The 114,790-nt window shown below is 74.2% G+C and carries 111 protein-coding genes (2 of these 111 only partly in view); 55 read left to right on the top strand and 56 right to left on the bottom strand.

Annotation, left to right across the window (positions count from 1 at the left end):
• The 3 genes from BLS67_RS16640 to BLS67_RS16630 all read right to left on the bottom strand — a co-directional run.
• Positions 1-367: the 5' end (the start) of an epoxide hydrolase family protein gene (locus BLS67_RS16640; protein WP_091247215.1), read on the bottom strand. Its footprint begins 722 nt before the window's first position; only the first 367 of its 1,089 coding nucleotides appear in the window; it begins with the start codon at positions 365-367; its stop codon lies beyond the left edge, outside the window.
• A 123-nt stretch (positions 368-490) separates the two neighbouring features.
• Complete coding sequence (locus BLS67_RS16635) at positions 491-2,002, bottom strand: APC family permease (protein WP_091247272.1); 1,512 nt, start codon at positions 2,000-2,002, stop codon at positions 491-493.
• A gap of 79 nt (positions 2,003-2,081) precedes the next feature.
• Complete coding sequence (locus BLS67_RS16630; protein ID WP_131801768.1) at positions 2,082-3,746, bottom strand: thiamine pyrophosphate-binding protein; 1,665 nt, start codon at positions 3,744-3,746, stop codon at positions 2,082-2,084.
• A 102-nt stretch (positions 3,747-3,848) separates the two neighbouring features.
• On the opposite strand from BLS67_RS16630, the gene BLS67_RS16625 reads away from it, so the two are divergent.
• From BLS67_RS16625 to BLS67_RS16550, 16 genes are all read left to right on the top strand, one after another.
• Positions 3,849-4,319 carry an Lrp/AsnC family transcriptional regulator gene (locus BLS67_RS16625; RefSeq protein WP_207500669.1) on the top strand — a complete coding sequence of 157 codons (471 nt, stop codon included), beginning with the start codon at positions 3,849-3,851 and terminating at the stop codon, positions 4,317-4,319.
• 82 nt (positions 4,320-4,401) lie between these two features.
• Entirely contained in the window at positions 4,402-5,361 is a 960-nt protein-coding gene (locus tag BLS67_RS16620; protein ID WP_091247210.1) for an MBL fold metallo-hydrolase, read from the top strand.
• The gene (locus BLS67_RS16615; protein ID WP_091247208.1) at positions 5,358-6,968 is read left to right on the top strand and encodes an FAD-dependent monooxygenase; all 1,611 of its coding nucleotides are present in this window, start codon (positions 5,358-5,360) and stop codon (positions 6,966-6,968) included. Before BLS67_RS16620 ends, BLS67_RS16615 begins: the two co-directional genes overlap by 4 nt.
• Position 6,969: 1 nt before the next feature.
• Positions 6,970-8,160 (top strand): homogentisate 1,2-dioxygenase, encoded by a 1,191-nt coding sequence (locus BLS67_RS16610; protein ID WP_091247206.1) that lies wholly within the window; start codon positions 6,970-6,972, stop codon positions 8,158-8,160.
• Positions 8,157-9,311 (top strand): fumarylacetoacetase, encoded by a 1,155-nt coding sequence (fahA, locus tag BLS67_RS16605; RefSeq protein ID WP_207500668.1) that lies wholly within the window; start codon positions 8,157-8,159, stop codon positions 9,309-9,311. The genes BLS67_RS16610 and fahA overlap by 4 nt, the downstream gene beginning before the upstream one ends.
• 20 nt (positions 9,312-9,331) lie before the next feature.
• Entirely contained in the window at positions 9,332-10,654 is a 1,323-nt protein-coding gene (locus tag BLS67_RS16600) for an MFS transporter (RefSeq protein ID WP_091247204.1), read from the top strand.
• A 9-nt stretch (positions 10,655-10,663) separates the two neighbouring features.
• Positions 10,664-11,323, top strand: coding sequence for an IclR family transcriptional regulator (locus BLS67_RS16595; RefSeq protein ID WP_091247202.1), 660 nt, complete (start codon positions 10,664-10,666; stop codon positions 11,321-11,323).
• Positions 11,242-12,555 (top strand): MFS transporter, encoded by a 1,314-nt coding sequence (locus tag BLS67_RS16590; RefSeq protein WP_278247141.1) that lies wholly within the window; start codon positions 11,242-11,244, stop codon positions 12,553-12,555. Before BLS67_RS16595 ends, BLS67_RS16590 begins: the two co-directional genes overlap by 82 nt.
• Before the next feature lie 57 nt (positions 12,556-12,612).
• Entirely contained in the window at positions 12,613-14,265 is a 1,653-nt protein-coding gene (locus BLS67_RS16585) for a purine-cytosine permease family protein (RefSeq protein ID WP_091247198.1), read from the top strand.
• Between the two features lie 11 nt (positions 14,266-14,276).
• Positions 14,277-15,677 (top strand): type I glutamate--ammonia ligase, encoded by a 1,401-nt coding sequence (locus tag BLS67_RS16580; RefSeq protein ID WP_091247196.1) that lies wholly within the window; start codon positions 14,277-14,279, stop codon positions 15,675-15,677.
• 139 nt (positions 15,678-15,816) lie between these two features.
• Positions 15,817-17,550: a S8 family serine peptidase gene (locus tag BLS67_RS16575; RefSeq protein ID WP_091247195.1), complete on the top strand. Its 1,734-nt coding sequence runs from the start codon at positions 15,817-15,819 to the stop codon at positions 17,548-17,550.
• Between the two features lie 94 nt (positions 17,551-17,644).
• Positions 17,645-20,164, top strand: coding sequence for a putative bifunctional diguanylate cyclase/phosphodiesterase (locus BLS67_RS16570; protein ID WP_131801767.1), 2,520 nt, complete (start codon positions 17,645-17,647; stop codon positions 20,162-20,164).
• Between the two features lie 118 nt (positions 20,165-20,282).
• Positions 20,283-21,581: an ABC transporter substrate-binding protein gene (locus BLS67_RS16565; RefSeq protein ID WP_091247191.1), complete on the top strand. Its 1,299-nt coding sequence runs from the start codon at positions 20,283-20,285 to the stop codon at positions 21,579-21,581.
• Positions 21,574-22,509, top strand: coding sequence for a carbohydrate ABC transporter permease (locus tag BLS67_RS16560; RefSeq protein WP_207500667.1), 936 nt, complete (start codon positions 21,574-21,576; stop codon positions 22,507-22,509). Before BLS67_RS16565 ends, BLS67_RS16560 begins: the two co-directional genes overlap by 8 nt.
• Positions 22,506-23,315 (top strand): carbohydrate ABC transporter permease, encoded by an 810-nt coding sequence (locus tag BLS67_RS16555; protein WP_207500666.1) that lies wholly within the window; start codon positions 22,506-22,508, stop codon positions 23,313-23,315. The genes BLS67_RS16560 and BLS67_RS16555 overlap by 4 nt, the downstream gene beginning before the upstream one ends.
• Positions 23,316-23,555: 240 nt before the next feature.
• Complete coding sequence (locus BLS67_RS16550; protein WP_242654139.1) at positions 23,556-24,431, top strand: hypothetical protein; 876 nt, start codon at positions 23,556-23,558, stop codon at positions 24,429-24,431.
• Positions 24,432-24,520: 89 nt separating this feature from the next.
• Here BLS67_RS16550 and BLS67_RS16545 read toward each other — a convergent pair whose 3' ends face one another.
• Positions 24,521-25,453, bottom strand: coding sequence for a M56 family metallopeptidase (locus BLS67_RS16545; protein ID WP_091247188.1), 933 nt, complete (start codon positions 25,451-25,453; stop codon positions 24,521-24,523).
• Positions 25,454-25,483: 30 nt separating this feature from the next.
• Positions 25,484-25,831: a BlaI/MecI/CopY family transcriptional regulator gene (locus BLS67_RS16540; RefSeq protein ID WP_091247186.1), complete on the bottom strand. Its 348-nt coding sequence runs from the start codon at positions 25,829-25,831 to the stop codon at positions 25,484-25,486.
• Between the two features lie 119 nt (positions 25,832-25,950).
• Between BLS67_RS16540 and BLS67_RS16535 the strand changes: the two genes are divergently transcribed.
• From BLS67_RS16535 to cydC, 3 genes are read left to right on the top strand one after another with little or no spacing between them, the layout of a single operon-like run.
• Entirely contained in the window at positions 25,951-27,507 is a 1,557-nt protein-coding gene (locus BLS67_RS16535; protein WP_242654138.1) for a cytochrome ubiquinol oxidase subunit I, read from the top strand.
• Positions 27,508-27,517: 10 nt separating this feature from the next.
• Positions 27,518-28,522: a cytochrome d ubiquinol oxidase subunit II gene (cydB, locus tag BLS67_RS16530; protein ID WP_091247183.1), complete on the top strand. Its 1,005-nt coding sequence runs from the start codon at positions 27,518-27,520 to the stop codon at positions 28,520-28,522.
• Complete coding sequence (gene cydC / locus BLS67_RS16525) at positions 28,519-31,872, top strand: thiol reductant ABC exporter subunit CydC (protein ID WP_091247181.1); 3,354 nt, start codon at positions 28,519-28,521, stop codon at positions 31,870-31,872. Before cydB ends, cydC begins: the two co-directional genes overlap by 4 nt.
• A 57-nt stretch (positions 31,873-31,929) precedes the next feature.
• On the opposite strand, the gene BLS67_RS16520 is transcribed toward cydC, so the two are convergent.
• Positions 31,930-32,412, bottom strand: a complete 483-nt coding sequence (locus BLS67_RS16520) for a nucleotidyl cyclase domain-containing protein (RefSeq protein WP_091247180.1) — start codon at positions 32,410-32,412, stop codon at positions 31,930-31,932.
• Positions 32,413-32,551: 139 nt separating this feature from the next.
• Here BLS67_RS16520 and BLS67_RS16515 point away from each other — a divergent pair, with 139 nt between their 5' ends.
• Positions 32,552-33,103: a dihydrofolate reductase family protein gene (locus tag BLS67_RS16515; RefSeq protein WP_091247263.1), complete on the top strand. Its 552-nt coding sequence runs from the start codon at positions 32,552-32,554 to the stop codon at positions 33,101-33,103.
• Between the two features lie 8 nt (positions 33,104-33,111).
• Positions 33,112-33,975: an NAD-dependent epimerase/dehydratase family protein gene (locus tag BLS67_RS16510; protein WP_091247178.1), complete on the top strand. Its 864-nt coding sequence runs from the start codon at positions 33,112-33,114 to the stop codon at positions 33,973-33,975.
• A 4-nt stretch (positions 33,976-33,979) separates the two neighbouring features.
• Here BLS67_RS16510 and BLS67_RS16505 read toward each other — a convergent pair whose 3' ends face one another.
• Together BLS67_RS16505 and BLS67_RS16500 are read right to left on the bottom strand one after the other, a co-directional pair.
• Positions 33,980-34,600 carry a hypothetical protein gene (locus tag BLS67_RS16505; protein WP_242654137.1) on the bottom strand — a complete coding sequence of 207 codons (621 nt, stop codon included), beginning with the start codon at positions 34,598-34,600 and terminating at the stop codon, positions 33,980-33,982.
• Between the two features lie 9 nt (positions 34,601-34,609).
• On the bottom strand, positions 34,610-34,876 hold the full coding sequence (locus BLS67_RS16500) for a helix-turn-helix domain-containing protein (protein WP_091247176.1): 267 nt from the start codon (positions 34,874-34,876) through the stop codon (positions 34,610-34,612).
• A gap of 35 nt (positions 34,877-34,911) precedes the next feature.
• On the opposite strand from BLS67_RS16500, the gene map reads away from it, so the two are divergent.
• Both map and BLS67_RS16490 read left to right on the top strand, forming a co-directional pair.
• Positions 34,912-35,688 (top strand): type I methionyl aminopeptidase, encoded by a 777-nt coding sequence (gene map, locus BLS67_RS16495; protein WP_091247260.1) that lies wholly within the window; start codon positions 34,912-34,914, stop codon positions 35,686-35,688.
• Between the two features lie 20 nt (positions 35,689-35,708).
• A complete protein-coding gene (locus BLS67_RS16490) occupies positions 35,709-36,032 on the top strand; it encodes a hypothetical protein (RefSeq protein ID WP_091247258.1) in 324 nt (107 codons plus the stop codon).
• A gap of 49 nt (positions 36,033-36,081) precedes the next feature.
• Here BLS67_RS16490 and BLS67_RS16485 read toward each other — a convergent pair whose 3' ends face one another.
• The 5 genes from BLS67_RS16485 to BLS67_RS16465 form a co-directional block, all read right to left on the bottom strand.
• Complete coding sequence (locus BLS67_RS16485; RefSeq protein ID WP_091247174.1) at positions 36,082-36,579, bottom strand: hypothetical protein; 498 nt, start codon at positions 36,577-36,579, stop codon at positions 36,082-36,084.
• Positions 36,580-36,591: 12 nt separating this feature from the next.
• Positions 36,592-37,320 (bottom strand): ethanolamine ammonia-lyase subunit EutC, encoded by a 729-nt coding sequence (eutC, locus tag BLS67_RS16480; protein WP_091247171.1) that lies wholly within the window; start codon positions 37,318-37,320, stop codon positions 36,592-36,594.
• A complete protein-coding gene (locus BLS67_RS16475; protein WP_091247169.1) occupies positions 37,317-38,729 on the bottom strand; it encodes an ethanolamine ammonia-lyase subunit EutB in 1,413 nt (470 codons plus the stop codon). Before BLS67_RS16475 ends, eutC begins: the two co-directional genes overlap by 4 nt.
• Complete coding sequence (gene eat, locus BLS67_RS16470) at positions 38,726-40,144, bottom strand: ethanolamine permease (RefSeq protein WP_242654136.1); 1,419 nt, start codon at positions 40,142-40,144, stop codon at positions 38,726-38,728. The genes BLS67_RS16475 and eat overlap by 4 nt, the downstream gene beginning before the upstream one ends.
• A 160-nt stretch (positions 40,145-40,304) precedes the next feature.
• Positions 40,305-41,396 (bottom strand): carboxylate-amine ligase, encoded by a 1,092-nt coding sequence (locus BLS67_RS16465; RefSeq protein ID WP_091247166.1) that lies wholly within the window; start codon positions 41,394-41,396, stop codon positions 40,305-40,307.
• Between the two features lie 91 nt (positions 41,397-41,487).
• Here BLS67_RS16465 and BLS67_RS16460 point away from each other — a divergent pair, with 91 nt between their 5' ends.
• Positions 41,488-42,747, top strand: a complete 1,260-nt coding sequence (locus BLS67_RS16460; RefSeq protein WP_242654135.1) for a M18 family aminopeptidase — start codon at positions 41,488-41,490, stop codon at positions 42,745-42,747.
• A 212-nt stretch (positions 42,748-42,959) separates the two neighbouring features.
• On the opposite strand, the gene BLS67_RS25000 is transcribed toward BLS67_RS16460, so the two are convergent.
• On the bottom strand, positions 42,960-44,585 hold the full coding sequence (locus BLS67_RS25000; protein WP_423221512.1) for a zinc-ribbon domain-containing protein: 1,626 nt from the start codon (positions 44,583-44,585) through the stop codon (positions 42,960-42,962).
• 328 nt (positions 44,586-44,913) lie between these two features.
• Here BLS67_RS25000 and BLS67_RS16450 point away from each other — a divergent pair, with 328 nt between their 5' ends.
• Positions 44,914-46,530: a glycoside hydrolase family 13 protein gene (locus BLS67_RS16450; RefSeq protein WP_091247160.1), complete on the top strand. Its 1,617-nt coding sequence runs from the start codon at positions 44,914-44,916 to the stop codon at positions 46,528-46,530.
• A gap of 162 nt (positions 46,531-46,692) precedes the next feature.
• A complete protein-coding gene (locus BLS67_RS16445) occupies positions 46,693-47,175 on the top strand; it encodes a hypothetical protein (protein ID WP_131801766.1) in 483 nt (160 codons plus the stop codon).
• Between the two features lie 27 nt (positions 47,176-47,202).
• Here BLS67_RS16445 and BLS67_RS16440 read toward each other — a convergent pair whose 3' ends face one another.
• Positions 47,203-48,201: an AAA family ATPase gene (locus tag BLS67_RS16440; protein ID WP_091247156.1), complete on the bottom strand. Its 999-nt coding sequence runs from the start codon at positions 48,199-48,201 to the stop codon at positions 47,203-47,205.
• Between the two features lie 168 nt (positions 48,202-48,369).
• On the opposite strand from BLS67_RS16440, the gene BLS67_RS16435 reads away from it, so the two are divergent.
• Entirely contained in the window at positions 48,370-48,858 is a 489-nt protein-coding gene (locus tag BLS67_RS16435) for a group I truncated hemoglobin (protein WP_091247155.1), read from the top strand.
• 21 nt (positions 48,859-48,879) lie between these two features.
• Here BLS67_RS16435 and uvrA read toward each other — a convergent pair whose 3' ends face one another.
• The 7 genes from uvrA to BLS67_RS16400 form a co-directional block, all read right to left on the bottom strand.
• Positions 48,880-51,255, bottom strand: a complete 2,376-nt coding sequence (uvrA, locus tag BLS67_RS16430; RefSeq protein WP_165617627.1) for an excinuclease ABC subunit UvrA — start codon at positions 51,253-51,255, stop codon at positions 48,880-48,882.
• A 43-nt stretch (positions 51,256-51,298) separates the two neighbouring features.
• A complete protein-coding gene (locus tag BLS67_RS16425) occupies positions 51,299-51,805 on the bottom strand; it encodes an SRPBCC domain-containing protein (RefSeq protein WP_091247151.1) in 507 nt (168 codons plus the stop codon).
• Positions 51,806-51,885: 80 nt separating this feature from the next.
• The gene (locus BLS67_RS16420; protein WP_091247149.1) at positions 51,886-52,458 is read right to left on the bottom strand and encodes a TetR/AcrR family transcriptional regulator; all 573 of its coding nucleotides are present in this window, start codon (positions 52,456-52,458) and stop codon (positions 51,886-51,888) included.
• The gene (locus tag BLS67_RS16415) at positions 52,451-53,284 is read right to left on the bottom strand and encodes an alpha/beta fold hydrolase (protein WP_091247147.1); all 834 of its coding nucleotides are present in this window, start codon (positions 53,282-53,284) and stop codon (positions 52,451-52,453) included. The genes BLS67_RS16420 and BLS67_RS16415 overlap by 8 nt, the downstream gene beginning before the upstream one ends.
• A 44-nt stretch (positions 53,285-53,328) precedes the next feature.
• Complete coding sequence (locus tag BLS67_RS16410; protein ID WP_131801765.1) at positions 53,329-53,811, bottom strand: hypothetical protein; 483 nt, start codon at positions 53,809-53,811, stop codon at positions 53,329-53,331.
• Positions 53,808-54,161: a VOC family protein gene (locus BLS67_RS16405; RefSeq protein ID WP_091247144.1), complete on the bottom strand. Its 354-nt coding sequence runs from the start codon at positions 54,159-54,161 to the stop codon at positions 53,808-53,810. Before BLS67_RS16405 ends, BLS67_RS16410 begins: the two co-directional genes overlap by 4 nt.
• Before the next feature lie 28 nt (positions 54,162-54,189).
• The gene (locus BLS67_RS16400) at positions 54,190-55,494 is read right to left on the bottom strand and encodes an MFS transporter (protein WP_242654134.1); all 1,305 of its coding nucleotides are present in this window, start codon (positions 55,492-55,494) and stop codon (positions 54,190-54,192) included.
• Positions 55,495-55,682: 188 nt separating this feature from the next.
• Between BLS67_RS16400 and BLS67_RS16395 the strand changes: the two genes are divergently transcribed.
• Positions 55,683-56,630, top strand: coding sequence for a hypothetical protein (locus BLS67_RS16395; protein WP_091247143.1), 948 nt, complete (start codon positions 55,683-55,685; stop codon positions 56,628-56,630).
• A 36-nt stretch (positions 56,631-56,666) separates the two neighbouring features.
• Here BLS67_RS16395 and BLS67_RS16390 read toward each other — a convergent pair whose 3' ends face one another.
• Both BLS67_RS16390 and BLS67_RS16385 read right to left on the bottom strand, forming a co-directional pair.
• A complete protein-coding gene (locus BLS67_RS16390) occupies positions 56,667-57,002 on the bottom strand; it encodes a cation diffusion facilitator family transporter (protein ID WP_091247141.1) in 336 nt (111 codons plus the stop codon).
• Entirely contained in the window at positions 56,999-57,946 is a 948-nt protein-coding gene (locus BLS67_RS16385; protein ID WP_091247140.1) for a siderophore-interacting protein, read from the bottom strand. The genes BLS67_RS16390 and BLS67_RS16385 overlap by 4 nt, the downstream gene beginning before the upstream one ends.
• Positions 57,947-58,014: 68 nt before the next feature.
• On the opposite strand from BLS67_RS16385, the gene BLS67_RS16380 reads away from it, so the two are divergent.
• Positions 58,015-58,836: a phytanoyl-CoA dioxygenase family protein gene (locus BLS67_RS16380; RefSeq protein WP_091247138.1), complete on the top strand. Its 822-nt coding sequence runs from the start codon at positions 58,015-58,017 to the stop codon at positions 58,834-58,836.
• 165 nt (positions 58,837-59,001) lie between these two features.
• Here BLS67_RS16380 and BLS67_RS23875 read toward each other — a convergent pair whose 3' ends face one another.
• From BLS67_RS23875 to BLS67_RS16365, 4 genes are all read right to left on the bottom strand, one after another.
• Entirely contained in the window at positions 59,002-59,187 is a 186-nt protein-coding gene (locus BLS67_RS23875; protein ID WP_165617619.1) for a hypothetical protein, read from the bottom strand.
• 73 nt (positions 59,188-59,260) lie between these two features.
• A complete protein-coding gene (locus BLS67_RS16375; protein ID WP_091247136.1) occupies positions 59,261-62,767 on the bottom strand; it encodes a TM0106 family RecB-like putative nuclease in 3,507 nt (1,168 codons plus the stop codon).
• A gap of 74 nt (positions 62,768-62,841) precedes the next feature.
• Positions 62,842-64,077, bottom strand: coding sequence for an acetyl-CoA C-acetyltransferase (locus tag BLS67_RS16370; RefSeq protein WP_091247134.1), 1,236 nt, complete (start codon positions 64,075-64,077; stop codon positions 62,842-62,844).
• A 26-nt stretch (positions 64,078-64,103) separates the two neighbouring features.
• Positions 64,104-64,442: an LppU/SCO3897 family protein gene (locus tag BLS67_RS16365; protein WP_131801764.1), complete on the bottom strand. Its 339-nt coding sequence runs from the start codon at positions 64,440-64,442 to the stop codon at positions 64,104-64,106.
• Positions 64,443-64,582: 140 nt separating this feature from the next.
• Here BLS67_RS16365 and BLS67_RS16360 point away from each other — a divergent pair, with 140 nt between their 5' ends.
• The 3 genes from BLS67_RS16360 to BLS67_RS16350 are packed head-to-tail and all read left to right on the top strand — an operon-like array spanning position 64,583 to position 68,514.
• Positions 64,583-65,476 carry an SDR family oxidoreductase gene (locus BLS67_RS16360; protein ID WP_091247131.1) on the top strand — a complete coding sequence of 298 codons (894 nt, stop codon included), beginning with the start codon at positions 64,583-64,585 and terminating at the stop codon, positions 65,474-65,476.
• Positions 65,473-67,251: a glycoside hydrolase family 15 protein gene (locus tag BLS67_RS16355; RefSeq protein ID WP_091247129.1), complete on the top strand. Its 1,779-nt coding sequence runs from the start codon at positions 65,473-65,475 to the stop codon at positions 67,249-67,251. Before BLS67_RS16360 ends, BLS67_RS16355 begins: the two co-directional genes overlap by 4 nt.
• 45 nt (positions 67,252-67,296) lie before the next feature.
• On the top strand, positions 67,297-68,514 hold the full coding sequence (locus BLS67_RS16350) for an NAD(P)/FAD-dependent oxidoreductase (RefSeq protein WP_091247125.1): 1,218 nt from the start codon (positions 67,297-67,299) through the stop codon (positions 68,512-68,514).
• A 63-nt stretch (positions 68,515-68,577) separates the two neighbouring features.
• Here BLS67_RS16350 and BLS67_RS16345 read toward each other — a convergent pair whose 3' ends face one another.
• Complete coding sequence (locus BLS67_RS16345; RefSeq protein WP_091247123.1) at positions 68,578-69,165, bottom strand: LppU/SCO3897 family protein; 588 nt, start codon at positions 69,163-69,165, stop codon at positions 68,578-68,580.
• Between the two features lie 126 nt (positions 69,166-69,291).
• On the opposite strand from BLS67_RS16345, the gene BLS67_RS16340 reads away from it, so the two are divergent.
• The 4 genes from BLS67_RS16340 to BLS67_RS16325 are packed head-to-tail and all read left to right on the top strand — an operon-like array spanning position 69,292 to position 70,455.
• Complete coding sequence (locus BLS67_RS16340; protein WP_091247122.1) at positions 69,292-69,723, top strand: YccF domain-containing protein; 432 nt, start codon at positions 69,292-69,294, stop codon at positions 69,721-69,723.
• A gap of 21 nt (positions 69,724-69,744) precedes the next feature.
• Positions 69,745-69,996 carry a hypothetical protein gene (locus BLS67_RS16335; protein ID WP_091247120.1) on the top strand — a complete coding sequence of 84 codons (252 nt, stop codon included), beginning with the start codon at positions 69,745-69,747 and terminating at the stop codon, positions 69,994-69,996.
• A 9-nt stretch (positions 69,997-70,005) separates the two neighbouring features.
• Complete coding sequence (locus BLS67_RS23870) at positions 70,006-70,152, top strand: hypothetical protein (RefSeq protein WP_165617626.1); 147 nt, start codon at positions 70,006-70,008, stop codon at positions 70,150-70,152.
• A gap of 9 nt (positions 70,153-70,161) precedes the next feature.
• Complete coding sequence (locus BLS67_RS16325; RefSeq protein WP_091247116.1) at positions 70,162-70,455, top strand: DUF427 domain-containing protein; 294 nt, start codon at positions 70,162-70,164, stop codon at positions 70,453-70,455.
• A 4-nt stretch (positions 70,456-70,459) separates the two neighbouring features.
• Here the strand turns inward: BLS67_RS16325 and BLS67_RS16320 are convergent, their stop codons facing one another.
• On the bottom strand, positions 70,460-71,227 hold the full coding sequence (locus BLS67_RS16320) for a hypothetical protein (protein WP_131801763.1): 768 nt from the start codon (positions 71,225-71,227) through the stop codon (positions 70,460-70,462).
• A 175-nt stretch (positions 71,228-71,402) separates the two neighbouring features.
• Between BLS67_RS16320 and BLS67_RS16315 the strand changes: the two genes are divergently transcribed.
• On the top strand, positions 71,403-72,566 hold the full coding sequence (locus tag BLS67_RS16315) for an RtcB family protein (protein ID WP_091247113.1): 1,164 nt from the start codon (positions 71,403-71,405) through the stop codon (positions 72,564-72,566).
• Positions 72,567-72,634: 68 nt separating this feature from the next.
• On the opposite strand, the gene BLS67_RS16310 is transcribed toward BLS67_RS16315, so the two are convergent.
• A complete protein-coding gene (locus BLS67_RS16310; RefSeq protein WP_091247111.1) occupies positions 72,635-73,603 on the bottom strand; it encodes a hypothetical protein in 969 nt (322 codons plus the stop codon).
• Between the two features lie 174 nt (positions 73,604-73,777).
• Between BLS67_RS16310 and BLS67_RS16305 the strand changes: the two genes are divergently transcribed.
• A complete protein-coding gene (locus tag BLS67_RS16305) occupies positions 73,778-74,014 on the top strand; it encodes a hypothetical protein (protein ID WP_091247109.1) in 237 nt (78 codons plus the stop codon).
• Between the two features lie 3 nt (positions 74,015-74,017).
• On the opposite strand, the gene BLS67_RS16300 is transcribed toward BLS67_RS16305, so the two are convergent.
• From BLS67_RS16300 to BLS67_RS24780, 4 genes are all read right to left on the bottom strand, one after another.
• Positions 74,018-75,007: an LLM class flavin-dependent oxidoreductase gene (locus BLS67_RS16300; protein WP_091247255.1), complete on the bottom strand. Its 990-nt coding sequence runs from the start codon at positions 75,005-75,007 to the stop codon at positions 74,018-74,020.
• Positions 75,008-75,071: 64 nt separating this feature from the next.
• A complete protein-coding gene (locus BLS67_RS16295) occupies positions 75,072-75,851 on the bottom strand; it encodes an enoyl-CoA hydratase/isomerase family protein (protein WP_091247107.1) in 780 nt (259 codons plus the stop codon).
• The gene (locus BLS67_RS16290) at positions 75,851-76,288 is read right to left on the bottom strand and encodes a hypothetical protein (protein WP_091247105.1); all 438 of its coding nucleotides are present in this window, start codon (positions 76,286-76,288) and stop codon (positions 75,851-75,853) included. Before BLS67_RS16290 ends, BLS67_RS16295 begins: the two co-directional genes overlap by 1 nt.
• A gap of 70 nt (positions 76,289-76,358) precedes the next feature.
• Positions 76,359-76,493, bottom strand: coding sequence for a hypothetical protein (locus BLS67_RS24780; protein WP_278247142.1), 135 nt, complete (start codon positions 76,491-76,493; stop codon positions 76,359-76,361).
• A 122-nt stretch (positions 76,494-76,615) separates the two neighbouring features.
• Here BLS67_RS24780 and BLS67_RS16285 point away from each other — a divergent pair, with 122 nt between their 5' ends.
• Both BLS67_RS16285 and BLS67_RS16280 read left to right on the top strand, forming a co-directional pair.
• Complete coding sequence (locus tag BLS67_RS16285) at positions 76,616-77,059, top strand: SRPBCC family protein (protein WP_091247103.1); 444 nt, start codon at positions 76,616-76,618, stop codon at positions 77,057-77,059.
• Positions 77,060-77,124: 65 nt separating this feature from the next.
• Positions 77,125-77,805, top strand: a complete 681-nt coding sequence (locus tag BLS67_RS16280) for a hypothetical protein (RefSeq protein WP_131801762.1) — start codon at positions 77,125-77,127, stop codon at positions 77,803-77,805.
• Positions 77,806-77,856: 51 nt separating this feature from the next.
• On the opposite strand, the gene BLS67_RS16275 is transcribed toward BLS67_RS16280, so the two are convergent.
• Positions 77,857-78,786, bottom strand: a complete 930-nt coding sequence (locus BLS67_RS16275) for an alpha/beta hydrolase (protein ID WP_091247099.1) — start codon at positions 78,784-78,786, stop codon at positions 77,857-77,859.
• 23 nt (positions 78,787-78,809) lie between these two features.
• On the opposite strand from BLS67_RS16275, the gene BLS67_RS16270 reads away from it, so the two are divergent.
• The 4 genes from BLS67_RS16270 to BLS67_RS16255 all read left to right on the top strand — a co-directional run bounded on the left by BLS67_RS16270 (position 78,810) and on the right by BLS67_RS16255 (position 81,922).
• A complete protein-coding gene (locus tag BLS67_RS16270; RefSeq protein WP_091247097.1) occupies positions 78,810-79,700 on the top strand; it encodes an SMP-30/gluconolactonase/LRE family protein in 891 nt (296 codons plus the stop codon).
• 97 nt (positions 79,701-79,797) lie between these two features.
• Positions 79,798-80,145 (top strand): YciI family protein, encoded by a 348-nt coding sequence (locus BLS67_RS16265; protein WP_091247096.1) that lies wholly within the window; start codon positions 79,798-79,800, stop codon positions 80,143-80,145.
• Positions 80,142-81,329, top strand: coding sequence for an RNA polymerase sigma factor (locus BLS67_RS16260; protein ID WP_091247094.1), 1,188 nt, complete (start codon positions 80,142-80,144; stop codon positions 81,327-81,329). The genes BLS67_RS16265 and BLS67_RS16260 overlap by 4 nt, the downstream gene beginning before the upstream one ends.
• Before the next feature lie 68 nt (positions 81,330-81,397).
• The gene (locus BLS67_RS16255) at positions 81,398-81,922 is read left to right on the top strand and encodes a type II 3-dehydroquinate dehydratase (RefSeq protein WP_207500664.1); all 525 of its coding nucleotides are present in this window, start codon (positions 81,398-81,400) and stop codon (positions 81,920-81,922) included.
• Here the strand turns inward: BLS67_RS16255 and BLS67_RS16250 are convergent, their stop codons facing one another.
• Positions 81,923-82,948, bottom strand: coding sequence for a zinc-binding dehydrogenase (locus tag BLS67_RS16250; protein ID WP_091247092.1), 1,026 nt, complete (start codon positions 82,946-82,948; stop codon positions 81,923-81,925). It abuts the gene before it with no gap.
• Positions 82,949-82,950: 2 nt separating this feature from the next.
• Positions 82,951-84,324 carry an MFS transporter gene (locus BLS67_RS16245; protein ID WP_165617625.1) on the bottom strand — a complete coding sequence of 458 codons (1,374 nt, stop codon included), beginning with the start codon at positions 84,322-84,324 and terminating at the stop codon, positions 82,951-82,953.
• 222 nt (positions 84,325-84,546) lie between these two features.
• Between BLS67_RS16245 and BLS67_RS16240 the strand changes: the two genes are divergently transcribed.
• The 9 genes from BLS67_RS16240 to BLS67_RS24160 all read left to right on the top strand — a co-directional run bounded on the left by BLS67_RS16240 (position 84,547) and on the right by BLS67_RS24160 (position 93,477).
• Positions 84,547-86,157 (top strand): class I adenylate-forming enzyme family protein, encoded by a 1,611-nt coding sequence (locus BLS67_RS16240; protein ID WP_091247089.1) that lies wholly within the window; start codon positions 84,547-84,549, stop codon positions 86,155-86,157.
• Positions 86,154-87,029, top strand: coding sequence for a cyclase family protein (locus BLS67_RS16235; protein WP_091247087.1), 876 nt, complete (start codon positions 86,154-86,156; stop codon positions 87,027-87,029). The genes BLS67_RS16240 and BLS67_RS16235 overlap by 4 nt, the downstream gene beginning before the upstream one ends.
• 29 nt (positions 87,030-87,058) lie before the next feature.
• The gene (locus tag BLS67_RS16230; RefSeq protein WP_207500662.1) at positions 87,059-88,249 is read left to right on the top strand and encodes an acetyl-CoA hydrolase/transferase family protein; all 1,191 of its coding nucleotides are present in this window, start codon (positions 87,059-87,061) and stop codon (positions 88,247-88,249) included.
• Positions 88,246-89,238, top strand: a complete 993-nt coding sequence (locus BLS67_RS16225; protein WP_091247086.1) for a phosphotransferase family protein — start codon at positions 88,246-88,248, stop codon at positions 89,236-89,238. The genes BLS67_RS16230 and BLS67_RS16225 overlap by 4 nt, the downstream gene beginning before the upstream one ends.
• Before the next feature lie 2 nt (positions 89,239-89,240).
• On the top strand, positions 89,241-89,648 hold the full coding sequence (locus tag BLS67_RS16220; protein WP_091247084.1) for a hypothetical protein: 408 nt from the start codon (positions 89,241-89,243) through the stop codon (positions 89,646-89,648).
• A 14-nt stretch (positions 89,649-89,662) separates the two neighbouring features.
• Complete coding sequence (locus BLS67_RS16215) at positions 89,663-90,790, top strand: Rv3169 family protein (RefSeq protein ID WP_091247082.1); 1,128 nt, start codon at positions 89,663-89,665, stop codon at positions 90,788-90,790.
• Positions 90,775-91,974: a CaiB/BaiF CoA transferase family protein gene (locus BLS67_RS16210; protein ID WP_242654133.1), complete on the top strand. Its 1,200-nt coding sequence runs from the start codon at positions 90,775-90,777 to the stop codon at positions 91,972-91,974. Before BLS67_RS16215 ends, BLS67_RS16210 begins: the two co-directional genes overlap by 16 nt.
• The gene (locus tag BLS67_RS16205; RefSeq protein ID WP_091247080.1) at positions 91,971-92,741 is read left to right on the top strand and encodes an IclR family transcriptional regulator; all 771 of its coding nucleotides are present in this window, start codon (positions 91,971-91,973) and stop codon (positions 92,739-92,741) included. The genes BLS67_RS16210 and BLS67_RS16205 overlap by 4 nt, the downstream gene beginning before the upstream one ends.
• Positions 92,742-93,105: 364 nt before the next feature.
• A complete protein-coding gene (locus BLS67_RS24160; protein ID WP_207500661.1) occupies positions 93,106-93,477 on the top strand; it encodes a VOC family protein in 372 nt (123 codons plus the stop codon).
• A gap of 51 nt (positions 93,478-93,528) precedes the next feature.
• On the opposite strand, the gene BLS67_RS16195 is transcribed toward BLS67_RS24160, so the two are convergent.
• Positions 93,529-94,650: a serine hydrolase domain-containing protein gene (locus tag BLS67_RS16195; RefSeq protein WP_091247077.1), complete on the bottom strand. Its 1,122-nt coding sequence runs from the start codon at positions 94,648-94,650 to the stop codon at positions 93,529-93,531.
• The gene (locus BLS67_RS16190) at positions 94,647-95,408 is read right to left on the bottom strand and encodes an IclR family transcriptional regulator (RefSeq protein ID WP_091247075.1); all 762 of its coding nucleotides are present in this window, start codon (positions 95,406-95,408) and stop codon (positions 94,647-94,649) included. Before BLS67_RS16190 ends, BLS67_RS16195 begins: the two co-directional genes overlap by 4 nt.
• 47 nt (positions 95,409-95,455) lie before the next feature.
• On the opposite strand from BLS67_RS16190, the gene BLS67_RS16185 reads away from it, so the two are divergent.
• On the top strand, positions 95,456-97,303 hold the full coding sequence (locus BLS67_RS16185; RefSeq protein ID WP_091247073.1) for an FAD-dependent monooxygenase: 1,848 nt from the start codon (positions 95,456-95,458) through the stop codon (positions 97,301-97,303).
• A 3-nt stretch (positions 97,304-97,306) separates the two neighbouring features.
• Here BLS67_RS16185 and BLS67_RS16180 read toward each other — a convergent pair whose 3' ends face one another.
• The 16 genes from BLS67_RS16180 to BLS67_RS16110 all read right to left on the bottom strand — a co-directional run bounded on the left by BLS67_RS16180 (position 97,307) and on the right by BLS67_RS16110 (position 113,470).
• On the bottom strand, positions 97,307-98,188 hold the full coding sequence (locus tag BLS67_RS16180) for an EamA family transporter (protein ID WP_091247072.1): 882 nt from the start codon (positions 98,186-98,188) through the stop codon (positions 97,307-97,309).
• 3 nt (positions 98,189-98,191) lie between these two features.
• Positions 98,192-98,899, bottom strand: coding sequence for a class II aldolase/adducin family protein (locus BLS67_RS16175; protein ID WP_242654132.1), 708 nt, complete (start codon positions 98,897-98,899; stop codon positions 98,192-98,194).
• A gap of 43 nt (positions 98,900-98,942) precedes the next feature.
• On the bottom strand, positions 98,943-99,734 hold the full coding sequence (locus tag BLS67_RS16170) for an IclR family transcriptional regulator (RefSeq protein WP_091247068.1): 792 nt from the start codon (positions 99,732-99,734) through the stop codon (positions 98,943-98,945).
• A gap of 24 nt (positions 99,735-99,758) precedes the next feature.
• Positions 99,759-100,475 (bottom strand): 3,4-dihydroxyphthalate decarboxylase, encoded by a 717-nt coding sequence (phtC, locus tag BLS67_RS16165; protein ID WP_091247064.1) that lies wholly within the window; start codon positions 100,473-100,475, stop codon positions 99,759-99,761.
• Positions 100,472-101,698, bottom strand: coding sequence for an NAD(P)/FAD-dependent oxidoreductase (locus BLS67_RS16160; protein ID WP_091247062.1), 1,227 nt, complete (start codon positions 101,696-101,698; stop codon positions 100,472-100,474). The genes phtC and BLS67_RS16160 overlap by 4 nt, the downstream gene beginning before the upstream one ends.
• Before the next feature lies 1 nt (position 101,699).
• Entirely contained in the window at positions 101,700-101,894 is a 195-nt protein-coding gene (locus BLS67_RS16155; protein ID WP_091247060.1) for a ferredoxin, read from the bottom strand.
• A gap of 23 nt (positions 101,895-101,917) precedes the next feature.
• Positions 101,918-102,727, bottom strand: coding sequence for a 3-(cis-5,6-dihydroxycyclohexa-1,3-dien-1-yl)propanoate dehydrogenase (gene hcaB / locus BLS67_RS16150; RefSeq protein ID WP_091247059.1), 810 nt, complete (start codon positions 102,725-102,727; stop codon positions 101,918-101,920).
• Positions 102,724-103,113, bottom strand: coding sequence for a hypothetical protein (locus BLS67_RS16145; RefSeq protein WP_207500659.1), 390 nt, complete (start codon positions 103,111-103,113; stop codon positions 102,724-102,726). The genes hcaB and BLS67_RS16145 overlap by 4 nt, the downstream gene beginning before the upstream one ends.
• The gene (locus tag BLS67_RS16140; protein ID WP_091247057.1) at positions 103,110-103,781 is read right to left on the bottom strand and encodes a 3-phenylpropionate/cinnamic acid dioxygenase subunit beta; all 672 of its coding nucleotides are present in this window, start codon (positions 103,779-103,781) and stop codon (positions 103,110-103,112) included. The genes BLS67_RS16145 and BLS67_RS16140 overlap by 4 nt, the downstream gene beginning before the upstream one ends.
• The gene (locus tag BLS67_RS16135) at positions 103,778-105,226 is read right to left on the bottom strand and encodes a Rieske 2Fe-2S domain-containing protein (RefSeq protein WP_207500658.1); all 1,449 of its coding nucleotides are present in this window, start codon (positions 105,224-105,226) and stop codon (positions 103,778-103,780) included. The genes BLS67_RS16140 and BLS67_RS16135 overlap by 4 nt, the downstream gene beginning before the upstream one ends.
• A gap of 80 nt (positions 105,227-105,306) precedes the next feature.
• The gene (locus tag BLS67_RS16130) at positions 105,307-106,773 is read right to left on the bottom strand and encodes an aldehyde dehydrogenase family protein (RefSeq protein ID WP_091247055.1); all 1,467 of its coding nucleotides are present in this window, start codon (positions 106,771-106,773) and stop codon (positions 105,307-105,309) included.
• 34 nt (positions 106,774-106,807) lie between these two features.
• Positions 106,808-107,581, bottom strand: coding sequence for an SDR family NAD(P)-dependent oxidoreductase (locus tag BLS67_RS16125; RefSeq protein ID WP_091247053.1), 774 nt, complete (start codon positions 107,579-107,581; stop codon positions 106,808-106,810).
• On the bottom strand, positions 107,578-107,868 hold the full coding sequence (locus BLS67_RS24155; protein WP_207500656.1) for a hypothetical protein: 291 nt from the start codon (positions 107,866-107,868) through the stop codon (positions 107,578-107,580). Before BLS67_RS24155 ends, BLS67_RS16125 begins: the two co-directional genes overlap by 4 nt.
• Positions 107,865-109,853, bottom strand: a complete 1,989-nt coding sequence (locus BLS67_RS16120; protein WP_207500654.1) for a hydantoinase B/oxoprolinase family protein — start codon at positions 109,851-109,853, stop codon at positions 107,865-107,867. The genes BLS67_RS24155 and BLS67_RS16120 overlap by 4 nt, the downstream gene beginning before the upstream one ends.
• Before the next feature lie 13 nt (positions 109,854-109,866).
• On the bottom strand, positions 109,867-111,966 hold the full coding sequence (locus tag BLS67_RS16115; protein WP_091247051.1) for a hydantoinase/oxoprolinase family protein: 2,100 nt from the start codon (positions 111,964-111,966) through the stop codon (positions 109,867-109,869).
• Between the two features lie 130 nt (positions 111,967-112,096).
• Complete coding sequence (locus BLS67_RS16110) at positions 112,097-113,470, bottom strand: SLC13 family permease (protein ID WP_091247049.1); 1,374 nt, start codon at positions 113,468-113,470, stop codon at positions 112,097-112,099.
• 148 nt (positions 113,471-113,618) lie between these two features.
• On the opposite strand from BLS67_RS16110, the gene BLS67_RS16105 reads away from it, so the two are divergent.
• Positions 113,619-114,790, top strand: the 5' portion of a protein-coding gene (locus tag BLS67_RS16105) for a thiamine pyrophosphate-binding protein (RefSeq protein WP_165617624.1). It continues 502 nt past the right edge of the window; only the first 1,172 of its 1,674 coding nucleotides appear in the window; it begins with the start codon at positions 113,619-113,621; its stop codon lies beyond the right edge, outside the window.

Raw genomic sequence — 114,790 nt, 5'->3', positions numbered from 1 at the left:
CGTGCGCGACCTGCGACAGCGGCGCGATCACCCGCTGGAACTCCACGACGCTCCCAGGCCACCCGTGCAGCAGCACGACGCACGGCGCGTCGGCGGCTGCCGAGCGGGCGTGCAGAGCGTGGATGCGGGTGCCGTCGATCGTCGTCGTCACCTGGTCGTGGGCGTTCAGGGCGGCTTCGTGCTCGCGCCAGTCCCAGGCCCCGGCCATGTGCTGGGCCAGCCGCTGGGTCAGCTCGAGCGGGATGCCGCGCTCGCCGTCGAGCTGCTGGTCGACCGGCCAGCGGGTGCGCGCCAGCCGCTCGCGGAGGTCGTCCACCTCGGCCTGCGGGATCTCGACGCGGAACGGGGTGACGTCGGTGTCGGTCATGGAGCACCCATATCCCGCGTCGGCCCCGGCTACCCCCACCGCCGTCCACCACGGACACCCCGGGCTGGCGGCAGGTCGCTGACCAGGCGCGGTCCTCGGACCTCTCCGGGCCCCGTTCCGGGATCACCCCTGCTCGACGGCCGCCCGGTTGCCCAGCTCGGCGGCCATCAGCGCCTGCCCGGCCCGGCGGGCGACGGCGGGCAGCGCGAGGACGGCGACCAGCCCCACCAGCAGCCACACCCCGCCGACGATCGGCAGCCAGAACGGTGCGCTGCCGTCGTTCGGCGGGTACGGGTACACGTTGCGGACGACGGTGTAGCCCAGCACCACCAGCGCCGCCAGCGGGATGACGACCTGCCACATCGGCACGCCCGGCAGCTTCTTCTGCACGAAGACCAGCCGGATCGCCCCCACGGTGGTCAGCAGGTAGGCCACCAGCAGGATCAGCGTCCCGATCACGCCCGACCAGAGGAACGTGTCGCCGGCCTCGGCGCCGAAGAACAGCGCGCAGACCAGCACGATCACCGCCATCACGACGGTCGAGGCCAGCGCCGCCCGGGCCGGCACGCCCTCGCCGTTGACCGCGGCCAGGCCCTGCGTGGCGCGCTCGGGGGTGGCCGCGGTGTCGCGGGAGAACGCGAAGACCAGCCGGGACGCCCCGACGACGCAGGCCAGGCAGCAGCCGAAGGCGCTGATCGCCGCACCCAGCGTGATGATGTCGCCGATCCACGAGCCGATGTAGGCCGTGCCGATGTCGCCCAGCAGCGACGGCGAGGCGGTGAACGCGGCCACCCCGGCGTCGTCGGTGCCGAAGGCCATCATCTCGACCGCGGTGACGACGACGAAGTACACGCCGCCGAAGACCGCCGTCCCGAGGATCGCCCGGGGGATGTCCCGGCGCGGGTTGCGGGCCTCCTCCCCCAGCGTCGCGGCGGCCTCGAAGCCGGCGAAGGAGAGGAACCCGAACACGACGCCGAGGAACACCGCCGACAGGTCGGTGCCCGGCGCCACGCTGAACACGTCGAGGGTGAACGACCCGTCCGCGAACGTCCCGGTGGAGGGGGTCGAGCCGCCGAGCAGCCGGACCAGGACGACGGCGACGATCACCAGGATCAGCGCCACCGTCACGCCCTCGACGGTCAGCAGCACGCTGGTGCCCCGCTTGGCCGGCACCACGGTCAGCAGGTAGGCGCCGACCAGCGCCAGCGCGACCAGCACGAACGGGCCCCAGGCGGGCGGGTTCGGCCAGATGCCGACCTGCTGGAGGAACGCCGTGCCGAAGATGCCGGTGGCCGAGGAGGTCACCACGCCGTAGAAGCAGTAGGTGCCCAGCAGGCCGAAGCCGGAGAACAGACCGGCCCGGGGGCCCAGGGTGGCGCCGACGAAGGCGTACACCGAGCCGGCCGACTGGAAGTACTGGCAGAGCCGGACGAACCCGTAGGCCACCAGCAGCACCCCGACCGCGGCGAGCAGGAAGGCCAGCGGCACCGCCCGGCCGACGGTGCCCGCCGTCCCCTGCGGGTTGATGTTGGCCGCCATCGACGGCGCCATCAGCGCGACCGACAGACCGATCGCCTGCCAGACCGACAACGAGCGGCGCAGGCCACCCTGCTTCGGCGTCTCCAGATCCGACATGCGCACTCCTTCGTCGTCGTTGCGGCGAGCAACGGGAGTGTGCGGCCTCGATCGTGTCGGCGGGGTTTCCGGCGCGCTGCTACTTCTTCGCGGCGGTGGCCAGGCGGGCGAGCTCGTCGATCAGCGGCGGGGTGTCGTCGGCGTCCAGCACGGCCCGGACGACACGCAGGCGGGACGGGTCGGCGAACGCCTCGCCCAGGGCGGCGGCCAGCTCGTCGCCGGTCGCCGCGTCGGCGTAGCCCGCCCCGCCGCCGGTGAACCCGGCGACCAGGGCGCACCAGTCCCAGGCCGCGACGTCGTTGTAGGCCGCCCGCGGCGACTGCAGGGCCCGCTCGATCGTGTAGCCGCGGTTGTCCAGCAGCAGGACCACCGGCGCTACCCCGGTGGCGGCGATGGTCGACAGCTCCTGCACGGTCATCTGCGCGGCGCCGTCGCCGATCACCAGGACCGGTCGGCGGGCCGGCTCGGCCAGGCCCTGCCCGAGGACGGCGGGCAGCGCGTAGCCGATGGAGCTCCAGATCGGCTGGCCGGAGAAGACGGTGTCCGCGGGCAGCGGCATGCCGGCGGCGCCCCAGTACGAGGTGCCGGTGTCGGCCAGCAGCGCGGTGCCCTCGGGCAGCGCCCCGCCCAGCACCGACCACAGCTGCGCCTGGGTGAGCGGGCCGCCCGTGGCCGGGGCTGCGGGCGCGGGGACCTCGGCCCGCTCGTACCGGGGGCCGACCCGGGAGTCCAGCGCCCGGTCTAGCGCGGCCAGTGCGTCGGCGAACAGCACCCGCCCCACCGGGGCGCCGCCGAACCCGGCCTCGGCGGCGGCCAGGAACGGGGTGTCGGCGTCGGGACGGCGGTGCGAGCCGAAGCCGGTCAGCTCGGCGGTCAGCGCCGTGCCCACGTGGACGACGACGTCGGCGGCCTCGACCAGCTCGGCCGTGCCGTTGGCCAGCATCCGGCCGGCGTGGTCGCCGGCGAACGCGGGGTGCGCGGGGTCCAGCACACCGCGCGCGGAGAGCTGGGTGACCACGGCGACACCGTGCCGCTCGGCCAGCTTGGCCAGGTCGCCTGCGGCGCCGAACCGCGGCACCAGCTGGCCCGCGACCAGCACCGGACGCTGCGCGGTCGCCAGCAGCTCCGTCAGCCGGGCCTCGAAGGCGGCCAGCGCCGCGGGGTCGGAGTGCGCCACCAGCGGGCGGGCCAGCGGGGCCGCGTCGACCTGGACGAGTGCGAGGTCCTGGGGGACGGCGAGGTATCCGGGCTTGCGGTGGGTGACGGCGGCCAGCAGGACGGCGTCGACCTGGGCAGTGGCCCGCTCCTCGGTGAGCGTCTCGGCGGCGGCGGCGACCTCCGCCGCGGCGCGGGAGAAGTGCCCGAAGTCGCCGTCGGCCAGCGTGTGGTGCACCAGTGCGCCGGCCTGCACCGCGGCCCGGCGCGGGGCACCGACGACCTGCACCAGCGGCACGTCCTCGGCCGCGGCGCCGGCCAGGGCGTTGATGACCGACAGCTCCCCCACCCCGTAGGTGGTGACGACGACGCCCAGGCCGCGGGTGCGGGCGTAGGCGTCGGCCGCGTAGCCCGCACCGAGCTCGTTGGGCGACCCGACCCAGGTCGGGCCGCCCGCCAGCCCGTCGAGCAGGTCGAGGTTGAAGTCGCCCGGGACGCCGAAGAGGTGGTCGACGCCCAGCTGACGCAACCGAGTGCCCAGGTACTCGGCGAGGGTGACGGTGGCGGGGCGCTCGTCCGGGGCAGGCATGGTCACCACGGTGGCCTCGACTGCTGATGTGCGCAACCATTGCCCGACACGGTGCGCACTCTGCCCACCGTTGACCCCTGATCCGAGAGCGAGCTGCGCACCGTGCACACCCTCGACGCCACCGACGCCCGCATCCTGCTGGCCCTCGACGACGACCCGCAGGCCTCCACCATGGCGCTGGCCACCCGGCTGGGCCTGGCCCGCAACACGGTGCACGCGCGGCTGCGCCGGCTGGAGGACGACGGCCCGCTGCGGGAGCACAGCCGCCGGGTCGACGCCACCGCCCTGGGCCGGCACCTGCTGGCGTTCATGACGCTGTCGCTGAGCCAGCGGGAGGGGTCCGCGGAGACCGCGCGGGCCCTCGCCGCCATCCCCGAGGTGGTCGAGGTGCTGGCCACCACCGGCGACGCCGACCTGCTGGCCCGGGTGGTCGCGGTGGACACCGCCGACCTCTACCGCATCACCGAGCAGGTGCTCGCCGCCCCCGGCGTGCAACGGGCCAGCACCTCGATCGCGCTGGCGGAGGTGCTGCCGCTGCGGATGGCCCCGCTGCTGCACGAGCGCACCGGGTGAGGGTTGTGGGCCCGGTCACCGGAGCACTACGGTCCTGTTCATCAGGCGAGCAGGCTGCTCGCAATACGAGCAGGGAGGCACAGTGGCCAAGCCGTTCGCATCCTCGGCAGACCTCGGCGTCAAGGAGCAGACGCTGGAGGTGCTCGCCGACGGCGTCTACGCCCTGACCGCCGAGGGCGACCCCAACCTGGGCGCGGTCGAGGGCGAGGACTTCCTGGTCTGCTTCGAGGCCCTGGCCACCCCCGTCGCCGCCCGCCGCTGGCTGGCCAGGCTGCGCGAGCACACCGACAAGCCCGTGCGCTACCTGGTGCTCAGCCACTACCACGCCGTCCGCGTGCTCGGCGCCTCCGCGTTCGACGCGGAGATCATCGTCAGCAGCGAGCAGACGAAGGGCCTGATCGCCGAGCGCGGCCAGCAGGACTGGGAGAGCGAGTACGGCCGCATGCCCCGGCTGTTCGAGGAGCCCGAGTCGATCCCGGGCCTGACCTGGCCGACCATGACCTTCCGCGACAGGCTCACGATCGCCCTCGGCGGCGACCGCGGCGAGCTGGTGCTCGAGCACGTCGGCCGCGGCCACACCGAGGGCGACATCGTGGCCTGGATCCCCAAGCACGAGATCCTGTTCGCCGGCGACCTGGTCGAGAGCCAGGCCGCGCTCTACACCGGCGACGCGTTCCACTTCGACTGGGCGGCCGGCACCCTGGACCGGGTCAAGGCCTACGGCGCGCAGCAGCTGATCGGCGGCCGCGGCGCCATCGCCCGGGGTCGCGCCGAGGTCGACGCCGCGGTCGAGCAGACCCGCGCCTTCCTCACCACCATGCACGACACCGTCGGCACCGCGCACCGCTCGGGCGGCACGCTCAAGGACGCCTTCGACGCCACCCACGCCGCGCTGGCGCCCAAGTTCGGGCACTGGCCGATCTTCGAGCACTGCCTGCCCTTCGACGTCTCCCGCCTGTGGGACGAGTTCTCCGGCATCGAGCGCCCCGTCATCTGGACCGCCGACCGCGACCGCCAGGTGTGGGACCAGCTGCAGTCATGAGCACCGACCCGGTCCTCGACCCGGTCCTCGTGGTGGGCGCCGGGCCGGTCGGCCAGACCACGGCGCTGCTGCTGGCCCGGTGGGGGCTGCCGGTCGTCGTCCTGGATGCCCGCCCCGAGCGCGACCTGGTGGGCTCCAAGGCGATCTGCCAGCAGCGCGACGTGCTCGACGTCTGGGACTCCGTCGGCGTGCAGGTCGCCCCGCACGGGGTCACCTGGACGACGGCCCGCACGTTCCACCGCGGCGACGAGCTGTTCAGCGTCGAGTTCGTCGACCGCGGCCGCTCGCCGTTCCCGCCCTTCGTCAACCTCAGCCAGTGCACCACCGAGGAGCTGCTGGACGAGGCCATCGCCGGGCAGCCGCTGGTGCAGGTGCGCTGGGGCTCGCCGGTCGAGGGCATCGACCAGGACGGCGACGGCGTCACCGTGCGCTGCGCCGACGGCACCGAGCACCGCGGCACGCACGCCGTCGTGTGCGGCGGCGCGCGGTCGGACCTGCTCCGCCGGCAGCTGGGGCTGACCTTCGAGGGCGCCACCTTCGGCGACCAGTTCCTCATCTGCGACATCCGCACCGAGCTCCCCGGCTGGGAGACCGAGCGCCGGTTCTACTTCGACCCGGTGTGGAACCCCGGCCGGCAGGTGCTCATCCACCCCTGCCCCGACTCGACCTACCGCATCGACTGGCAGGTGTCGCCGGACTTCGACCTCGCCGCCGAGGAGGCCTCGGGCGGGCTGGCCGCCAAGATCCGCCAGGTGGTCGGCGACCGGCCCTACGAGGTGGTGTGGAAGTCGGTCTACCGCTTCCACTCCCGGGTGGTCGACCGCATGCGGGTCGGCCGGGTGCTGGTCGCCGGCGACGCCGCCCACCTGGTGTCCCCCTTCGGCGCCCGCGGCCTGAACTCCGGGGTGCTGGACGCCGAGAACGCCGCCTGGAAGATCGCCTTCGTGCGCCGCGGCTGGGCCGGCGAGGACCTGCTGGACAGCTACTCCGCCGAGCGGCACGCCGCCGCGGTGGAGAACCTGGAGGTCACCGGCGCGACGATGCGCTTCCTGGTGCCGGCCACCCCGGCCGAGGCCGCGCACCGGGCCGAGGTGCTGGAGCGCGCCGCCTCCGACCCGGCCGCCCGCGCCCACGTCGACAGCGGACGGCTGGCCGAACCGTTCTGGTACGTCGACTCCCCGTTGACCACCGCCGACCCGCGCCGTCCCCCCGCCGGTCGGCCGCCGCGCGGCGACGTCCCCGAGCCGGCCCCCGGCGTGCTCGCCCCCGACTGCCCGGTCACCGTGCCGGCCCGCCCCGACCTCGGGCGGCTGCGCCAGCTGGCCCGTGAGGGGCTGACCGTCCTGGTCGGACCGGACGTCGGCGACCTGCCCGCGCTCGACGCCGAGCTGCCCGTGGCGGTGCACCGGATCGACGACCTGGACCCCTCCGGCGTGCTGGCCGGCGCCCTGGGTGCCTGCGCCGACGAGGTCTGGCTGCTGCGCCCGGACGCCCACGTCGCCGCCGTCCTCACCGACCCGGCCGGCCTCCCCGCCGCACTCGCCCGCGTCACCGCCCGGATCCCGGAAACCGCGGTTTCCGGGAGGTCGACCAGAGAGGACATCTGACATGGCGTTCTACCGGCAGGTGGGCAGCGTCCCGCCCAAGCGGCACACCCAGCACCGCACGCCCGAGGGCGGGCTGTACCGCGAGGAGCTGATGGGCGAGGAGGGCTTCTCGTCGGACTCGTCGCTGCTCTACCACTCGGGCGTGCCCAGCTCGCTGGTCGACGCCCGGGTGTGGGAGCTGCCCGACCAGGCGCTCACGCCGAACACCCCGCTGGTGCCCCGGCACCTGGAGCTGCACGACCTGGCGTTCGCCGCGGACGCCGACCCGGTGCTGGGCCGGCGGCTGGTGCTGGGCAACGCCGACGTCCGCATCCACTACTCCCTCGCCACCGCCGCCAGCCCGTACTACCGCAACGGCACCGGCGACGAGTGCGTCTACGTCGAGCGGGGCTCGGCGGTCGTCGAGACCGTGTTCGGCGCGCTGACCGTCGGCACCGGCGACTACGTGGTGATCCCCCGCGCGACCACCCACCGCTGGGTGCCCGACGGCGAGCTGCGCACCTACGCCGTCGAGGCCAACTCCCACATCGCCCCGCCGAAGCGGTACCTGAGCAGGTACGGCCAGCTGCTCGAGCACGCGCCCTACTGCGAGCGCGACCTGCGCGGGCCCACCGAGGTGCTCGTCGAGACCGGCACCGACGTCGAGGTCTACGTCAAGCACCGCGGCGACGGCCCCGGCGGGCTGGCCGGCACCGTGCACGTGGTGCCCGAGCACCCCTTCGACGTCGTGGGCTGGGACGGCTGCCTGTACCCCTACGCGTTCAACGTCGCCGACTTCGAGCCCATCACCGGCCGCGTGCACCAGCCCCCGCCGGTGCACCAGGTGTTCGAGGGCGCGAACTTCGTGATCTGCAACTTCGTGCCGCGCAAGGTCGACTACCACCCGCTGGCCATCCCGGTGCCCTACTACCACTCCAACGTCGACAGCGACGAGGTCATGTTCTACGTCGACGGCGACTACGAGGCGCGCAAGGGCTCGGGCATCGGCAAGGGGTCGATCTCGCTGCACCCCGGCGGGCACAGCCACGGTCCGCAGCCCTCGGCCATCGAGGGCTCGCTGGGCGCCGAGTTCTTCGACGAGCTGGCGGTCATGGTCGACACCTTCCGCCCGCTGGGCCTCGGCGAGGCCGGCACGGCGTCGGACGACGGGCGCTACGCCTGGACCTGGTCGGGGCGGGGCCCCACCTCGTGACGGCGGAGCTCTTCGGGGTCGACAACCTCCCCTACGGCGTCTTCTCCACCCCCGGCACCGAACCCCGCACCGGCGTGGCGGTCGGCGACGGCGTGCTCGACCTGGCCGCCGCGACCGGGGACCCGGTGCACGCCACCGGCAGCCTCGACGCCTTCCTCGCCCAGGGGCCGCGGGCGTGGGACGCCGTCCGGGCGCAGCTGGTCCGGTGGGTCACGGCGGGCGCGCACCCGCTCGTGCCGCGCTCCGACGTGACGATGCACCTGCCGTTCACCGTGGCCGACTACGTCGACTTCTACAGCTCGCGGCACCACGCCGAGAACATCGGGCGGATGTTCCGGCCGGGCACTCCGCCGCTCACGCCGAACTGGGCGCACCTGCCGATCGGCTACCACGGCCGCGCGGGCACGGTCGCCGTCTCGGGCACCGCCGTCGTCCGGCCGAACGGGCAGCGGCTGGACGGCTCGGGTCCCGGAGCAGCCCCCACGTTCGGGCCGAGCCGCCGGCTGGACATCGAGGCCGAGGTCGGGTTCGTCGTCGGCGTCCCGTCCGACCGGCCCGTGGCCGTGGACGCGGTCGCCGACCACGTGTTCGGGGTCTGCCTGGTGAACGACTGGTCGGCCCGCGACCTGCAGGCCTGGGAGTACGTGCCGCTGGGCCCGTTCCTCGGCAAGTCGTTCCTGACCTCGGTGTCGCCCTGGGTCGTGCCGCTGGCCGCGCTGGAGGCCGCCCGGGTCGACCCGCCGGCGCGGGAGACCGCCGTCCTGCCCTACCTGGACGACGCCGGCCTGCGCTGGGGGCTGGACCTCCAGCTGGAGGTGCACCTCAACGGCGAGCGGGTCAGCAGCCCGCCGTTCGCGCAGATGCACTGGACGCCGGCGCAGCAGCTGGCGCACCTGACGGTCAACGGCGCCACCCTGCGCACCGGTGACCTCTTCGCCTCCGGCACGGTCTCCGGGCCGGCGCGCGACGAGCGCGGCTCACTGATCGAGCTGTCGTGGGGCGGCGCCGAGCCGATCACCCTGGCCGACGGCAGCACCCGCACGTTCCTCGAGGACGGCGACACCGTGACCATCACCGCCACCGCCCCCGGCACCGCCGGCGGCCGCATCGGCTTCGGGGAGGTCACCGGCACCGTCCTGCCCGCCCGCTGACCCCCACCGAGGAGAGCCCCGTGACGACGACGTCCGCAGCCCGCCCCACCACCACCCGCGAGGAGCGCAAGGTCCTGGCCGGCACCCTCGCCGGCACGACCATCGAGTGGTACGACTTCTTCATCTACGCCCAGGCGGCCACCCTGGTGCTCGCCCCGCTGTTCCTGGCCCCCGTCAGCGACGGCAACGAGGCCGTGGCCACCGTGCTCTCGCTGGCCACCATCGGCATCAGCTTCCTGTTCCGCCCGCTGGGCGCGATCGTCGCCGGCCGGTACGGCGACCGGCTCGGCCGCAAGAAGATGCTGGTGCTCACCCTGCTGCTCATGGGCGGGTCGACCGCGCTGATCGGCCTGCTGCCCACCTACGCCTCGATCGGTGTCGCGGCGCCGGTGGTCCTGGTCCTGCTTCGGGTGGTGCAGGGGTTCTCCGCCGGCGGCGAGTGGGGCGGGGCCGCGCTCATGGCCGTCGAGCACGCCCCGCTCTCCCGTCGCGGGCTGTTCGGCGCCTACCCCGGCGTGGGCGTGCCGCTGGGGCTGATCCTCGCGACCGGCGTCCTGCTGCTGATGACCACGGTGACCACCGCCGAGCAGTTCCTGTCCTGGGGCTGGCGGGTGCCCTTCCTGCTGTCGATCGTGCTGATCGGGGTCGGCTACCTGATCCGGCGCTCGGTCGAGGAGAGCCCGGTGTTCCGCGAGCTGCAGGAGCGCAAGCGGGAGTCCTCGGCGCCGCTGCGCGACCTGTTCCGCAGCAACACCAAGCAGGTCGTGATCACCGCGCTGGTCTTCGTGGCCAACAACGCCGCCGGCTACCTGGTGATCGCCTACTTCATCGGCTACGGCACCGGCACGCTGGGCATGGCCCGCGGGCCGGTGCTCACCGCGATCGTGGTCGCCTCGGTCGGCTGGCTGGTGTTCACCCTCCACGGCGGCGCGCTCAGCGACCGGATCGGCCGGGTGCGCACGTTCCAGCTGGGCTACGCGCTGGTGTTCGTCTGGATGCTGCCGATGTTCCTGCTGGTCGACACGGCGAACATCTGGCTGTTCGGCCTCGGCGTGCTGGTGCTGTCGGTCGGTCTGGGGCTCTCGTACGGCCCGATGTCGGCGATGTACGCCGAGATGTTCCCGGTCGCCGTGCGGTACTCCGGGGTCTCCATCGGCTACGCCCTCGGCGCGATCCTGGGCGGTGCGTTCGCGCCGGCGATCAGCGAGCTGCTGGTGCAGGAGACCGGCACCGGCACCTCGATCGGCATCTACATGATGGTGCTGGCCGCGATCAGCTTCGGCGCCGTGTCGCTGGTCCGCGAGACGCGGGGAGCCGACCTCGGCGTCGACGCCGGTGCCTAGGCTGCACCGGTGACCGCGCCGCAGTCCCAGACGCTGGACCGGGGGCTGCGCATCCTCGAGCACCTGGCGGCCGCCGGGGCCCCGCGGCCGGTCATGGAGATCGCCGGCGCCGTCGACCTGCACCGGTCGATCACCTACCGGCTGCTGCGCACGCTGGAGGACCGCGGTTTCGTCGAGCGCGACGACGCCGGCCGGTTCGGGCTGGGGCTCACCGTCTCCGTGCTGGCCCGCGGGGTGCGCACCAGCCTGCAGGCCGCGGCCACCGCCCGGTTGACCCCGTTGGTCGAGCGGTTCGGCTGCACCGGGTTCCTCGTCGTCCGGGCCGGGGACGACGCGGTCACCCTCACCAGCGTCGAGCCGCGCGACGTGCCCAGCCACGTCACCCGGCGCCCCGGCACCCGGCACCCGGTCGGCCGGGGCGCCCCCGGGCTCGCGCTGCTCATGCCCGACCCGGACGCCGCCGACGACCGCCCCGAGCTGCGCACCGCGCGGGCCACCGGCTGGGCGGTGAGCGAGGGCGAGGTCATCCCGGGCGTGCGGTCGCTGTCGGCGCCCGTACGCGGTGCGCAGGCCGCCGCCGCGGTGGTCTGGACCGGCGCGCGGGACGACGAGGCCGAGCTGGGGGCCGCCGTCGTGGCGGTCGCCCGCGCCATCGCCGCAGACCTCTGAACGGCCTGCCCCGCGGCTTCGGCCGCTTCTGGACGGCGATGGCGGCGACGTCCTTCGGCACCTACGTCACCTCGCTGGCCCTCGGGGTGCTGGTCGAGCAGACACTGGGCGGCACGTCGCTGGACCTGGGCTGGGCGAACGCCGCCCGCTGGGCCCCCTACCTGGCCGTCGGCCTGTTCGCCGGGGTGGTGGCCGACCGGGTGCGCCGTCGTCCGCTGCTGGCCGGCACCGAGTTCGGCCGGGCGGCGGCCCTCGCGCTGTTCCCGCTGCTGGCCGCGACCGGGCTGCTCTCGCTGGGCACCGTCGTCGCCGTCCTGCTGCTCTACGGCACGCTGTCGGTGCTCGGGGACGCCGCCGAGCAGTCGTTCCTGCCGCGGCTGGTGCCCGCCCCGGCGCTGAACCTGGCCAACGTGCGGCTGCAGCAGGCCGACGCCGCCGCGCAGGGCTCGGGTCCGCTGCTGGCCGGGGGCGCGGTCGGGCTGGTCGGGGCGCCGCTGACCTTCCTGGTCGACGGCGTCCTGCACCTGGTCGCCGGGGTGCTGGTCGCCCGCACCAGGGTGCACGACCCGCGGCCGGAGCCTGCCCCGCGGCGCACCGTGCTGCGCGACCTGCGCGAGGGCGTGCGGTGGGTCTACCGGCACCCGACGCTGCGACCGCTGGCGCTGTCCACCCACGCCTGGTTCCTCTGCAACGCGGCGATCTCCACGGTGACGGTCACCTACGTGCTCACCGTGCTCGACCTCGGCGCCACCGGGCTCGGCGTGGTCGGCGCGGCGGCCGGGGTGGGCGCGCTCACCGGCACCTCGCTGGCCGTGCGGGCGGGCCGGTGGGTCGGCGACGCCGGCACCGTCGTGGGCGGCCGGCTGGTCGAGGCGGCAGGCGCGGCCGCCCTGGTGGGCCTGCCGCTGCTGGGTGCACCGCTGGCCGCGGCCGCCGTGGGCCAGTTCGTGCTCGGTCTGGGCATGGGCCTGGAGAGCCCGTTCGAGCTCTCGCACCGGCAGGCCGTCACCCCCGACCGGCTGCAGGGCCGGACCAACGCCACCATGCGCTCGCTGAACCGGGCGGTGATCGTCGTCGGCGCCCCGGCCGGCGGTGCGCTGGCGCTGGTGACCTCGCCGCGGGCCACGCTGCTGCTTGCCGCCGCCGGCATCGCGGTCGGCGCGGTCGCCCTGGCGCTGTCCGGCTTCCGCCACGCCGGGAGCCCGCGGGAACGGAACCGCACGGACACCTGAGGGCAACACCGCGCCGCGACGCTGACCTGCGTCACGACGCCGCTCCTGGGGGACCGCATGGCCACGACCGAGACCCGCCCCGAACCCGCTGGGACACCGAGCACCGTCCCGTCCGCCACGAAGGAGACGCTGGAGGACTACACCCTCCGGTTCGCCCCCCGCAGCTACCGGAGGTGGTCCACCGGCGTCGTCTCGGTGTCCGCGCTGGGCGGCATCGCCTACCTGGCCGACTTCGCGATCGGCGCGAACATCGGCATCGCCTACGGCACCACGAACGCGCTGTGGGGCATCGGGCTGTTCGCCGTCGTGATCTTCCTCAGCGGTTTCCCGCTGGCCTTCTACGCGGCCCGCTACAACCTCGACCTGGACCTGATCACGCGCGGCAGCGGCTTCGGCTACCACGGCTCGGTGGTCACCAACGTGGTGTTCGCGACGTTCACGTTCATCTTCTTCGCCCTCGAGGGCTCGATCATGGCCCAGGGCCTGGAGCTCGGGCTCGGGGTGCCGCTGTGGCTGGGGTACGCCGTCTCCACGCTGATCATCTTCCCGCTGGTGGTCTACGGGATGAAGGTGCTCTCGACCCTGCAGGTCTGGACGACGCCGCTGTGGCTGCTGCTGATGGTCGCCCCCTTCGGCTACCTGGTGATCAGCCACCCGGAGTCGGTCGGCGCGTTCTTCGACTACCAGGGCGAGAACGGCGAGGGTGCGGCCAGCCTGAGCTCGGTGCTGCTGGCCGCCGGGGTGTGCCTGTCGCTGATCGCCCAGATCGCCGAGCAGATCGACTACCTGCGCTTCATGCCGCCGAAGACCGCCGAGAACCGTCGCCGCTGGTGGACCGCAGTGGTCCTCGCCGGGCCGGGCTGGGTGTTCTTCGGCGCGGCCAAGCAGGTGGTCGGGCTGTTCCTCGCCGTCTACGTGATCGCGAACGTCGCCGACGGCGCCACGGTGGCCAACGAGCCGGTGCACCAGTTCCTGGAGATCTACCGGGAGATCGTCCCGGGGTGGCTGGCGCTGGCCCTGGCCGTCGTCCTCGTCGTCATCAGCCAGGTGAAGATCAACGTGACCAACGCCTACTCCGGCTCGCTGGCCTGGACCAACAGCTTCACCCGGGTCACCAAGCACTACCCGGGCCGGCTGGTGTTCGTGGCCGTGAACCTGGCGATCGCGCTGGTGCTGATGGAGGCGAACATGTTCGACTTCCTCAACACGATCCTGGGCTTCTACGCCAACATCGGCATCGCGTGGGTGGTCACCGTCGCCAGCGACATCGCGATCAACAAGTACCTGCTGGGCATCTCGCCGAAGCAGCCCGAGTTCCGCCGCGGGATGCTGCACGCGGTCAACCCGGTGGGCTTCGGCGCGATGGCCGTCGCGTCGATCCTGTCGATCGCCTGCTTCTTCGGCCTGCTCGGCGAGATGCTGCGGCCCTACTCCCCCATCCTCGCCGTCGGCCTGGCCCTGGTGCTGCCGCCCGTGCTGGCGGTGGCCACGAAGGGGCGCTGGTACCTGCGCCGCACCGACGACGGCATCGAGGCCCCGATGCTGGACGCCGAGGGCAACCCCTCGGACCTCGTGCTGCACTGCCACGTCTGCGACACCGACTACGAGCGCCCCGACATGGCTGCCTGCCTCGCCCACGACGCCCACGTCTGCTCGCTGTGCCTGTCGACGGACACGACCGGGGAGCACGTGCTGCCCGCGCAGGTGTGACACTCCCCCGCATGGACCAGCTCGACCACACGACCCGGGACGACCGCCGCGCCGCCGCAGAGGCACTGCTGCCCGAGCTGGAGGACGCCGGTGTCGTCGCCGTCGCCCTCCCGTGGGTGGACACCTCGGGCATCACCCGGGTGAAGACCGTGCCGCTGGCGAAGCTGCCCTCGGCCGCCGCCTGGGGCGTCGGGATGAGCCCGGTGTTCGACGGATTCCTGCTCGACGACTCGATCGTCGCCGGCCGGTTCGCGGGGTCGGCGGTCGGCGACCTGCGGCTGCACCCGGACCTGTCCCGGCTGACCGTGCTGGCCGGGCAGCCGGGCTGGGCGTGGGCGCCGGTCGACCGCTACACCCAGGCCGGCACCCCGCACGTGCAGTGCTCCCGCTCGCTGCTGCGCCGGCTGGTCGACTCGCTGGCCGAGGACGGGCTCACGGTGCTGGGGGCGTTCGAGGTCGAGTGGGTGGTGGGGCGGCCCGACGGCCTGCCCGACGACGCCGACGCCTTCGTGCCGGCGCTGTCCGGGCCGGCCTACGGCATGACCCGGCTGGCCGAGGTCAGCGACTACGCCCGCGACCTGCTGGTCGCGCTCGAGGAGCAGGGCGTCGTCGTCGACCAGTTCCACCCCGAGTACGCCGGCGGCCAGCTGGAGATCTCCGTCGGCGCCCAGGACCCGGTCGCGGCGGCCGACACCGCGCTGCTGGTCCGCAACACCATCACCGCGGTCTCGGCCCAGCACGGGCTGCGGGTGTCGTTCTCGCCCAAGGTCACCGCGGACGGCGTCGGCAACGGCGGGCACGTGCACCTCTCGCTCTGGCGGGACGGCGAGAACCTGATGAGCGGCGGCGAGGGCACCTTCGGGCTGACCCCCGACGGCGAGGCGTTCACCGCCGGGCTGCTGGCCCACCTCCCCGGTCTGCTGGCCGTGGGCGCGCCCTCGGTGGCCTCCTACCTGCGGCTGGTGCCCTCCCACTGGGCCGGCGCGTACGCCGCCTGGGGCCTGGAGAACCGCGAGGCGGCGCTGCGCTTCGTCACCGGGCCCGACGGCAACCGGCAGCACGCCGCCAACGTCGAGGTGAAGAGCTTCGACCTGGCCGCCAACCCGTACCTGCTGCTGGCCGGCTGCCTGGCCGCCGGGGCGGCCGGGGTGCGCGCCGGGTCCCGGCTCCCCGACCCGGTCGGCGTCGACCCGGCGTCGCTGAGCGACGAGGGCCGCCGGGAGGCCGGCATCCGGCCGCTGCCGTCGTCCCTGGAGGAGGCCGCGCGCGCCTTCGAGCAGGACGAGGTGCTGGCCGAGGCGTTCGGCGAGGAGCTGCACGCCACGGTCGTCGACGTCCGGCGCGGCGAGGTCGCGCTGTTCGAGGGGGTCTCCGCGGAGGGTGTCTGTCGCTCGGTGCGCTGGAAGCACTGACCCGCGGGGGTGACATCCGGGCCGCACCGGATGACACGGAGCGTCACGACTGTCGTACTGAGCGCACATGGCCTCACGGACGAGGCCGCCCACGACAGACGGGAACCCTCGTGCACGACCTCCCCGTCCGGCGCGCCGCATGAGGCGCACCGGCACGTCCCACCTCGCCCGGGCGGCGGCCGCCGCCGTCCTGACGGCGGCGATCGGGCTCTCCGGCACCGTGGTCGGGGCGGGCGCAGCCCAGGCCGCCCCCGCCGTCGCGGAGCCGGGCGACACCGCCCCGGCCCCCGCCACGACCACCCCCACCACCCCCACGACGCCGACCTCGGTCGACCCGGCCCCGGTCGCCACCACTCCCGACGCCCCGGCTGAGCCGGCGATCCCGGCCACCCCCGCGGCCCCGGCCGCACCGGCCGCACCGGCCGCCGGCCCTGCCGGACCGGCGCAGGGTCCCGGCCTGGGCTACGACGCCGTCAACGACAAGGGCTCCCTCTACAACATCGCCGAGGTCACCGGCGCCCACGCGGCCTACCGGGCCGGGTACACCGGCAGGGGCATCGGCGTCGCGCTCATCGACACCGGGGTCTCCCCGGTGCCCGGCCTGAGCAGCGGCAACGTCGTCGACGGGCCGGACCTCTCCTTCGACAGCCAGTCACCGGAGCTGGCCCACCTCGACGCCTTCGGGCACGGCACGCACCTGGCCTCGATCATCGCCGGCCGGGACACCGCGGGGACGCCGGCGTCCTACCTCGACCCGAACCGGTTCAACGGCATCGCCCCCGACGCGACCCTCGTCGACGTCAAGGTCGGCGCCAGCGACGGCGCGGTCGACGTCAGCCAGGTCATCGCCGGCATCAACTGGGTAGTCGAGCACGCCCGGGACCCGGGCATGAACATCCGGGTGATCAACCTGTCCTACGGCACCGACTCGGTGCAGGACACCCAGGTCGACCCGATGACCTACGCGGTCGAGAACGCCTGGCGCAACGGCATCGTCGTCGTCGTGGCCGGCGGCAACGAGGGCGAGTCGACCCGCACGCTGGCCCAGCCGGCCCGGGACCCGTTCGTCATCGCCGTCGGCGCCTCCGACACCGCCGGCACGGTCACCCGCACCGACGACACGGTGCCGGCCTGGTCGACCCGGGGCGACAGCACCCGGGCCGTCGACGTGGTCGCGCCCGGGGTCTCGGTGATCGGCGCCCGGGTGCCCAACGGCTACGCCGACCAGGCCTTCCCGAGCTCCCGGGTGGCCGGCCGGTTCGCCCACGCATCGGGCACCTCGCAGGCCGCCGCGGTGGTCAGCGGCGAGGTCGCGCTGGTGCTGCAGCAGTACCCGTGGATGACCCCGGACCAGGTCCGCGCGGTGGTCACCCAGTCGGCCAGCGGGCTGACCGGCGTCAGCGCGCTGCTGCGCGGGTCGGGTCTGGTCGACATCACGAAGGCCCGGCTGCTGCCGACCCTGGGCGCGATCGTCACCTCGGTGCTGCCCCGCGTCTGGGGTCGCGGCACCGGCTCGCTCGAGGCATCCCGGGGCAGCGCGCACGTCTTCGACGGCGTCTCCGAGCTGACCGGCGAGGTCGACGTCCAGGGCGTGCGCTGGGACGCCGCGGCCTGGGCCAGGGCCACCAACGCGGGCACCGTCTGGGACGGCGGCCGCTGGCGCGGGACGGTGTACACCGGCGACCGCTGGGCCGGCCGCACCTGGCCGACCGCCGCCTGGGCCGTCGACTGGAACGGCGTCGCCTGGACGTCGGCGGACTGGTCGGCGCGCACCTGGCGGGACGGCTCGTGGACCGCGCGCACCTGGCGCGACTCCTCGTGGTCGGCGCGCACGTGGCGCAGCGTCGGGTTCTCCTCGGTCGCCTGGAGCTGATGCCGGCGGCCGGGTGACCCCGGCGGGTGAGACAGGGACGGGACGGGCTCATGAGCCCGTCCCGTCCTGCCGTTGTCCACCGGGTGAGGCCACGATGACCCGACCCGCGGTGGACCACCGCTCGGTGGTCGTCGTCCTCCAGGGCGTGGCCCTGCTCGCCCTGGCCTCGGTCGCCGGCGCGCACCTGCTCCACGCCGGGCCCGTCGTGGACGTCGTCCCGCTGCCGTGGTGGGTGCTGGCCGTCGCCTTCGCCGCCACCGAGGCCTGCGTGCTGCACGTGCAGACCGCCCGCGAGGCCCGCACCGTCTCGGTCAGCGAGCTGCCCCTCGTGCTCGGCCTGTTCTTCGCCAGCCCGGTGGACCTCCTGCTGGGCCGGTTGCTCGGCTCGGCCGCCGTCTTCACCTGGCAGCGCCGCTCCCCGCTCAAGACCGGCTGGAACCTGGCGCTGATCAGCGCGCAGACCGCCCTCACCACCACGGTCTTCCACCTGCTGGCCGACCTGGCCCCCGGCCACGCGCCGCTGGCCTGGCTGGGCGCCTTCGCCGGGGCGTTCGCCGCGCACGCCCTCGGCAGCGTCGCGCTGGCCGCCGTCATCGCCGTCTACGAGCGCGACCTGGACCTGCGGGGCCTGCTGCGGGACATCGCGGTCGGCGACCCGACCGCCCCCGTCGTGGTCACCGTGGCCCTCGTCGTCGCCACCTCGCTGCAGGCCTCGGTGATCACCGCCTGGCTGCTGGTGCCCGCCCTGGTCGCGCTGCTGCTGGGCTACCGGGCCTACGCCTCGCTGACCGAGCGGCACCTGGCGGTCGAGCGGCTGCTGCGCTTCACCCAGGCGGTCAGCGACTCCCCCGAGACCGACCAGGTGCTCGGCCGGGTGCTGGGCGAGGCCCGGGAACTGCTGCACGCCGAGCGGTCCGAGGCGGTGTTCGTCGGCGCCCGCGAGGGGGTCGCCGCCCACGTCCGGCTGGGCACCTCCGGTCGGCTCACCCGCAGCGAGGAGGACCTCGACGTCGACGCCTGGATCGTGGACCGCGTGGTGGGGGACGGCCAGAAGCTGCTCCTCGCGCGCGGCACCCGCGACCCGGAGGAGCGCGCCTGGCTGCAGGCACGCGCCGCCCGCGAGGCCGTCGTCGTCCCCCTGCGCGGGGGCACCGGCGTCCTCGGGGCCCTGGTGGTCCTCGACCGGCTCGGCGACGTCCGCACCTTCGACGACAGCGACGTCGCGCTCGCCGAGAACGTCGCCGCGCAGGCCGGGGTGGCGCTGCAGAACGGCGAGCTGGTCGACCAGCTGCGCCACGACGCCCTGCACGACGCCCTCACCGGGCTGCCCAACCGCGCCCAGCTGCAGCGCCGGCTGGTCGCCGCGCTCGAGCGGGTCGGCGACGGCCGCTCCCCCGGTGCGGCCGTGATGATCCTGGACCTCAACGGCTTCAAGGAGGTCAACGACGCCCTCGGGCACCAGCAGGGCGACAAGCTGCTCGCCGTGGTCGGCCAACGGCTCACCGACGCCGCCGGCACCGCCGCGCTGGTGACCCGGCTCGGCGGCGACGAGTTCGCCGTGCTGGCCGAGGACCTGGGCGACGAGGACACCGTCGTGCGGTTGGGCCGGCGCCTGCTGCGCGCCCTGGAGCACCCCGTGCCGCTGGACGGCATGGAGGTCGAGGTGACCGGCTCGCTGGGCATCGCCCTGGCCCCGACCCACGCCGCCGAGCCCACCGGGCTGCTCAAGCGGGCCGACCTCGCGGTGCACGACGCCAAGGCCTCGACCCGCGGCCTGCGGGTGTTCGACCCCTCCCTGACCGCCGAGGACCCCCGCCGGCTGGCCCTGGTCACCGAGCTGCGCACCGCCGTCCACGAGGGCCAGCTCGAGGTGCACGTGCAGCCGCAGGCCGAGGTGCTCACCGGCCGGGTGGTCAGCGTCGAGGCCCTGGTCCGCTGGACGCACCCGCAGCTGGGCCGCGTCGGCCCGGACGAGTTCATCCCCGTCGCCGAGCGCAGCGGGCTGATCGGTCCGCTGACCACGCTGGTGCTGGACCGGTCGCTGGCCGCCGTCGCCGCCTGGCGGGCCGCCGGCACCGACCTGTCCGTGGCGGTGAACCTGTCCACCCGCAGCCTGCACGACACCGACCTCGTGGACGAGGTGGCCCGGCTGCTCCGGCGGCACGACGTCCCCAGCGACCGGCTGACCCTGGAGGTCACCGAGGGCTCGGTCATGGCCGACCCCGCGCGCACCATCGCCGTGCTGCACCAGCTGCGCGACCTGGGTTGCCGGCTGTCCGTGGACGACTTCGGCACCGGCTACTCGTCGCTGTCCTACCTCAAGAGGCTCCCGGTGCAGGAGGTGAAGATCGACCAGAGCTTCGTCACCGGTCTGCGGTCCGGCGGCGAGGACGTCGCGATCGTGCGGGCGATCGTGGACCTCGGCCGGCACCTGGGCCTGGCGGTGGTCGCCGAGGGCGTCGAGGACCAGGAGACCTGGGACCTGCTCGCCGACACCGGCTGCGACCTGGTGCAGGGCTGGCACCTGGGCCGACCGATGCCCACCGCCGACCTGCCGGGGTGGCTCGGCGACCGCGCCCGGAGCACACCGGCCCGGCCGCTCCGGGCCGTCTGAGCTCCTGAGCAGGGCGTTTCCGTAACCGCCGGTAAGCCGTGCTTGCGCAGTTCTCCCGCGTATAGGGTGATCCGGCCCCGCCGGGTCCACCCGGTGCCTGCTCTCACCTGGAGCCGCCGTGCAGTTCTCCCGCCGCGCCTTCCTCGCCGCCACCGGTGCGGTCGCCGCCCCGCTGCTGCTGCCCGGCTGCGGTTTCGTCGGGGGCGGTGGTGGCTCCGGGTCGGGCGACGCCGACACCCTCACCTTCACCACCTGGGGCACCGACGCCGAGCTGGCCGGGTTCCGCGCCGCGATCTCGGCGTTCCAGGACGCCAACGAGGGCAAGCGGATCGAGCTCAACGCCGTCCCGTACGAGCAGATGTTCACCAACATCGACGCCCAGCTGCAGGCCGGCAACCCGCCCGACGTCTTCCGGGTGCCGTACTACACGTTCGGCGCCTACGCGGGCCAGGGCCAGCTGCTGGACCTCACGCCCCACCTGTCGGAGGGCGTGCAGGACCAGTTCACCGAGACCGCGTGGGCCGCGGTGCAGAACGGCGGTTCGCCGTTCGGGCTGCCGCACCACACCGACACCTCGGCGATCCTCTACAACGCCGACCTGCTGGCCGCCGCCGGCATCACCGACATCCCGACCACCGTCGAGGACGCCTGGACCTGGGACGAGCTGTCCGCCGTCGCCGACCAGCTCAAGGCCGCACTGCCCGCCGGCACCTACCCGTTCGCCTACAACTGGCAGGGCAACGGCGTCACCCGCTGGCTGAGCCTGCTCTTCCAGGCCGACGGCGCGTTCCTGGACACCGACCAGGCGACCCCGCTCATCGACTCCGACGCCGGGCGCTCGGCCGTCGAGTTCAGCAGCTCGTTCTTCGCCGAGCAGTGGGTGCCCGAGACCGACACCACGACCTCGTCGACCTACGCCGCGGACAGCTGGTTCGCCGGCACGGTGGCGATGGTGTGGTCCGGCGCCTTCCAGATCCCGGACGCCGACACCACCGCCGACTTCGAGTGGGGCGTCACCTTCGCCCCCCGCGGGGTGCGCCGGGGCGGCGACTTCGGCGGCAACGCCCTGGTCGCCACGGCGGACACCGGCAAGCCCGAGCTCGCCGCCGCGTTCCTGGAGTTCGTCACCGCCCGCGAGCAGATGCAGGGCTTCTGCCAGAGCGCGTCGCTGCTGCCCACGCGCCCCGACCTGCTGGACGGGTCGCTGGCCTTCGACGTCCGGCCCGAGCTGACCGACGTGTTCGTCGGCCAGGCCTCGCAGGTGCAGCCGCAGGACGCCGCCCAGGTCGCCTCGCCCTCGATGTCCGGGATCATCCCGGTGCTCCAGCAGGAGCTGGACGCCGCCTTCCTCGGCCAGGACGCCGCCACCACCGTGGCCAACATGTCCCAGGGCATCGCCGACGCCACCGGTGCCTGAGCCGACCGCGGCGCCCGCCCTGGCCGCCACCCGCCCGGCACCGGCGGCCCGCCCCCGCCGTCCGCGCGCGGAGACCGTCGCCGCGTACGGCCTGCTGGCCCCGAACTTCGGCCTGCTCGCGGTCTTCGTGCTGGTGCCGCTGGCCGGGGCGCTGCTGGTCAGCCTGCAGCGGACCAACGGCTTCGGGGACGGCGAGTTCATCGGGCTGGGCAACTACACCCGCCTGGTGCAGGACCCGGTCTTCTGGCAGGCGCTGGCCACCACGGCCGGGTTCACCGTCGTGGTCACCGCGCTGTCGATGGCGCTGGGCCTCGGCCTGGCGGTGCTGATGAACTCGGTGCTGCCCGCGCGCGGGCTCTTCCGGTCGGTCCTGATCCTGCCGATGGCGGTCTCGGGGGTGGCCACCGCGCTGATCGGCGTCCTGGTGTTCGACCAGAACAACGGGATCCTCGACAAGCTGATCACCGCGGTGGGGCTGCCGTCGGTCAACTGGCAGTCCGAGCCGGTGCCGGCCTTCGCCACGATCGTGCTGGTCACCATCTGGTGGCGCACCGGGTTCAACATGCTCATCTACCTGGCCGGGCTGCAGGGCATCGGGCCCGACCTGCACGAGGCCGCCCGGCTGGACGGCGCGAACGCGTGGCAGCGCTTCCGGCACGTCACGCTGCCGCTGCTGGGGCCGTCGTCCTTCTTCCTGGTGGTGCTCAACGTCATCTACAGCTTCCAGGTGTTCGACATCGTGTTCGTGCTGACCGGCGGCGGGCCGCGCAACGCCACGAACGTGCTGGTCACCTACGCCTACGACACCGGCTTCGTCACCCGCGACCAGGGCTACGCCGCAGCACTCGGCATGGTGCTCCTGCTGCTGGCCGCGGTGTTCGCCGTGGTGCAGTGGCGGGCCTCGCGGACCCGGGACCTGGTCGAGTGACCGGGCGACTGGCCCGGCTGGGCCTCGCGGTGGTCGCGGCGCTGGTGATCATCGCGCCGCTGTACTGGATGGTCGTCGTCGCCTTCTCGAGCCGCCGCGAGCTGCTGGGCGGGGACCTGCGGGTCTGGCCGCGCAGCTTCACCCTGGAGAACCTCGAGCGGGTGTTCTCCTCGTTCCCGGTGGTGACCTGGTTCGGCAACTCGCTGGCCATCTCGCTGGTGGTCGCGGTGCTGTCGGTGAGCACGTCGCTGCTGGCCGGCTACGCCTTCGCGCACCTGCGGTTCCCCGGGTCGAACGTGCTGTTCTTCGTGGCGCTGGGCACCCTGGTGCTGCCGATCCAGGTGATCATGGTGTCGCTGTTCCGGATCGTTACCGGGCTGGGGCTGTACGGCACCTACTGGGCGGTCATCCTGCCCACCGCGGCGTCGGCGTTCGGGCTGTTCCTCGCCCGGCAGTTCCTGCTCGGCATCCCCCGCGAGCTGATCGAGGCCGCGCGCATCGACGGCGCCTCGCACCTGCGGATCTTCCGGTCGATCGTGCTGCCGCTGGCCAAGCCGCTGATCGCGGTGCTGTTCTTCATGAGCCTGCTGCAGAGCTGGAACGACTTCGCCTGGCCGCTGATCGCCCTGCGCGACAACGCGCTGTACACGCTGCCCATCGGACTGCTGTACCTGCAGGGCCAGTTCGGCTCGGACTACGGCGCGACGATGGCCTTCGCCCTGGTCAACGTGATCCCGATGGTCGTCGTCTTCCTGGCCTTCCAGCGCTACTTCGTAGCCGGCCTCACGAGAAGCGGCATCAAGTAGCCCCCTCCCGCGCCCTGCCGGCGCCCCCTCCGGCGGTGATCATGGGGTTGTTGCTCGTACGACGCGCACCGACGGCGTGTCCTCCGCGCTAAAGCCCATGATCATCGCCGGAAGGGGTGGGTGCGCGGATCCTGGCACAGGGGTGCGAGGGGTGCTTGTGCACGTCCACATGCCGGTCTTCTGTCCACAGATGTCCAGCACGTCCGCCAGCTGGGGGTTCCCGGCGGCACGGTCGGGCGCGTGGAGCACTTCTCGGGGACGTACACGTGGAGCGGAGCACGCGCGGCGGGGATGAGCCGTCGTCAGATCGAGGCGGACGGCGTCCGGTTGGGCCGGGGGGTGTACCTGTCGAGGGGCGAGCTGGACGACCTGCCCACCCGGTGCAGGGCCTGGGTGCCGCTGCTGCCCGAAGGGGCTGCGTTCGGGCTGCAGACCGCGGCAGCACTGCTGGGCGCGTTCGTGGATCCACCGGACGTCGTCCACGCCGTGGTCGGCCCCGACCGGCTCCTGCCCCACCGCAGCGGGCTCACCGTCGTGCACCGCCACCTGCGACCCGAGGACGTCGTCGAGGTCGCCGGCCTGCCGGTGACCTCCGGCGCACAGACCTTCCTCGACCTTGCCCGCTGCACCCGACCCGACGAGCTGGTGGCCATCGGGGACGCCCTCCACCGCCTCGGACACCTCGATCCCGGCCGCCTGCAGGAGCGGCTGGACCGCGCTGACGGTCTGCGCGGTGTCGTCCGGGCCCGGTTCTGCGCGCCCAGGCTCACCCCGCTGGCGATGTCCCGGCCGGAGAGCCTGGTCCGCTGCTGGATCCTCGACAGCCCGCTGCCCGACCCCGAGCCGCAGATGCCGGTGGCGAACCGCTTCGGTGTGGTCGTCACCCACGGCGACCTCGGGTGGGAGCTCTACCGGCTGATCCTGGAGTACGAAGGCGGCGGCCACGCCACGCAGGAGAAGCTGGACGCCGACGTCGAGCGCCACTCCCTGGCGGCCGCCGACGGCTACCTCGTCCAGCGCTTCGCGAGGAAGCACCTGACAAGACCGCAGCTGCTCCTCGCCCGGGTGGAGAGCGCGCTCGTCAGCCGCGGCTGGCGGCCCCCTCCGCGGCGGTGATCATGGGGTTCTCGCCCGATCGATACGCGCATTCGGCGCGCCCGCTGGCCACAACCCCATGATTACCGCCGCCGCCGGCTCAACGCGGGCTACACGACCGCGGGGAGGACGAGGAGGAGGGTGGGGGCGGCGACCAGGGTGATGGCGGCGCCGATCGCCGCCGGCCTCGCCCACCTGGGCAGCTCGGCCGGCGGCTCCAGCAGGCGGGTGACGCGGGCGGTCAGCACTCCCCCGCCCGCGGCCAGCGCACCCTGCGGGGCGCCGCCCTCGGCGGCGGCCACGATGGCCTTCGCCAGGGTCCGTCGTCCCGCGGGCCCGGGGACGGCGCGCAGGGCGACGTCGTCGGCGCGCATCTCGACCAGGTCGCGGACGGCGTCGTGGGCGCGGTCCGCGGCGGGCAGCACCGGCAACGCCTCCCGCCACGCGACGAAGGGCATCAGCAGCAGGTGGTGCCGCTCGGCGAGGTGCGCGCGCTCGTGGGCGACGACGGCGGCCAGCTCGGCGGGGTCGAGCTCGGCGACCATGCCCGACGACAGCACCAGCAGCGGCCGGGCGCCCGGGATGCAGAACGCAGCCGGCACCGGCGACTCCAGCACCCGGGCATCGACCCCGGACACGTCGTCGACCAGCAGCTCCAGCAGCGCCCGGTGCCGGGCCCGGGTGCGGGCGGTGCGCACCAGCGCCAGCACCAGGACGCCGAGCAGCTCCAGCGCCAGCACGGCGGCCAGCGTCTGGGCCACCCAGTGGTCGCCGCGCACCGGGCCGGCCGGCTGGGCACCGGTGAACCAGTGCCGCGCCCACGCCCACCACGCCTCGGGCAGCGACCCACCCCACGGCGACAGCCCGTGCACCAGCAGCGCCCCGATGATCGAGAGCCCGCCGGCCAGCCCGACTGCCTGCCAGCAAACCAGCGCGGCGACCGGATCCCGGCGGGTCCAGCCGGCCCTCGCCAGCACCGCCGGCACCGGCCACGCGAGCGCGACCGCCAGCAGCCCGAGCAGCAGGGCGGTCAGCGGCAGCACGGCATCAGCTCGGTGGTCGTCGGCGGGCGGTCAGGGCGTGTCGGCCAGCAGGGCACGCAGCACGGCGGCCTCGTCCGGGGACGCCGAGCCGATGAACCGGGCCAGCACGGCCTGGCGGTCGGCGGCCTGCCCCAGCACCTCGTGCATGAGGCCGGCGGCGTGCTCCTCGCGGCTGGCGACCGCGGCGAACCGGCGCGGACGCGCGTCGTCGTGCCGCACGAACCCCTTGCCCTCGAGCCGGGTCAGCACCGTGTGCACGGTGGTCAGCGCCAGGCCGCGGTCGGCCAGCGCATCGCGCAGCTCGGTCGCGGACAGCGCGGCGGACCCGGACCACAACTGGTCCATCACCGCCCGCTCGAGCTCCCCCAGCGACTCCACGGAACCCCCTGTCGGTCATCTCACGGCGAGTCTTCTACGCAAGGTAGAAAACAGCTTCTACATGGCGTAGAAAGAAGTCGACCGATCGTACGACAGGCAGAGAGGCCGCCACGGTGGACGTGCTCGAGATCGCTCGCTGGCAGTTCGGCATCACGACCGTCTACCACTTCCTGATGGTCCCGCTGACCATCGGCCTGGGGCTGCTGGTCGCCGTCATGCACACCATGTGGGTGCGCACCGGCCGGGCCGAGTGGCTGCGGATGACCCGGTTCTGGGGCCGCATCTTCCTGATCAACTTCGTGCTCGGCGTGGCCACCGGGCTGGTGCAGGAGTTCCAGTTCGGCCTGGCCTGGAGCGAGTACTCGCGCTTCGTCGGCGACGTGTTCGGCTCGGTCCTCGCGCTGGAGGCCCTGCTGGCCTTCTTCCTGGAGTCCACGTTCCTGGGTCTGTGGATCTTCGGCTGGGGCCGGATCCCGAAGAAGCTGCACCTGGCCACCATCTGGGCCGCGGTCGTCGGCTCGGCGATCAGCGCCTACTTCATCATCGCGGCGAACTCGTGGATGCAGCACCCGGTCGGCGTCGTCCTCGACACCTCGAGCGGTGAGCCCCGCGCCCGCCAGGTCGACTTCGTCGCCGTCCTGACCAACAACACCGCGCTGGCGGCCTTCAGCCACGCGATGGTCGCCTCGCTCATGGTCGCCGGCGGGCTGCTGGTGGGCATCGGCCTGTGGCACCTGCGCAAGCGGAAGCTGGCGGACAAGAGCACCGAGGACGTCGACCACGCCGTGTGGCGCCGGTCGGTGCGGGTCGGCGGCTACGTCTCGCTGGCCGCCTTCGTGCTCGTGGCTCTGACCGGCGACTGGCAGGGCAAGCTCATGTACCAGCAGCAGCCGCTGAAGATGAGCTCGGCCGAGGCGCTGTGCGAGACCGAGGCCCCGGCGTCCTTCTCGATCTTCGCCTTCAACAAGCTGGGCTCGAACGAGTGCGACGACGTGCACTCCTTCACCATCCCGTACATCCTCAGCTTCCTCGCGCACAGCGACTTCTCCTCGCCCGTGCCCGGGGTGAACCAGCTGCAGGAGGAGTACGCGCAGGCCTACGGGGCCACCTACCCCGATGACCCGAGCTACGGGGACAAGGCCGGTCAGCCGATCGACTACACGCCGGTCCTGGCCGTCACCTACTGGGGCTTCCGGCTCATGATCGGCATGGGCGCGCTGTCGGCCGGGGTGGCCGCCTACGCCCTCTGGTCGACCAGGAAGGGCCGGGTGCCGACCTCGCGGATCGGGGTCTACGGCTCCCTGCTGGCCGTCGGCGCCCCGTTCGTGGGCAACGCCGCCGGCTGGGTCTTCACCGAGATGGGCCGCCAGCCCTTCGTGGTCTACCCGAACCCCGACGTCCCCCGGGCCGATCAGGTCTACTTCTTCACCGCCCAGGCGGTCTCCCCGGGCATCACCGCGACCGAGGTCTGGACGTCGCTGATCTCCCTCGCCGTGCTCTACGGCGTGCTGGCGGTGATCGAGGTCGGCCTGATCGTCCGGTTCGCCCGCCGCGGCATCACCGAGGGCGACACCACGCCGACCCCGGGCATCGGCGGCGGCACGAAGGACGACGACGACCGGCCACCCCGCGCGGACGACGACGCCAGCGACGACGTCCTCCAGTTCGCGTACTGAGGAGCGAGACATGGATCTGCAGACCCTCTGGTTCGTCGCCGTCGCCGTGCTCTGGACCGGCTTCCTGCTCCTCGAGGGCTTCGACTTCGGCGTCGCCGGGCTGCTCCCGGTGCTGGGCCGGGAGCCCGCCGACCGGAAGCTGATGCTGCGCACCATCGGCCCGCTGTGGGACGGCAACGAGGTCTGGCTGGTGACCGCCGTCGGCGCCACCTTCGCGGCCTTCCCCGGCTGGTACGCCACCTGGCTGCCGGCGATGTACCTGCCGTTCGTGCTGGTGCTGGTCGGGCTGATCGTGCGGGCGGTGGCCTTCGAGTGGCGGCACTCCAGCCACGACGAGCGCTGGGACGCCGCCTGGACCCGGGTCATCACCACCGGCTCGTTCATCGCCGCCGGGGGCCTCGGCGCCGCTCTCGGGGCGACCACGCTGGGTCTGCCGGTCGGCGAGGGCGGGATCCGCGTGGGCGGGGCGTTCTCCGGCTGGTCGTGGCCGGCGCTGCTGGGCGCCGTCGCGGTGCTCGCCTACTCGCTGGTGCACGGCGCGGTGTTCCTCTCGATGAAGACCGAGGGCGAGCTGCGGCACCGGGCGCGGGCGTTCGCGCAGCGCTGGGCGCCGCTGGCCGCGCTGCCGCTGCTGGGCTGGGCCGGACTGGTCTGGGCGCGGTACGGCGGGCTGCCCACCGGGATCACCCTGGTGGTCGCGGCGGGGGCCGTCGTCCTCACCTGGGCGCGGCTGGCCGCCGGGCGCGAGGGGCAGGCGTTCACCGCCTGGGCCGTCGTGCTGCTGGCCTCGATGGCCACCGTGTTCGGCGCGGTGTTCCCGGTCGTGCTGCCCTCGACGATCGACCCGGCCTTCGACGTCCTGGTCACCGGCGCCTCGGTCAGCGACTACACGCTCACCGTGATGACCTGGGTCGCCGGGTTCGGCCTCCCGGTCGTGCTGGGCTACCAGGCCTGGACCTACTGGGTGTTCCGGAAGCGGCTCACCGCCGAGCCCGAGCACGCCACCGTCTCGTGAGCCGCGGCCCGCTCGCCCCGCTGGACGGCGTCCCCGGCGTCACCGGGGCCGTCGTCCGGGCCGCGGCCGTCGCCCTGGTGCAGACCGCGGGCCTGGTCGGGCTGGCCGCGGGGCTGGCGCACGGCATCGCCGCGGTGGTCGACGGCCGCTCGCCGCTGGCCGCGCTCGCCCTGGCCGCGGTTGGTGCGCTGGTGCGGGCCGGCGCCGGAACGGTGGGGGCCAGGCTGGCCGCCCGCGACGCCCGGCGCAGCGAGGACGAGCTGCGCACCGCCCTGCTGGACCGGCTGACCGCCTCCCCCGCCGCGGTCGAGACCGCCGGGGGCACCGGGCCGGCCGCGGTGCTGGCCACCACCCGGTTGCACGACCTGGCCCCGGCGCTGGCCACCTACCTGCCCGCGTTCGCGCAGACCGTCGTCGTCCCCCCGGTCCTGCTGGTCGTGCTGGCCGGCACCGACCTGCTCTCGGCCGTGCTGGTCGCGGTCACCCTGCCGCTGGTGCCGGTGTTCATGGTGCTGGTCGGCAAGTACACCGCCGACCGCACCGTGGACGCCGCGCGCGCGCTGGACCGGATCGCCGGCCACGTCGCCGAGCTGGTCCGCGGACTGCCGGTGCTCACCGGGCTCGGCCGGGCGGCCGACCAGACCGCCGCGCTGGCCCGGCTCGGCGAGGACCACCGCCGGAGGACGACGGCGACGCTGCGGCTGGCCTTCCTCTCGGCCCTGGTGCTCGAGCTGATCGCCACCCTCTCGGTCGCCCTGGTCGCGGTGACCGTGGGCCTGCGGCTGGTCGAGGGCCACCTGGGTCTGGCCGTGGGGCTGACCGCGCTGCTGCTGGCCCCCGAGGCGTTCGCCCCCCTGCGCGCGCTGGGCTCGGCCTACCACGCCAACGCCGACGCCGGTCAGGCCGCGGCGGAGGCCCGCGCGGTGCTGGCCGCCCCCGACGTCGTCCCCGCTCCCGGCACCCCGGCCGACGACCCGCGCGGGGCCCGGGTGGTGCTCGACGGGCTCGCGGTCGCCCACCCCGGCCGGACGACGCCCGCGCTGGCGCCGACCTCGGCCACCCTGCAGCCCGGCGAGCTGGTCGCGCTCACCGGCGCCTCGGGCTCGGGAAAGTCGACGCTGCTGGCCGCGCTGGCCGGCACCCTGCCCACCTCCGCCCACGTGCGGGGTTCCGCCACCGGGGTGCCCGGCCGGGTCGCCGTCCTCCCGCAGCACCCCCGCACGCTGGGCGACACGGTCGCCGACGAGCTGCGCCTCCACGCCGGCATCGACCCCGCCGACCCGCTGGACGCCGTCGTGGCCGAGGGTCTGGTCGTCGACGCGCTGACCCGGGTCGGCGCGACGGACCTCGCCGGGCGCCGGTGCAGCACCCTGTCCCCCGGCGAGCTGCAGCGGGTGGCGCTGGCCCGGGCGATGGTCCGGGTCCGCCGGGGCGCCGAGCTGCTGCTGCTCGACGAGCCCACGGCCCACCTGGACGACGCCGCCACCGCCCGGGTCGCCGCCGTCCTGGCCGACCTGCGCGGGTCGGTGACGACGGTGTTGGTCACCCACGACCCGGCCCTCGCCGCCCTCGCCGACCGCGCGGTGGTGCTCACCGCGCCCGCGGCCACTGCTCCGGCCGCCGCACCCGCACCCGCACCCCCGCCCCCGCCCACCGGCGGCAAAGGATCCTTCGCACCCCCTCATCCGCTCGATGTGGGGGGTGGAGGTTCCTTTGCCTCCGGAACCGGCGGCGGGGTGGGGTGGTCGCGGGTGGCCGCGGCGCGGGCGGTCGGCGCCGGCAGCGTGACGACGCTGGCCGGGGTCGCGCTGACCGGGCTGTCGGGCTGGCTGGTGGTGCGGGCCGCCGAGATGCCGCCGGTGCTCACCCTGCTGGTGGCCATCGTCGGCGTGCGCGGGTTCGGGCTGCTCCGCGCGCTGGCCCGGTGGGCCGAGCGGCTGGCCGCCCACGACACCGCCCTGCGGCTGGCTGCCGACACCCGCGTGCGCGTCTGGCGGGCGCTGGCCCGCCAGGGCATCGCCGCCGAGCGGACGCCGGGGACGGCGCTGGCCCGCGTGGTGGGCGACGTCTCGCTCCTGCAGGACCTCTCCGTGCGGGTGCTGACCCCGCCCGCGGTGGCCGCCACGACGGTGCTGGTCGGCTGCGGGGTGCTGGCCCTGCTCTCCCCGGCCGCCGCGGCGGGCGTGCTGGCGGTGCTGCTGGCCACGGCGGCCGCGGTCGCCCTGCTGCACCGCCGGGTGGACGCCGGGGCGGCCGCCACCGAGTCGGCGTTGCGGGTCGCCGCGCTGCAGGAGACCAGCACGCTGCTCGAGGGCGCCGCCGACCTGCGCGCGCACGGGCTGGCCACCGCGGCGGGCGACCGGGTGCAGGCGCTGACCACAGCCCAGGGGACGGCGGCGGCCGGCGCGGTCCGCAGCCAGGCGTGGGCCGACGGCGCGGTGTCGCTGGGCACCGGGCTGGCCGCGGTGGTCGCCGCCGCGCTGGCCTGGTCGTCCGGGGTGTCCGGACCGGTGCTGGCCGTGCTGGCGCTGGCACCGCTGGCCTTCGCCGAACCGCTGACCGGCTGGGTCGGGTCGCTGCAACGACGGGGTGCCTGGGACGACGCCCGCCGCCGGGTGGACGCCGTCCTCACCGCCCCGGTGGCTGCCGACCCGACGCAGCCGGCCGCCGTCCCCGCGCCGGTGGACCGGCTGGACGCCGAGGACCTCGTGGCCGGCTGGCCCGGTGGCCCCGACGTGCTGCGCGGGGTGTCGCTGGCCGCGGACCGCACCGGCTGGCTGGTCGTCCGCGGGCCGTCGGGCGTGGGCAAGTCGACGCTGCTGGCCGTGCTCCTGGCCTCGCTGCGGCCGCGCGCCGGGCGCTACGCGGTGGCCGGGGTGCCCGCCGACGACCTCACGGGGGACGACGTCCGCGGCGCGATGGCCTGGCTGCCGCAGGAGGCGCACGTGTTCGCGTCGTCGATCCGGGCGAACCTGGCGCTGGCCGGGCCGCGCGGCGCGATCGGCGAGGAGGCCATGCTGGCGGCGCTGACCGCCTGCGGACTCGGACCGCTGGTCGCGGGCCTGCCCGAGGGGTTGGACACCCCGGTCGGGGCCGGCGGCACCGCGCTGTCCGGCGGTGAGCGCCGGCGGTTGGCCGCCGCCCGGGCCCTGCTGGCCGACCGGGACGTCGTGCTGCTGGACGAGCCGACCGCGCACCTGGACCGGCCGACGGCCGACGAGCTGGTCGCCGACCTGCGCGGCGCGCTGGCCGGGCGGGTGGTGGTCTGCGTGACCCACGACGACCGCGTCACCGGCCCTGACGACACAACCCTCACCCTCGATACGAGGGTGAGGGTCGGCGTCGCGTGAGCCCGTCGGCACCGGGGGTGGGGGAACACCCCGGTGCCGACGGAGTTCGGGGGCCGCTCAGCGCGTCCCGGAGTAGCGGACGACGCCGTTGGGACCGCGGTGCCGGGCGGCGTCCAGGCAGAGGACGGCGCGGCGCTCGACCTCGTGGGCGGTGAGCCCGGGCTCGAGCACGGCGACGCCGGCGCAGGCGTGGAGGCCGGTGACGGCGCCGGTGACGACCCCGGTCAGCCGGGCGGCGACGGCGTCGGCGGCGGTCGGGCTGCCGTTCACGACCACGGCGAACTCGGTGTGGTCCTCGCGGGCCAGCCAGTCGTCGTCGCGGAGCGCACCGGCCAGCAGGGCGGTGACGGTGGTGAGGGCACCCGAGGCCAGCGGCCAGCCGGTGTCCTTGCGGAGGAGGCCGACGACCACGAGGCAGGCCGGCTGCTCGGCCGCCGTCGCGAGGCGCTCCTCGATGCGGTGGTGCAGCGCGGTCGGGCCGGGCAGCAGCGCGGCGTCGAGGGACTGGGCCGTGCCGGCGGGGGTGGTCAGGGTCGTCATGCCCCGGTGATCGGCACCGGACCGGGATGGGTTGTGCCCGATCCATCTCGTCTCCCCCTTCGGGGTGGACCCCGTCCGCCCCCGCGCATGGTCCGGCTGCGGACGGGAAGTGTCGGAGGTCCGTGCCAGGGTGCCGGGCATGACCTTCACCGGGCACGTGTTCCTGGGCATGAGCGTCGACGGCTTCATCGCGCGGCCCGACGACGGCCTCGACTTCCTGGAGTCCTCCGACGGCTCGGGCGAGGCCGGCGACGCCGGGTTCACCCCGTTCGTCGAGTCGGTCGACGCCCTGCTCATGGGCCGGGGCACCTACCGGGTGATCGCCCCGCACGCGGAGTGGCCCTACCAGGGCAAGCCGGTGCACGTGGTCAGCTCCACCCTCGACCCCACCGCCGATCCGCGCATCACCGTGCACCGCACGCTCGACGAGGCGGTGGCCGCGCTCGACGCCGCCGGGTACGCCCGGGTCTACGTCGACGGCGGGGCCACGGTGCGGGCGGTGCTGGCCCGGGGCCTGGTGCAGACCCTCACCCTCAGCCGGGTCCCGGTGCTGATCGGCGAGGGGTTCAGCCTGTTCGGCGCGCTACCGGCCGACGTCCCGCTGGAGCACGTCTCCACCGAGGTGCTGGGCGGCGGCATGGTGCAGACGACCTACCGGGTGCGGGAATCGTCCCGGCCCGCAACGACTTGACCCGGCACATGGACGTCTTCCTCACCGGTGGTACCGGACTCGTCGGCTCCTCCGTGCTCGCGGCCCTGCTGGCCGACGGGCACACCGTGCGGGCACTGGCCCGCAGCGACTCCTCCGCCGCGGCCGTCGAGGCCGCCGGCGCGACCGCCGTGCGCGGCGACCTCACCGACGCCGAGCTGCTGGCCCGCGAGGCGCTGGCCGCCGACGGCATCATCCACACCGCCTCCCCCGGCGACGCCACCAGCGCCGACGTCGACACCGCGTTCCTCGACGCCGTGCTCGGTGCGATCTCCGGCAGCGGCAAGCCCTACCTGCACACCGGCGGCGTCTGGGTGCACGGCTCGGGCACCGTCGACGAGGAGACCCCCCGCGACGCCCCCGAGCTCACCGCGTGGCGCGCGCCGCTCGACGAGCGGGTGACCTCCGGCCGCGACGGCGTCCGCGGCGTCCTGGTCGAGCCCGGCATCGTCTACGCGGTGCAGGAGGGTCAGATCGCCGGCATCACCGGGGCGGTCCTGGGCGGCCCCACCGACGACGACGGCGCGGTGCTGCTGCCCGGCAGCGGCCAGCAGCACTGGACCACCGTGCACGCCGCCGACCTGGGCCGGCTCTACGCCCTCGCCCTCGTGCACGGCGGGGCCGGCAGCACCTACCTGGGCGTGAACGGCCACAACCCGACGGTCGCCGAGATCGCCGAGGCGGCCGGGGTGCGCGCGGTCGGCACCTCCGACGCCGACACCACGCAGCGGCTGGGCGCCTTCGGCGGCGCGCTGCTGCTCGACCAGCAGGCCACCGGCGAGAAGGCCCGCCGCGAGCTGGGCTGGACCCCGACGGAGCAGACCCTGACCGAGACCCTGGCCGCGCTGCGCTGACCGGTCAGGCGGCCGGCACGTCCACGGCGACCTCGGGGCCCAGGCGGGCGTCGACGAGCTCGAGCCGGTCGCCGGACCAGAAGCTGCCCGGGTCGTAGGAGTTCAGCGGCCGGTCGTCGGGCAGCAGGCCCATGGCGGTGTAGGTGGCGGCGACCAGCTCGGCGCAGAACACCGTCTCGGCGTCGGTCCGGCGGTCGACCAGGCCGTTGGCGAACCCGCGGATCAGCCCACGGGTGGTCGGGAAGGGCCGGCCGTCCAGCCGCGCGACGGTGGTCATCACGGCGTCCTCCATGGCCGGGGTGACCCCGCCGTCGTCGGCCGGCCCCACCAGCTGGCGCAGCCAGGCCCGCTGCCTGTACTTCTGCCGCCACACCAGGACGGCGTCGCGCAGGTCGTGCAGCTGCACCCCGCGCTGGTGGGTTCCGGTCCAGGCGTCGGGCAGCGACCGGCCCAGCTCGGCGTGCCAGAGCAGCGGCGGCAGGTCGTCGAGCACCACGGCCATGCCGACGTGGTTGACCGGGGCGTTGGTCAGCGTCTGGATGGCCCGGTCGGCGACCGAGGCGCCGCGGAACAGCCAGACGTCGCCGGTGCGGGTCAGGTCGACGGCGGCGTCCAGGGTCAGCACCGGGCCAACCTAGCTGGCCAGGGACGCCCCGACCGGCCCGGCGACCTCGGCCCAGACCGCGTCCAGCGAGAGCTCGAGCACCCCGGCGACGGCGGCGACGGTGCTGAACGCCGGGGTGGCCACGCGCCCGGACTCGATCTTGCGCAGGGTCTCGGGCGAGATGCCGGCGGCCAGCGCGGTGTCGAGCATCGACCGCTCGCCCCGGGCCCGGCGCAGCACCGCGCCCAGCCGGCGCCCGCGCTCGATCTCGTCGGGGGTGAGCGGCAACCTGACCATGACCGGGATACTAGTACCGGGATAACATGACCGGCGTGATCGAGATCCTCTCCCCCGCCCAGGTGGCCCGCGCCCGCGACACCGGGGCGCTGGTGGCCGACGTCCTGCAGTCGCTGCGCGAGCGCGCGACCGTGGGCACCAACCTGCTCGAGATCGACACCTGGGCGAAGGAGATCATCCTCGGCGCCGGGGCCACCTCCTGCTACGTGGACTACGCGCCCTCCTTCGGCCGGGGGCCGTTCGGGCACTACATCTGCACCTCGGTCAACGACGGCGTGCTGCACGGGCTCCCCCACGACTACGCCCTGGCCGACGGCGACCTGCTCAGCCTCGACCTCGCCGTCGTCCTGGGCGGGGTGGCGGCGGACTCCGCGATCAGCTTCGTGGTCGGCGAGAGCCGCTCGGCCGAGAGCGTGCGGCTGATCGAGACCACCGAGAAGGCCCTGGCCACCGCGATCGCCACCGCCGGGCCCGGGGTCAAGCTGGGCGACATCTCCGCGGCGATCGGCGCGGTGCTGACCGGCGCGGGGTACCCGGTGAACACCGAGTTCGGCGGGCACGGCATCGGCTCGACCATGCACCAGGACCCGCACGTGCCCAACGCCGGCCGCGCCGGACGCGGCTACAAGCTGCGCCCGGGCCTGATGCTGGCGCTGGAGCCCTGGGTCATGGTCGACACCGACGAGCTGGTCACCGACGACGACGGCTGGACCCTGCGCAGCGCCACCGGCTGCCGCACGGCCCACAGCGAGCACACGGTTGCGATCACCGAGGACGGCGTCGAGGTGCTCACCCTGCCCTCGGGGCGCTGAGCCCCGCTACCGTGCCCGGCATGCGTCTGGCCACGGTGGGGAAGCTGCTCGGGGTCGCCGGCCTGGCGGGGGTGGCGGCCACCGGAGCGGTGCTGGCGCGGGACGAGCGGCAGCGCCGCGCCTACACGCCCGACGACGTCCGGGCCCGCCTGCACGCCCGCGCCGAGGCCGCCACCACCGCCGAGCAGTTCGCCCGGCAGCACGGCGAGCCGACCCCGGAGCTGGTGGCGGTGCCTGCCGAGCGGGGCGCCGGGCTCTGGTTCATCCCCCGGGCCACCACCCTGCGCGGCCGGCTCGCCCAGCGGGTCCGCCAGCTCCGACTCGGTCCGTCGAGCGGCGCCTGAGGGTTCGTCCCCGACCGTTCTCGAACCACAGGACGCCACTCGCCGACCCTCAGCCGCCCGAGAGGGTGCGGGCGCGGGCGGCGTCGAAGCTCCAGTCGGCGGGCAGGTCCCACTCGCCGTCCCAGTCGTCGAGCTCCTCGACGGGGAGGTCGAGCCCGGTCTCGCGCTCGTCGACGGTGCTGCCGTGCACGAACCAGGCCGTGCTGGCGAACTCGGCCTCGCAGGTGGTCACGGCGTGGGCCACGACGGCCGGGTGCTCCGCGGTCAGCGTGGCGAACGCGGTGGTCGGCGGCGCCCAGGGGGTGTCCACCCGGTAGACCAGCCGGTCGCCGAGGTCGGTGAGCCCGCCCGGCGGCAGCTCGGGGCGTCCGCAGCCCCACAGCGCGGTGGCCCGGTCGTGGTCCCAGGCGTCGAGGTCCATGCCGGTGGGCACGGCCGCCTCCAGCGAGAAGGGCGCCGAGGGGCCGGCGACGCGGGCGCGGAAGGCCTCCAGCGCCGCGCGGTCGGCCGACCAGACGGTCAGCGTGGTGGTCGCGTTCGTCGACATCGGCCCATCCTGTCAACCGGCGCCGGGTGGCAGCGCCGTCCCCTCGTCCTTGAGCACCACGCCCGACGCGCCCAGTTCGCGCGAGGCCAGCAGCAGGCCGGCGAGGGTGTCGGCGGCCTGCGCGTAGCCCAGGCCGTGCGGGGGACGGACGTTGGAGATGCAGTTGCGCTCGCTGTCGGCCCGGCCGGTGCGGGGTCCGAAGGTCAGGTAGAGGCCGAGGCTGTCGGCCGACGAGAGCCCGGGCCGCTCGCCGATGAGGACGACGACGATGCGCGCCCCCAGCGCCTCCCCCACCGGGTCGCCCAGCGCCACCCGCGCCTGCGTGGCCACCACCAGCGGGGCCACCGACCAGCCGGTCAGCCGCTCCAGGACCGCGGTCACGGTGCCGGCGGCGTGCTCCTCGACCGCCCGCGGCGAGAGCCCGTCGGCGACCACCAGCGCCAGGTCGTGCTCGCCCCCCGGCAGTTCCGTGCCCTCGGCCAGCTGCCGCCCGAGGTCGGGTCGCTGCAGGTAGGTGGCCCGGTCCGGCGCCGCGGAGGCGACCTCCAGCACGTCGAGGCCCGTCGTCCCGAGCGCCGCCACCACCGAGGCGGTGTCCAGCGGCGAGTGCACGGCGTCCCGGGCGGCGGCGTGCGCGGCACGGAACTCCAGCAGCCGCGCCGTCGGCAGCCCGTCCCCGGCCCGGCCCAGCGCGACCCGCGCCCGGGTCGCGGCGCGGAGCGTGTCGAAGGCGTCGCTCACCGCGCGGCCGCCAGCAGCGCGCGGGCCTGCGGGGCGTCGGCGGTCAGCTCGCGGACCCGACCCGAGGCGTCGACCAGGTCCATCTTCTGCAGCCAGGCCTCGAACTCCGGCGCGGGCTTCAGGTCGAGCACCTGGCGGGCGGTGAGGACGTCCTGGAAGGACAGCGACTGGTAGTGCAGCATCACGTCGTCCGACCCCGGGACGGCGATGACGAACGAGCAGCCGGCCGCCCCCAGCAGCAGGGTCAACGTGTCGGTGTCGTCGGGGTCGACGTCGGTGTGGTTGGTGTAGCAGACGTCCACGCCCATGGGCAGGCCGAGCAGCTTGCCGCAGAAGTGGTCCTCCAACCCGGCCCGGATGACCTGCTTGGCGTCGTACAGGTACTCCGGCCCGATGAAGCCGACGACGGTGTTCACCAGCAGCGGGTCGTAGTGCCGGGCCACGCCGTAGGCGCGGCACTCGAGGGTCTGCTGGTCCACCGGCGCCCCGCCGACGCCGAGGTGCGCCCCGGCCGACAGCGCCGAGCCCTGGCCGGTCTCGAAGTAGCTGACGTTGTCCCCGACCGTGCCGCGCCGGAGCTCCCGGGTCGCCGCCACGGCCTCGTCGAGGAGCGCCAGCGTCACCCCGAAGCCCTCGTTGCCGCCCTGGGTGCCGGCCACCGACTGGAACACCAGGTCCACCGGGGCGCCCTGCTCCAGCGCCCGCAGCGTCGTCGTCACGTGGGCCAGCACGCAGGACTGCGTGGGGATCTCGTACCGGCTGATCACCGCGTCGATGAGCTCCAGCAGCGCGATGGTCTGCGCCGGGGAGTCGGTGGCCGGGTTGATGCCGATGACGGCGTCGCCGCTGCCGTGCAGCAGGCCGTCCAGCAGGGAGGCCGTGACGCCGACCGCGTCGTCCGTGGGGTGGTTGGGCTGCAGCCGCGAGGCCAGACGACCGGGCAGGCCGAGGGTGGAGCGGAACCCGGTGACCACCCGCGCCCGCCGGCCGACCGCGACCAGGTCGGCGTTGCGCATCAGCTTGGACACCGCGGCCGCAATCTCGGGCGTGAGCCCGCGGGCGAGCCCGGAGATCGCGGCCTCGTCCCCGGCCGCGGCACGGGCGAGCAGCCACTCGCGGAACTCCCCGACCGTGTGCGAGCGCACCGGCGCGAGGGCGTCGGCGTCCAGGGTGTCGAGGACGAGGCGGGTGACGTCGTCCTCCTCGTAGCCGACCACCTGCTCGTCGAGGAACGTGGTCAGCGGCAGGTCGGCGAGCACCGTCTGCGCGGCGACCCGCTCGGCCTCCGACGTCGCCGCGCACCCGGCGAGGACGTCGCCGGAGCGGGCGGGGGTGGCCTTCGCCATGACCTCGACCAGCGACGGGAACTCGTACGTGTGGCCGGCCAGCGTCGCCCGGCGCGCGGTCATCGGACGTCGTCCGCGGCTGCGGCCAGTGCCGCAAACTCCTCCTCCGGCGCCGAGGCGACCAGGTGGTGCCGGCTGTAGAGGGCGAAGTAGGCGATGAAGAGGCCGAACGCGACCAGCGTCAGGCCGGCGGCCAGCGGGTCGACCAGGAAGGTGGCCAGCACCGCGAGGACGGCGAGCACGAGGGCGATGGTCGTCGTGGTGGTGCCGCCCGGCGTCCGGTAGGGGCGCTCGAGGTCGGGCTCGCGGCGGCGCAGCACGATGTGGCTGACCATCATCAGCACGTACGAGACGGCCGCGCCGAACACCGCCATGTTGAGCAGGGTCGCGCCCTGGCCGGTGAGGGTGAGCAGGAAGCCGACGATCCCCGGCACGACCAGTGCCAGCACCGGAGCCTTGCGGCTGTTGGTCACCGACAGCGACTTCGGCAGGTAGCCGGCGCGGGAGAGCGCGAAGGTCTGCCGGCTGTAGGCGTAGACGATCGAGAAGAAGCTGGCGACCAGCCCGACCAGACCCATGTAGTTCACGACCGTCTGCAGGGTGCCGGGCTGCAGGCCGTCGACCGGCGGGTTGGCCGACTCGCTGATCACCTGCGCGCCCCCGGCACCGGTGGTGAAGACCAGCATGAGGATCGCCAGGGTGGCCAGCACGGCCATGGCGGCCACGATGCCCTTGGGCATGGAGCGGGCGGGGTCCTTGGCCTCCTCGGCGGCCAGCGGCACGCACTCGACGGCGAGGAAGAACCAGATGCCGAACGGGAACGCCGCCCAGATGCCGAGCAGGCCGAAGGGCAGCCAGTCCGAGGCGCCGGCGGCGCCGGTGGGCACGATGTCGGTCAGGTTGGCGGCGTCGAAGTTCGGGATGGCGCCGATCAGGAAGAGCACGAGGCCGACGACGGCGACCGCGGCGATGGCCATCATGACCTTGAGCGCCTCGCCGACGCCCATGAGGTGGATCCCGATGAACAAGGCGTAGACCGCGAGGTAGACCCACCAGCCGTCGGTGATGCCGAACAGGCCGAGCGACTCGACGTAGCCGCCGATGAAGGTGGCGATGGCGGCCGGGGCGATGGCGTACTCGATGAGGACGGCGACGCCGGTGGCGTAGCCGCCCCAGGGTCCGAGCGCGCGCCGGGCGAAGGTGTAGCCGCCGCCCGCGGTCGGCAGCGCCGAGCCCAGCTCGGCGAGCCCGAAGACCATCGCGGCGTACATGATGCCCATGAGGACCGTGGCGATCAGCAGTCCGCCGAACCCGCCCTGGGCCAGGCCGAAGTTCCAGCCGGCGTAGTCGCCGGAGATGACGGCGGCGACGCCGAGGCCGGCCAGCAGCGTCCAGCCGGCGGTGCCACCGCGCAGCTGGCGCTTGGCCAGGTAGTCGCTGGTCCCGGTCTCGGGTGGGGCGGTGGGTTCAGCGGTCACAGCAGGCCTCCGGGGTCGGGTGGCGCTCACTGTGGCCCTGCTGTGTTGCGGGGGCAATGCCCGCGCGTTGCGGTGGATCTTTCCCGCGCAGGATGGTCCGCCCTGCTGGGGGATGGTCCGCCGCCTGCCGCGGACCATCCCCCACCACGCCGGACCTCGCTCAGCCCGCGGTGCCGCCGAGCTCGAGCAGGTCGCGGACGACGGCACCCGGGTCGCCGGTGCGGGCCAGCACCTGGCGTTGCCGGACGGCGGAGGTGCCCCGGGCCAGCAGCTGGTCGGTCAGCCCCCGGACCTCATCCAGGTCGCCGCGGGCGTCGAGGTCCTCGGCGACCAGGGCCAGCAGCGCATCGACGGCCGCGCGGGCGGGCACCAGCTCGGCGGTGACCGGGTCGAGCAGCTCGCCGGTCAACCCCGCGCGGGCCGCCTTCCAGCGCGCAGCGCGCAGCACCTCGGGCCGGACGACTGGGGCGGGCGCCTCGTCGCGGGCCAGCACGGCCACCAGCGAGCGGCAGAGGGCGGCGTGCAGGACGACGTCGTCCAGGTCGGTGCAGACGTCACCCATGCGGAACTCGACGGTGGGCACGTGGGTGGAGGGCCGCAGGTCCCAGTACAGCTGCGAGCCGTCGGGGACCATGCCGCTGGCGACGAGCGAGGCGACGACGGCGCGGTAGCCGGCGGCGTCCCCCAGGGCTTCGGGCGGTCCGGAGACCGGCCAGCGGGACCACCAGAGGGTGCGCCAGGAGTCGTAGCCGGTGTCGGCGCCGTCGTGGAACGGGGAGCTGCCGGTCATCGCGAGCAGCAGCGGCAGCCAGGGCCGGGCGCGGTCCATGACGTGGACGGCGGTGTTCAGGTCGTCGACGCCGACGTGCACGTGGGTGCCGCAGATGTCCTGGCCGGTGGCCAGGCCCGCCCAGCGCTGCACCATCACGCGGTAGCGCGGGGCGTCGGTGAGGACGAGGTCCTCCGGCGCGGCCGAGGGGTGCGTGGAGGCGGCCAGCACGGTCAGCCCGGCGGCCTGGGCGGCGGCGACGGCCTCGCGCCGGGTGGCCAGGAGCTCGGCGCGGACCTCGGCGAGGGTGGTGCAGACGCCGGTGGCGGTCTCGAGCTGGGTCTGGCTGATCTCGGGCTGCACGTGCGGCCCGGCCTGGCCCATCACCGCGGCGGCGGCCACCTGCTGGCTCGCCACCAGGGCCCCGGTGGCGGGGTCGACGAGGTGGAACTCCTCCTCGACGCCGAGGGTGGTTGCGGTCATGCGGGAGCTCCGTCGGTCGGGCGGGTGGGGGCGGCTCAGCGTGCGGGCGGGGGTGGCCGGGGAACGGTACGGGGTGGGCCAGACTGCTGGTGTGGACCTCTCCCTCGGTGACGACCTCCGCGCGTTCGTGGACGCCTCCCCCTCCCCCTCGCACGCGGCGGCGGAGATCGCCCGCCGGCTGGAGGCAGGCGGGTTCCGTCGGCTGGCCGAGACCGCGGTGTGGGACCTGTCCCCCGGCGACGCGGTGTTCACGGTGCGCGGGGCCAGCGTGGTGGCGGTGCGGGTGGGTTCGGACCCGGTGGCCGAGGCCGGGCTGCGGATCATCGGCGCGCACACCGACTCCCCCACCTTCCGCGTGCGCCCGCGGTACGACGTCCGGCAGGCCGGCTACCGCCTCGTCGGCGTCGAGCCCTACGGCGGCGGGTTGTGGCACACCTGGCTGGACCGCGAGCTGACCGTCGCGGGTCGCCTCGCGCTCCGCGGTGGGACGACGGTGCTCGCGAAGCTGCCCGGCGCACCGCTGCGACTGCCGTCGCTGGCGATCCACCTCGACCGATCGGTCCGCGAGGGGCTGACCCTGGACCCGCAGCGGCACCTGCAGCCGGTGTGGGGGTCGGAGCTGTCGACGGAGCCTGGCCTCCTGCAGGCACTGGCCTCGACCGCCGGGGTGGACGCGGCGGACATCGTGGGCCACGACCTGGTGCTGGCCGACACGCAGCCGGCCGCGCGGGCGGGGGTCGACGGCACGTGGATCGCGGCGCCGCGGCTGGACGACCTGGCCTGCTGCCACTCGGGTCTGCTGGCGCTGCTGGGCGTCTCCGCGGAGACGCGGCACACCCAGGTGCTGGTGTGCAACGACCACGAGGAGGTCGGTTCGGGCTCGGCGTCGGGGGCGCGCGGGTCGTTCCTGGAGGACGTCATTTCTCGCCTGGCCGGCTCGGAGCCGCAGGCGTTCGCGCGGACGATTGCGGCGTCGAAGCTGGTGAGCGCGGACATGGCGCACGCGGTGCACCCGACCCGGTCGGAGCGGCACGAGCCGTCGCACCAGCCGGTGCTGGGGGGCGGGCCGGTGCTCAAGCTGAACGCCAACCAGGCCTACGCGACCGATGCGGTGTCAGGTGGCTGGTTCACTGAGCGCTGCCAGGAGGCCGGGGTGCCGGTGCAGCACTTCGTCTCCCGCGCCGACCTGCCCTGCGGCTCGACCATCGGCCCGCTGACGGCCACACGGCTCGGGCTGTCGACGGTCGATGTCGGCGCGCCCCAGCTGGCCATGCACTCGGTGCGTGAACTCTGCTCCGCCGTCGACGTGCCCCTCATGAAGGCGGCCTTCGTCAGCTGCCTACGAGGATGACGAAACCCGGAGGCCGCTCGACCAGGGTGCAGCGAGCACCGTCGCGCCATTCCGTGGACCAGAAGGGGAACCCGACGAGACCGGCTTGCCCCATCACCGTTCTGCGCCATCCTGAACCAGGAGGGTGCACGTGATCGACATGATTCGCCAGCGACCGACGGACCGCCTGTCGGTATCGACTCAGCCCGCGGAATCGTGACACACGTGTGGCGTCAACGGCGCGTCGCCCCCCTTCGCCGAATGCTCCAGCAGCGGGGACACCCCGACCCGTTCCTCGCCCGGTTCTTGACTGTTGCGAGCCACTGAAAATCGCAGGCGGAGCAGCACCACCACTGGATCTTCGAGTATCCCCCGCTGATGTCGGCTGGGTTCCGTTGCAGAGCCCCACTCAGTTCGCCGTGCAGTCCGGCGACGTCTTCGGGGCGCATGAGCTCGGCCGACAGGTCCGCGTGGGTGGTCAGCAGACAATTGCGAGCGTTGACGGCGCGACCTGAACAATATTGGCACCCACCGCCGGCCGCCCGTTCGCGGGGTGGACGGCTGAACCTGTCTCCTCGCTCGCAGATCCACCACGCACTCCGGGAGGTGCTCGCGGTGACGTTCCAGGCCGTCAGATCTCCATTCGCCTTCCCGTCCCACTCCGCTGCGAGGTGGGGATGAGTCATCGCAAGCGACCGACTCCCGAGGTTTCGGCGACTCCCGTCAGCAAGCAGTGCATTCGCGACTGAATCCCCGACTGGGGTCTGACCGGACAGATACTCGTCGACCGGCAGGATGAGGTCTGCCGGTAACCACGCCCGCTCCCTCAGCCGTCGCAGCACTTCCACTGCAGCCTGGTGTGCTGTACCCCCGTTGACGACGGCCACGTCGTCAGGATGCAGAGCACGGAGCGGTTGCTCGCGGACGCGAATCAACCGGTATCCGGCCGCCCGTATGGCGGCCGACTTCTTGCGGTCCTGAGCCCCTCGACCTCGGTGCCAGTACGCACCGTCGAACTCGACGATCAGCTGCAGCTCACGGGCCACGCTCGTCTCGACAACCGGCCCAGCTGAACGGTGGAGGGATATCAGGATGTCAACCTCGCCCAGGGCTCTGGAACACCGTTCCAGAGACAGGTTGTGCTGAATTGCGACAGCACCGAGGTAGGGCTCCAGCAGAACGAACAGCTCCGAGAAGATCCTGGTCTCGATGTTCGAGCGGTGCGCATGGTGACATCTCGGGCACTGCGTCGACTGACCTGTGCGCAGAGCCACCGACGTTCGCCAGTCGTGCCCCCGGCGACAGCGCCACCACACGATGCGCGGTGTTCCACAGGTTACGTCGTGCGGGGTGAGCGGGTGGTTCAGCGTCGGGTGCCACGACTCCGCCACGAGCGGGAAACGTGTCGCCAGACAGGTAGCGGGCGTGACCATCTTCCCGGCACACGCCGGACATCCAGACCGCCGTCGATTGGCTGGAGATGCCGGGTAACTCGGATGGTCCAAACCCGCCGGGCAATGCCACCAGCACTTCTTGTTGGAGGTGGCGGGGACGGCGGTCGGTGTCAGTGGGTGATTGGCCCCGAGGTCGAACTCGGGTACCAGCTCAGGACGCTTGTCCGCCAGCGACATCCCGGACTTCGGTGCATCGCGCCGGTCCAGAGAACACCTTCTGCAACCATGACCTGGGCCGTACCTTCGAAACCCGGCCACGCGGCTGAGGACCATCACGTCCTGTCCCCGGGTGCCGCAGTCCGGACACATCCAGGACGCCACACGTCTGCTGTTCGCGTGAATGCGAGTCGGCTTCACGCCGCCGTTGCGTTCCTCATCCCAATGCCGGGCTACGTCCGGAGCCACCTCCTGGAGCGACCGGCCAGGACCCGGCCGCCGACCCACGCCGTCCCGCACGTGCGCCAGCGCCTCCTTGTTTCGCGATGGAGCACCACCTGCTTCAGTGCTGCGCGCCTCCAACCCGTTGTCGGTCACATCCTCATCATGTCCCGGGCCGCCGACGCGAGGTCTTTCCTCTCCAACGTGGCCACGTCACGACGACGGCTCCCGTCTGGTGTGGGAGGTCCCCACCCATAGAGGTTGTCTGCGCGACGAGGCGATCTGCCACATCGATGGCAGGGACGTCTGAGACCCAGTGCACACCTCTGGGCCCACGACTGCCGATGACGGAGTCATGGCACCCCGGTTGGCAGCGCTGCCGTCCCCCGCCGCACCCGCCCCATCACAGGAGTGGTGGCGCGACGCGGTCGTCTACCAGGTCTACCTGCGCTCGTTCGCCGACTCGAACGGCGACGGCATCGGCGACATCGCCGGCCTGCGGTCGCGGCTGCCCTACCTGGTCTGGCTCGGCGTCGACGCTCTCTGGATCAACCCGCACTACCCCTCCGGCGGCGCCGACGGCGGCTACGACATCGTCGACTACCGCGCCGTCGACCCCGACTACGGCGACCTCGCCGACCTCGAGGCGCTCGTCGCCGACGCGAACCAGCTCGGCCTCAAGGTCATCCTCGACGTCGTCCCCAACCACACCTCCGACCAGCACCCCTGGTTCCAGCAGGCCCTCGCCGACCCCAGCAGCCCGGAGGCCAACCGGTACCACTTCGCCGAAGCATCCGAGGAGCCCCCGAACAACTGGCAGTCGCTGTTCGGCGGACCCGCCTGGTCGCGCACCCCCGACGGTCGCTGGTACCTGCACCTGTTCGCCCCCGAGCAGCCCGACCTGAACTGGCGTGACCCCGCCGTCGCCGACGACTTCGACCAGACCCTCCGCTTCTGGCTGGACCGCGGCGTCTCCGGCTTCCGCGTCGACGTCGCCTACGGGCTCATCAAGGACGACCAGCTGCGGGACAACCCCGGCGCCTACTCCCCCACCCTCTTCGGCCACGGCCCCGAGCAGGCCATGACCTGGAACCAGCCCGAGGTGCACGACGTGTGGCGCCGCTGGCGCGCGATCTGCGACGAGTACCCCGGCACCATGCTCGTCGGCGAGGTCTGCCTGTCCGACCTCGACCAGGTCGCGCTCTACTCCCGCCCCGACGAGCTGCACCAGTCGTTCTCCTTCCGGCTGATCAAGTCCGGCTGGGACGCCGCTGCCTTCGCCGACGGCGTGCAGACCGCGCTCGACGCCTTCGCCACCGTCGGCGCCCCCGTTTCGTGGGTGCTCGGCAACCACGACAAGGACCGCCAGGTCAGCCGGTTCGGCGGCGGCACCCTCGGCACCGCACGGGCACGCGCCGCGACGCTGCTGATGCTGGCGCTGCCCGGCTCGCCCTACCTCTACGCCGGCGACGAGCTCGCGCTGCCGCAGGCCGTCGTCCCGGACGAGGCCAAGCTCGACCCGATCTTCCACCGCAGCGGCGGTGCCCGGGCCGGCCGCGACGGCTGCCGCGTGCCCATGCCGTGGAACGAGGCACCGGGCGTCGGCTTCTCCCCCGACGGTGCCGCCGCACCGTGGCTGCCCATCCCGGACGACTGGTCGCAGCACGCCGTCTCCCGGCAGACCCGGGACGGCGGCTCCACCCTCACGCTGTACCGCCGAGCGCTGGCCCTGCGCGCCGCCCACCCGGCGCTGGGATCCGGCCGGGCGACGGTGAGCACGTCGGGCGACGTCCTCACCGTCCGCTGCGCCGGGGACGACGAGACCGTGACCTGCGTGCTCAACATGGGCGCCGACACCGCCCTCGTGCCGAACCCCGGCACCGTCCTGCTGGCGTCCACCACCCACGTCAAGAACGCGCACGGCACCGTCGCGCTACCGGCCGACACCGCCGTCTGGCTGCTGGAGGGCTGAGCCACCCACGCCTTCCGACGAGGCCCGGCCGTGCGCGATGCTGCTGCCGTGCCTCGGCCACTGCCCGCGCTCGCGCTCGTCGCGCTCACCCTGTGCGCCTGCGCCGGTACCCCACCCTCGGCCGACCCGGGTCGGCCCCCGGGGTCCGTCACCCTGCTGCCGATGCCCGACGATCCGCCGCTGCTCGACCTCCAGGAGGACCTGGATGCGTCCGAGCAGCTGGTGCTGCCGCTCCCGTCGGCAGACGTCTCGGACTTCATCCAGCGCGTCCAGCTCCTGGCCGGGGGCTCACCCGACAGCGGAGGACCCGTACTCGGCGACGACCGCACCACCGTCACCCTCTACTGGTTCGGGACACCCCCGGACGCCGTGCTGGACCTGGTCGCCGAGTACGAGGGCCGAGTCAGGGTGGACGTCGTCGCCACCCCCTTCCGACCGGGCGACCTGCTCGCCGAGGCGGACAGGCTCATCCGCGAGCACGCACCGACCGTGCAGGCCGTGGGACCGCGGGTGCAGGGCGACGGGATCCAGGTGCTGGTCGAGGAAGCCGCGGTCGAGCGTGCCGGCAGCCTCGACGCCGTCCTCGACGGGCTCGACACCCCCTTCCCGCTGTTCGGGGAGGTCGGCGGGGTCGTGCCCGCCTGACCGGTCGACGCCGAGATCGGGGGTCGGCTACCCCATCCAGCGCTGCCAGCGCGAGAGCTCGGGCAGCGAGGTGGGCTCGCCGAGCAGGGTGCGGGCGGCCTCGGCGACGTCGTCGGCGGTCAGCGTGGTGACGGCGGCGCGGTCCAGCGACGCGACGTCGCCGTCGCGGGTCAACCGGAGCGCCTGCCGGTTCAGCGCCTGCTCGAACAGGGTGCGGGCGAAGCGGGCGTTGCCGGTGTCCTCCCCCGCGCGTATGCCGGCCAGGGTGCTGCGCAGCGTCCCGTCGGCGCCGGGCTCCAGCACGTACTCGTGCTGGGCCACCATGCTCACGAAGATCGCCTCGAGCTCGGCGGTCGAGTAGTCGGGGAACCGGATCTCGCGGCCGAACCGCGAGCGCAGGCCCGGGTTGGAGAGCAGGAACGCCTCCATCAGCCGGGGGTAGCCGGCCACGATGACCACCAGGCGGTGCCGGTGGTCCTCCATGCGCTTGAGCAGGACCTCGATCGCCTCGGGGCCGAAGTCGTTGCGGCCGTCGCCCTCCGGGGCCAGCGAGTACGCCTCGTCGATGAACAGCACGCCGTCCAGCGCCGAGCGCACCACCCGGTCGGTCTTGATCGCGGTCGCCCCGACGTGCTGCCCCACGAGCGCCGCCCGGTCGACCTCGACCAGGTGGCCCCTCTGCAGCAGGCCGACCGCGCGGTACATCTCGGCCAGCAGCCGGGCCACCGTGGTCTTGCCCGTGCCCGGGTTGCCCAGGAACACCAGGTGCTGGGACGTCGCCGCCTCGGGCAGCCCGTGCTCCTTGCGGCGGGCCTGCACCTGCAGGAACGCGACCAGCGCCCGCACCTGCTCCTTGACCGCCTCCAAGCCGATCAGCGCGGCGAGGTCGGCCTGGATCACCGCCAACGGCCGGGACGGCGTGGACCGACCACCGAAGAGGTCCCCGACCAGGTCCTCAACCCCGCGACCACCCAGGCGACCGACGGTGTCCCGGAGCTCGTCCAGCGGCCTGCGGAGGGACGTCATGCCCCGACGGTAGGCGCCGAGAACTCGGCGTTGCCCCACGGTATCGCCCACAAGTAATCTGCGTCACACCCAACGGGGGCGCGTCCGGGGAGACGTCGAGGGGGTCCGAGGGAGCAGGGCGCGATCCATCAGCAGCCGCAGCATCGGCGCAGCAGAGGGAGCACCGCCATGACCACCACCCAGGACGCCACCACCACGCCCGAGCACGCCCACGTCCCCGACACCCGCCGGCTCGCCCCGGAGGCCGACCCCGCCACCGCGCCGGCCGAGCAGTCGCCGAACGCCACGCTCTACGAGCGCCTCGGCGGCTGCTACGGCATCGCCGGCGCCGTCGACATCCTGGTCGACCGGCTGTTCCAGAACGTCAAGGTCAACGCCAACGAGAAGGTGCACGAGCACCACGGCAACCCGGCCAACGCCGCGGGCTACAAATGGCTGGTCACCTCGTGGTCCATCGAGGCCGCGGGCGGCCCGAAGTGCTACATCGGCCACGACATGGACACCGCCCACGAGCACCTGGCCATCGACACCGCCGGTTTCGACGCCGTGGCCAAGGAGATCGAGGCGACGCTGGACTTCGTCGGGGTGCCCGACCCCGAGCTGCGCGAGTTCATGGACATCATCGAGGGCTACCGCAGCAAGGTCGTGCAGGCCTGAGTCGAGCGCCTGGCCGGGGGCTCAGACCCCGGCCAGGCGCGGGGCCAGGAACCGCGCGGTCGCGCTGCTGGAATCCGCCACCTGTTCCGGCGTCCCGGCCGCCACGACCCGGCCGCCGGCGTCCCCGCCGCCGGGGCCGAGGTCGAGCACCCAGTCGGCCTCGGCGACGACGTCCATCTCGTGCTCGACCAGGACGACGGTGTTGCCGGCGTCGACCAGTTGTTGCAGCTGGGCCATCAGCACCTCGACGTCGGCCGGATGGAGGCCGGTGGTCGGCTCGTCCAGCAGGTAGAGCGTGCGCCCGCGGCGGGCGCGCTGCAGCTCGCTGGCCAGCTTCACCCGCTGCGCCTCGCCGCCCGAGAGCTCGGTCGCCGGCTGGCCCAGCCGCAGGTAACCCAGGCCGACCTCCTGCAGGGTCCGCAGGCTGCGCGCGGCAGCCGGCACGTCCGCGAGGAACTCCTGCGCCGCCTCCACGGTCAGCTCGAGCACGTCGGCGATGGTCTTGCCGGCCACGGTGACCTCGAGCGTCTCGGCGTTGTACCGGGCTCCGTGGCAGGTCGGGCAGGGCGCGTAGCTGCCGGGCAGGAACAGCAGCTCGACCGCCACGAACCCCTCGCCCTGGCAGGTGGGGCAGCGGCCCTCGGCCACGTTGAAGGAGAATCGCCCGGCCGACCAGCCGCGGGCCCGGGCCTCGTCGGTGTCGGCGAAGAGCTTGCGGACGACGTCGAACAGGCCGGTGTAGGTCGCCAGGTTCGACCGGGGCGTGCGGCCGATCGGCTTCTGGTCGACCTGCACCAGCCGGTCCAACGCGTCGACCCCCTCCGCCGGCACGGCGGAACCCGCCAGGGAGGACTCGACGACCTCGGCCAGCACCTGGCTGACCAGCGTCGACTTGCCCGACCCCGAGACGCCGGTGACCGCGGTCAGCACCCCGAGGGGCACCCGCACCTCGACGTCGCGCAGGTTGTGCCGGCTGACCCCGGACAGGGTCAGCCAGGACGACGGCTCCCGCCGGGTGCGGACGGCGGGCCCCCGGTCGGCCAGGAAGCGCCGGGTCACCGACTCCTCGACGTCGGCCAACCCGGCCACCGGGCCGCTGTAGAGCACCCGCCCGCCGTGCACCCCCGCGCGCGGGCCGACGTCCACGACCCAGTCCGCCCGCCGGGCCACCGCCATGTCGTGCTCGATGACGAACAGCGAGTTGCCGGCGGCGATGAGCTGGTCCAGCACGGTCAGCAGCTGCTCGGTGTCGGCCGGGTGGAGGCCGGCCGAGGGCTCGTCGAGCACGTAGACGACGCCGAACAGGCCCGAGCGCAGCTGGGTGGCGATCCGCAACCGCTGCAGCTCGCCCGGCGAGAGCGTCGGCGTCGTCCGGGCCAGGCCCAGGTAACCCAGGCCGAGGTCGGCGAGCACCTCGACCCGGGCGACCAGGTCGGCGGCGATGCCCCGCCCCACCGTCGACAGGTCCGCGGCGCGCAGCACCGGCAGCAGCTCGGTCATCGGCAGCGCGGTCAGCTCGGCGATGCTGCGGCCGGCGACGGTGACCGCGAGGGACTCCGGCCGCAACCGGGTGCCCCCGCACACCGGGCACGGGTCGGTGAGCACGTACTGCAGCACCCGTCGGCGCAGCGTGGGGCTGCCGGTGTTCGCCAGGGTGTGCATGACGTAGGCCCGGGCTCCCTGGTAGCGGCCGGTGTAGTCGCGCTGGATCTGGCCGGGCCCGCGCACCGGGTGCACGGTGACCTCGGGCTGCTCGTCGGTGAACAGGATCCAGTCGCGCTCGGCCTGCGGCAGCTCGCGCCACGGCCGGTCGATGTCGTGGCCGAGCTCGGTGAGGATGTCGCGCAGGTTCTTGCCGTGCCACGCGCCCGGCCAGGCGGCGACCGCGCCGTCCCGGATGCTCAGCGACGGGTCGGGCACCAGCGACTGCTCGGTGACCGTGTGCACGATGCCCAGGCCCGAGCACTCCGGGCACGCGCCCGCGGCGGTGTTCGGGCTGAACGCGTCGGAGTCCAGGTGCTGGGCGCCGTCCGGGTAGCTGCCGGCGCGGGAGAACAGCATCCGCAGCGAGTTCGACAGCGTGGTGACGGTGCCGACGGTGGACCGGCTGCTCGGCGTCCCCCGGCTCTGCTGCAGCGCGACCGCCGGCGGCAGGCCGGTGATCTCCCGGACCGCCGGGGCGCCCACCTGCTGGATGAGCCGGCGGGCGTACGGCGCCACGGACTCGAAGTACCGGCGCTGGGCCTCGGCGTAGATCGTGCCGAACGCCAGCGACGACTTGCCCGAGCCCGAGACCCCGGTGAACACGACCAGGGCGTCGCGGGGGACGTCGACGTCCACGTCCTGCAGGTTGTGCTCCCGCGCACCGCGGACCCGGACACCCGCCTCGTCGCTCACCACCCCAGCCTGACCGGCGTCCTCCCGCCGGGCGCGGCCGGGTTCAGCCCGGCGCCATGACCTGGTAGCCGGGGTGCAGCTCCGCCCACCGCGCGCGGGCGTCGCAGGGCGGGCGGGCGGCGAGGTGGGCGAGGAGGTCCTCGACGTGGATCTGGTCCCCCGCCCCGTAGGCGGCGAGCTGGTCCACGGGCAGACCGCTGTCCTCGACGACCAGGTCGGTGCGGGCACCGTGCGGGGTGAGCGTGACCTCGAAGCGGCCGGCCGGTTCGTCCGGAGACTGCGTCCGCACGACCAGCCGTCGCCCCGGGTCGCAGACCTCCACCCGAGCCGTGCCCTCCCAGCCGCTGGCCGTGAACCGCGCGGTGAACTCCCCGCCCGACCGGAGGTCGCCGTCCAGCTCGCCGAGCCACGCACCGAGCCGGCGCCGGTCGGTCAGCGCCGACCACAGCTCGTCGACCCCGACGGCGCACCGGACCTCCAGGCGCACCACGCCCAGGCCGTCGGCAGCCCTCACCGTGCCCCGGACCTCGTCCTCGCCGTGGTCGGTCATCCCGTGCTCCCTCACCGCTCCCCGGCGCTCCGGATGAACGCCCCGCAGCATCGACGGCGGCGGGTCGGCGAACTCATCGGTCAGGGTCGCGGTGCACTCCGCAGACCGCGGTCGAGCAGGTCGACCAGCCACTCGAAGCTCTCGTCGACGTCCGCCGAGTACTGGAAGCCACGCCCGGCCTGCAAGGTCGCGTAGCCGTGCAGCGCGCTGCGCACCGTGCGCAGCGCGTGGTCTGCGTGCTGCGGAGCCAGGTCGTAGCCGAGCAGCACCGCGCGGAAGGAGTCCAGCGCCCGGGCTGCCGCGATCGCCACCGGGTCGTCGGGGCCGGTCGGCTCCACCCCGACGGTGGCGGCGTAGCGGCCCGGGTGGGCCAGCACGTAGTCCCGGAAGGCCCGGGCCGCCGCCGCGAGGGCGTCCCGACCGGCCAGCCCCTGGATCGCCGCGCCGACCGCGGCGCCGGCCTCGTCCAGGGCGAGGGCGGCGATCCGGCGGACCAGGTCCTCCTGCCCGGCCACGTGCTTGTAGAGCGACGGCGTGCGGACGCCGACCCGCTCGGCCAGCCCGCCCATCGTCAGCGCGGCGAACCCGACGTCGTCGGCCAGTGCCGCCCCGGCCGCCACGACCGCGGCCTGGTCGAGGCCGGCCCTAGGCATCGACGGAGGCCAGGAACGGCAGGAGGACGGCGAGCACCCGCGCCGGGTGCTGCACGTGCGGGTAGTGCCCGGCGCCCTCGACCATCGCCAGCCGGCCCAGGCCGTCGGGCAGCTCCGCCAGGATCGCCTCGCCCTCCGCCTGCGGCGAGGCCCAGTCGGGGTCCAGCGTGCCCTGCACGACCAGCACCGGGCAGCGGACGTCGCCCAGCGCGGCGCCGGCATCGGTGGCGGGGGTCATGCCCATCTTCTGCACGGCCTTCATCCGGCCGGGCTCGGCCAGCATCGCGTCGACCTGCGCGGACCGCTCCGCCCAGTCGGCCGGCTTGGGCCCGGGGTAGGCGATCTCGAGGTACTTGCGCCACTGCCCGGCGCTGCCCAGCACACCGGTGCCCACGAGGTGCAGCATGCCGCGGCGGAACCGGGCGGACCGCAGGTCCTTCAGCGAGACCGCCTGCTTGCGGGTGAACGGCGTCAGCTCCACCAGCGCCGTGACCAGCTCGGGGGCCTGCGCCGCCGCGATCGTGACGGCGCCGCCGGAGATCGAGTGGCCCACCAGCACGGCCGGCCCGCCGAGGTGCCGGACGACGGCGAGCAGGTCACCGGCGATGTCGGTGCGGCTGTACGAGGGCCAGACCGCGCTGGACTCCCCGCAGCCGCGCAGGTCCACGTTCGCCACCCGATGGCCGGCCGCGACCAGCTCCGGGACGAGGAAGCGGTAGGCCGCGCGGCTGTCGCCCATGCCGTGGGCGAGGACCACCAGCGGGCCCTCGGTGCCGGTGAGCTCGTAGGCGATGGTGCCGCCCTCGACGGTCAGGTGCTCGGTCATGTCGCGCTCCAATGGCTAACGTTGTTAGCCACAAGCTACGACCCTTAGCCAACCGTCGTCAAGCAGCCGATCGCGGTGGTCCCGGCCGGGTCGACGGGGCAGCGCCACACCGCGCCGTCCTCCGTCCGGTCCGACTGCATCGGGTGGGCGTGCCCCTCGCACACCGGCCAGGCGCCGGGCAGCTCCTCGATGACGTAGTCCTGCAGGACGCCGGCGAGCTCTGCGGCGGCCTCCTCGGCGTCGTCCAGAACCCGCAGGTCGAACCACTGGTGCAGGAGCCGCAGCTGCAGCGACGGGAACGGCACATCCCGCACCGGCAGCGGCTGCGGCCCGGGGTTGAGCCAGAACCCTGGGCTCGGCTCCGGGTCGAGCTGCCACTCGACCAGCTCGACGGACCAGGTGACGTCCACCGAGGTGGTTCGCTCGACGTCCGCCAGCACACGCGCGACGACCGGCTCCCAGAACCGGCGGAGACCCGGTATCTGTGCCTGCCAGGCCGCTCTCCCTTCCGGGTCGATGCCGGTCACGCCGGCTGCCAGAGCTCTACGCGGTTGCCCTCGGGATCGGTCACCCAGCCGAAGCGGCCGACGCCGTCCAGGTCCTGGACGTCGTCCGAGACGTCGGCGCCGGCGGCGCGGAGCTGGGCGAGCATCGCGTCCAGGTCGCGCACGCGGAAGTTCAGCATCACCTGCTGGCGGGCCGACCCGAAGTAGTCGGTGTCGGCGTCGAAGCCGGCGAACACCGTGGGCCCGGCCTGCTGCTCCCACGGCGCCTCGGGGTCGACGCCGATGCCGAGGTGGTCGCGGTACCAGGCGTTCAGCGCCCCGGGGTCGGCCGAGCGCACGAACCAGCCACCGATGCCCAACACGCGTTCCACGGCGTCATCCTGCCGCGCCCCGGGCGGGTCAGGCGACGGCGAGGATGCGGAGGTCGCCGGCGGCACGGTGGACCGGGGCCAGGTCCAGGGCCGGGAGGACCGGGACGGCGGGCACGCGCACCCGGTCGCCGTCCACCAGGACGACGAGGACGGCGGCGACCACCGCGAGCAGCGCCACCGTGCCCAGCGCGACCGGCAGGCCGGCGTGCGAGGCGAGGAAGCCGATCGCGGGCGGCCCGCCGAGCAGGCCGGTGTAGCCGACCGTCGTGGACGTCGCGATGCCCGTCGAGCCGCCGAGCGCGCCGGCCCGGGCGATGGCCAGCGGGAACACGTTGGCCAGGCCCAGCCCGACCACGGCGAACCCGGCCAGCGCGACCGGCACCGACGATGTGGTCACCGCCAGCAGGGCACCCACCGCGGCCAGCAGCGTGCCGCCCACCAGCAGCCGGCGCTCGCCGAGCCGGGCCACCAGCGCGCCACCGGCGAGCCGGCCGCAGGCCATGGTCAGCGCGAACCCGGCGTAGCCCGCGGCGGCCAGACCGGAGGCGGCACCGAGGTCCTCGCGCAGGTGCAGGGCGCCCCAGTCGGTCAGCGCACCCTCGCCGTAGGCGGTGGCCCCAGCGATGCACCCCAGCACGACCAGCACCGCGGTGGGTCGCCGCCGCGGTGCCGACTCGACCACCGCCACCGGCTGCACGACGACGGCGTCGGCACCCACCAGCGGCGGCACGAGGACGGCGGTCAGCAGCAGCCCGGCGCCGGCGACGACGACCAGGTGCGTGGGGACGTCGAGGGCGGTCGCGGCCAGCCCGCCGAGCAGGGCGCCGCCCAGCCCGCCGAAGCTGAACGCGGCGTGCATGCCCGAGAGCAGCGGCTTGCCGGCCCGGGCCTCGACCTGCACGCCCACGCTGTTGGCGGCCACGTTCACCATGCCGGTGGCCGCACCGAAGGCCAGCAGCGCGGCGCACAGCTGCGGCACCGACGTCGCCAGGCCCGGCAGCACGGCCGTCACGCACACGCCGACCGCTGCCACGGCGGCGACCAGCCCCGGGCCGAGCCGGGCGGCCAGCGCGCCGGTGAGCTGCATGCAGGCCAGCGCGCCCAGGGACAGGCAGAGCAGGGCCGCACCGAGGGTGCTGTGGTCGGCGCCGACCTGGGCGCTGACGTCGGGGACCCGGGCGGCCCAGGTGCCGAAGACGAACCCGTCCAGGGCGAACAGGGCGGCGACGGCCACGCGCAGGGTGGTCAGGGACGGCTGGGGCGCACGGCTGGTGGCGCCGCGGACCATGCGGCCGACCGGCTCGCGGGCACGCAGGAAGAAGGGTGCAGACACGGGGGGACCTCGCAGGAAGAGTGGGGGCGCGGGTGGCGGGGATGGGCACACGACCTCGGGCGCTGGTCTCCACGGTGCCAGCCGAGCCTGTCCGATGCCTGCGAAACGCCCAGGTCAGCACCGTGATGGTCCGCACGTGACGCGAGCCACCGGTTGCCGGGCCGGGCCGCAGGTCGCAGGGTCGGGGCATGACCGGGTCCTTCTCACGGGGGTTGGCCGCAGGCGCGGCCGGCACCACCGTCCTCAATGCCGTCACCTACCTCGACATGGCGCTGCGCGGCCGCGGCGCCAGCAGCACCCCCGAGGACACCATCGACGCCGCGGTCGACGCCGCGGGCACCAAGCTCCCGGGGAAGAAGAGCGAGCGCGAGAACCGCCGCACCGCCCTGGGCGCACTGTCGGGCATCGGCAACGGCGTGGCCGTCGGCGTGCTGGCCAGCCTCGCCCGCACCGCCGGCGTCCGGCTGCCCACCACCGTCGGCGCCGTCGCCACCGGAGCCGCCGCCATGGCCCTCACCGACGGGGCGACGACCGCGCTGGGCGTCAGCGACCCCCGCGACTGGTCCAGCAAGGACTGGATCTCGGACGCCGTCCCGCACCTGGCCTACGGCGCCGCCGTGCAGGCCGTGGTCGAGGCCATCCCCTCCCCCTCCGACAAGCCCAAGCGCAAGGCGTCCGGCGGGCTCACCGTGCGCTCGCTGCTGCTGGGCGTGGCCACCGGCTGCCGCAGCTCGCTGGGTCTGTCGGCCCCGGCGCTGACCAACCCCGACGGCGGCGCGGTGCGCAAGCTCGGCGCGGTGGGCGCGATCGGCGCCGAGCTCTACGCCGACAAGCTCGAGGACACCCCGCCGCGCACCAGCCCGCAGGGCCTGCCGCTGCGCTTCGCCTCGGCCGCCGGGGGCGCCGGTGCCCTGTCGGCGCGCGAGGACGCCAACGCCGCCGTCCCGATCCTGGCCGGGCTCGTCGGTGCCGCCGCCGGCACCTGGGGCGGGCTGGGCTTCCGCCGCTGGGCCGGGTCCGCCGGCATCCCGGACTGGCAGGCCGCGGTGATCGAGGACGGCGTCGGCATCGCCCTCGCGCTGGCCGCCACCCTGCCCGGCCGCAAGCGCGCCCGCCCGGTCCTCACCACGGTCTGACCCGTCGACCGGGGTGCCCCGCGCTGGGTACCCCGGTCAGGTCAGTCGGTCGAGCAGCCAACCGGGGCCGCGCACCGTCGTTCCCTCGGGCAGCCGGGCCCGCAGACCGCGGTCGGCGGTGACCACCACCAGCGGGCCCGGCAGCTCGACCACCGCGGCCACCAGGGCGTCGTCCCCGCTGCCGGTCGCGCGGACGAGCCGGACGCCGGGCACGTCGGGCACGTCCCGGGCCCGGCCCTCCACGACCGCCACCACCTCGTCGTCCAGCGTCGCCAGCCGGGCGAGCAGGCGGGAGGTCGCCCCGGCGCGGTCCCGCCACCAGCCGTCGGGCCGCGACCCGACCACGTTGGCGACGTCGACGAGCAGGGTCACCCCGCCGCGCGGGCGCCGGTCCGCCAGTAGCCCATGAACGCGACCGCGTCGCGGGGCACGCCCAGGTCGCGGACCAGCCGCCGCCGGAGCTCCTTGACCACCCCGGCCTCGCCGGCCAGCCAGGCGTAGCAGCTGGTGTGCGCCCCGGCCTCGGGCACCTCCCACAGGATGTCGTCCTCCGCGGGGTCGCCGGCCTCGGGGTCGACGCCCGGGGTGTCGCGGGCGATGCCCAGCTCGCGCAGCGCGGCGTGCACGGCGGTCTCCATCAGCTCGCCGCGCGGCCGCGACCCGCGGGCCAGCCACCGGACGTCGACCCCCGGCGGCAACCGCAGCGGCAGGAAGTCACCCGCCTCGGGCACCTCGAGGACGGCGACCACCCGCTGGTCACCCGGCAGGGCCTCGACGATCGCCGCGATCGCCGGGACGGCGGTCTCGTCGCCGGCCAGGAACAGGGTGTCGGCCTCGGCCGGCGGCGCCCACTCGACGCCCCACATGCGGCCGGCGCCCGGGCGGTCGGGCCCCAGGAAGACCATCTCGTCACCGGGCACCGCCCGGGCCGCCCAGACCGCCGCCGGGCCGGCGCCCTCGCCGACGCTGCCGTCGGCGCCGATGCCGTGCAGCACGACGTCGACGTCGAGCTCGGACACCTCCGGCCGGAACGCCCGCACGGTGTAGGTGCGCATGTGCGGCCGGGTCTCGTCGGGCATCGCGCACCAGGCCGGGTACCAGTCGGGCCCGGTGATGGCCAGCAGGTCGTCGAGGGGGTGGCCGTCCTGGGCGAGGAGCAGCTTGAACCGCTGGTCGGCACCGCCGACGCCGAAGCGGTCGAGGTCGGGGCCGGTGAAGGTCAGCCGCAGGAACGAGGGCGAGAGCCGCTCGCTGCGCGCCAGGGTGGTGCGGAAGAAGCGGTAGACCGGCTGCAGGGTCTCGGTGGCCGTGCTCATGCGGGCTCCCGGGGTCGACGTCCAAGTGAGGGTAGCCTAACCAGAGCCGAAGCGGGGACGATCATCCGGTGCACCCCGGACTCACCACGGAGCAGGTCGACACCTTCGAGCGGGACGGCGCGGTGCTCGTCGAGGACGCGTTCCCGCCGGTGCTCGCCGAGCGGGGCCGCCGGCTGCTGTGGGCAGACCTGCGGGGTCGGCACCCCGAGCTCGACCCCGACGACCCGGCCACCTGGGTGCACCCGGTGGTCCGGCTGGACTGGTCGGCAGCCCCGCCGTTCGTCGCCATGGGCAACACCACCCGCCTGCAGACCGCCTACGACCAGCTGGCCGGCGAGGGCCGGTGGTCGGCGCCGTTCGGGCTGGGCACGTGGCCGATCCGCTTCCCGCAGCGGGACGTCGACCCCGGCGACACCGGCTGGCACGTCGAGGGCGGGTTCGCCCCCGACGACCCCGACCTGGCTGCGCAGGGCTGGTGGACCAACCTGGCCAGCCGCGGCCGTGCCCTGCTCATGCTGTTCCTGCTCACCGACGTCGGCCCCGAGGACGCCCCCACGCGCATCCGGCTCGGCTCGCACCGCGACGTGCCCCCGCTGCTGGCCGACGCCGGCGCCCGGGGCCGCTCGGTGGCCGACGTCTCCCCGGACGCCGAGGCCGTCAGCCGGCACCGCACGCAGGCCCTGGCCACCGGCCGGGCCGGCGACGTGTGGCTGGTGCACCCCTTCCTGGTGCACGCCGCCCAGCCTCACCACGGGAGTGCGCCGCGCTTCATGGCCCAGCCGCCGCTGTCGGCCACGGGGCTCCTCGACCTCCGGCCCGCGGGCGCCCGTCCGACCCCGCCCACTCCCGTCGAGCGCCCGGTCCTGGAGGCACTGGGCCGCACGGCATGACCGGCGCCACACCCGTCCGGGTGAACCACGCGGGGAGCACAGCCCGAACCCTGTGAAGCCACCGAGCCACGGGGTCGGTGGTCGGACCTCTGTGGGGGGTCCGGTGGTCGGCGCCCGGTGGTCTCTCCCCCCGGTGCGTCGACCGCCTCCCCGCGGGGACCGGGGTCAGGATCCGGCGGAGGCCCCGGTCAGCTCACGGGCGCCGCGGACGGCATCGCGCAGGGCCCGGGCGGAGGCTGCCCGGCGGGCACCGGTGCGCGCGCGGGCCGACTGGCCGTGCGGGGCCTCGTGCGCCTCGAGGGCCAGCTGACGGGCGGCCACCACGGATGCCGGTTCGTGCGTGCTCGTCATGGTTGCCCACCCCCTGTGCTCGGTCGCCGCCGTCGGCCGGTCAACCGTGACGTGACCGTATCGGTGCACCTGGTCACCGCACCAGGGTCGTGTCCACTTCGTGACCGAGAGTGGCCACATCTGCCCCGCGGACCCCCGCCGACCCAGGTCCGACACGCCCTGTGGCGTGCTCGACCAGCCGGCAGAGCCCGTTCACCAGGCGTAGTTGCTCAGGGGTGTGCACCGGCGACGTGAGGAGGGCCGGGCTGCCCACCAGGTAGGCCGCCGTCTTGGCCCGCGACAGGGCGACGTTCAGCCGGTGCCGGTCGAGCAGGAAGTCCAGCCGCCGCGGCACGTGCGCACCGCTCGAGGCGGCCAGGCTGAACACCGACACCGCGGCCTCCCGCCCCTGGAACTTGTCGACGGTGCCGACCTCGACGTCGGCGAAGCCGGCCGCCGCCAGCGCCGAGCGGATCCGGTTGACCTGCGCGTTGTACGGGGTGACGACGAGGACGTCGGCCTGCCCCACCACCCGGTCGCCACCCGGGTCGCGCCAGGCCCGGCCGAGCAGGTCGCCGACCAGCTCGACGACCACGGCGGCCTCCTCCCCCGACGCGGACCCGTTGCCCTCGTGCACCACAGGCACCCAGCCGATGCCGGCCGGGGCGGCCCACCGCGCGGGCAGGTCGATCGCGTTGCCGGCGGTGGTGGGCGCCGGGTGCAGCTGCCCCTCGTAGGACAGCTCGGACACCACCCGGCACAGCGCCGGGGCCATCCGCCACGACCGGTCGAGGAACACGCCCCGGTCGGCGGGCAGGACGTCGTCGTCGCCGATCACGTGCTGCAGCGCGGACACGTCGGCGCCGTCGGGGTGGATGCCCCGGCCGGGCTGCCGCAGCTGCTGGGGGTCGCCGAGCAGCACGAGGTCGGTGGCGCAGCGGGAGACCGCCAGGGTGTCGGCCAGCGACAGCTGCCCGGCCTCGTCGACGACCAGCACGTCGAGCCGGCCCGCCAGGTCGGCCCGGGTGAGCAGCCAGGGGCTGCCGGCCACGACGTCGACGTCGCCGGCGTCGAGCAGCTCGACCACGGTGGCGTTGTCGTCGGTGCCCAGCACCTCCGGGGAGGCGCAGCGCTGGTCGGCGGGGGCCTTCTGCACCGCGCGCACGGGCTGGCCGGCCTCGCGGGCGGCGCGCAGCACCCCGTCGAGGAGGTTGCCGACCACCTTGTGGCTGTTGGCGGTGATCGCCACCCGCCGGCCGGCGCGCACCAGGTCGAGCACGGCACGCGCCCCCGCCCAGGTCTTGCCCGCCCCGGGCGGACCCTGCACCGCCAGCACGCCGCCGTCGAGCGCGGCCACCAGCCGGCGGGTGCGGTCGGCCGCGGTCTCGCCGGGCACCTGGAGCGGGGTGCCGGCCCGCAGCCGCGGCGGGCGCCGGGCCAGCAGGTCGGCGGCCGCGGTGCGCACCCCGGGACCGGCCAGCCCGCCGTCGGCGACGGCGGCACCCAGCTGGAGCAGCGCCGCCTTCTGGTTGCGGGCGTCGAGCGGGCCGGTGGGCAGCAACCCCTCGGCGTGGTCGCCCGCCCGCCCCACCGGCCGGGACAGCACCAGCTCACCGGTGGCGCCGTCGACCGCGACCACCTCGGCGGACACCGCACGGCCGTCCGCCCCCGGTGGTACCTGCTCGACCCGCTGCCCCGGGGCCAGCTTGGTCTCCTGCGGCGGGAACCGGTGGGCGACGTGCACCCGGCCCTCGGCGACGCCCAGCACGACCGGCGGCTCGAGCGGGCCCAGCGCCGCCGTCTCGCGCTCGAGCTCGGCCGGGGTCAGGTCGCGCACCCGGAAGAACTCCCACCACTCCGAGCGGGACTCGCGGGCGTGCCAGCCCAGCTGCTGGGCCAGCAGCCACACGGCCTGCTGCTCGGGCGACCGGTCGGCGGTGTGGTCGGGCAGCCCGGCCAGCAGCTGCTGCTCGAGGGCCTCCCGGGCGGCGTCGGCGGCCTGGGCGGCGGGGCTCGGATCGGGGTCGGCGTCGACAGGCCGGCCCAGCGGCACCCCGGAGGCGGCCAGCTCGGCCCGGCGCTCCTCCAGCCAGTCCAGCAGCTGCAGGGTGGACACGCAGTCGTCGCGGTTGTAGTCCTCGATCTCGTCGAGCAGCCGCTGCTCGCCGGTCTGCTGCCACTGCTCGAACGCCACGATGCTGGCCCCGGCGTCGGACACCGCCTCGCCGACCGGCCTCGTGTGCCCGCGGTAGAAGTCCTCCACCTTCTTGATCGAGTACGACTCCTTGCTGATCTGCAGGCCCTGCCGCACCACGGCGTAGAGGTCGACCAGGGCGTCGCCGCGCAGCAGGCGGTCGACGGCGGCCTGCCGGCTGCCGAACCGGGCCGACAGCGCCCGCAGCCGCGCCGGCTCGTAGGGCGCGTAGTGGTAGACGTGCGCATCGGGGTCGGCGGCCAGCACGGCGGTCAGGTGGTCGACCAGCGCCTCGAAGCCGGCCTGCTCCTGGTCGGCGGTCACCCCCCAGAACGCGCGGTACTCCCCCGCCCGGTCCAGCACGCCCCACAGGTACTCCAGGCCGTGGTCGCCGGTGAACGGGTCGCCCTCGATGTCGAAGAAGACGTCGCCGCGGCTGGGCGGGGGCAGCAGCTCGAACCCGCGGCCGGGCACCCGCGGCAGGAAGTCGTAGCCGGGCACACCGGTGAGCTGCTCGGCGTGCTGCAGCGCCGCCTGCCGGGTGATGCGCTCGCGCGAGGTGCGGCCGATGCTGTCGGGCAGGTCATCGGGACCCTGCCCGGCCAGCGCGGTGAGCGTGCCGATGCCGGCCGCGACCAGGGCCCCTGCGTGGTCCCGCCGGAGGAACGCCACCCGGGACAGGTGGTCCTCGGCGGCCCACCGGGCGGTGCAGGTCTCGCGCCACGGGCAGACCCCGCAGTGCGCGTTCGGGTAGGGCTCGGCCAGCCGGAGGTCGGCCAGCCGGGCCAGGAACCGCTCCTCGGCCGCCCGCGCGTAGGCCTCGGCGTCGGCGAAGCGGAAGACCAGCTCCTGCTGGTCGCCGGTGACCACGGTGAGCAGCTCGGGCGGCACGCCCTGCAGGTCGGCGAGCAGCCGGCCGTAGAGCGCCATCTGCAGGATCGCCGGCACCTTGATGCGGCGGGCCAGCTTGGTGTCGGCGACGTCGTAGGCCCAGGGGCCCAGCGCGCTGCTCCGGTCGGTGCGCTTGACCAGGAAGTCGGCGTGCCCGCGCCAGGTGACCCCCGCGGCCCGGCTGCCGTAGAAGGTGGCCTGGTAGACCACGTCGGCCCCGGCCCGCATGGCGGCCACCGTGTCGGCCTGGGCCCGGTGCAGGCCGGCGGCGTCGCGGCCGGAGCCGGGCTGGGCGATCTCCACGACGGACAGGCCCCGGTCGCGCAGCCGCTGCACGTGCCGGGCCTCGTGCGCGATGCCGTGCTCGGCGACCAGCGCGGTCATCGGGTCGACCGCGGTGGGCCGGGCCCGCTCGCCCCGGGCGACCTCGCGGGAGAGCCGGGTGAGGTGCTCGCAGGCCAGGAAGCCGGTCAGGTCACCGGCGCTGACCACCAGCCCGTCGTCGAACTCGTACACCGGCCACCTCCTGCCCCTGCCCCGGTTCCCGAGGTCGGCGCCAAGCTACGACGGGGTACCGACAGGACCGGGGTTCAGGACACCCGCTCGAAGACCGCGGCCAGGCCCTGACCGCCGCCGATGCACATCGTCTCCAGGCCGTACCGGCCCTCGCGCCGCTTCAGCTCGTGCGCCATCGTGGCCAGGATCCGGGCACCGGTGGCCCCGACCGGGTGGCCCAGGGAGATGCCGGAGCCGTTGACGTTGACCCGCTCGCGGTCGTCCTCGCCCAGCTGCCCCGACGACTCCCAGGCGGCCAGGCAGGCCAGCACCTGGCTGGCGAAGGCCTCGTTGAGCTCGATCAGGTCCATGTCGGCCAGGGTCAGCCCGGTGCGGGCCAGCGCGGCGGCGACCGCGGGTACCGGCCCGATGCCCATGGTCTCGGGCGGCACCCCGGCGACCGCCCAGCCGCGGAGGGCGAGGAAGGGCTCCCACCCGCGCCGGTCGGCCTCGGCCCGGGTGGTGACCACGCACAGGGCGGCGCCGTCGTTCTGGCCGGAGGCGTTGCCGGCGGTGACCGTGGCGGCGGGGTCCACCGACGCCATCACCGGACGCAGCGCGGCGAGGTCGGCCATCGTGGTCCGCGGCCGGGGGTGCTCGTCCTCGGTGACCGTGCGCGCCGGGGACTTCCGGGTGCCCGGCACCTCCACGCCCACGACCTCGTCGGCGAACCGGCCCTCGGCGATCGCGGCGCCGGCGCGCTGCTGCGAGCGCAGTGCCCAGGCGTCCTGGGAGAGCCGGTCGACGTCGTGCTCGCGGCGCACGTTCTCGGCCGTCTCGAGCATCCCGCCGGGCACCGGGTGGTGGATGCCGCCGGCGGTCTCGCGGGCGCGGGCGAGGCGGTCGTGCAGCATCGTGCCGTCGCCCCTGACCCCGGTGCGCAGGCCCAGGGCGTAGTGCTCGACCTGGCTCATCGACTCCGCGCCGCCGGCCACCACGACGGTGCCGGCCCCGGCGCCCACCTGCAGGCACGCGTAGACGACCGCCTGCAGGCCCGACCCGCACCGCCGGTCGATCTGCAGCCCCGGCACGCCGACGCCCAGGCCGGCGTCCAGGGCGGCGATCCGGCCGATCGCCGGCGCCTCGCCGTTGGGGTAGCACTGGCCGAGGACGACGTCGTCGACCTCGCCCTCCTGCAGACCTGTGCGGGCCACGACCTCGCGCAGCACGGTCGCGGCCAGCGCAGTGGCGGTCAGCCCGGCGAACACGCCGCCGAAGCGGCCGACCGGGGTGCGCAGCGGGGAGCAGATGACGACGTCGTCGAGGCCCATGCCGGTGACTCTGCCAGCCCCCCGGGTCAGGCCGCGACGAGGCAGAGCACCTGGGCGGGCTCGGCCGACAGGCCCCCCTCGGAGTAGCTGGCCGTGGTCCGCGGGAAGGCGGCCAGGCAGGCCGGCTGCGAGTCCACGGGCCGGACGTCGTCCAGCACCCCGATGACCCGGAAGGTGGCCGCGGCGTCACCGCAGTCGACCACCACGACCTCGCCGTCGCCGGCCGCGACGCAGTCCCCGACGGCCACCGACGACCCGCGGCCCAGCAGGAGCAGGCCGACCACGCCGACCACGATGACCACCGCCGCCAGCGGCAGGAGGACCCGGGCGAGCGGGGCCGACGACCTCGGCGGGGGCGCGCTCACGGAGACCGACGGTAGGTGGTCGACGTGGGCCGGGCCACCGACCCGGACCGGTTGGGCCGCGTCCGACCAGGGCAAGGACGGTGTGGTCGTTCAGCCACCAGCGGCCGGTCCCACCAGCATCGCCCTGGAGGCAACCCTTCGTGACCGACCAGTACACCTTCACCAACCCCGTCGACCAGTACCGCACCGACGGCTACCCGGCGCAGAGCATCGACGCGCCGGGCCTGGAGTCCGAGCTCGAGGTCCGCGCCGACCACGGCGAGCAGACCTACCGCGGCACCGGCCGGCTGACCGGGCGCAAGGCGCTGATCACCGGCGCCGACTCCGGCATCGGCCGGGCCGCCGCCATCGCCTACGCCCGCGAGGGCGCCGACGTCGTCCTGAACTACCTGCCCGAGGAGCAGTCCGACGCCGAGGCCGTCGCGCAGCTCGTGCGCGAGGCCGGCCGGAAGGCCGTGCTCGCCCCCGCGGACCTGTCGGTGGAGTCCGAGGCGCGCCAGCTGGTGCGCACCGCCGTCGAGGAGCTCGGCGGGCTCGACGCGATCGTGCTCGTCGCCGGCAAGCAGGTCTGGGTCGACGACCTGGCCGACCTGACCAGCGAGCAGTTCGACGCCACCTTCAAGACCAACGTCTACTCGGTGTTCTGGGTCGTGCAGGAGGCCGTGCCGCACCTGCCGGCCGGTTCCACGATCATCACCACCAGCTCGATCCAGGCGTACTCCCCCGCCCCCGGGCTGGTCGACTACGCGACCACCAAGGCCGCGATCAACACGATCAGCAAGGCGCTGGCACAGCAGCTCGCGCCCAAGGGCATCCGGGTCAACGTCGTCGCCCCCGGCCCGTTCTGGACGCCGCTGCAGGCCTCCGGCGGCCAGCAGCCCGACGCCCTCCCCGAGTTCGGCGCGGAGACGCCGCTGGGCCGCGCCGGGCAGCCGGCCGAGCTCGCCGGCGCCTACGTGTACCTGGCGTCGGCCGAGTCGGGCTACACCGTCGGCGAGACCCTCAACGTGAACGGCGGCATGCCCACCCCGTGACGACCACCTCCCGGGACGCCGCGGGCTACGCGGACCTGCGCAGCTACGCCGCGATCGGCGACGGCCGGACGATCGCCCTCGTGGCGCTCGACGGCCGCATCGACTGGTTGCCGCTGCCCGCCATGGACGCGCCGCCGGTCTTCGCGGCCCTGCTGGACGCCGAGAACGGGGGCTGCGTCGAGCTGGCCCCCGTCGAGCCGTTCACGGCGTCCCGGGAGTACGTCGAGCACACCAACGTCCTGGCCACCACCTTCACCACGGCCAGCGGGAGCGTCCGGGTCACCGACGCGCTCAACACCGGTGTGGCCGGGCGGTTGCCGTGGTCCGAGCTGGGCCGGCGGATCGAGGGCCTGGCCGGCACGGTGGCGATGCGCGCCGCCGTCCGGCCGGGCACCTGCCTGAACACCGCCGCGCCGTGGGTGCAGCAGACCACCCACGGTGCGGTGCTCCGGGTCGACGGGCTCACCCTCGCCGTGCGGACCCTCGGCGAGGACGCCGTCGAGACCGGCGACCAGCGCATCGACGTCACCTACACCTCGACGCCGGGCTCCCGCGCGGTGCTCGGCCTGGTGGCCACCGAGCGCGAACCGCTGTTCCTGGCCGACCCGCAGGACGTCGACGCCGGCATCGACCGCACGATCGACAACTGGCAGTCCTGGTCGCGGGAGTTCCACTGGTCCGGCGACTTCGAGGTCGAGGTACGGCGCAGCGCCCTGGCCCTCAAGCTGCTCATCCACTCCCCCAGCGGGTCGATGGTCGCGGCCGGCACCACCTCGCTGCCGGAGACGATGGCCGGGGACAAGAACTGGGACTACCGGTTCGCCTGGGTGCGCGACTCCGCCTACGCCCTCACCGCGCTGTTCCGCTTCGGGCTGCGCGAGGAGACCCACGGGGCGATGAGCTGGCTGCTGGGCACCATCCGACGCCACGGCCCCGAGCCCCGGGTCTGCTACACCCTGGACGGCGAGCTCACCGACGGCGTGGACGAGCCCGACGTCCCCGGCTGGCGCGGCGTGGGCCCGGTGCAGGTGGGCAACGGTGCCGCGGACCAGCTGCAGCTGGGCGTCTACGGCGACCTGTTCTCGATCGTCGCGCTGTACGTCGAGAACGGCAACGTGCTGGACGCCGAGACCGGCCGGTTGCTGGCCCAGATCGCCGACACCGCCTGCGACCGGTGGCAGCAGAAGGACTCCGGCATGTGGGAGCTGCACGACCCGCAGCACTACACGACCTCCAAGCTCGGGTGCTGGCAGGCGCTGACCAAGGCCGTCGAGCTGGCCGAGGCCGGCCAGATCCCGGGCGAGTCCGACCGGTGGCGGGCCGAGGCCGGCCGCATCCGGCAGTGGGTCGACGACCACGCCTGGGACGACGAGCGCGGCGCCTACCTCTGGTACCCCGGCAGCGACGGGCTGGACTGCTCGATCCTGCTGCACGCCGTCAGCGGCTTCGACCGCGGTGAGCGGATGAGCTCCACCCTCGACGCCCTCCGCCGCGAGCTGGGGGCCGGCCCGCACCTGTACCGCTACACCGGCATGAACGCCGAGGAGGGCGTGTTCCTGGCCTGCTCGTACTGGATGGTCTCGGCGCTGCAGCTGTGCGGCCGCGGCCCCGAGGCCAGGGCGCTCATGCACGAGCTGACGGGCACGGCGAACGACGTCGGCATGCTGGCCGAGATGCTCGACCCCGCCGACGGCAGCTTCCTGGGCAACCTGCCGCAGGCCTTGAGCCACCTGGCCCTGGTCAACGCCGCGATCACGCTCGAGGAACACCGGTGAGGCCCCGGGGTGTCGCACCGGCGTGCCCGGGGCACGACTGACCAGGTGACGACCTACGACTACCTGATCATCGGCGCGGGCATGGCCGCCGACAGCGCCGCCCGTGGCATCCGCGAGATCGACACCGACGGCAGCATCGGGGTCGTGGGCGAGGAGGTCGACCCGCCGGTCGCCCGCCCCTCGCTGTCCAAGAAGCTCTGGACCGACCCCGAGTTCACCCTGGACGACTCCTGGCTGGGCACCGACGAGACCGGTGCGGTCGTCCAGCTGGCCACCCGCGTCGACGCGGTGGACCGGTCCGGGCACACGGTCACCACCGCCGACGGCGAGCAGATCGGCTACCGCAAGCTGCTGCTGGCCACCGGCGGCCACCCCCGGCAGCTGGACCTCCCCGCCGACGACCGGGTCGTGCACTTCCGCACGATGGCCGACTACCGGCGGCTGCGCGGGCTGGCCGGCGAGGGTCGGCACCTGGCCGTCGTGGGCGGCGGGTACATCGGCAGCGAGCTGGCCGCGGCGCTGGTGCAGAACGACACCCGGGTCACCTTCGTCTATCCGCAGGAGTTCCTCGGCGGGGAGAAGTACCCGCACGACCTCGCCGAGCACCTCACCGAGCGGTTCACCCGCGCCGGCGTCACCGTGCACCCGACCACCCGGGTCACCGGCGGCTCGGCCGACGCGAAGGGCGTGACGCTGACCCTGGACGACGGCTCCACCCTCGAGGTGGACGGGGTCGCCGTCGGGTTGGGCATCGAGCCGGCCACCGGGCTGGCCGCGGACGCCGGTCTCGCCGTGGACGACGGCATCGTGGTCGACGCCTTCGGGCGCACCGAGGACCCCGACGTCTACGCCGCCGGCGACGCAGCCAGCTGGCCGGACCCGATCCTGGGCCGCACCCGGGTCGAGCACGTCGAGAACGCCACCGACATGGGGACGGCGGTGGGCCGCGTCATGGCCGCCGACGCCCGCGGCCGCGAGGCCGAGCCCTACACGCACACGCCGTCGTTCTACTCGGACCTGTTCGACTCGGGGTACGAGGCGGTCGGCACGCTGTCGGCCGACCTGGACATGGTGGCCGACTGGGCCACCCCGCCCGGGGGCGACGGCCCGGCCCAGGGCGTCGTCTACTACCTGGCCGGCGACCGGCTGCGCGGGGTGCTGCTGTGGAACGTGTGGGACAGCACCGACGCCGCCCGCGAGCTGCTGGCCGCCCAGCGCGGGTACACCGAGGCCGACCTGGTCGGCGCGATCCCGACCGACTGACCCCCGACGCAGCACCGCCCCGGAGCCTGATCGGTTCCGGGGCGGTGGTGGGTGTCGTGCAGGTCAGCCGACGGACTCCAGGCAGTACCCGGTGCCCTCGCCCCCTGAGGTGTCGCCCTCGAAGGCGTAGCTCGTGGCGTTCGGGAAGTCGGTGCACTCGCTGCCGCTGACGAGGTCGGCCTGCGTGGTGTCCTCGACCACGCTCACCACGCGGTAGGCGGCCTCGCCGGAGTCGCAGTCGACCTTGCCGATCTCGGTCAGGCTGTCGTTGAGGCAGTCGCCCACGGCCGCGCTGGGCCCGCCCAGGAAGCTGCGCACCAGGATGCCGACGACGATCACGACGACCACGCCGGCCACGATCGGCAGGATGCGGGCGACGGCGCTCTTCTTCGGCGGCTGCGTCGGCTGCCCCGGCGCACCCCACGGCTGCTGACCGGGCTGACCCGGCTGGCCGAACTGCTGCTGGCCGGGCTGGCCGAACTGCTGGGGCTGGCCCGGCTGCTGCGGCTGGCTGCCCGGTGCGGCCCACTGGCCCTGCTGGGACGGGTCGCCCGAGGGCTGGCCGGCGGGCTGCTGGCCGGACGGCGGCTGCTGCCCCCAACCCTGTCCGGGGGTCTGCGGCTGGTCGCCTGAGCCGGGCGGCGTGGTCACGGATGTCCTCCAAGAGATCGACGGGCGGGTAGATCATCCCCGGCGGACCGCCCAGTCCGCACACCGGGGGCGCACAGCATCACCCGTCCGCGGGAACGGTCGAGGGCTCCGGCACGTGGTCCCTGCGTGGACGGACTACGCCTCGTGCTCAACCTGGTCTGGCTGGTGCTGCACGGCTGGGTGCTCGCCGTGGCCTACCTCGTCGCCGGTGCGCTGGCCTGCCTGACGGTGGTCGGCATCCCCTTCGGCATCGCCGCGTTCCGGCTGGCGTTCTTCGTCGTCCTCCCCTTCGGGCGGACGACGGTGCGCGACCCGGGCGCCGGTCTGGCGTCCGCCCTGGGCAACCTGGTCTGGTTCGTCGTCGCCGGGTGGTGGCTGGCCCTCGTGCACGTGCTGGCCGGCATCGCCTTCTGCCTGACCGTCATCGGGATCCCGTTCGGCGTGGCCTCGTTCAAGCTGGCCGCGGTGGGGCTCTTCCCGCTGGGCAAGCGGGTGGTCGAGACCGCCGCCCCGCCGTCCTGGTTCGGCGCCGGCACCTCGGTGTCCGCCGCCCGCTGAGCGGGTGGGCACCATGCACCCGTGCACCCGACCGGCGACGACCTCGGCCCGATCTGCTCGGCGAAGGGTTGCCGTCGCGCGGCCGCCCACGTGCTGGTGTGGAACAACCCGAAGATCCACACCCCCGACCGCGAGAAGACCTGGCTGGCCTGCGACGACCACCGCGAACCGCTGTCCCAGCACCTCGCGATGCGGTCCTTCCTGCGCCGGGTGGACCCCCTGACGGGTCACGATCCGGGCGCATCCGGGTCCGTCGACCCCGCGGGTGCGTAGCGTCGTGGCATGGACGACACCAAGGCACGGTCGAACGACTCCGTTGTCTGCCCCGAGTGCGGCCTGCCGACGACCCCCCGCGAGCTCAGCGCCTGGGGCCACTGCCGGAAGTGCCGGACGGCGGACTCCCGTGCCGTCCAGCCGCTGCGCTGGTAGACCAGCACCATGACCTCCGCCAAGACCACCGCCACCTGGAACGGCACCGTGATCGCCGAGTCCGACGACATCGTCACCGTCGAGGGCAACGCCTACTTCCCCCTCGACTCGGTCGCCCCCGGCGTCCTCGAGCCCACCGACACCACCAGCCACTGCCCGTGGAAGGGCGACGCCAGCTACTTCTCGGTCGTCGCCGACGGGCAGACCATCACCGACGCCGCGTGGACCTACCGCCAGCCCAAGGAGGCCGCGGCGGAGATCCGCGACCGGGTCGCGTTCTGGAAGGGCGTCGTCGTCTCGTAGGTCGTCAGACGGTCGCGCGCTGCGCGTCCACCCACACGGGCGGGGCGTCCGGCGTGAGGCCGGCGAGCTCGGCAGCCGTCGGGCCGTCGTCCACGGGCTCCGCCACCTCGCCCTGCCACGGCGAGGGCTGGTCCAGCAGCACGAGTGCGTGCTGGGCCATGGCCAGGCTCGGGGCCGCCTCGGCGATGACCGTGAGGTCGCCGTGCAGCTGCTTGTGCACCGTGCCCAGCCGGCGCAGGGCCGCCCGGCACGAGGCACGGTCGCCGGTCTCGGTCCAGACCAGCTGGTCGACCAGCGTGCGCTGGTCGGCGACGGCGTCGGCAAAGGCGGTGCCGCCCACGACGCGGTTGAGCAGGTCCAGGTGCGCCTGGTGGCGGAAGCCGGCGGGCTCCCGGCCAGCCTCGCGCTTGGTGCCGACCCACGCCTTGTGCGCGGCCAGCCCGTGCTGGGCGAAGCGGCGCTCGGCGCGCGCGGCGAACCGCTGGTCGCGCAGCTCCCAGGTCGCGTGGCTGTCGTCGATCCGGAAGAACAGCAGGGCGAACCCGCGCCGGTTCAGCTCGCGCATGCGGGAGAACGGCAGCGGGACGACGTCGGCCTCGCCGATGCAGCAGTAGAGCGCGCGGTCGGTGAGGACGGCGGTGCGGGAGGCATCGCCGGCAGGCACGTCGAGGGAATCGGTCAGCGGGACGCAGTCGGTCACCGACACCACTGATTCGCCGTCGGCCAGCGCGGACACCAGCCGCGTCGGCGCTCGTCGTGTTCCCCAGGTCACCCCTGCACTGTCGGCCGGTCTCCGTAATTCTCAACCCGAGGTCATCCACCCGGGTGAGGGCGTCCCACCGCACGGGTGGCCGGGAAAAGGGGAGGCGCCGGACGGCGACGGCGGGTTGACTCCCCCCTCGGCCGGCGCCGGCCACTCCCCCACCACCACGAGCAGGGAAAGGACCATGGACACGATCACCGGACGCCTCGTCAGCTGGGCGTCCATCCTGGAGGACACGACCCGCGAGCAGGCGCAGCGCACGGCCACGATGCCGTTCGTCTTCCCGCACGTGGCCCTCATGCCCGACGCCCACCTGGGCCTCGGGGCCACCGTCGGCTCGGTCATCCCGACCGCCGGCGCGATCATCCCGGCCGCCGTCGGGGTCGACATCGGCTGCGGCATGGCCGCCGTCCGCACGCAGTTCACCGCGGGCGACCTCGCCGGGCACGACCTGGCCGGGCTGCACGCGCAGATCAGCCGATCGATCCCGCTGTCGGCCGGCGGGCGGAACCAGAAGATCCGCGCGACCGCCGAGCCGCGGATCGAGGAGCTGCGCGGCATGCCGGGGATCGAGCAGGCCGACGCGGTCGCGAAGCACTGGCCGCAGCAGCTGGGTTCGCTGGGCTCGGGCAACCACTTCATCGAGGTCTCCCTCGACGAGGAGGACCGGGTGTGGGCGTTCCTGCACTCGGGCTCGCGGGGCGTGGGCAACAAGCTCGCGCAGCGGCACATCGCCGTGGCCCGCGAGCAGTGCGCGCGGCGGTTCGTCGAGCTGCCCGACCGGGACCTCGCCTACCTCGTGGAGGGCGAGCCGGAGTTCGACGCCTACCTGGAGGTCCTGCTCTGGGCGCAGCGGTTCGCGTTCCTCAACCGCGAGGAGATGATGGACCGGGTGCTCGACCAGCTCGGCCGCTTCCTCGGGGTGGCGGTCGAGCCGCAGGAGGCCATCCGGTGCCACCACAACTACACCGCCCGCGAGCGGCACTTCGGGCGGGACGTGTGGTTGAGCCGCAAGGGTGCGATCTCGGCGCGGGAGGGTGAGCCGGGGCTGATCCCGGGGTCGATGGGGGCGGCGTCCTACGTCGTGGTCGGCAAGGGCAACGTCCCGGCGCTGCACTCGGCGCCGCACGGCGCAGGCCGCAGCCACTCGCGGACGGCGGCCCGGAAGCTCTTCGACCGGGCGGACCTCGACACCCGCATGGCCGGCGTGGCGTGGGGGCACTCGGACGCGTTCCTCGACGAGCACCCCGAGGCCTACAAGCCGATCGACCAGGTCATGGCCGATGCCGCCGACCTCGTGGAGGTGCGGCACACGCTGCGCCAGGTCGTGAACGTCAAGGGCAACTGAGCTGGTCCCACGGGCGAGGCCCGCACCCCCGGGAAGGGGTGCGGGCCTCGTCGTCGTGCGGGGTGGGGTCAGCTGACGCCGACGGCCTCCTTGGCCAGCGCGGCCAGCTGCAGCTGCGCGGCGTTGACCACCGAGGCGCGGTCCTTGTGGGTCTCCTCGTAGCGGATGACGGCCTCGAGGTCGGCGGCGTCGGTCAGGCCCTTCACGGCCTTCACGGTGTCGGACACGTTGAGCTCGTCGTACTTCTTCACGGGGAGCTCGGCGGCGTCGAGGGCGCCCAGCTCGCGACGGGTCTCGTGGATCGCCTGCGCGGTGTCGGTCGCGCCCTCGGCGCGGGCCTGGTGCTCGGCCTCCTTGAGCGAGGCGTCGCGACCGACGGCGAGCGACTCGCGCACGGCGCCGGCGAACGAGCTGGCCCGCGACGCGGCGGCGTCGATCTTCTGCTGCACCGAGTCGGTGGCCTGCTGGGTGGTGTCGATGACCTTGTTCACCGAGTCCGCGACGTAGCGGGCCGGGAAGGCGGCCAGCCGGGTCGCCCCGCCGGTGACGCGCTGCAGCGGGGTGGCCTTCAGCGCGGCCGGGCCGCCGAGGGCGGTCTCGGCGAGGACGACGGTCAGCCACTCGACGGTGGCGGTGTGCGCGGTGACCAGGCGCTCGGCCAGCCGGGCGACCCGGGGCAGCTCGGCGGTCTCGGCCAGCACCTTGAGGTAGGTGGCGCGGTCGAGCAGCTGGTGCTCGAGGGACAGGTCGCTCAGCAGCGCCTCGTCCAGCGGGCCGGCCTGCTCGACGGTGGCCTTCACGATGGCGCCGAGGCGACCCAGCGCGGGCGTGACGACGTCGGGGACACCGCCCAGGTCGCGCAGCGTGCGGGTGATGGCCTCGGTGCGGGAGGCGGCGTTGTCGGCGTTCTGCGCGAGCTCGCGGCGGACGGCCTCGGTGCGGGCCTGGGCGACGCGGGTGCGGGCGACCTGCTCCTCGGTCTGCGTGAGCAGGAGGAGGGCGCGGAGCTGGGCGGTCAGGACGGTGGTGTCGGCCATGAGGAACTCCCTGGGAGGTCTGGACTGTGGGCCAACCCCTCACTGCCCACCTGCTAGCCGGAGCAAGCACACAGCTAGCGGTGTGCTCCGTCACGCTGTGACGGGTGGGGCGCCTGGGGCGCGACACGACCTCGGCTCACCGGATCGACCGCCGCGCGGGGGCACCCTGGATCCATGGGGTTCGTCTACGGCACCGCGCGGGCCGAGGTGATGGTCGGCTCGCTGGTCGGTGCCGGCGGGCGGCCGACCCTGATCGGACCGGCGCACGCCACCATCGGCAGCGCCGCGGGTGGGCGCCGCAACTCGCTCTGCGGCGCCTTCGTCACCCACGACGACGACGTGCCCTGGCCACCGGAGCCCGGCACCCTGGGGGCGTTGTGCCCCACCTGCGCCGAGCTCGCCGAGTGGTGACCGTCAGGCGCTGACCGGCTCCATGGCCTCGGCCAGCAGCTGCACCGAGCGCAGCCGCTGCTCGACCCGCGGCGAGGCGTGGCCGACGATCAGCTCGTCGGCGTCGGCAAAGGCCCGGAACTCGACCAGCTGCTCGCGCACCTGCGAGGGCGTGCCGACGGCGGAGTGGGTCAGCATCGAGTCGACCTGGCGACCCGCGCCGGACTCCATGAGCAGGTCCGTCTCGGCCTCGGTGAACTCCTTGCCGCGCCCGAACAGCGCGGTGGCGCGGCCCCGGCGGACCTTCTCGAACTGGGCGCGGGCGTCGTCCTCGGTGTCGGCGGCGATGACGTTGGCGCCGGCGATCACGTGCGGGGCCGACAGCTGGGCCGAGGGCCGGAAGTCGCGGCGGTAGATCTCGACGGCGGCCTGCAGCGCCTGGGGGGCGAAGTGCGAGGCGTGGCCGTAGGGCAGGCCGAGGGCGGCGGCCAGCTGCGCGCCGAAGGTGGAGGAGCCCAGGATGTACAGCGGCACGTTCGAGCCCTTGCCGGGGATGGCGTCGACGCCGGGCACCCGGGTCTCGCCGGCCAGGTAGGCCTGCAGCTCCTGGACGTCCTGCGGGAACCGGTCCGAGGAGCGCGGGTCGGTGCGCATCGCGTACATGGTGTTCTGGTCCGACCCGGGCGCGCGGCCCAGCCCCAGGTCGATGCGCCCGGGGTACATCGCGTCGAGGGTGCCGAACTGCTCGGCGATCACCAGCGGCGAGTGGTTGGGCAGCATGACCCCGCCCGAGCCCAGCCGGATGGTGGAGGTCTTCGCCCCGACGTGGCTGATCAGCACGCTGGTGGCCGAGGACGCGATCGAGGCCATGTTGTGGTGCTCGGCGTACCAGACCCGGGTGTAGCCGTGCTCCTCGGCGGCCTGCGCCAGGGCGACGCTGTGCGCGATCGACTGGCCGACCGACTCCCCGCGGGAGACGGGGGCGAGGTCCAGGACGGAGAGCGGGAACGACATCGGGACAGCCTTTCGCAGGGGGTGGTTCACCAGGGCCAGCGCGGGGCCCCGCTCGCGCATTCCCTCAGCGACCGGTCCAGCGCGGCGCCCGCTTGTCCAGCTGTGCGGCGATGCCCTCCTTGCGGTCCTCGGACGTGTACGGGTTCGGGCCGACGTCCAGCCGCAGCGCCTGCCACAGCGGCAGCTCCAGGCCCTTGACCGCCGTCTGCTTCATGCGACGCACCGAGACCGGCGCGTTGGCCGCGATGGTCTCGGCCAGGGCCAGCGCGGCGGACAGGACCTCCTCCCGCCGGACCAGCCGGTTGACCAGCCCCCACCGATCCAGCCGGTCGCTGTCGAGGTAGGCGCCCGTGTAGAGCATCTCCAGCGCGATGCCCATCGGGATCCGCTTGGGCAGCACGACCGAGCCGAAGTTGGCGCCCATGCCGATCTTCGCCTCGGGCAGGCCCATCGGGACGCCGGGGGCGGCCACCCGCAGGTCGCAGGCCAGGGCGAGCTCGAACCCGCCGGCCACGGCCGCGCCGGTGATCGCCGCGACGATCGGCACAGGGCACTCGGTGACCACCTCGAACAGCGACCGGCCGGGGCGCTCCATCGGCGGCCGGAACGGCTCGCCCCGGTCGTCGGCGGCCCGGATCTCCTTGAGGTCGAACCCGGCGCAGAACGCCGGGCCGTTGCCGCTGAGCACGACCACGCGGGTGCCGTCGGTGCCCGCGGTCAGCAGCTCGTCGACCAGGTCCGCCTGCAGCGCCGAGGACAACGCGTTGCGGCGCTCGGGGCGGTCCAGGGTGAGCAGCCGCAGGTGGCCGCGGGTCTCGACGACCAGGCCGGACTCGTGCCGCATCAGCTGGGCCGACGCCCGGCGAGGTCGCGCGCGGTGGCAGCGGCACCGGCGTCCAGACCGCCGGTGCCCGCGGTGCGGTGCAGCCGGAACTGGTCCTCGATCCACTTCTGGTGGGCGTCCCAGGCCAGGCCCGCGTCGCCGTCCAGCGCGGTGGCGATGTCGGCCCACGAGGCGCCCTCGCGGAGCGCGGCGTGCATGCCCAGGTGCCGGCTGTCGTGCGCCTTGCGGTAGACGACCTCGCCCAGGGCCAGCAGCTCGAGCGCCTCGTGCCGGTCCAGCGAGGTGCCGGTGTTGCGGAGGTCGGCGAGGAAGTCGTCGGCGTCGTCCGGGGCCGCCGCCTCGACGACGCCGGCGTCGCGCCGGGACAGGAAGTCGATGCGGTTGGCGGCCACCTGCAGGGTGACCTCGTCCTCGAGCTCGCGGGGCGTGATGACCATGCCCCCACCCTGCCTCATGACGACGGCCGCCGTCCCCCGGAGGGAGCGGCGGCCGTCGGAGCTGGCGGGATCAGGCCTTGCGGCCCTTCTTGGCCCGGGCGTCGGCGATCATGCCCTTCACCTTCGCCTGGTTCTCGGGCTTGCGGGCCGCGGCGATGACCTTCTGCGCCGCGGCACCCTTGAGCAGTCCGCTGAGCATCCCCACGGGGCGCCTCCTGAGGTCGTGTCGGTTGTCGAGGTACCTGGTGCCCCGGGAACCCCAGGTGCACACGGCAACCAGTTCGCGGTCGTCCTGCCGACGGCCTGCAGTGCTCCTAGCGTCGGCGCATGGCCTCCCGAACCGCGTCCGGATCCACCGTCGTCGACGCATCCCCGGCCGAGGTGTTCGCCCTGCTGGCCGACCCGCGCCGGCACGCCGAGATCGACGGGTCGGGGACCGTGCAGCGGGTGGTGTCCGCGCCCGAGCGGCTCGAGCTGGGCTCGGAGTTCTCGATGGCCATGCGGATGGGCGCGAGGTACCGGGTGACCAACCGGGTGGTGGAGTTCGAGGCCGACCGGCTCATCGCCTGGCGGCACGTCGGGCTGCACCGCTGGCGCTACGAGCTCGAGCCCGCCACGGGCGGCACCCGGGTCACCGAGACCTGGGACGCCACCCGCTACCCGCGCCCCGCCTTCTGGGTCCTGCGCGCGATGGGGTTCCCGGCCACGGCGCAGCGCTGCATCGACGGCACCCTGCGCCAGCTCGAGGAGCGCTTCGGCACCGACGGGTGAGCCCGACCATCCCGAAGGGTGCTTGATCGTTCATGATCCGGGGTCGGGATGCCGATGGGGTGCGCATGGTCCTCACCGCCGCGCTCGCCAAGCTCACGTCGGCCTCCGCCCTCGCCAAGATCGGCATCGGCGTCGGCCTCTCGGTGGCCGGCATCACCGGTGCGGGCGCGGCCGGTGCCCTGCCCGGCCCGGTGCAGGACGGCGTGGCCGCGGCCGTCGAGACGCTGACGCCGCTGGAGTTCCCGCACGCCGCACACCCCGAGCCGGCCGAGCAGCACGGGGCCGGTGACGACTCCCCGGTCACCGTCCCCGTCGACCCGACGGCACCGACCACGACGGCTGCACCGACGGCCGCGCCGACCTCGGCCGGCCCGGAGGTCGACGACGACGTGACCCCGCGTTCCGAGCACCCCGCCGAGACCGAGGTCGAGCACGGGACCGAGACCGAGACCGAGGCCGAGACCGAGGCCGGGCACGGCTCCGCAGACGACTCCGGGCACCACGGAGGCCGGGCCACCACCCCGGCCACGGCCCCCGCACCCACCCCGGCGCCCGTGGTCACGTCGACCTCCTCGGGGTCGGGCACCTCCGGCTCCGGGACCTCGGGCGGAGGGTCCTCCGGAGGCCACGGGTCCTCCTCCGACGGATCGGGGTCCGGTGGCGGCCCCACCGTGCCGACCACGTCCACCGACGACGGCGGGCACGGCGGCTCCGGCGGGCACGGCGGTCACGGCGGGGACGACTGACCAGCCCGGCCGTCGTCGATGCGTCGGGGGCGGCGGCGTCCCGATGTCGCCTCAGGGGGTGACGGCCCGGTCGAACGCGGCGCACATCAGGTCGTAGGCGGTGCGGGTCGATGCCGAGTCGGGGGCGAGGCCGTCGAAGGCGTGCGGCACGCCCGGCAGCAGGTGCAGCTCGACCGGAACATCGGCGTCGACCAGCCGGCGGGCGTACTCCAGGGCCTCGTCGCGCAGCGGGTCGTTGCCGGCGACCACCAGGAACGTGCGGCACAGACCGGTCAGGTCCGCCGTCCGGTTGGGGAAGACGTAGGCGGGGTCGTCGCCGCGGCCCTGCCGGACGTTGCGCACCACCTGGTCGACCTGCGTGCCGCTGATCACCGGGAACGCCGGCGACACCCGCGAGGGGTGCGGCCGGTCGTCGGTGTTCGGGTAGAGCGCCAGGGCCAGCGCCGGGACGACGTCGCCCCGGTCCCGGCCGATCTGCGCCATCGACAGCGCCAGCGCTCCCCCGGCGCTGCTGCCGGTGACGACCAGCTTGTCGGCGTCGACGTCGTCGCGGGCGGCGGTCCAGCGGACGGCGGACCAGCAGTCGTCGAGCATCGTCTCGGCGGGGACGTCGGGGGCCATGCGGAAGTCGACGTTGACCCCGACCGCGCCGCAGCGGCGGGTCAGCTCCAGGCAGCGCGGGTGCTCGGTCTCCAGCGAGCCGAACGACCAGCCGCCGCCGTGGAACAGCACGTAGGCCGGCTTCCCGGGAGCGGGCGTGGTCGGCCGGTAGACCCGCACGGTGATGGCGTGGCCGTCCGGGGCGGGCACCGTCGTCTCGGTGATCTCGACGCCGTCGACGCTCTCCGGGACCGGGCCGCGGGCGCGGGCGGCGGTGATGAATTCCCGGTCGGTCATGTCGACCTCGGCGCGGCCGAGGAAGGGGCTGGCGTCCATCACCGCACGGACGTCGGGCTGCCAGGTCTGCGAGGCGCGGATCACACCCGGGACCCTAGGGTGCGGCCATGACGCTGACGACGCTGCTGACCGGTGGATCGTTCTTCGAGGGCCCGCGCTGGCACCAGGGCCACTGGTGGGTCTCGGACTTCTACCGCGGGCAGGTCCTGCAGGTGTCGACGTCCGGCGAGGAGACCGTCGTCCTCGAGGTGCCGACCCAGCCCTCGGGCTCGGGCCGGCTGCCCGACGGGTCGCTGGTCGTCGTCTCGATGACCGACCAGCGGCTGCTGCGCTGGGACGGCAGCGAGCTGGCCACCTACGCCGCGCTGGCCCCGTACTGCGGCGGGCTGCTCAACGACCTGGTGGTCGACGCCGCCGGGCACGTGTTCGTCGGCGACTTCGGCTTCGACCTCATGGGTGGCGGCGCCCCGGGCCCGGCCACGCTCAAGCGGGTCGACCCCGACGGCACGATCACCGTCGTCGCCGAGGACCTGCTGTTCCCCAACGGCATGGTGATCACCGAGGACGGCAGCACGCTCCTGGTCGGCGAGACCCTGGGCAATCGGTACACCGCCTTCGACCTGGCCGCCGACGGGTCGCTGTCGAACCGCCGGGTGTGGGCCGAGTTCGGCCCGGCGCCCACCGGCACGACGACCGAGGAGGTCCTCGGCCAGCTGGTGATCGCCCCCGACGGCTGCACCGGGGATGCCGAGGGCCACGTGTGGGCCGCCGACGCGGTGGGTGGCCGGGCGGTGCGCATCGCCCCGGGCGGTTCCGTGGTCGACGAGGTGCGGGCACCCGACGGGCTGGGGGTCTTCGCCTGCGCGCTCGGCGGGGACGACGGCCGCACCCTGCTGCTGTGCGCGGCGCCGGACTTCCTGGAGCACAACCGCCGTCCGGTCCGCGAGGCCGTGCTGCTGACCACCGAGGTCGCCGTCCCCCACGCCGGCCGCCCCTGACCGGATCGCGGAACCCGCGGGCTGTCGATCCGGGGGCGGGTCGTTCGTACAGGGGGTGAGTCGGCCACCCGGGCCGACCGGACACCAGGAGGCAGTCATGGCCCAGTACCTGCTCAGCGTCGTCACCCCGGCCGAGGGTGCGCAGCCGCCCACGCCCGACCAGCTCGAGGCGATCATGGCCCGGGTGGGGCAGCTGCAGAGCGACATGAAGGCCGCCGGCGCCTGGGTGTTCTCCGGCGGGCTGGAGGCGCCGTCCACGGCGACCGTGCTCCGGCCGGACGGGGACGACGTGCTGCTGGTCGACGGCCCGTTCGCCGAGGGCAAGGAGTACCTGGGCGGGTTCACGGTCGTCGAGGCGGCCGACCTGGACGCCGCGCTGGACTGGGGACGGCGCACCGTGGCCGCGATCGGGCTGCCGATCGAGGTCCGGCCCTTCGCCTGGTGAGCGATCTCGAGGCCGTCTTCCGAGACGTGCACGGTCGGGCGGTCGCCGTCCTCACCCGGCAGCTGGGCGACCTCGACCTGGCCGAGGAGGCGGTCGCGGAGGCTTTCGCCGTCGCGGCCGCGACCTGGCCCGAGCGCGGCACGCCGCCGTCCCCGGCCGGCTGGATCGTCACGACGGCCCGGAACCGGGCGGTCGACCGGCTCCGCCGGGAGGCGGTGGGGACGGCGAAGCTCGCGGAGGTGGCCCGGTTGCAGACCATCGCCGGACCGGAGCCCGAGCAGGAGGAGGTGGGGGCGGTGCGCGACGACCAGCTGCGGCTGCTGTTCACCTGCTGCCACCCGGCGCTGGCGCCCGAGGCCCGGGTGGCGCTGACCCTGCGGATGGTCGGCGGGCTGACCACCCCGGAGATCGCCCGGGCCTTCCTGGTGCCCGAGGCGACGATGGCCGCCCGGATCACCCGGGCCAAGCACAAGATCGCCAAGGCCCGGATCCCCTACCGGGTGCCCGGGGACGCCGACCTGCCGGCCCGGTGGTCGTCGGTGCTCGCGGTGGTGCACCTCGTCGGGACCGAGGCGCACTCCCCCGCGACCGGCAGCGCCCCGACCCGCCCCGACCTGGCCGCCGACGCGATCCGACTGGCCCGGTTGCTGGTCGGGCTGCGGCCGGACGAACCCGAGGCCCGCGGTCTGCTGGCCCTGCTGCTGCTCACCACCTCCCGCGCACCGGCCCGGGCGCTCCCCCTCGACCGCCAGGACCGCGCGCTGTGGGACCGCGGGCTGGCCGACGAGGGCCAGGAGCTGGTGCGGGAGTGCCTGCGGATCGGCCGACCGGGCACCTACCAGGTGCAGGCCGCCATCGCCGCGGTGCACGCCGATGCCCCCACCTGGGCCGACACCGACTGGTCCCAGGTGGTCGCCCTCTACGACCTGCTCCCGCAGACCCCGGTGGTGCAGCTCAACCGCGCGGTCGCGGTCGCCGAGCTGGACGGCCCGTCGGTCGGGCTGGCCCTGGTCGACCGGGTCGACCTGGACCGGTCGCCGGTGCTGCACGCCGTCCGGGCCGACCTGCTGCGCCGGCTCGACCGGTTCGCCGAGGCCCGCGCCGCGTACGACGCAGCGCTGGCCCGGACGGCGAACGAGGCCGAGCAGGCCGACCTGCGCCGCCGCCGGGATGCCCTCGACTGAGCAGACCCCGGCTCGCGGACCGTCGCGACCGCAGGTAGGACAGGGGGAACCGAACGAGAGGCCTCGCCGTGCCCGTCCTCCGCCGTCCCGCCGATGCACCGCGGTGGACGATCGCCGTCGTCGACGGCCCGAACATGCCCAACCTGGGTCACCGCAGCGAGGCCATCTACGGCCCGATCAGGTCGCTGGCGGACCTGCAGGCGATGGTGCGGGAGGTCGCCGGCGAACTCGGCGTGGAGGTGGTGCAGTTCGCCTCCAACCACGAGGGCGAGATCCTGGAGTTCATCCACCGCACGGCCACCGAGGTGCAGGGCTACGTGATCAACCCGGCGGGGCTGACGACCTACGGCGAGGCGACCCGGCACGCCCTCGACGACACCGGCAAGCCCGTCGTCGAGTGCCACTTCGCGAACATCGCCCGGCACTTCGCCGAGGTCGCACCGCACTCCCAGCAGCAGACGTCCAGGTTCACCTACACCGCGACCGGGCTGACGATGGGGCTGCGTCAGCACGGCTACGCCGCGGCGCTGGTCGGTCTGACCCTCGCCCTGGACGACGAGGCGTTCCTGGCCGGGGGCACCCGCCGCCGCTGATCAGGGCCGGAGGACTGCCCGCCCCACCAGCGTCCGGGCGTCCAGCGCAGCGTGCGCAGCGGCCGCCTCGGTCAGCGGCCACACCTGCGCTGCGAGCGGGTGCACCGCGCCACGGGCCACGAGGTCGACCACCTCCTCCAAGTCGGCGCGTGCGGCGTGGGCCGACCCCAGGACGGCGAGCTCCCGCACGATCACCAGGCCCGGGTCCAGCGGCAGATCCCCCGGCACCGTGTTGCCGACCAGCACCAACCGGCCGCCGGGCCGCAGCGCCCGCAGGGCGACGGCGAACGTGGGCGCCCCGGTGGTCTCCACCACCACGTCCACACCCCGCGGCCGGTCCAGCCCCGCGGCGATCCGGCGAAGCTCTCGGCCGTCGGGACGGACGGCGACCTCGGCGGCCCCCGCGTCCCGCAGCGGCGCGACCTTGCCGGCATCGCCGGTGACCGCGACGACCGTGGCCCCGAGGTGCCGGGCGAGCTGCACGGTGTGCACGCCGACCCCGCCGCCGGCGCCGGTCACCAGCACGACCTCCCCGGCTCGGACACCGGCCGTCCGCAGTGCTTTGAGCCCGGTGCCCACAGCGCAGGACAGCAGCGCGCCGGTCACGTCGTCGACGGCGTCGGGCAGGGGTACGGCGTTGAGCGGGCTGGCCACCACGTACTCGGCGTAGCCGCCGGGCAGGTCCTCGCCGTAGAAACCGGGTCCCTGCCGGCAGCGCGCGGTTGTCCCGGCCGCGCACTCCGGGCATCGTCCGCACGGGATGCGCTGGACCAGCGCTACCCTCCGGCCCACCCAGTCGCCGACGACGTCCACGCCGGCCGCCTCGACCCGACCGGCGATCTCGTGGCCCAGCACGCTGCCGACCGGGGCGGCCAGCAGGCCGCGGCGGGCCAGCGCGTCGTGACCGCAGACCCCGCAGGCCGCCACCCGGACCAGCAACTGGTCGGCTGCCGGCTCGGGCACCGGCCGGGAGCCGGCGACCAGCACCTCGGGTCCGCCGTGCGCGGCGAGCTCCGCCACGCGCATCGTCACGACGACGGTGCCACTTCCCGGGCGGCCGCGGCGGCGGCGGCCGCAGCAGCCCGAGGGGCGTCCTGGGTGGCGTCGTGCTCGCTGAGCAGGTCGCGCCCGGCGGTCTCGGGCAGCAGGCGCCACAGGATCAGCCCGCAGATGATCGCGACCCCGGCCAGGAAGAAGCCCGGCGCGAAGTCCAGCCCGGTGCCCACGACGAGTGCGGCACCGATCAGCGGGCCGAAGCCCGAGGGGGCGCCGACGCCCAGGTTGAACCCGACCGAGCCGGCGGTGAGCCGGGTGGAGGCCGGGAACATCTCGATGAGGATGAGCGAGGTGTTGGCGTTGATCGGCGCCTGGAAGACCGCGTAGACCACCAGGGCCAGGACGACCAGCACCGGGTTGCCGCCGCTGAGGACGAGGAACACCGGGATGCCCAGCACCGCGTGGCCCAGGCACCCGAACAGCACGGTGCGCCGGCGTCCGAACCGGTCGGACAGCCGGCCGGCGATCGGGCAGAACACCGCGTAGACGGCCAGGCCGAGCGAGGCCAGCAGCACCGCCTCGGTGCGCGGCAGCGCCACGGTGGTGGACAGGTAGTTCACGACGTAGGAGCCCAGGTAGTACAGACCCACGCCGCAGATCCAGGAGAAGCAGAAGGTGATCAGCAGCGCCTTGGCGTGGTGCCGGCTGAAGGCGTCCCGCCAGACCGCCCTGGGCCGCTCGCCGCCGGACTCCAGCGCCTGGAACACGGGGGTGTCCTCGAGCTGGCGGCGGATGTACAGCCCGACCATGGCCAGCGGGAACGCCAGCAGGAACGGCACCCGCCACCCCCAGGTCGCCAGGGCGTCCTCGGACAGCAGGGCACCGAACAGCAGGGCGAGCAGCCCGCCGCCGACCAGGCCCAGCGCGGCGGCCATCGACGGGTAGCTGCCCCGCACGCCGCGGCGCCCCGGGCCCGCGGTCTCGATCAGGTAGGCCGAGCTGGCTCCCCACTCGCCGCCGACCGACATGCCCTGCACGCAGCGCAGCAGCACCAGCAGGACCGGGGCCAGGATGCCGACCTGGGCGTAGGTGGGCAGCACGCCGATCAGCGCGGTGGCCAGGCCCATGAGCACGATCGACAGCGAGAGCGACGTGCGCCGGCCCCGCCGGTCGCCGATGAGCCCGAAGACCAGCCCACCCAGCGGGCGGACGACGAAGGCCACCCCGAAGACCGCCAGCGAGGACAGCAGCTGGACGCTCGCCGACTCCCCGGGGAAGAAGGCCGCGCCGATCGCCACGGCGAAGAACCCGTAGAGGGCGAAGTCGAAGTACTCCAGGAAGTTGCCGATGATGCAGGCCGCGGCGACCTTGCGCTGCGAGCTCTTCGAGTAGATGTCGCTCGTCACTGAGCGTCTCCTTGCCGGTGATCCCGGAGGCCAGGATGCTTCGGGAAATCGAATGAACATTCGAACTGGTGCAGCCAGTAGAGCGCACGTGCCGGGCCCGCACAAGACCGACTCCCGGCCGCCCCGGCCGGTTTGACCCGGGACGTCCGTGGTGGTTACGTTGCGAGTTGTCGAAGCAAGCTTCGTGATTGCGAAGAAACCGATCTGGCTGGAGGTGCACCGATGGCGTCCCTCCCGTCCGCCACCACGCTGCCCGAGCTCGTGCGCGAGATGGCCGCCCGGTCCCCGGGCGCCGACGCACTGGTCGTCGGCAGCACCCGGTGGACCTACGCGGAGCTCGCCGCGCAGGCCGACCTCGCGGCCGACGTGCTGGCCGGTCTCTCGGTCGGCGCCGGTGACACGGTCGCCCTGCTCGCACCGAACGTCCCTGCCTGGGTGCCCGTCGCCGTCGGTGCGCAGACCCTCGGCGCCCGGGTCGACGCGTTCAACACCTGGGTCAAGGCCTACGACCTCGACCACCTGCTGGCCAGCTCGGGGGCCTCGGTGCTGGTGCTGGCCGACCGGGTGCGCAGCAGCGACCTCCTCGCCGAGCTGGAGTCCCTGGTACCCGAGCTGGGCACCGGACCCGGGTGGCGCAGCGAGCGGTACCCGGCGCTGCGGCAGGTGGTGGTGCTCGGCGACCGGGTGTCCGCCGGCGCGCTGACCTGGGCGGAGCTGGCGGCCACGGCGGAGCCGACGCCCCGCGTCCCGGCCGCCAGGCCCGAGGCACCCGCATTCGTCCTCTACACCTCCGGGTCGACCAGCCGCCCCAAGGCCGTGCCGTTGTGCCACCACGATCTGGTGCTCAACGCGTTCCACATCGGCGAGCGGATGGGCGTCACCGCCGCGGACCGGGTCTGGTTCGGTTCCCCGCTGTTCTGGAGCTTCGGCTGTGCGAACGCGCTGGTCAACGCGCTGAGCCACGGCGCGTGCTTCGTGCTCCAGGAGGAGTTCACCCCGGCGGGGGCCGCTGAGCTGATGGCCGCGGAGTCGGTCACGGTTGCCTACCTGCTCCCGTCCATGGTCGACGCCCTGGTGGGCTCGGTGGCCGCCGAGGTCGCGGCGATCGACCCGCTGCGCACCGGGGCCACCATCGGTCGGCCCGAGGAGGTACGCCGCGCGGTCGAGGACCTGGGCATCACCGGGATGTGCAACGTCTACGGCGCTACCGAGACCTACGGCAACTGCTGCGTGACCGACCACCGCACCCCGGTCGACGTCCGGGTCACCACCCAGGGCCCACCCCTCCCCGGGGTCGAGGTGCGGGTCGTGGACGAGGCCGGCGAGCTCGTGCCCGCCGGTGAGCCCGGCGAGCTGCAGGTCCGTGGCCGGGTCACCCCCGGGTACCTCGGGGACGACGCCGCGACCGCCGCCGCCTTCACCCCCGACGGCTGGTACCGCACCGGGGACCGGATGCTGGTCGACCCCGACGGCGCGGTGTCCTTCGTCAGCCGGACCACCGACATGATCAAGACCTCGGGGATCAACGTCTCCCCGGCCGAGGTCGAGAGCTTCCTCGCCGGCCACCCGGACGTCACCGAGGTGACCGTGCTGGGCGCCCCGCACCCCTCGCGCGACCAGGTCGTGGTGGCCTTCGTCGTGGCGCGGTCCCCCGGGCTCACGCCGGCGGACCTCATCGCCTGGAGCAGGGCGCGCGTCGCGGGCTACAAGGTGCCGTGGGTCGCCGCGGTGGTGGACGAGCTGCCGCGCACCGGGACCGGGAAGCTGGCCCGACGCACGCTGCAGCAGGCGGCGGCGGAACTCGTGACGGCACGGCTGGAGGGGGACGCGTGACCGGGAACTGGGGACGCTGGGGTGCCGACGACGAGGCGGGGGCGCTGAACCTGGTCACCCCCGAGGTGACCCGGCGGGCCCTCGGGCTGGTGCGGTCCGGCAGGACGCTGTCGCTGGCCCAGCCGCTCGGCCCGGCCACCCCCGGTCCCCCGCACCGGCACCCGCCCGCACGCTTCATGGACCGCGACGCCGGGGACTACGCCCTGGGTGCACGCACCCCCGGCGGGTTCCGGTTCGCCGAGGACACCGTGCAGTTCGCCACGCACAGCGGCACCCACCTCGACGCGCTGGCTCACGCGTGGTCGGGCGAGGAGCTGTACAACGGCCACCCGCAGTCGGGTACCCGCAGCACCCGCGGGGCCGGCCGGCTGGGTGCGGACAAGCTGGTGCCCGTGCTGACCCGCGGCGTGCTGGTCGACGTGGTCGCGGCCACCGGTGGCCCGCTGCCGCCCAGTGCGCCGGTCGGGGTCGTCGAGCTCGAGCGCGGCATCCGGGAGAGCGGGGTGACCGTCGAGCCCGGGGACGCCGTCCTGGTCCGGACCGGCTGGATCGAGTCGCACGGCGACGCCGCGGACTACTTCGCCGACGAACCCGGCATCACCGAGGATGCCGCCCGCTGGTTGGCCGAACGCGACGTGGCCGCCGTCGGCGCGGACAACTACGCGGTCGAGCAGCAGTCGGCCACCCCCGGCTTCCCCGCGCACCTGGTGCTGCTGCACCAGCACGGGGTGCCGCTGGTCGAGAACGTGGTGCTGGCCGAGCTGGCCGGGGCCCTGGCCGCCGAGGACCGCTCGACGTTCCTGCTCGTGCTGGCCCCGATCCCGCTGGTGGGCTCGACCGGCAGCCCGGTCGCCCCGGTGGCCGTGCTGTGAGCGCCTCGACGAGCTCGTGGGTCGCTGAGGTGCTCCAGCCGGGAGACCTGGTCGTGGTCGCCGGCGGCGCCGGGGAGCCCACACCCCTGCTCGAGGCGTTGGTGGATGCAGGTCCGACGCTCCGCGACGTCGAGGTCTTCGTCGGTCTGAGCCACACCGACGTCCTGCGCCGACCCGGTGCTGCCGAGCTGTCGCTGGTCTCGTTCGGCGCGATGGGCCCGCTGGCCCGGCTCGCCGCGCAGGGACGCGTGGCGGTGCTGCCCTGCCACTTCTCCGACGTCCCCCGTCAGCTCGAGCTCCGCGCCCCCGGGCGGGTGGTGGTCGTCGTCCAGGTCTCCCCCGCAGACGCCGACGGCTTCCACAGCCTCGGTCTGGCCGTCGACCACACCTGGGAGCTGCTCGCCGGTGCACGGGCCGTGGTCGCGGAGGTCAACGACCAGCTCCCGGTCACCACCGCACCCCGGGTGCACCACTCGTGGATCACCGCGGCCGTGCCCACCTCCCGGCCGTCGGTGGAGGTGAAGAGCGGCACCCCCGACGACGTCCACCGACGGATCGCCGACCACGTCGCTGCCCTGGTGCCCGACGGCGCCACACTGCAGCTCGGGGTCGGCGCCCTGGCCTCGGTGGTCGCCGCCGCACTCCGCGACCGACGCGACCTCCGGGTGCGGTCCACCCTGGTCGGCAGCTGGTTGTGCGAGCTGGTTGCCTCCGGGGCGCTGAGCAGCGAGCCGGACGCCGTCGTCCTCAGCGAGGCCGCCGGCACCCAGGAGCTCTACGACCTCGTGACCACCCGCGGGTTCCCGGTGCGCCCGGTCGGCGAGGTGGGCCGACCCGACGCCCTGGCCGCCGTCCCACGGTTCGTGGCGGTCAACTCGGCACTGCAGGTCGACCTCACCGGCCAGGTCAACGCCGAGGAGCTCGGCACCGGCTACGTCGCCGGCGTAGGCGGCCAGCCTGACTGGCTGCGCGCCGCCCAGCGCTCCCCCGGTGGTGTCGCCGTCGTCATGCTGCCCGCGACCGCCCGCGGCGGGCAGGAATCGCGCATCGTCCACCGCCTGCACGGCGGCGCGGTGACCACGCCCCGGTCCGGGGTCGACGTCGTCGTCACCGAGCACGGCGTGGCCGACCTGCGCGGCCTCAGCCTCGCCGAGCGCGCCACGGCGCTGACCGCCGTCGCCGCACCCGAGCACCGCGACTCCCTGGGGGGCAGACCATGAGCGACGAGAGCACCGACACCCTGCACCGGCTGCAGGACTTCCTGGCCGGTCAGGAGGGCACCGCCGGCACCCGGATCGCCGACCTGCGTCGCGCTGGCGCCGGCCGGTCCCGGGAGAACTGGCTGTTCGACCTGGTCGGGCCCGGCCCGCAGGACCGCGAGCCGCTCATCCTGCGGAGCGACCCCGACGGCGGGTTGGTGGACACCAGCCGCGCCCAGGAGTTCGCCGTCCTGCGGGCGCTGGAGGCCAGCACCCTGCCCACCCCGCGGGTGCGCTGGCTGGACGCCACCGGGGCCCAGCTGGGCAGCCCGTCCCTGCTCATGCGCCGGGAGCCGGGTACCTGCGACTACCGGGTGGTCAACGGCGACCGCCCGGAGACCGCACGCCGCGCACTGGCCGAGTCCTTCTGCGACCTGCTGGCCGACGTGCACGCCGTCGACTGGCGCGGGCTGGGGCTGGACGACGTCCTCGTCGACCCCGGCGAGCAGGCCGCCCTGCACGAGCTCGAGCACTGGGAGCAGGTGCTGCGGGCCGACCAGCTCGAGGCGCTCCCCGAGCTGGACCTGGCGATCGACTGGCTGCGCACCCGGGCCCGGCCCGCGCGGCGCACCGTGCTGGTGCACGCGGACTACAAGCCCGGCAACATCCTGCTCGAGGGCGACCGGATCAGCTCGCTGCTGGACTGGGAGCTGGCACACCTGGGCGACCCGCTGGAGGACCTGGGCTGGGTGACCCAACCGCTGCGCGCCGGGGAGCACCTGATCGACGGCGCCTGGACCGCAGACGACCTGGTCGCCCGCTACACCGCGGCCTTCGGGCTCGAGGTCGCCGACGACGAGCTGCGCTGGTGGGTCGTGTTCTCCACCTTCAAGACCGCGGTCATGCAGGTCAGCGGCCTGCGTGCGTTCACCGAGGGCCGCAGCGACGAGCCCTACCGCCCGACCCGCCGGGTACTGGCCACCCTGCTCGCCGCGATCACGGAGGACTGACCGTGCACCCGACCGTCGACGAGCAGCTGACGGGCGCGCTGCGCCTGCTGGACGTGCTGGAGACCGAGGACGAGCTGTCCACCGGCGGCCAGGAGGTGCTGACCAACGTACGGCGCCTGCTCGGCAAGGTGCAGCGCTCGTGGGCCGCCCAGCTGCCCTTCCACACGACCGACAACGCGGAGCTCACGACGCTGCTGAACCGCACGGCGCCGCTGGTGGACCCCGGCCTGGTCCCCGAGGACGACGCGACCCCGCCGCTGGACGCCGTCGCCGTGGCCACCCGCAACGCCGAGCTGCGCGCCCTCCTGTCCCGCGTCGTCACCGGCCTGCCCCGCACCCCCGAGGGCGACGCCGCCCGCGCCGAGATCGGCGACCACCTGCGCCACCGGGTCGACACCGACCCCACCTGACCGAGAGGCCTCCCGTGATCGACCTGACCATCGGCGACGACTTCTTCGCCGAGCAGTTCCCGCTGTCCCCGCTAGACGACTTCATGATCCACCAGACCCCGGACCCGGTCCGGGTCTCGTGGACCGGCGACCCCCGGGCCTACGAGCGCTACTGGATGATCGCCCACGACGCCGCGGGCGAGGTGATGGTCGCGACGGGCGGCAGCATCTACCCCAACCTGGACCGGGCCGAGGCCTACGCGGTCGTCGTCCGGGACGGGAAGCACACCTCCGTCCGCAGCTTCCGCCCGCTGGGCGTGGACCGGGCCGACCTGCGCGTCGGGCCGATCGCCCCGCAGATCATCCGGGGGTTGCGGGAGTGGCGGTACGTCCTGGAGCCCAACGAGCAGGGCATCAGCTGGGACCTCACGTTCACCGACACCACCCGCCAGGTGTTCCGGGAGCCGCTCTCGGACTCCGCGCACGGCACCCCGCCGGGCCGGCGCAACGACGTCACCGCCGGCTTCGAGGGCTTCGGCACCGTGTCGGGCTGGGTCGAGGTCGACGGCGAGCGGGTCGAGCTCGGCGAGGGCTCGGCCGGCACCCGGGACCGGCACTGGGGCACCGGCCGCGGCGTCGGCGGCCCGGCGCTGTCCCTGGGCGGCCGGCTGCACGTCGGGACCAACGGCAACGCGTTCGTGCCCCTCGCAGACTGGACGCTGTGGGGCGACCGGGTCTACTACCCCTTCGGGCACGTCACCCCCGGGGCCACGAAGGTGCTCAAGCCGACCCGCCGGCTGCGCTTCGACCCCGACACCCAGGTGTTCGTCGAGGGCGTCGTGGACTATCGCCTGGTCACCGGGGAGACCCGCCAGCTGCACTACGAGCGGATCGGCGAGCAGACCGCCTACCTGCGCTGCGGCATGTACGGCGGCACCCCCGACGGCGACATCCACCAGGGCTCCTACGACGGCCCGGCCATGACCGAGGGCGAGACCTACGACCTCACCGACCTGCGGCAGCGGATCGGGCTGCGCGGACTGGACGAGCACCTGTGCCGGGTGACCTGCGACGGCGAGACGGTGATCGGGGTCTACCAGACCATCGACCCGGTCGCGTTCGAGGCGTGCACGGCGGGCCGGCCCGGTTGGGACTTCCTCTGACCGCCCGGAGCGGGCCCCTGGCCGGCACCCGGGTCGTCGAGTTCGCCGGGCTGGGTCCGGCCCCGTTCGCCGCGCTGCTGCTGGCCGACCTCGGTGCCGACGTCGTCACCGTGGACCGCATCCCGGCCGGCGGGCCTGCCGACGGGCTGGGCGCGATGACCACCGGCGCCCTGGGCCGCGGCCGGCGCTCGATCGCCGTCGACGTCAAGGACGCAGCCGGCCGCGAGCTGGTGCTGGACCTGGTCGCCGGTGCCGACGCGCTGGTCGAGGGGTTCCGGCCCGGGGTCATGGAACGGCTGGGGCTGGGCCCCGAGCCCTGCCTGGCCCGCCGTCCTCCGCTGGTCTACGGCCGGATGACCGGCTGGGGCCAGACCGGGCCGCTGGCGATGGCCGCCGGGCACGACGTCAACTACATCGCCGCCGCCGGCGTGCTGGAGCACATCGGCACCGCGGGTGGCCCGCCCGTCATCCCGCTGAACGTCATCGGCGACTTCGGCGGCGGCGGCATGCTGCTCGCGCTGGGGGTGCTGGCCGCGATGCTCGAGGCCCGCGGCTCCGGCCGGGGTCAGGTGGTCGACGCCGCGATGGTCGACGGGTCGGCGTTGCTGATGACCATGATGTTCGAGCTGAGCGGGCGGGGGCTGTGGAACCCGGCCCGGCAGTCGAACATGAACGACGGCGGTGCCCATTTCTACGGCGTCTACGAGACCGCCGACGGCCGGCACGTCTCGATCGCGGCGATGGAGCCGAAGTTCTACGCCGTGCTGCTGGACCTGATCGGGCTGTCCGTCGACGAGTTGCCCGAGCAGTGGAACACCGGCGCGTGGCCCGCCCTGCGGGAGCGACTCGCCGCGGTCTTTCGCACCCGCACCCGCCAGGAGTGGACCGACCTGCTGGAAGGCACCGACGCCTGCTTCGCGCCGGTGCTGTCGATGGCCGAGGCTCCGGCCCACCCGCACGCCGTGGCCCGGGACGCGTTCGTCACCGTCGACGGTGTCGTGCAGCCCGCGCCGGCCCCCCGGTTCAGCCGGACCCCTGCCGCGGTCGACCGCGGCGCCGCCCACGCCGGCGAGCACACCACGGAGTTGCTCACCGAGCTCGGGCTGCCCCCCGAGCGGATCGAGGAGCTGATGGCCGGGCGCACCGTCGCCGGCCCGGGCACACCGGCCAGGATGGACCAATGACCGCAGCGAGCGAGGAGTCCAAGGACCGCCTGTCGCGCATCTTCGAGGTGCTCGAGCTGCTGGCCGGCGACTCGGGCGGAATGACCGTCACCCAGGTCAGCAAGGCCGTGGGCATGCCGTTGAGCAGCACGCACAACCTGCTCCAGCGGCTCGTCGCCGCCGATGCCGCCGTCGTCACCGACGACTTGCGCTACACGATCGGCGGCCGGGCGGTGCGCTACGGCATCCGGATCATGGAGGCCCTGCAGGTGCGCGGGGTCGCCCGGCGGCACCTGCAGGACCTGGCCCGCTCCCTCGGTGAGGACGTCTACCTCGCCGAGCGGTTCGGCAGCCGGGTCACCTACACCGACCGGGTCGTCGGGCCCCGGGCGATGGCGCTGGACATCCGGCTGGGCCAGCGGCTGTACCTGCACGCGACCTCGGTGGGCAAGCTGTTCGCCGCCTTGGACCCGGGGCTGGGGGCCGAGGCGCTGACCGGCCCGCTGCCCCGGCTGACCCCGGCCACCCTCGTGGACGCCGAGTCGCTCGAGGCAGAGTTCGCCCGGATCCGCGAGCACGACTACGCGGTCAGCGACCAGGAGTCCTACGCCGGCATCGTCGGCATCGCCGTGCCGGTCCGGGACGCCGGCCACCGGGTCGTGGCGGCCATCCACCTGTCCGCGCTGGAGGCGCACCGGTCGCCGGACCAGCAGCTGGCCTGGCTGACGGAGATCCGCGGGACCGCCGCCCAGGTCGAGCGGGCGATGGGGCGGCTCCTCCCCGACTGACCTCGAGCGCGGCACCGCGCCGGGCTCGCGCCCTGTCGGACCCCGCGGTAGGACTGTCGCAGCCTCGGACGGAGCCGACCATGACCACTGGCGACCAGCCCCGCACCTACCCGCCCGGCGTGACCTGCTGGGTGGACGCCGAGCAGCCCGACGTCGACGCCGCGACCGCGTTCTACGGCGGCCTGCTCGGCTGGCAGTTCACCAACGCGATGCCCCCGGAGGCACCCGGCCGGTACGTCATCGCCACCCTCGGCGGCCGGGACGTCGCGGCCATCGGCTCCGGTGACGACCGCACCTGGAACACCTACGTGGCCGTCGCCGAGCGGACGCCATCGCGGCCCGCGCCGTCGACCTGGGCGCGACCGTGGTCTCCCCGCCCGAGGACGCCGGCCCCGGCGGTCGCGGAGCTGTGCTGGCCGACCCCGCGGGTGCGCGGGTCCGGCTGTGGCAGGCTCGCCGCCGACCGGGTGCGCAGGCGGTCAACGAGCCCGGCGACCACCTGGAGTCCTCCGTGGACCCCGAGATCTGCACCCGGCAGGCGCAGGCGCCCGACGGGTTCGAGCACGTGATCGGGTCGCTGGCCGCGCTGCCCGAGGGCGAGGCACCGCGCTGGCACGTCGCGTTCACCGTGGCCGACCGGGACGACGCCGCGGCCACCGCCGAGCGCCTGGGCGGCACCGTGCTGGGCACGTCCGACACCGACTGGACCCGCACCGCGACCGTCCGCGACCCGTAGGGCGCCGTGTTCACCGCCAGCCAGTTCGCCCCACCGACCGCCTGGGACTGATCAGGCCACCGCGTCGTGGGCGGCCTGCCAGAACTCCTCGGGGCCGTCGTGCGAGCCGGTCATCATCCGCTGGGTGAGCAGGACGGCGACCAGGTCCAGCGACGGGTCGCAGTAGGCCGACGTCCCGGTGCCCCCGGTCCAGCCGAACCGGCCCGTTGTCGTCCACGGGTCGGTGACCTCGAGGGTCAGCTCCAGGTTGCCGGTCGCCCAGGTGCGGCCGGGCCCGAGGAAGGTCTGCGCGGCGGCCCGCTGGCCGTCGGTCAGCCCGTCGCGCAGCACGTCGGCAGCCCGCACTCCGCCGGGGAGCGCGTCGTCCGCGATCGCGCCCAGGAACGCGCAGACGTCGCCCGCCGTGGAGAGCAGCCCACCACCCAGCGACTCGAAGGCCGGGGGCCGGGACCAGACCCCGTCGGCCGGGTCGAGCACCTCGAGCCCGTCGTCGCCGGGTGCGTACTGCACCGGCAGCCGGTCGGCGTCCCAGAACCGGGTGCCGGTGAGCCCGAGCGGGCCGGTCACCCGCTCGGCCAGGAGGTCGGCCACCGACCGGCCGGTCACCCGGGCCAGCAGGACGGACAGGACGTCGCTCCCGGTGTGGTACCTCCACCCGGCCCCCGGCTGGTCCGAGAGCGGCAGCGCGGCCAGCCGGCCCAGCCACTCGTCCGCCGACGCCGACGGCGGCAGCGGGCCCGGGCTGACCTGCCGCTCCCACATCGCGTGGGCCAGCGGCGACTCGTCCATGCGCAGCCCGGTGCCGGCGGTCATGTGCAGGAGGTCGGCGACGGTGATCGGCCGCTGCGCCGGGACGACGTCGGTCAGCTCGGCGTCCGGGTGCGCCAGCACCTGCGGGTCGGCCAGCTCGGGCAGCCAGCGGGCGACGTCGGCGTCCAGGTCGAGCAGGCCGTCCGCGGCCAGCGACAGCGCCAGCACCCCGCCGAAGGGCTTGCTCACCGACGCGACCCGGAACGGGGTGTCGACGGTGACCGGGTCCGCTCCCCCGACGGCCAGCGTGCCGGTCGGGTGGACCGTCGTCGTCCCCGCGTGCCGGACGGCGACCACCGCACCGGGGTACCGACCTTCGGCCACCTGCCGGTCGACGAGGGCGAACAGCTCCGAGAACGTCATGACCCAGGAGACCGCGGCCGACCCCGGGACTCATCGGTGAGGTCGGCGGCGACGGCGGCCGCGGTGGAGGTCAGCGCCGTGACCCACCCGGGCAGGCGGTCCCGGGAGAACCGCACCCGCGGCATGGCAAGGGAGATCGCCGCACCCCCCGGGGCGCCGGGGACTGGGACACCGACCGCGGTCAGGCCGACCTCGGTGGCCTGGTCGTTGAGCGCGAACCCGCGCCGGCGGACGCCCCGCAGGTCACGGTGCACCCGCTCGGCCTCCGCCGGGTCGAGCTGGCCGAGCAGGGCCGCGAGCGCGTCGGTGTCCCACCCGGCCAGCAGCGCCTTGCCGGCCGCGCTGCGGTGCGCAGGCAGCGTCCGCCCGGTCCGGTCCCCGACCCGCAGGACCGCGTCGCACTCCACCGTCGCGACGAACCGCGTCACCCCCCCGGCCGGGACCACCAGGTGCGCGCTCTCGCCCTGCTCGGCGACCAGACGGCGCAGGTGCGGCAGCGCGGCGTCGCGCAGGTGCGAGGAGGCCACCGGTGCCACTGGCTCCCCGAGGACCGGGCCGGGGGCGTAGCGCCGGTCGGGCAGCTGGACGGCGAAGTCCCGGTGCACCAGAGCGGCCAGCAAGCGGTGGGCGGTCGAGGGCGCGACCCCCAGCCGGGCCGCCGCGTCGGTGAGCCGGGTCGGGCCCTCCTGGCGGAGGAGCGCAGCGAGCAGCAGGGCAGCGTCGACCGAGCTGAGTGGGTAGGTGGGCGCGTTCCGCATGGCAGAAAAGACTGTCTCAGGCCGCCGTTCCCGCCGCACCGTGGGGCATGCAGTTCTACCTCGACGGCTACCGCCCCGGCGACCCCTTCGTGCAGCCGCCGGCGCCGGGGGTGGCCGACCGCCCGGCCGGGCTGCCCGAGCGCACCGACGTGCTGGTCGTGGGCACCGGGCCGGCCGGGATGGTGCTGGCCGCGCAGCTCGCCCGGTTCGCCGACGTGGACACCCTGGTCGTCGACCGGCGACCCGGGCCGCTGGAGGTGGGCCAGGCCGACGGCGTCGCCTGCCGGACGGTGGAGATCTTCGAGGCCTTCGGGCTGGCCGATCGGCTGGTCACCGAGGCGTACTGGGTCAACGAGGTGGCGTTCTGGCGCCCCGACCCGGCGGACCCCCGCCGCATCGTGCGCACCGGCCGCGTGCTGGACACCGAGGAGGGTCTGTCGGAGTTCCCGCACGTCATCGTCAACCAGGCGCGGATGCTGGCCTACTTGCGGGAAGACCTCGCCCGCGCCGCGACGCGGCTACCGGTGCACCACGGCTTGCAGCTCGTCGACCTGCGGGTCGAGGACGGCGGCGACCACCCGGTGGTCGTCGTCCTCGAGGACGCCGCGACGGGCGGGCGGGCCACCGTGCGGGCGCGCTACGCGGTCGGCTGCGACGGCGCCCGCAGCGCGGTCCGGACGGCGATCGGCCGCGAGCTGGTCGGTGACCGGACCGACCAGCGGTGGGGCGTGATGGACGTGCTGCCGGTGACCGACTTCCCCGACATCCGGCTCAAGGCCACCGTGCACTCGCACGGCGAGGGCAACATCCTGGTCATCCCGCGCGAGGGCGGTTACCTGGTCCGGTTCTACATCGAGCTCGACGGGGTGCGGGACGCCGGCGAGGTCGACCCCACCCGGCTGACCGAGATCGCCAACCGGATCCTGCACCCCTACACCGTCGAGGTCCGCGACGTCGGCTGGTGGTCGGTTTACGAGATCGGCCAACGGCTCTGCGACCGGTTCGACGACGCACCGGACGACGGCTCCCGAGGCCCGCGGGTCTTCATCGCCGGCGACGCCTGCCACACCCACAGCGCCAAGGCCGGCCAGGGCATGAACGTCTCGATGCACGACGCCTGGAACCTGGGCTGGAAGCTCGCCGCAGTGCTGCGCGGCGTCGCCCGACCGGAGCTGCTGTCCACCTACACCGCCGAGCGGCAGGTGATCGCCCAGGAGCTCATCGACTTCGACCGGCGCTTCGCCGCGCTCTTCAGCGCGCCGCCCGGCGAGGCCGACCCGGAGGAGTTCGAGCGGTACTTCGTGCAGCAGGGTCGGTTCACCGCCGGCACCGCGACCCGCTACGGGCCGTCGATGACCACCGCCGCGACCGACCATCAGGAGCTGGCCACCGGCTACCCGGTCGGCATGCGGTTCCACTCGGCGCCGGTGGTGCGGCTGGCCGACGCCAAGCCGGTGCAGCTGGGCCACGCGGCGCGGGCGGACGGCGCCTGGCGGCTCTACCTGTTCGCCGACCGGGACACCACCCGGTTGCGGGAGCTGTGCGAGCACCTGGCGTCACCGGCCTCCCCGGTGGCCACGTACACCCCCGACGGCTGGGACCCCGACTCGGTCCTCGACGTACGGGCGGTCTACCAGCAGGGTCACCGCGAGGTGCCGGTGGAGTCCGTGCCGGTCGCGCTGCGGCCGCGCAAGGGACCGCTGGGGTTGGTCGACCAGGAGAAGGTCTACTGCCCCGACCCCCGGGCCGAGGACGTGTTCGACCTGCGCGGCATCGACCGGGAGGCCGGCTGCGTGGTCGTCGTCCGGCCCGACCAGCACGTTGCGCACGTCCTGTCACTGGACGCCCGCGGCGAGCTGTCCGCCTTCCTCGGCGGGGTGCTGCTGGCCCGCTGAGCCCTACCCGAGGACGAGTGCGACGACGCCGACACCCACCAGCGCGACCCCCGCGACGGCCACCGGCCGCAGCCGGGTCTCCCGGCCCAGCAGCAGGCCGAGCGGGAGGACGACGACCGGCACGGCCGCCGACACCACCACCGCGACGGCCACGGGCACCGTCTGCGTCGCAGCGACCAGGCAGGTCTGCGCCCCGATGGTGAGCACCCCGGACAACACCCACAGCCGGCGTCCGGCAGGGTCGGCGGAGCGCAGCGCGGCGAGCAGGCCGCGGCGGTCGCCGGTGACCAGCAGCAACGCGAGCAAGCCGGCCACCGCCCCGATCAGGCTGCCGGCCACCGGTTCGGCCCAGATCCCGACCGCCGCTCCCCGGGCCACGTTGCCCAGCCCATAGGCCGCCGCCCCCAGCAGGGCCAGCCCGGTACCGGGCAGCAGCCACGACACCGGGTCGGCGCAGGACGAGGGCACCCGGGTGACCAGGACCAGGCCGACCAGGACCAGTGCCCCCGCGAGCACGGCCGGCGGGGCGAGTGCCTGGCCCAGGAGCAGCCAGCCGCCGAGGGCGGCGAAGGCGGGGTTGGTCGTCTGCAGGGTGGCGGCCCGGGTGGGCCCGATCGCGGTGATGGACCGGAAGAACGTCCGGCGGCCGAGGAACGAGGTCAGCAGGCCGCCGAGCGCGAACAGACCCAGCGCCGGCCAGTCCACCCGGCTCGGCGGACCGGTCAGCGCGGCCTGGGCACCCAGCAGCACCGCCGCGCCCAGGACGTTCGCGAGCAGGGCGAGGGCGAACCCGGGGGCCTGGTCCAGCCGCGCCGAGGCCACCGGGACCAGCAGCACGTTGGCGCTGAACAGCAGGAGCGAGGCGACCGCCAGCGCCTCACCCACCGGTCATCCGCGGACCGGGGGGAGCCCGCGCACCAGGAAGTCCCAGACCGCGCCCAGGGCCCGGTCGTTGTAGACGTGCTCGCGCTTGGCCCGCGACTCCTCCGGGGGCGACCAGGTGGGCCACCCGCCGGCCGTATGGGTGAGGATCTGCTGCCGGCAGGCCTGCTCGAGCACGACCGCTGCAACGGTGGCGGCCCGGACGTCGGGGCCGACGGCGACGATGCCGTGGTTGACCAGGAACACCGCCCGCGCCTCCCCCAGCGCCAGCGCGACGGCCTGCCCCAGCTCCGTGGTCAGCACCAGGTCGGCGGTGTCGGTGAACCGGGGCACCCCGGGCGGCACGAACAGGTTGGCCGCGTGGCTGACGGGACGCAGCTCCTGCCCGGTCGCGGCCAGGGCGACCGCGTGCGGCGGGTGGGTGTGCACGACACCGCCCACGTCGGGCCGGGCGGCCATCACCTCGGTGTGGATCGGGTACTCGCTGTGCCGTGGACCGTCGCCCGCGAGCACCTCCCCGGCCGGGGAGACCAGGTGCACCCGGTCGGCGGTGACCTCGCCCAGGCCCCACTCGGCGGACTTCAGCCACACCCCGCGGCCCTGCGGATCACGGGCGGAGGAGTGGCCCCAGATCAGGTCGTCCTGCCCGGCCGCGGCCAGGACCCGGCAGGAGGTGGCGACGTCCTCGCGCAGCTGGTCGGTGGGGTCGCTCACGGGTTCTCCGTCCATCGGGGTCGGACCCCGCGGACGCGGGGCCTCAGAGCAGCAGCCGGTCGATCTCCTCGACGGCGGCGAACAGGTGGTCCAGCACGTCCTGCCGGACCTCCGGGGAGAGCCGGCTCAGCGGCGCCGACGCGTTCACGGCCAACCGCGGCGAGTGCCGCGCCGGCAGCGCGACCGCGAGCGAGCTCACGCCCTCTTCGCTCTCCTCGTCGCTCGTGGCGAATCCCCGCACGCGCACCTCGTCCAGGACCTCGAGCAGCCGGGTGCGGGTGCCGATCGAGTGCGGGGTCAGCTGGCGCAGCTGCTCGTCGGGGTAGAGCCGATGCAGCTCCGCCTCGCGGAGACCGGCCAGCAGGGCCTTGCCGTTGGAGGTGCAGTGCGCCGGGATGGACCGGCCCAGCCGGCCGCCGACCCGCAGTGCCCGGCTGCTCTCGATGGAGTCGATGAAGTGCACGTCGGCGCCCTCGAGCCGGCCCAGGTGCACGGTCTCCTGCAGGTCGGCGTTGAGCTTCTCCAGCACCGGACGCGCCCGGGCGCGGACGTCCAGCCGCCGCAGCACACCCATGGCCAGCCCGTCCAACGCCGGACCGGGGACGTACCCGCGGGTCGCGGCGTCCTGCCGCACGTACCCCCGGAACTGCAGCATCGCCAGCAGCCGGTGCGCCGTCGAGGACGCCACCCCCAGGTACTGGCTGACGTCGGTCAGCCGGAGGGAGGGACGTTCGCCGAGCAGCAGCAGCACCTTGAGCGCGTTGTCCACCGACTCGATCGGGTACTGCGGCGGGGCGCCGTGCTCGGGCGCGGGCGGGTAGAGGGCGCCGTCCATGACTGCAGCCTAGGTGTCCCCCGGTCACGGGAGGTTCGCCAGTTCGTGCCGCCAGGCGGTCGCGTGGTTGAAGCCCGAACCCAGGTCGGGCAGCTCGGCCAGGTCCTCGGCCGGTAGGTCGACCAGGGTCCCCCCGGCGGAGACGACGGCCAGCTCCAGGCGCGCCAGCCGGTCCACGGACAGGGCGTGCAGCACCGCCTCCTCGACGCTGCGCCCGGTGCTGGTCAGCCCGTGCCCACGCAGCAGCACCACCGGCCGGTCGCCCATCGCGGCCACCATCTCCCCGGCCAGGCGGCGGTCCCGGACCAGGACGCCCCGCGGGTAGACGGGGACGCCGGCGGCTGCCAGCTTCGTTCCGGGCATGTCGAAGGCGCCGACGACCGGGCGGACGGCCAGCCCGGCGAGGTCGGCCGCGACCACGGCCGGGGGGTGGGCGTGCACGACCGCGGCCACGTCCGGTCGGGTCCGCAGCACCTCGGTGTGCAGCGGCAGCTCGTTGGGCACGGTCCACTCCCCCAGCTCGCCCTCGGCACCCGGCTCGCCGTCCAGGGTGACCAGTTGGACGTCCTCGGCGGTGGTCCAGCGCAGCCCGCGCTCCTGCGGGCCGCGGCAGCGCACGAGAAGCAGGTCGTCCTCGACCCGCAGGCTGACGTGCCCCAGGTAGCCGTCGGCCAGGCCGCGGGCGGCGAGCACCCGGCAGGCGTCGGCGACGAGCTGCCGCTGCGCCGCGAGGGTGCTCACGCCGCCGCCTTGGCCGGGGGCAGCGCCGTTACCTGGGCCACCGCGTCGGCGAACCCGGCGCCGGCCGAGACCAGGCGGCGGCAGGTGACCAGCGCCTTGGGCCAGTTCACGGTGACCGCGCCGCGCAGCGAGCCCTCGTCGTCGGTGTAGAGGACCGCGCCCCGCGCGGTGTCGCCGTCCAGGGTGCCCACCAGCTCGTGCCGGGTCGCGCGGGCAGGTCTGCCGACGATCTGGATCCGCCAGTCGTACTGGTCGCTCCAGACGTACTCGACGGGGGCGTGGGCCCGGAGGTCGTCGGGGTGGGCGATGTTGTGCGCGGCGACCACCGCGGAGTCCACCGCATTGGTCCAGTGCTCGACGCGCAGGTGCTCCTCGTGGCCGGGGTGGTACCAGCGGGCCAGGTCGCCCACCACGTAGACGTCCGGGGAGTCGACGGCGCGGCAGTGCTCGTCGCAGGTGACCCCGTTCTCCACCAGCAGACCCGACGCAGCCAGCCAGCCGTCGTTGGGAGTGGCCCCGATCCCGACGACGACGGTCGCCGCCGGCAGCGACGTCCCGTCGGTGAGGGTGACCGTGAGGTCCCCCGCCCCGCCGGTGACCGACTCCACCCCGGTGCCGAAGCGGGTGCCGACCCCGTGCCGGGCGTGGAGGGCGGTGAAGTGCCCGCCGACCTCGTCGCCGACCACCCGGCCGATTGGGGTGGGCAGCGGGTCCACCACGGTGACGTCGCGGCCCAGTGCGTGCGCGGTGGCGGCCACCTCTGCCCCGATGAACCCGCCGCCCACCACCACGACCGGGCCCTCGTCGGCCAGGTCGGCACGCAGTGCCCGGGCGTCGGCGAGGGTGCGGACGACGTGCACCCCCGACCCCACCGGCCAGGGCGAGGGACGGGCCGCGGCGCCCGTGGCCAGCACGACGACGTCCCAGTCCAGCACCGAGCCGTCAGCCAGGTGCAGCTGCTTCCCGGCGACGTCCAGCCGCTCGGCAGCGGCACCCAGCCGCAGCTCGACGTCGAGCTCGGTGGCCTGCTCGGCGGTCAGGAGCCGGATCTTCGCGGTGTCCCAGGCGCCGGCCAGGAACTGCTTGGACAGCGGCGGCTTGTCGTAGGGCAGCTCGGACTCCTCGCCCACCAGCACGACCCGGCCGGCGAAGCCTGCGCTGCGCAACGCCTGCACGGTGCGCACCCCGGCGACCGAGGACCCCACGACGACGACGGTGGGCACGTCAGTCCTCGACGGCCAGCGCGCTGACCGGGCAGCTGCGCGCCGCCTCCTCGACCCGCGCCCGGTCGGACTCGGGGATCTCGTCCTTCAGCAGCACCACGACGCCGTCGTCGTCGATGTCGTAGACGTCGGGGGCGCCGGTGATGCAGTTGCCGTATCCCTGGCAGGCCTCGTGGTCGGCGGTGATCCGGGGCATGGTGCTCTCCTCTCGTCGGTGGATCAGGAACGCTTGCGCGGGGCGGCGCCGAGGCCGATCCCGCCGTCGGGGTGCAGCGAGCCCCCGGTGATACCGCGGGAGCGGTCCGACGCCAGGAACACGTAGCTCCAGGCGTGGTCGGCGGCGGTGAGCGCGACCTGCAGGGGCACCCGGGCGGCCAGCTCGGCCGCGCGCCCGGGGGTGTCGCCCAGGCTGCGGTCGGCGGTACCCAGGCTGGCCGGTCCGCGCAGGTCGGTGCCCAGCGTCCCGCCGGGGGCCACGGCGTTGACCCGGACCTCGGGGGCCAGGTCGTGGGCGAGGGCGGTGACCAGCCCGCGGACGGCGAACTTCGAGGCCAGGTACAGCACGCCACCCCGGCCGGGGTGGTAGGACGACGTCGACTCGGTCAGCAGGACCACCCCGTTGCCGGCGGCCTGCAGGTGCGGGAGCGCGGCCTGCACCGAGCGCAGGTGGGACAGCACGTTGGTGTGGAAGACCTCGTCGAAGGCGGACTCGAGCAGGCCGGGGTCCAGGTCGACCACCGACCGGTAGAAGTCGAAGATGCCGACGCAGTTGACCAGCAGGTCCAGCCCGCCGAAGGCCTCCACCGCCGCGGCGACGGCGGCCTCGTTCGCCCCCTGGGAGGTGGCATCGCCCGCGGTGACCGGGACGTCGGGCTGCTCGGTCCGCAGCGCCCGGCACTTGTCCGGATCGCGCTCCAGGACGGCGACCCGGGCGCCTTCTGCCAGGAAGGTGTCGACCACCGCCCGCCCGATGCCCGACCCGGCGCCCACGACCAGGGCACGGCGTCCTTCGAGCCACCCGCCGGTCACTGGCTGCCGCCCTCGACGGTCTCGGGTCCCCCGCCCTCGCGGACCGAGCCGTCGGTCACGACGCCGCCGGTGGACTCGGGGATCAACGGCCCGAAGGGGTTGCCGATCATCGCCGAGAAGGTGGCGGTGTTCTGCCAGGTCAGCGCCTCCACCTGCATGGGGTCCAGGGCGACCCACTGGCCCGACTTGGGCGACTCGACCAGCAGGCGGGAACCGTTCCTGGTGTCCACCCGGCGCACCCGGACCTCGGCGAACTCGTTGGCGATCGTCAGCGGCTCGCCCCGGGCGCCGGCCACCAGTGCGGCGTGCTCGGCGGCGGCCCGGCGGGCGGCTGAGGCGTCGACGTCCTCGCCCTCCCAGGAGAGCGGCTCGCGGGGCGCGGTCACAGGAAGATCGCCAGGTTCTGCATCCGCATGACCGAGTCGTCGACCAGGATCACCCGCCGGGCGAGCTTCCAGTGCCCGTCGACCAGCCGCAGCAGGTCCTCGCGGCCAGCCGAGATGAAGGACCCCTCGCGCACGTCACCGCGGTTGCGGAACAGCAGCGTGGCCGACTCCACCACCAGGTGGTCGGCGTCGTCGGTGGCGAACGTGCGCACGTTGGAGAGGTGGTGCCGCAGCCGGGACGGCGGGTCCTCGGTCCAGGCGTGCTCGGTGAGGAAGCGGGCCACCCGGCGGGACAAGGAGTACTTGTCCTCGTCGAAGTGCGCCATGCCGCGCGCGGTGTCGTAGCCCGCGCCCAGGGCCGTGGTGACCCGGACCGGCATCAGGTAGTGCACGTCCTCGGTGATCAGCTCCAGCCAGTCCTCGTAGGCCTGGGCGTCCAGCAGCCAGGCCTCGTCGACCAGCCAGTGGTGGGCCTGCAGGTGCCGGGGGTCGTCGAAGGGCAGGCTGGCGCCCACCCGCTGCACGCGGGAGGCGTGCCGGCCGAGGACGGACTGCTCGCTGAGGGTCTGTGCGTCGTCGCCGGTCGGGTTGCCGGCCGGCACCGGGTGCGGGTCGGTGATCGCGGTGACGGCCGCGCTCGGCGGGGCCTGCGGCAGGTCGGTGCTCATGCCTGCGCCACCGCCCCGCCGGGCAGCTCCGCGTCGTTCGCGCTGGGCGAGGTGCGACCCGCCGCGTCCTGGGCCCCGGCCCCGGGTCCGCCCACGGTGAGCGTCGCCGCCTGCACCGGCGGCTTCTCCAGGTCGTCGGCCCAGCGGTTGAGCAGGGCACGCTGGTTGTGCTCGGAGTACCCGGTGCGGGCCTCGCCCGGGCCGTGGAAGGCGTCGGGCCCCAGCGGCGGGACCACCGGCTCGTCGTCCTCGAGGATGCCCATCCGGCTGTTGAGCAGCAGCCGCCGGGCCATCGAGCCGGCCGCGGTGTTGGTCAGGGAGACCCAGTTCTCCACGTCGTCCTGCTCGAACATGCCGGTCGAGCCGAAGCACATCAGGTAGGCCTTGTAGCTCAGCGCCTTGAACTCCTCCGGGGCCTCCGCGTCGACGGCGAACCAGGACAGCACTTCGGTCTCGTCCTCGCTGATCGGCTGCCACTGGCGGATGGAGATGAACGGCAGCACGTCGTCGGACTCCCCCACCCGCGGCCAGTTGTGCACGAAGGAGAGGTTCGGGTAGATCGACGCGGCGCTGATCATGAAGCCGTCGTCGCCGATCACCTTGAGCTGGTCGTCGGTGAACTGCTCCTTCATCCGGTCGACCATCTCCTGCGGGTAGCCGACGTAGCGCAGCCGCTCGTCCAGGTCGCCGTCGGGCAACTTGTAGGTGGTGCCGCCGCCGGCCCCGGCCCAGTAGGTGGCGCCGTCCTTGCGCTTCTCCGCCTTGGGCTCGCGGAACAGCCCGATCTCCACGACCGACGTGTGGGTCTGGGGCGTGTGGTACATGTCGCCGGCGAAGTTCTCGGCGCCAATCTTCCAGTTGGCCTTGACCCGCCAGCGCTGCGGACCGCGCAGCTCGATGCCGCTCGCCGACTGCTTGGTGTAGTAGTCGAGGTAGAAGCGGAAGTCGCCGAGGAACTCCTCCAGCGGGGGCGCATCCGGGTCCATGGACAGGAAGATCATCCCGTTGTAGGTGGCCAGGCTCGGCGCCGGCAGCAGCCGCTGGCCCTTGCGCTGGAAGCCGGCCTCGCCGCCGTAGGCGTCCTTGTGGAACGGCAGGCCGACGATGCGGCCGTCGTTGCGGTAGGACCAGCCGTGGTACGGGCAGCGGAAGTGGCTGGCGTTGCCGACCTCGGCGCGGCACACCTGCATGCCGCGGTGCAGGCACATGTTGAAGTGGGCGCGGACCTCGCCCTGCTCGTCCCGGGTGAGGATGAAGGAGTCCTCGAGCACCCGGCGGACGACGTAGTCACCGGGCTGGGCGATCTCGGACTCGTGGCCGACGAAGACCCAGGCGCGGGAGAAGACGCGCTCCTTCTCCAGCTCGAAGATCTCCCGGTCGTTGTAGACGTGCGCCGGGATCATGCCGCGCCGCACGTCGGCCAGCACGGTGGTCTGGTCCGCCATCGTTGACTCCCCCTCGTTCCTTCTGTCTAACAGAACTATTCTCTTCCTAGTAGAGACCAGACCGCCCGGTCCGTCAACCGTCACTCCAGGACGACGGTGACCGCCTTGGTCTCGGTGTAGGAGAGGAGCTCGTCGACGGACTCCTCCCGCCCGACGCCGGAGGCCTTGACCCCGCCGAAGGGCAGCCCCCAGTAGTGCCGGGAGGAGCCGTTGACCCACACGTAGCCGGCCTGCAGCGCGGCGGCCATCCGGTGTGCCCGGGTGACGTCAGAGGTGAAGACGCCGGCGGTCAGGCCGTACTCGGTCCGGTTGGCGATCGCCACGGCCTCGTCCTCGTCGCGGAAGGTGAGCACCGACAGCACGGGGCCGAACACCTCCTCGACGGCAGCGGGGTTGTCCGCCGTCATCGGGCCCAGCACGGTCGGGGCGACGTACCAGCCCTCCGCACCCACGGTGTCCGGTCGACCGCCGCCGACCAGGACGGGCGCCCCGGCGGCGGTGGCCGCCGCGATGGCCCGCATCGACTTCTCGTACTGCCCACGGTCGACCACGGGCCCCATCTGCGTGCCGGCCTCGAGCGGGTGGCCGACCCGGATGGCCCGGACCTGCTCGACCACCGAGGCGAGCACCTCGTCGGCGATCGTCTCGTGCAGCAGCAGGCGACTGGTGGACCCGCAGGACTGCCCGGCCGTCGCCGTGAAGTTCATCCCGAACACCGCGGCGTCGGCTGCCTTCGCCAGGTCGGCATCGGGCATGACCACCAGGGCGTTCTTCCCGCCGAGCTCCAGCGTGACGTGCTTGACCCCGTGCTCGGCGGCCTGCCGCTGGATCAACCGGCCGGTCGGCTCCGCGCCGATGAACCCGATCCGGCGGATCAACGGATGGGCCACCAGCGCCGCACCGGTCGTCGCCCCCCGGCCGCTGACCACGCCGCACAGGTCCGGCCCGAACACGTCGGCGGCGAGCTCGGCCATCCGCAGGGCCGACAGCGGGGTCTGGTCGGGCGCCTTGAGGACGACGGCATTGCCGGCCACCAACGGGGCCGCCACCTTGCCGGCCGCGAAGAACAGCGGGTGGTTGAACGGGACGATGCGACCCACCACGCCGTATGGCTCCTGCGTGGAGTAGTGCAGGTTGCCCGACAGCGGGTAGGTCGACCCGCCGAGGGACAGCGCATGGTCGGCCATGATCTCCAGCAGCGTGGCGGCGGCCCCGACGTCGGCCTGCATGACCGGCAGCGGGAACCCGGCGTCCAGCGCGTCCAGGGTGGCCAGCTCGTCGGTGTGCTCCCGGAGCAGCGTGGCGAACTCCCGCACCTTGCCGGCCCGCGCCCGGGCCGGGACCCGGGCCCATGCCCGCTGGGCCTCCCCGGCCGCGCGGACCACGGTGTCGACCTCGGCGGCCGAGCAGTCGGGGGCGTCCGTCATCGTCCGGCCCGTCGTCGGGTCCTCGACGTCGTACCGGGCGGCCGTCGGCACCGCCCGCCCGCCGAGTTGGATGTCGAGGCCACGGTCCAGTGCGGTCCTGGCTGTCTGCAGATCGGTCACGAGGTCTCCTCCGTCGTCGGGCGCGGGTACGGGGTCAGCGGTGCAGGACGCCGCCGTTGACGCTCACCGTCTGGCCGGTGACCCACCGGCTGTCGTCGGAGAGCAGGAAGGCGACCACGCCGACCATGTCCGCGGGTTCGGCATCCCGGTGCAGCGCCTGCGCCGCCTGCATCGCGGTCCGCTGCTCCGGGGAGACGGTGGTGCGCGGCACCTCCGTGTAGGTGGGGCCCGGCGACAGGGAGTTGACCCTGATCGAGTCGCCGCCCAGCTCGTGCGCCATCGCGTGGGTCATGCCCGCCACCCCGCCCTTGCTGGCGATGTAGTGCAGGTATCCCGGCCGGCCCAGCCAGACCGCGTCGGAGCCCACGTTGACGATGCTCGCGCCGTGGCCGGTCCGGGCGCCCTCCCGCAGGACGGGCAGCAGCGCGCTGGTGACCAACCAGGGACCGCGCAGGTTCACCGCCATGAGCCGGTCCCACTCCTCGGTCGGGATCTCCCAGAACGGCCGCATCGTGATCGTGGAGAAGATCGCTGCGTTGTTCACCAACCCGTGGACCGCGCCGAACTGCGACGCCACGGTCTCGGCGAAGGAGGTCACCGCCGCCGGGTCGCCGACGTCGAGCGGCACGAAGGTCGCCGCACCCCCGGCGCCCACCAGGTCGGCGACGACCGCAGCGCCCTTCTCCGCGTCGAGGTCGGCCACCACGACCGTCCCCCCGTCGGCGACGATGCGCTGGGCGTAAGCCCGACCCAGGCCCTGCGCGCCCCCGGTGACGAGGACGACCCGGCCCACCAGTGGGCCCGTCACCGGGCCACCACCGAGCGGGTGCGGCCCGACGGCTCGTCGCCGGGCACGATCTCCGACTGCAGAAGCGTCAGGCACCCGGGGCAGAAGGTCTGCCGCAGGACGACGGGGCGGTCGGCGAAGTGCCCGGAGTCGGCCCGGACGGACGGTCCGGCGGTCCGCGGGTCGGACTCGCGGACGCGGGCGTCGCGCAGCGGCTGCTGCGCCACCCCGAGCGCGGCGTCGCAGTGCCGGCAGTTCACCGCTCCGGCGTCGTCCTGGACCAGGTTCTCGTCGATGTGGACGGTCATGCCGGGACCTCCTCGGCCCCGAGCCCCGCCCGGCTGCGCCGCAGCGCCGCACGGCGGGTCGTGGTGGCGTCCTCGTCGACGGCGCCCCGGTCGTCGACGACGACCCCGTACACGTCGCCGGCCCCGGCCGGGGACACCTTGTGGGCGGCCACGTCCGCGGCCACCGCGGCCGGGTCGCGGCGCAGAGGGTCGCCGTAGCCACCCCCGCCCTGCCAGTGCGTGTAGTAGACGTCGGCGGCGCCGAGGTCGGTCTCGTGGTGGGTGGGCACCAGGTCGGTGGTCCCGGCGAGCTCGTCCAGGGATGCCGGGATGCGCCCGGCGGCGAACCGCGCGTGCACGTCGGTGTTGCGCACCAGGACGTCGTGCTGGGTCCCGGCCGGCAGCCCGCCGGAGAGCCCGCCGGCCAGCGGGAGTGCCTTGCCCGGGGCCGAGACCACCAGATGCACCCCGCCGAGCGGGCTGTCGTACGGGATGAAGCAGCTGGAGGCACCGACCCCGCCGCGGAACCGGCCCGGTCCGCCCGAGTCGGGCTCCTCCCGGCGCCAGAGGTAGAGCATCGGGAAGGCGAACTCGTTCATCTCGACGTCGGCGACCCGGCCCATGGGGATGCAGGCCAACCCGCCGGTGTCGACCCCGTCGGAGTCCGACCGGGCACCCAGGCCGCCGGCCATGGAGTCGCAGAGCATGGTCACGAAGCCACCGCCGCGCTGGTCGACCCCGGCGAGCAGCGCGAAGTCCCAGGTGCCGCAGCAGACGCTCATCAGGCGCTTGCGGTGCTCGGGGTGGGTGTCGAGCATGCCCGCGAGGCACTCGGTCGCGACGTTGGTGGTGGCCCACCCCGAGGCGACCGACGCCTTGCCGATGCCGGCCGGGAAGGTGCAGTTGTTGATCGTCCCGGGCTCGCTGATGATCTCGATGCACCGGTAGATGCCGCCGCAGGCCCACGGGATGTCCCCGCACACCATGGTCAGCAGCACGGGCATGATGCCCCCGCGCAACCCGGCGAACGTGCAGTTGATCAACCCGTCCACCTGCGGGTCGGTGCCGGTGAAGTCGAAGACGAGCCGGTCGTCGGTCTTGGTCAGCGTCAGCACGATCCGGTAGATGCCGCGGTCGCCGGAGCGCGCGGAGTCCTGGTGGGCCACGGAGCTCCACGAGCCGTCCGGGATCTCCCGGAGCTTGGCCCGTAGTCGCTGCTCGGCGTCGTCCATGGTCCGGCGCATCACGGCCTTGACGACGTCCGCGCCGTACTTGTCGCACAGCGCCCGCAGCCGCTCGTGCGCGACGTTGTTGGCGCCGATCTTGGCCCGCAGATCCAGCGCGACGAGCTTGGGCACCCGGGAGCGACGCAGCCAGACGTCCTCGATGTCCTGGCGGATCTCCCCGCCCTCCACGATCTTGACCGGTGGCGTCGGGAGGGATTCCCAGAAGACGTCGGTCGCCCCCACCGACCAGCTGCCGGGCGAGACGCCCCCGAGGTCGACCTGGTGGGCGACGGCGCCGGTCCAGCAGAAGAGCTCGCCGTCCACGAACAGCGGCGCGAACAGGCTCGTGTCGTTCTGGTGCAGCCCGCCGCCGACCCATGGGTCGTTGCACAGGAACATGTCTCCGGGGGCGATGCCCGGCCGGGCACACCGGTTGCGGAGCGTCCAGTTGGCAGCCATGTCCAGCGACGCGGCCAGCTCGGTGTTGTACAGACCGACCTGGACGACGTCACCGACCTCGTCCATGATCGCGGCGTCGAAGTCGTTGCAGTCGGTCACCACGACCGACCCCGACATGCGCTTGAGGGCCTCCCCCATCTCCTCGGTGATCGAGGTGAGGCGGTGCCGGACGACCTCGTAGGTCAGCGGGTCGAGGGCGTCGACCACCGACCTGTCGACGTCGTGCAGCCGGACGGAGTCCCCGACGATGCGGCGGGTCTCCTCCGGGGTGGTGGGGAGGTTGGCGAACTTCTCGGAACCGGCGACGGGGATGACGGGCACGTCAGCTGTCCTCTCAGGCCTGGGTGTAGCGGATGACGAGGTTGCCGAGCCGGTCGACCCGGCCGACGCAGCCCTCGGGCAGGGCGACGGTGGTGGTGGGGGCCTCCACGACGGCGGGGCCCTTGATCTCGTGGCCCTCGGCGAGGTGCCGGTAGTCGTAGATGTCGGCGTCCTGCCAGCCGCGTCGGGCGTCGAGGAACACCCGGCGGCTGGTGACCGGACGGGCGTCGCCGTCCGCCGGGCCGACCGGGGTGAGCCGGGGACGGATCGGCAGCACGCCGACCGCCCGGGTCCGGTAGGTGATCAGCTGCAGGCCGGCCTCGGCGAAGCCGGAGCCCTTGCCGTAGAGCTGCTCGTACCGGTCGCTGAAGGCCGCGCCGACGCCGGCCAGGCCGGCCTCGTCGAGGTCGCCGACCGGGACCGGCGTCGCCACCTCGGCGAGCTGCATCGTGTAGCGCAGGTCGGCCTCGGACCGGTATTCCACGTCGGCGAACCGGAGCTGCTGGGCGGCGAGCCGCCCGTCCAGCTCCGAGCGCAGCTGCTGGAAGGCACCGTTGAACTCGGCCGGGTCGGGCGGGAAGTTCGTCGGGGACGACAGCTCGGCGGTCAGCACGATGTCCGAGGCCGCGAGCCCGTAGGCGGAGAACACCGCGGCGGTCGGCCCGAGGGGGACGACGACCTCGCCGATCTCCAGGTCGGCGGCGTAGCTGGCGCAGTGCATGGGTCCGGCCCCGCCGAACGCGTAGAGGACGAAGTCGCGGGGGTCCTGCCCCGACGTCACGACGACCTTGCGGACCAGGTCGGCGGTCTGGGCGTTCTGGATCGCGTAGATCGCTGCGCACGCCTCGTCCACGGTCAGGCCGAGCGGTTCGGCGATCTTCGCCCGGACGGCCTCGGCGGCCAGCTCGACGGAGAGCTGCTTGCGACCGCCGAGGAAGTTGTCCGGGTTGACGATCCCCAGCAGGAGGTCGACGTCGGTCACCGTCGGCTCCGTGCCGCCCTCGCCGTAGCAGGCCGGCCCGGGGCGGGCCCCGGCGCTGCGCGGTCCGACGTGCAGGTTGCCGCCGGCGTCGACCCAGGCGATCGCACCCCCGCCGGCACCGATGGTGTGCACGTCGACCATCGGCACGTTGACCTGGTACTGGTTCAGCACCGTGCTCGTGGTGGAGACCGCCTCGCCGTCGACGACCAGGCCGGCCAGGAACGTCGTCCCGCCCATGTCGGTGGAGATCACGTTGCGGTGCCCGAGCTCGTCGGCGAGCCGGGTGCAGCCCACGACCCCACCGGTGAGCACCGAGCCGATGGTGGTGATGGCCCGGGACGGCGCGTCAGCGGAATCGACGCAGCCGCCCGAGCCCTGCATCACCAGGAGAGAGCCGCTGAACCCGCGCCTGCGGAGCTCGACCTCCAGCGGGCGCAGGTAGTCCCGCAACCTCGGCCCGACCTGGGTGTTCATGATCGTGGTGGCGCTGCGGGCGTACTCCCGGATGCGCGGGCTGACGTCGCTGGACAGCGCCACGTACAGGCCCGGGACCTCCTCGGCCACGATCTCCCCGACGCGCTGCTCGTGTGCCGGGTTGCGGAAGCTCCACAGCAGGCTGACCGCGATGGCCTCGGCACCGGCGGCGACGAGTTCCCGGACCGCGGTGCGGGTGCCCTGCTCGTCCAGCTCGACGACCACGGAACCCTTGTGGTCGATCCGCTCGTCGATCTCCCGGATCAGCTGCGGGGGCACGAGCGGCCGCGGCTTGTCGGTGCGGACCATGTCCTGCACCTGGTCCGAGCCCAGCCCGGCGTAGCGGCCCTCCAGGTTCATGATCGCGATGGAGTCGCCGTGACCGCGGGTGGTCAGGAAACCGACCGTCGCGACGTCCCCGGTGACCAGCGCGTTCAGCGTCGAGGTCGTGCCGTGGACGATGTAGTGGGTGTCGGCGAGCAGCGCACCGGTCGCCACGCCGAGCTCGGCGGACAGCTCGTCGAGAACGGTCAGGAACCCGCGCGCGAAGTCAGGCGGCGTGGACGGCGTCTTGACGCCCGCCACCCGTCCTCCCTCGTCCGCAACGAAGGCATCGGTGAAGGTGCCGCCGATGTCGATGCCGATCACGTAGGCCATGTCGCCTCCTGGGCGCGTCCGGGTGCACCGCGCCCAGGTGGTCGAGGGGCAGTGGAGATGTGATGGGGACCACTGGAGCAAACACCCCAGGTGCTCTGCTGTCCAGTAACTGATTCCTGTTAGCAGAACGCTAGGAGCTGGGCAGGATGAATATCAGCCAGGTGATCACCGGGGCGGTGACGACCATGGCCAAGCCCCAGATGAGCATCGTGCGGAAGAGCGGGCCCCGGTCGGCCTCCGGTGCGTTCGCCAGCGTCAGCGCGCCGACCGAGGAGAACGGCGTGGAGTCCACGACCGTGGCCGAGATCGCCAGCGCGATCACCATCGACGTCACCCCGACCTCGCCCTGGACCAAGAACGGCACGGCCAGCGGGATCAGCACGCCGAGCAGCCCGGCCGAGGAGGCGAACGCCGAGGTGATGGCGCCGACGAGGCAGAGCAGGAACGCCGTCAGCAGCGGGTTGCCCAACCCGGCGATGCCGTTGCCGACCACGTCGATGGTCCCGTAGCGCTGCAGGGCGCCCACGAAGGTGACGACACCGCAGATCAGCAGCACCACCGACCAGACGATCCGTCGGTCGGCCTGCTCGAAACGGGACGGGAACATCAGGTGCAGCAGGGCGGCCGCGATGAGGGCGAGGAACCCGATCTCCAGGTCGAAGACCAGGGCGCCCACCGCGACACCCAGGATGACGACCAACGTGATCACCTGGTCCAGCCGCAGCGCGGTCTTCACCGGGGCCACGTGCGGCGCGCGGGTGGTGGTGTGCGTCCCGCCGGTCGCGGTCTCGCCGGCCGCGGTCTCGTCGGCGCCGACGCCGGCGACCACCGGGTCCTCGACCCTCGGCTGCGTGCGAGCCTGCAGGTCACCGGCCGAGGCGACCCGGTCCCGACCCTCGCGGATCAGGGTCCGGCCGCCGAAGATCAGGTAGATCACCACGGCCAGGCCGACGTTGTAGGCCGCGTTGCCGAAGAACAGCTCGGCGGCCGAGACCCGCAGCCCGTTGGCCTCGGCCACCTGCCGGACGATGATCGCCAGGCCGTTGAGCGGGGAGAAGTTCCCCAGGCACGACCCGTGCATCACCATCAGCGCGGCCATCCGCCGGTCCACGCCGTAGCGCTCGCCCAGCCGCAGGCACAGCGGGGCCAGCATGGCGACCCCGGCCGGGCCCAGTGCGCCGGCGAGGGTGGGGATAGCGGAGAACACGAAGATCAACCACGGCACCAGCGCCGGCCGGTCGCCGAGCAGGCCGATGGCCCGGTCGACCAACCACTCCAGGGTGCCGTTGACCGCCGCCAGCCCGAACAGGTAGGTCACCCCGACCAGCAGCACGAACAGGTCGGGCGGGAACCCGGCGAGCAGCTCGTCGACGGTCTCGTTCGCCACGAGGGTCCCGATGAAGAACGTGGCGATGAGGGCGAGCGCGCCGATGTTGACCGGCCGCAGGGTCCCGATCACGAAGACCAGGACCAGTGCGGCGATGCCTATGACGTGGATGGACACGGTTCTCCCAGCCGGGCGGGATGACGGGGAGGGTGATCCCGTCGTCGGTGACGGAGGTGCGGACCGCATTTCTCTGCGGTGCAGAGTCCCTTTCTGGCATAGTCCCCGGGAGCGTGTCAACCGTCACAGCTCAACCCCTGGAGGTCCCGTGCCCGAGCAGCACCCCCCGCGCACCGGAAGCGACCTGGTCGTCGAGTGCCTGCACACCGAGGGCGTCGACCTGGTGGCCGGCGTCCCCGGCACCACCGTCATGGACCTGATCGACTCCCTGGCCCGCCAGTCCGACATCCGGTTCGTGCACACCCGGCACGAGCAGGTCGCCGGGTTCCTCGCCGACGGCGTCTCGCGGGCCGGCGGGCTGGGCGTGGCCCTGGTCTCCCGCGGCCCCGGGGCGGCCAACGCCGCCATCGCCGTGCACAACGCCTACGACGAATCGGTGCCCTTCCTCCTGCTGGTCGGCCAGGTCCCCGGGTCCATCACCGAGCGGCGGTCCTTCGAGGAGATGGACGTCGTGGCCACCTTCACCCCGATGAGCAAGTGGGCCGTCGAGGTGCACCGGGCCGACCGCATCCCTGAGCTTCTGCAGCGCGCGATCCGGACCGCGGTCACCGGCCGCCCCGGCCCGGTCGTGGTCTCCCTGCCGCTGGACGTGCTGCAGGCCGAGGTCCCGCCCGATGTGGTCCCCGCCCGCCGGGTACGGACCTTCCCCCCGGGTCCCGCGCCGGACGCCGTCGCCGCCGCCGTGCGGGTGCTCGGCGAGGCGGAGCGTCCGGCCCTCCTCGTCGGCGGTGGCGGGGCCGGTCGCTCCGCGGAGCTGACCCGGTTGGCCGACCGGCTCGGGGCGCCGCTGGTGACGACGTGGCTGCGGCAGTCCACGGTGTCGCACGAGGACCCCGCGTTCCTCGGCGCCCTGGGCTACGGGGCGCACGACGTCACCGAGGAGGTGGTCCGCGCTGCCGACGTGCTGCTGGCCGTGGGCTGCCGGTTCTCGGAGTTCAGCACCAAGCGGTGGACCCTCGTTCAGCCGGGCACCCGGATCGTGCACGTCGACGTCGACCCGGTGGAGCTCGGCCGGGTCCACCTGCCGGCGGTCGGCCTGGTCGCCGATGCCGGCCTGGCGGCCGCCGCACTGGCCGACGCGCTGCCCGAGCCCCCGGTGGGACGCCGGGACCGGGTCGCCGAACTCCGGCAGCGATACCTGGCGGCCACCTCGCTGGACTCCCCCGCCCTGGCCGGCGACGACCCGGCCGGCAAGGTGAGCAGCACCGCCGTCGTCCAGGCGCTGCAGGCCGTCGTCGACCGCGAGGGGACGCTCCTGGT

The organism is Klenkia soli (genome assembly GCF_900103975.1).
In the GTDB taxonomy this organism is placed as follows: domain Bacteria; phylum Actinomycetota; class Actinomycetes; order Mycobacteriales; family Geodermatophilaceae; genus Klenkia; species Klenkia soli.
This window is presented reverse-complemented; position numbering and strand designations above follow the sequence as displayed.

Coding starts and splice junctions, on each gene's coding strand:
- BLS67_RS16385 (WP_091247140.1), bottom strand. CDS start 57,946: ATGAGCACGGCCACCGAGACCCTGCAGCCGGTCTACCGCTTCTTCCGC.
- BLS67_RS16295 (WP_091247107.1), bottom strand. CDS start 75,851: ATGCGGCACGAGTCCGGCCTGGTCGTCGAGACCCGCGGCCACCTGCGG.
- BLS67_RS16465 (WP_091247166.1), bottom strand. CDS start 41,396: ATGACCGCAACCACCCTCGGCGTCGAGGAGGAGTTCCACCTCGTCGAC.
- BLS67_RS16285 (WP_091247103.1), top strand. CDS start 76,616: ATGGCCTCCCGAACCGCGTCCGGATCCACCGTCGTCGACGCATCCCCG.
- BLS67_RS16250 (WP_091247092.1), bottom strand. CDS start 82,948: ATGCGCGTGGCGGAGCTCGCCGCGCACGGCGGACCCGAGGTGCTGGTC.
- BLS67_RS16575 (WP_091247195.1), top strand. CDS start 15,817: ATGAGGCGCACCGGCACGTCCCACCTCGCCCGGGCGGCGGCCGCCGCC.
- BLS67_RS16615 (WP_091247208.1), top strand. CDS start 5,358: ATGAGCACCGACCCGGTCCTCGACCCGGTCCTCGTGGTGGGCGCCGGG.
- BLS67_RS16115 (WP_091247051.1), bottom strand. CDS start 111,966: ATGGCCTACGTGATCGGCATCGACATCGGCGGCACCTTCACCGATGCC.
- BLS67_RS16185 (WP_091247073.1), top strand. CDS start 95,456: ATGCAGTTCTACCTCGACGGCTACCGCCCCGGCGACCCCTTCGTGCAG.
- BLS67_RS16440 (WP_091247156.1), bottom strand. CDS start 48,201: ATGACGTCCCTCCGCAGGCCGCTGGACGAGCTCCGGGACACCGTCGGT.
- BLS67_RS16475 (WP_091247169.1), bottom strand. CDS start 38,729: ATGACCGCGCGCCGGGCGACGCTGGCCGGCCACACGTACGAGTTCCCG.
- BLS67_RS16325 (WP_091247116.1), top strand. CDS start 70,162: ATGACCTCCGCCAAGACCACCGCCACCTGGAACGGCACCGTGATCGCC.
- BLS67_RS16450 (WP_091247160.1), top strand. CDS start 44,914: ATGGCACCCCGGTTGGCAGCGCTGCCGTCCCCCGCCGCACCCGCCCCA.
- BLS67_RS16580 (WP_091247196.1), top strand. CDS start 14,277: ATGGACCAGCTCGACCACACGACCCGGGACGACCGCCGCGCCGCCGCA.
- BLS67_RS16630 (WP_131801768.1), bottom strand. CDS start 3,746: ATGCCTGCCCCGGACGAGCGCCCCGCCACCGTCACCCTCGCCGAGTAC.
- BLS67_RS16425 (WP_091247151.1), bottom strand. CDS start 51,805: ATGACCGACCACGGCGAGGACGAGGTCCGGGGCACGGTGAGGGCTGCC.
- BLS67_RS16515 (WP_091247263.1), top strand. CDS start 32,552: ATGACCTTCACCGGGCACGTGTTCCTGGGCATGAGCGTCGACGGCTTC.
- BLS67_RS16135 (WP_207500658.1), bottom strand. CDS start 105,226: ATGGCGGACCAGACCACCGTGCTGGCCGACGTGCGGCGCGGCATGATC.
- BLS67_RS16395 (WP_091247143.1), top strand. CDS start 55,683: ATGACCGGGTCCTTCTCACGGGGGTTGGCCGCAGGCGCGGCCGGCACC.
- BLS67_RS16190 (WP_091247075.1), bottom strand. CDS start 95,408: ATGCGGAACGCGCCCACCTACCCACTCAGCTCGGTCGACGCTGCCCTG.
- BLS67_RS16300 (WP_091247255.1), bottom strand. CDS start 75,007: ATGTCGTTCCCGCTCTCCGTCCTGGACCTCGCCCCCGTCTCCCGCGGG.
- BLS67_RS16500 (WP_091247176.1), bottom strand. CDS start 34,876: ATGGTCAGGTTGCCGCTCACCCCCGACGAGATCGAGCGCGGGCGCCGG.
- BLS67_RS16240 (WP_091247089.1), top strand. CDS start 84,547: ATGGCGTCCCTCCCGTCCGCCACCACGCTGCCCGAGCTCGTGCGCGAG.
- BLS67_RS16485 (WP_091247174.1), bottom strand. CDS start 36,579: ATGTCGACGAACGCGACCACCACGCTGACCGTCTGGTCGGCCGACCGC.
- BLS67_RS16155 (WP_091247060.1), bottom strand. CDS start 101,894: ATGCCCCGGATCACCGCCGACCACGAGGCCTGCCAGGGATACGGCAAC.
- cydB (WP_091247183.1), top strand. CDS start 27,518: ATGGATCTGCAGACCCTCTGGTTCGTCGCCGTCGCCGTGCTCTGGACC.
- BLS67_RS23870 (WP_165617626.1), top strand. CDS start 70,006: ATGGACGACACCAAGGCACGGTCGAACGACTCCGTTGTCTGCCCCGAG.
- BLS67_RS16290 (WP_091247105.1), bottom strand. CDS start 76,288: ATGGTCATCACGCCCCGCGAGCTCGAGGACGAGGTCACCCTGCAGGTG.
- BLS67_RS16415 (WP_091247147.1), bottom strand. CDS start 53,284: ATGACCGAGCACCTGACCGTCGAGGGCGGCACCATCGCCTACGAGCTC.
- BLS67_RS16445 (WP_131801766.1), top strand. CDS start 46,693: ATGCCCGACGATCCGCCGCTGCTCGACCTCCAGGAGGACCTGGATGCG.
- BLS67_RS16520 (WP_091247180.1), bottom strand. CDS start 32,412: ATGACGACCCTGACCACCCCCGCCGGCACGGCCCAGTCCCTCGACGCC.
- BLS67_RS16490 (WP_091247258.1), top strand. CDS start 35,709: ATGCGTCTGGCCACGGTGGGGAAGCTGCTCGGGGTCGCCGGCCTGGCG.
- BLS67_RS16305 (WP_091247109.1), top strand. CDS start 73,778: ATGGGGTTCGTCTACGGCACCGCGCGGGCCGAGGTGATGGTCGGCTCG.
- BLS67_RS16315 (WP_091247113.1), top strand. CDS start 71,403: ATGGACACGATCACCGGACGCCTCGTCAGCTGGGCGTCCATCCTGGAG.
- BLS67_RS16570 (WP_131801767.1), top strand. CDS start 17,645: ATGACCCGACCCGCGGTGGACCACCGCTCGGTGGTCGTCGTCCTCCAG.
- BLS67_RS16435 (WP_091247155.1), top strand. CDS start 48,370: ATGACCACCACCCAGGACGCCACCACCACGCCCGAGCACGCCCACGTC.
- BLS67_RS16420 (WP_091247149.1), bottom strand. CDS start 52,458: ATGCCTAGGGCCGGCCTCGACCAGGCCGCGGTCGTGGCGGCCGGGGCG.
- BLS67_RS16195 (WP_091247077.1), bottom strand. CDS start 94,650: ATGACGTTCTCGGAGCTGTTCGCCCTCGTCGACCGGCAGGTGGCCGAA.
- BLS67_RS16270 (WP_091247097.1), top strand. CDS start 78,810: ATGACGCTGACGACGCTGCTGACCGGTGGATCGTTCTTCGAGGGCCCG.
- BLS67_RS16280 (WP_131801762.1), top strand. CDS start 77,125: ATGGTCCTCACCGCCGCGCTCGCCAAGCTCACGTCGGCCTCCGCCCTC.
- BLS67_RS16265 (WP_091247096.1), top strand. CDS start 79,798: ATGGCCCAGTACCTGCTCAGCGTCGTCACCCCGGCCGAGGGTGCGCAG.
- BLS67_RS16585 (WP_091247198.1), top strand. CDS start 12,613: ATGGCCACGACCGAGACCCGCCCCGAACCCGCTGGGACACCGAGCACC.
- BLS67_RS16510 (WP_091247178.1), top strand. CDS start 33,112: ATGGACGTCTTCCTCACCGGTGGTACCGGACTCGTCGGCTCCTCCGTG.
- BLS67_RS16225 (WP_091247086.1), top strand. CDS start 88,246: ATGAGCGACGAGAGCACCGACACCCTGCACCGGCTGCAGGACTTCCTG.
- BLS67_RS16370 (WP_091247134.1), bottom strand. CDS start 64,077: ATGGGCCTCGACGACGTCGTCATCTGCTCCCCGCTGCGCACCCCGGTC.
- BLS67_RS24155 (WP_207500656.1), bottom strand. CDS start 107,868: ATGACCGTCCACATCGACGAGAACCTGGTCCAGGACGACGCCGGAGCG.
- BLS67_RS16610 (WP_091247206.1), top strand. CDS start 6,970: ATGGCGTTCTACCGGCAGGTGGGCAGCGTCCCGCCCAAGCGGCACACC.
- BLS67_RS16635 (WP_091247272.1), bottom strand. CDS start 2,002: ATGTCGGATCTGGAGACGCCGAAGCAGGGTGGCCTGCGCCGCTCGTTG.
- BLS67_RS16140 (WP_091247057.1), bottom strand. CDS start 103,781: ATGAGCACCGACCTGCCGCAGGCCCCGCCGAGCGCGGCCGTCACCGCG.
- BLS67_RS16170 (WP_091247068.1), bottom strand. CDS start 99,734: ATGGACGGCGCCCTCTACCCGCCCGCGCCCGAGCACGGCGCCCCGCCG.
- BLS67_RS16205 (WP_091247080.1), top strand. CDS start 91,971: ATGACCGCAGCGAGCGAGGAGTCCAAGGACCGCCTGTCGCGCATCTTC.
- BLS67_RS23875 (WP_165617619.1), bottom strand. CDS start 59,187: ATGACGAGCACGCACGAACCGGCATCCGTGGTGGCCGCCCGTCAGCTG.
- BLS67_RS16310 (WP_091247111.1), bottom strand. CDS start 73,603: ATGGCCGACACCACCGTCCTGACCGCCCAGCTCCGCGCCCTCCTCCTG.